The sequence below is a fragment of the Paenibacillus sp. D9 genome (assembly GCF_001188365.1).
GTDB lineage: Bacteria > Bacillota > Bacilli > Paenibacillales > Paenibacillaceae > Paenibacillus_O > Paenibacillus_O humicus.
The window spans coordinates 3,478,710-3,594,052 of record NZ_JZEJ01000001.1 but is presented as its reverse complement, the minus strand read 5'-3'; the positions used below and the strand labels follow the sequence as shown (position 1 = coordinate 3,594,052).

The 115,343-nt window shown below is 59.2% G+C and carries 97 protein-coding genes, 2 pseudogenes and 2 riboswitches (2 of these 101 cut by a window edge); of the genes and pseudogenes, 70 read left to right on the top strand and 29 right to left on the bottom strand.

Annotated elements, in window-relative coordinates:
- The 3 genes in view from VE23_RS16110 to VE23_RS16100 are tightly spaced (at most 26 nt apart) and all read left to right on the top strand, a layout consistent with a single transcriptional unit that may run on beyond the window.
- Positions 1-1,325 carry the 3' portion of a F390 synthetase-related protein gene (locus VE23_RS16110; protein ID WP_049868543.1) on the top strand. 31 nt of this gene lie to the left of the window's left edge, so only the last 1,325 of its 1,356 coding nucleotides appear in the window; the start codon falls outside the window, past its left edge; its stop codon occupies positions 1,323-1,325.
- Entirely contained in the window at positions 1,294-2,460 is a 1,167-nt protein-coding gene (locus VE23_RS16105) for a hypothetical protein (protein ID WP_049868542.1), read from the top strand. Before VE23_RS16110 ends, VE23_RS16105 begins: the two co-directional genes overlap by 32 nt.
- A gap of 26 nt (positions 2,461-2,486) precedes the next feature.
- Entirely contained in the window at positions 2,487-3,329 is an 843-nt protein-coding gene (locus VE23_RS16100; protein WP_049868541.1) for an SDR family oxidoreductase, read from the top strand.
- A 4-nt stretch (positions 3,330-3,333) separates the two neighbouring features.
- On the opposite strand, the gene VE23_RS16095 is transcribed toward VE23_RS16100, so the two are convergent.
- From VE23_RS16095 to VE23_RS16085, 3 genes are all read right to left on the bottom strand, one after another.
- Complete coding sequence (locus VE23_RS16095; protein ID WP_021877706.1) at positions 3,334-3,648, bottom strand: hypothetical protein; 315 nt, start codon at positions 3,646-3,648, stop codon at positions 3,334-3,336.
- Positions 3,641-4,009, bottom strand: a complete 369-nt coding sequence (locus VE23_RS16090) for a DUF6864 domain-containing function (protein ID WP_048747597.1) — start codon at positions 4,007-4,009, stop codon at positions 3,641-3,643. The genes VE23_RS16095 and VE23_RS16090 overlap by 8 nt, the downstream gene beginning before the upstream one ends.
- Positions 4,010-4,249: 240 nt before the next feature.
- Positions 4,250-5,107, bottom strand: a complete 858-nt coding sequence (locus VE23_RS16085; RefSeq protein WP_048747599.1) for a class II fructose-bisphosphate aldolase — start codon at positions 5,105-5,107, stop codon at positions 4,250-4,252.
- 408 nt (positions 5,108-5,515) lie between these two features.
- Between VE23_RS16085 and VE23_RS16080 the strand changes: the two genes are divergently transcribed.
- Both VE23_RS16080 and VE23_RS16075 read left to right on the top strand, forming a co-directional pair.
- A complete protein-coding gene (locus tag VE23_RS16080; RefSeq protein WP_021877703.1) occupies positions 5,516-5,830 on the top strand; it encodes an ArsR/SmtB family transcription factor in 315 nt (104 codons plus the stop codon).
- 65 nt (positions 5,831-5,895) lie between these two features.
- Positions 5,896-6,366, top strand: a complete 471-nt coding sequence (locus VE23_RS16075) for an SRPBCC family protein (RefSeq protein ID WP_049868540.1) — start codon at positions 5,896-5,898, stop codon at positions 6,364-6,366.
- 201 nt (positions 6,367-6,567) lie between these two features.
- Here VE23_RS16075 and VE23_RS16070 read toward each other — a convergent pair whose 3' ends face one another.
- Positions 6,568-7,359, bottom strand: coding sequence for a hypothetical protein (locus tag VE23_RS16070; RefSeq protein ID WP_049868539.1), 792 nt, complete (start codon positions 7,357-7,359; stop codon positions 6,568-6,570).
- 399 nt (positions 7,360-7,758) lie between these two features.
- Between VE23_RS16070 and VE23_RS16065 the strand changes: the two genes are divergently transcribed.
- Positions 7,759-9,054: an ATP-binding protein gene (locus VE23_RS16065; RefSeq protein WP_373864533.1), complete on the top strand. Its 1,296-nt coding sequence runs from the start codon at positions 7,759-7,761 to the stop codon at positions 9,052-9,054.
- Between the two features lie 44 nt (positions 9,055-9,098).
- Here the strand turns inward: VE23_RS16065 and VE23_RS16060 are convergent, their stop codons facing one another.
- Complete coding sequence (locus VE23_RS16060; RefSeq protein WP_232313140.1) at positions 9,099-9,800, bottom strand: glycosyltransferase; 702 nt, start codon at positions 9,798-9,800, stop codon at positions 9,099-9,101.
- Positions 9,801-9,953: 153 nt separating this feature from the next.
- Between VE23_RS16060 and VE23_RS16055 the strand changes: the two genes are divergently transcribed.
- The 3 genes and pseudogenes from VE23_RS16055 to VE23_RS26580 all read left to right on the top strand — a co-directional run.
- Positions 9,954-11,717 (top strand): stalk domain-containing protein, encoded by a 1,764-nt coding sequence (locus VE23_RS16055; RefSeq protein ID WP_049868537.1) that lies wholly within the window; start codon positions 9,954-9,956, stop codon positions 11,715-11,717.
- A gap of 413 nt (positions 11,718-12,130) precedes the next feature.
- Positions 12,131-13,159, top strand: coding sequence for a Gfo/Idh/MocA family protein (locus VE23_RS16050; RefSeq protein WP_232316977.1), 1,029 nt, complete (start codon positions 12,131-12,133; stop codon positions 13,157-13,159).
- Positions 13,156-13,260, top strand: a pseudogene (locus tag VE23_RS26580) (DNA-binding transcriptional regulator); the annotation flags it as partial. The gene VE23_RS16050 and the pseudogene VE23_RS26580, both read left to right, overlap by 4 nt.
- Before the next feature lie 151 nt (positions 13,261-13,411).
- Here VE23_RS26580 and VE23_RS16045 read toward each other — a convergent pair.
- Positions 13,412-14,353 (bottom strand): DUF2167 domain-containing protein, encoded by a 942-nt coding sequence (locus tag VE23_RS16045; RefSeq protein ID WP_069202615.1) that lies wholly within the window; start codon positions 14,351-14,353, stop codon positions 13,412-13,414.
- Positions 14,354-14,701: 348 nt separating this feature from the next.
- Between VE23_RS16045 and VE23_RS16040 the strand changes: the two genes are divergently transcribed.
- The 3 genes from VE23_RS16040 to VE23_RS16030 all read left to right on the top strand — a co-directional run bounded on the left by VE23_RS16040 (position 14,702) and on the right by VE23_RS16030 (position 19,773).
- Positions 14,702-15,274, top strand: coding sequence for a GNAT family N-acetyltransferase (locus VE23_RS16040; protein WP_232316976.1), 573 nt, complete (start codon positions 14,702-14,704; stop codon positions 15,272-15,274).
- A gap of 222 nt (positions 15,275-15,496) precedes the next feature.
- Positions 15,497-18,622: a galactose-binding domain-containing protein gene (locus VE23_RS16035; RefSeq protein WP_049868535.1), complete on the top strand. Its 3,126-nt coding sequence runs from the start codon at positions 15,497-15,499 to the stop codon at positions 18,620-18,622.
- A gap of 167 nt (positions 18,623-18,789) precedes the next feature.
- Entirely contained in the window at positions 18,790-19,773 is a 984-nt protein-coding gene (locus tag VE23_RS16030) for an iron-hydroxamate ABC transporter substrate-binding protein (RefSeq protein WP_049868534.1), read from the top strand.
- Between the two features lie 70 nt (positions 19,774-19,843).
- On the opposite strand, the gene VE23_RS16025 is transcribed toward VE23_RS16030, so the two are convergent.
- The 4 genes from VE23_RS16025 to VE23_RS16010 all read right to left on the bottom strand — a co-directional run bounded on the left by VE23_RS16025 (position 19,844) and on the right by VE23_RS16010 (position 25,641).
- On the bottom strand, positions 19,844-20,761 hold the full coding sequence (locus tag VE23_RS16025) for an aldo/keto reductase (RefSeq protein ID WP_048747612.1): 918 nt from the start codon (positions 20,759-20,761) through the stop codon (positions 19,844-19,846).
- Between the two features lie 254 nt (positions 20,762-21,015).
- Entirely contained in the window at positions 21,016-22,809 is a 1,794-nt protein-coding gene (gene cstA / locus VE23_RS16020) for a carbon starvation protein CstA (protein WP_049868533.1), read from the bottom strand.
- A gap of 326 nt (positions 22,810-23,135) precedes the next feature.
- Entirely contained in the window at positions 23,136-23,882 is a 747-nt protein-coding gene (locus tag VE23_RS16015; RefSeq protein ID WP_049868532.1) for a LytR/AlgR family response regulator transcription factor, read from the bottom strand.
- Complete coding sequence (locus VE23_RS16010; RefSeq protein ID WP_127507316.1) at positions 23,857-25,641, bottom strand: sensor histidine kinase; 1,785 nt, start codon at positions 25,639-25,641, stop codon at positions 23,857-23,859. Before VE23_RS16010 ends, VE23_RS16015 begins: the two co-directional genes overlap by 26 nt.
- Before the next feature lie 226 nt (positions 25,642-25,867).
- Between VE23_RS16010 and VE23_RS16005 the strand changes: the two genes are divergently transcribed.
- The 3 genes from VE23_RS16005 to VE23_RS15995 all read left to right on the top strand — a co-directional run bounded on the left by VE23_RS16005 (position 25,868) and on the right by VE23_RS15995 (position 27,850).
- Positions 25,868-26,488, top strand: a complete 621-nt coding sequence (locus VE23_RS16005; protein WP_069202486.1) for a bifunctional transcriptional activator/DNA repair enzyme AdaA — start codon at positions 25,868-25,870, stop codon at positions 26,486-26,488.
- A complete protein-coding gene (locus VE23_RS16000; protein WP_049868531.1) occupies positions 26,481-26,999 on the top strand; it encodes a methylated-DNA--[protein]-cysteine S-methyltransferase in 519 nt (172 codons plus the stop codon). The genes VE23_RS16005 and VE23_RS16000 overlap by 8 nt, the downstream gene beginning before the upstream one ends.
- Positions 27,000-27,478: 479 nt before the next feature.
- Positions 27,479-27,850 (top strand): hypothetical protein, encoded by a 372-nt coding sequence (locus tag VE23_RS15995; RefSeq protein ID WP_049868530.1) that lies wholly within the window; start codon positions 27,479-27,481, stop codon positions 27,848-27,850.
- A 142-nt stretch (positions 27,851-27,992) separates the two neighbouring features.
- On the opposite strand, the gene VE23_RS15990 is transcribed toward VE23_RS15995, so the two are convergent.
- The 3 genes from VE23_RS15990 to VE23_RS15980 are packed head-to-tail and all read right to left on the bottom strand — an operon-like array spanning position 27,993 to position 29,872.
- Positions 27,993-28,778 carry an ABC transporter permease subunit gene (locus VE23_RS15990; RefSeq protein ID WP_049868529.1) on the bottom strand — a complete coding sequence of 262 codons (786 nt, stop codon included), beginning with the start codon at positions 28,776-28,778 and terminating at the stop codon, positions 27,993-27,995.
- Positions 28,775-29,683, bottom strand: coding sequence for an ABC transporter ATP-binding protein (locus VE23_RS15985; RefSeq protein ID WP_021877682.1), 909 nt, complete (start codon positions 29,681-29,683; stop codon positions 28,775-28,777). The genes VE23_RS15990 and VE23_RS15985 overlap by 4 nt, the downstream gene beginning before the upstream one ends.
- Complete coding sequence (locus VE23_RS15980; protein ID WP_021877681.1) at positions 29,684-29,872, bottom strand: PLD nuclease N-terminal domain-containing protein; 189 nt, start codon at positions 29,870-29,872, stop codon at positions 29,684-29,686.
- A gap of 261 nt (positions 29,873-30,133) precedes the next feature.
- Between VE23_RS15980 and VE23_RS15975 the strand changes: the two genes are divergently transcribed.
- From VE23_RS15975 to VE23_RS15945, 7 genes are all read left to right on the top strand, one after another.
- Positions 30,134-31,060, top strand: coding sequence for a phosphotransferase family protein (locus tag VE23_RS15975; RefSeq protein WP_232316975.1), 927 nt, complete (start codon positions 30,134-30,136; stop codon positions 31,058-31,060).
- A 240-nt stretch (positions 31,061-31,300) separates the two neighbouring features.
- On the top strand, positions 31,301-31,987 hold the full coding sequence (locus VE23_RS15970; RefSeq protein WP_048744159.1) for a response regulator transcription factor: 687 nt from the start codon (positions 31,301-31,303) through the stop codon (positions 31,985-31,987).
- Positions 31,980-33,083, top strand: a complete 1,104-nt coding sequence (locus tag VE23_RS15965; protein WP_049868528.1) for a sensor histidine kinase — start codon at positions 31,980-31,982, stop codon at positions 33,081-33,083. Before VE23_RS15970 ends, VE23_RS15965 begins: the two co-directional genes overlap by 8 nt.
- Positions 33,084-33,299: 216 nt before the next feature.
- Positions 33,300-34,178 (top strand): M15 family metallopeptidase, encoded by an 879-nt coding sequence (locus tag VE23_RS15960; RefSeq protein WP_021877677.1) that lies wholly within the window; start codon positions 33,300-33,302, stop codon positions 34,176-34,178.
- 256 nt (positions 34,179-34,434) lie between these two features.
- Entirely contained in the window at positions 34,435-34,803 is a 369-nt protein-coding gene (locus VE23_RS15955) for a MerR family transcriptional regulator (protein ID WP_232316974.1), read from the top strand.
- A gap of 12 nt (positions 34,804-34,815) precedes the next feature.
- On the top strand, positions 34,816-36,057 hold the full coding sequence (locus VE23_RS15950; protein WP_049868526.1) for an MFS transporter: 1,242 nt from the start codon (positions 34,816-34,818) through the stop codon (positions 36,055-36,057).
- Between the two features lie 187 nt (positions 36,058-36,244).
- The gene (locus VE23_RS15945) at positions 36,245-37,657 is read left to right on the top strand and encodes a DEAD/DEAH box helicase (RefSeq protein ID WP_083436194.1); all 1,413 of its coding nucleotides are present in this window, start codon (positions 36,245-36,247) and stop codon (positions 37,655-37,657) included.
- 194 nt (positions 37,658-37,851) lie between these two features.
- Here the strand turns inward: VE23_RS15945 and VE23_RS25970 are convergent, their stop codons facing one another.
- Positions 37,852-38,004 carry a DUF1540 domain-containing protein gene (locus VE23_RS25970; RefSeq protein WP_083436193.1) on the bottom strand — a complete coding sequence of 51 codons (153 nt, stop codon included), beginning with the start codon at positions 38,002-38,004 and terminating at the stop codon, positions 37,852-37,854.
- A gap of 194 nt (positions 38,005-38,198) precedes the next feature.
- Between VE23_RS25970 and VE23_RS15940 the strand changes: the two genes are divergently transcribed.
- The 13 genes from VE23_RS15940 to VE23_RS15880 all read left to right on the top strand — a co-directional run bounded on the left by VE23_RS15940 (position 38,199) and on the right by VE23_RS15880 (position 53,707).
- Positions 38,199-39,899, top strand: coding sequence for a methyl-accepting chemotaxis protein (locus tag VE23_RS15940; protein ID WP_049868525.1), 1,701 nt, complete (start codon positions 38,199-38,201; stop codon positions 39,897-39,899).
- Positions 39,900-40,039: 140 nt separating this feature from the next.
- The gene (locus VE23_RS27755) at positions 40,040-40,930 is read left to right on the top strand and encodes a cupin domain-containing protein (RefSeq protein ID WP_332310174.1); all 891 of its coding nucleotides are present in this window, start codon (positions 40,040-40,042) and stop codon (positions 40,928-40,930) included.
- 168 nt (positions 40,931-41,098) lie between these two features.
- Positions 41,099-42,256: a DUF3500 domain-containing protein gene (locus VE23_RS15930; RefSeq protein WP_049868524.1), complete on the top strand. Its 1,158-nt coding sequence runs from the start codon at positions 41,099-41,101 to the stop codon at positions 42,254-42,256.
- 121 nt (positions 42,257-42,377) lie between these two features.
- Positions 42,378-43,220, top strand: coding sequence for a KPN_02809 family neutral zinc metallopeptidase (gene ypfJ / locus VE23_RS15925; RefSeq protein WP_048745789.1), 843 nt, complete (start codon positions 42,378-42,380; stop codon positions 43,218-43,220).
- Between the two features lie 136 nt (positions 43,221-43,356).
- Positions 43,357-44,325 (top strand): AAA family ATPase, encoded by a 969-nt coding sequence (locus tag VE23_RS15920; protein WP_174806352.1) that lies wholly within the window; start codon positions 43,357-43,359, stop codon positions 44,323-44,325.
- Positions 44,325-45,428: a DUF58 domain-containing protein gene (locus tag VE23_RS15915; protein WP_049868522.1), complete on the top strand. Its 1,104-nt coding sequence runs from the start codon at positions 44,325-44,327 to the stop codon at positions 45,426-45,428. The genes VE23_RS15920 and VE23_RS15915 overlap by 1 nt, the downstream gene beginning before the upstream one ends.
- Positions 45,425-46,933, top strand: a complete 1,509-nt coding sequence (locus VE23_RS15910) for a hypothetical protein (protein WP_049868521.1) — start codon at positions 45,425-45,427, stop codon at positions 46,931-46,933. Before VE23_RS15915 ends, VE23_RS15910 begins: the two co-directional genes overlap by 4 nt.
- A 76-nt stretch (positions 46,934-47,009) precedes the next feature.
- Positions 47,010-48,536, top strand: a complete 1,527-nt coding sequence (locus VE23_RS15905) for a phospholipase D family protein (RefSeq protein ID WP_084781540.1) — start codon at positions 47,010-47,012, stop codon at positions 48,534-48,536.
- 294 nt (positions 48,537-48,830) lie between these two features.
- On the top strand, positions 48,831-49,601 hold the full coding sequence (locus VE23_RS15900; protein WP_049868520.1) for an HAD family hydrolase: 771 nt from the start codon (positions 48,831-48,833) through the stop codon (positions 49,599-49,601).
- A 93-nt stretch (positions 49,602-49,694) separates the two neighbouring features.
- On the top strand, positions 49,695-50,897 hold the full coding sequence (locus VE23_RS15895; protein WP_049868519.1) for an MFS transporter: 1,203 nt from the start codon (positions 49,695-49,697) through the stop codon (positions 50,895-50,897).
- A gap of 151 nt (positions 50,898-51,048) precedes the next feature.
- Entirely contained in the window at positions 51,049-51,825 is a 777-nt protein-coding gene (locus VE23_RS15890; protein WP_049868518.1) for a tyrosine-protein phosphatase, read from the top strand.
- Positions 51,819-52,601 carry a GNAT family N-acetyltransferase gene (locus VE23_RS15885; protein ID WP_232316973.1) on the top strand — a complete coding sequence of 261 codons (783 nt, stop codon included), beginning with the start codon at positions 51,819-51,821 and terminating at the stop codon, positions 52,599-52,601. Before VE23_RS15890 ends, VE23_RS15885 begins: the two co-directional genes overlap by 7 nt.
- A 95-nt stretch (positions 52,602-52,696) precedes the next feature.
- Positions 52,697-53,707 carry a hypothetical protein gene (locus VE23_RS15880; RefSeq protein ID WP_049868516.1) on the top strand — a complete coding sequence of 337 codons (1,011 nt, stop codon included), beginning with the start codon at positions 52,697-52,699 and terminating at the stop codon, positions 53,705-53,707.
- A gap of 81 nt (positions 53,708-53,788) precedes the next feature.
- Here VE23_RS15880 and VE23_RS15875 read toward each other — a convergent pair whose 3' ends face one another.
- Positions 53,789-54,733, bottom strand: coding sequence for an aldo/keto reductase family protein (locus VE23_RS15875; RefSeq protein WP_049868515.1), 945 nt, complete (start codon positions 54,731-54,733; stop codon positions 53,789-53,791).
- A gap of 154 nt (positions 54,734-54,887) precedes the next feature.
- On the opposite strand from VE23_RS15875, the gene VE23_RS15870 reads away from it, so the two are divergent.
- Positions 54,888-55,220, top strand: coding sequence for a winged helix-turn-helix transcriptional regulator (locus VE23_RS15870; protein WP_048745775.1), 333 nt, complete (start codon positions 54,888-54,890; stop codon positions 55,218-55,220).
- Positions 55,221-55,315: 95 nt separating this feature from the next.
- On the opposite strand, the gene VE23_RS15865 is transcribed toward VE23_RS15870, so the two are convergent.
- Positions 55,316-56,266 carry a cation diffusion facilitator family transporter gene (locus VE23_RS15865; protein ID WP_049868514.1) on the bottom strand — a complete coding sequence of 317 codons (951 nt, stop codon included), beginning with the start codon at positions 56,264-56,266 and terminating at the stop codon, positions 55,316-55,318.
- Between the two features lie 268 nt (positions 56,267-56,534).
- Between VE23_RS15865 and rlmN the strand changes: the two genes are divergently transcribed.
- The 4 genes from rlmN to greA all read left to right on the top strand — a co-directional run bounded on the left by rlmN (position 56,535) and on the right by greA (position 60,013).
- Positions 56,535-57,626, top strand: a complete 1,092-nt coding sequence (gene rlmN, locus VE23_RS15860; RefSeq protein ID WP_049868513.1) for a 23S rRNA (adenine(2503)-C(2))-methyltransferase RlmN — start codon at positions 56,535-56,537, stop codon at positions 57,624-57,626.
- A gap of 257 nt (positions 57,627-57,883) precedes the next feature.
- A complete protein-coding gene (locus VE23_RS15855; protein ID WP_048745773.1) occupies positions 57,884-58,210 on the top strand; it encodes a YnfA family protein in 327 nt (108 codons plus the stop codon).
- Between the two features lie 99 nt (positions 58,211-58,309).
- On the top strand, positions 58,310-59,365 hold the full coding sequence (locus VE23_RS15850; RefSeq protein WP_198156182.1) for a GNAT family N-acetyltransferase: 1,056 nt from the start codon (positions 58,310-58,312) through the stop codon (positions 59,363-59,365).
- Positions 59,366-59,539: 174 nt separating this feature from the next.
- The gene (gene greA, locus VE23_RS15845; protein ID WP_048745770.1) at positions 59,540-60,013 is read left to right on the top strand and encodes a transcription elongation factor GreA; all 474 of its coding nucleotides are present in this window, start codon (positions 59,540-59,542) and stop codon (positions 60,011-60,013) included.
- 128 nt (positions 60,014-60,141) lie between these two features.
- Here the strand turns inward: greA and VE23_RS15840 are convergent, their stop codons facing one another.
- Positions 60,142-60,756 (bottom strand): HD domain-containing protein, encoded by a 615-nt coding sequence (locus tag VE23_RS15840; protein WP_049868511.1) that lies wholly within the window; start codon positions 60,754-60,756, stop codon positions 60,142-60,144.
- Between the two features lie 195 nt (positions 60,757-60,951).
- Complete coding sequence (thrC, locus tag VE23_RS15835; protein ID WP_049868510.1) at positions 60,952-62,340, bottom strand: threonine synthase; 1,389 nt, start codon at positions 62,338-62,340, stop codon at positions 60,952-60,954.
- A gap of 197 nt (positions 62,341-62,537) precedes the next feature.
- Here thrC and VE23_RS15830 point away from each other — a divergent pair, with 197 nt between their 5' ends.
- The gene (locus VE23_RS15830; protein ID WP_049868509.1) at positions 62,538-63,125 is read left to right on the top strand and encodes a DNA-3-methyladenine glycosylase; all 588 of its coding nucleotides are present in this window, start codon (positions 62,538-62,540) and stop codon (positions 63,123-63,125) included.
- A 226-nt stretch (positions 63,126-63,351) separates the two neighbouring features.
- Here VE23_RS15830 and VE23_RS15825 read toward each other — a convergent pair.
- Positions 63,352-63,573, bottom strand: a pseudogene (locus VE23_RS15825) (NAD(P)H-dependent oxidoreductase); the annotation flags it as partial.
- A 922-nt stretch (positions 63,574-64,495) separates the two neighbouring features.
- Between VE23_RS15825 and VE23_RS15820 the strand changes: the two are divergent.
- The 9 genes from VE23_RS15820 (at position 64,496) to VE23_RS15780 (ending at position 77,907) form a co-directional block, all read left to right on the top strand.
- Positions 64,496-65,935 carry an FAD-binding oxidoreductase gene (locus VE23_RS15820; RefSeq protein WP_049868507.1) on the top strand — a complete coding sequence of 480 codons (1,440 nt, stop codon included), beginning with the start codon at positions 64,496-64,498 and terminating at the stop codon, positions 65,933-65,935.
- Entirely contained in the window at positions 65,932-66,501 is a 570-nt protein-coding gene (locus VE23_RS15815; RefSeq protein ID WP_049868506.1) for an MFS transporter, read from the top strand. Before VE23_RS15820 ends, VE23_RS15815 begins: the two co-directional genes overlap by 4 nt.
- A gap of 62 nt (positions 66,502-66,563) precedes the next feature.
- Positions 66,564-66,667: riboswitch (purine riboswitch) on the top strand.
- A gap of 156 nt (positions 66,668-66,823) precedes the next feature.
- Positions 66,824-67,453, top strand: coding sequence for a xanthine phosphoribosyltransferase (locus VE23_RS15810; protein WP_021878710.1), 630 nt, complete (start codon positions 66,824-66,826; stop codon positions 67,451-67,453).
- A complete protein-coding gene (locus VE23_RS15805; RefSeq protein ID WP_049868505.1) occupies positions 67,447-68,751 on the top strand; it encodes a nucleobase:cation symporter-2 family protein in 1,305 nt (434 codons plus the stop codon). Before VE23_RS15810 ends, VE23_RS15805 begins: the two co-directional genes overlap by 7 nt.
- Positions 68,752-68,847: 96 nt before the next feature.
- A riboswitch (cyclic di-GMP riboswitch) is annotated at positions 68,848-68,933 on the top strand.
- 124 nt (positions 68,934-69,057) lie between these two features.
- On the top strand, positions 69,058-69,954 hold the full coding sequence (locus tag VE23_RS15800; RefSeq protein WP_157053977.1) for an amidase: 897 nt from the start codon (positions 69,058-69,060) through the stop codon (positions 69,952-69,954).
- A 123-nt stretch (positions 69,955-70,077) separates the two neighbouring features.
- Positions 70,078-72,285: a family 2 glycosyl transferase gene (locus VE23_RS15795; protein ID WP_198156181.1), complete on the top strand. Its 2,208-nt coding sequence runs from the start codon at positions 70,078-70,080 to the stop codon at positions 72,283-72,285.
- Entirely contained in the window at positions 72,282-75,365 is a 3,084-nt protein-coding gene (locus VE23_RS15790) for a hypothetical protein (RefSeq protein WP_049868503.1), read from the top strand. The genes VE23_RS15795 and VE23_RS15790 overlap by 4 nt, the downstream gene beginning before the upstream one ends.
- Positions 75,366-75,402: 37 nt before the next feature.
- Complete coding sequence (locus VE23_RS15785) at positions 75,403-76,452, top strand: HEAT repeat domain-containing protein (protein WP_049868502.1); 1,050 nt, start codon at positions 75,403-75,405, stop codon at positions 76,450-76,452.
- A 30-nt stretch (positions 76,453-76,482) separates the two neighbouring features.
- A complete protein-coding gene (locus VE23_RS15780; protein ID WP_049868500.1) occupies positions 76,483-77,907 on the top strand; it encodes a glycosyltransferase family 2 protein in 1,425 nt (474 codons plus the stop codon).
- 144 nt (positions 77,908-78,051) lie between these two features.
- Here VE23_RS15780 and VE23_RS27860 read toward each other — a convergent pair whose 3' ends face one another.
- The gene (locus VE23_RS27860) at positions 78,052-78,939 is read right to left on the bottom strand and encodes a general stress protein (protein WP_084781532.1); all 888 of its coding nucleotides are present in this window, start codon (positions 78,937-78,939) and stop codon (positions 78,052-78,054) included.
- Between the two features lie 316 nt (positions 78,940-79,255).
- Here VE23_RS27860 and VE23_RS15770 point away from each other — a divergent pair, with 316 nt between their 5' ends.
- From VE23_RS15770 to lepB, 4 genes are all read left to right on the top strand, one after another.
- On the top strand, positions 79,256-79,750 hold the full coding sequence (locus VE23_RS15770) for a hypothetical protein (protein WP_049868499.1): 495 nt from the start codon (positions 79,256-79,258) through the stop codon (positions 79,748-79,750).
- An 83-nt stretch (positions 79,751-79,833) separates the two neighbouring features.
- Positions 79,834-80,616 (top strand): hypothetical protein, encoded by a 783-nt coding sequence (locus VE23_RS15765; protein WP_048745762.1) that lies wholly within the window; start codon positions 79,834-79,836, stop codon positions 80,614-80,616.
- A gap of 79 nt (positions 80,617-80,695) precedes the next feature.
- On the top strand, positions 80,696-81,208 hold the full coding sequence (locus VE23_RS15760; RefSeq protein WP_157053976.1) for a hypothetical protein: 513 nt from the start codon (positions 80,696-80,698) through the stop codon (positions 81,206-81,208).
- A gap of 35 nt (positions 81,209-81,243) precedes the next feature.
- Positions 81,244-81,864, top strand: a complete 621-nt coding sequence (gene lepB, locus VE23_RS15755) for a signal peptidase I (RefSeq protein ID WP_049868498.1) — start codon at positions 81,244-81,246, stop codon at positions 81,862-81,864.
- 80 nt (positions 81,865-81,944) lie between these two features.
- On the opposite strand, the gene VE23_RS15750 is transcribed toward lepB, so the two are convergent.
- Together VE23_RS15750 and VE23_RS15745 are read right to left on the bottom strand one after the other, a co-directional pair.
- Positions 81,945-82,577: a response regulator transcription factor gene (locus tag VE23_RS15750; RefSeq protein ID WP_232316972.1), complete on the bottom strand. Its 633-nt coding sequence runs from the start codon at positions 82,575-82,577 to the stop codon at positions 81,945-81,947.
- Positions 82,578-82,765: 188 nt separating this feature from the next.
- The gene (locus VE23_RS15745; RefSeq protein WP_049868497.1) at positions 82,766-83,788 is read right to left on the bottom strand and encodes an LLM class flavin-dependent oxidoreductase; all 1,023 of its coding nucleotides are present in this window, start codon (positions 83,786-83,788) and stop codon (positions 82,766-82,768) included.
- A 331-nt stretch (positions 83,789-84,119) separates the two neighbouring features.
- Between VE23_RS15745 and VE23_RS15740 the strand changes: the two genes are divergently transcribed.
- Positions 84,120-85,871 (top strand): methyl-accepting chemotaxis protein, encoded by a 1,752-nt coding sequence (locus VE23_RS15740; RefSeq protein ID WP_049868496.1) that lies wholly within the window; start codon positions 84,120-84,122, stop codon positions 85,869-85,871.
- A gap of 139 nt (positions 85,872-86,010) precedes the next feature.
- Positions 86,011-88,071: a catalase gene (locus tag VE23_RS15735; protein WP_049868495.1), complete on the top strand. Its 2,061-nt coding sequence runs from the start codon at positions 86,011-86,013 to the stop codon at positions 88,069-88,071.
- A 53-nt stretch (positions 88,072-88,124) separates the two neighbouring features.
- Here VE23_RS15735 and VE23_RS15730 read toward each other — a convergent pair whose 3' ends face one another.
- On the bottom strand, positions 88,125-89,294 hold the full coding sequence (locus VE23_RS15730; RefSeq protein WP_164763042.1) for an MFS transporter: 1,170 nt from the start codon (positions 89,292-89,294) through the stop codon (positions 88,125-88,127).
- Positions 89,295-89,626: 332 nt separating this feature from the next.
- Here VE23_RS15730 and VE23_RS15725 point away from each other — a divergent pair, with 332 nt between their 5' ends.
- The 3 genes from VE23_RS15725 to VE23_RS15715 all read left to right on the top strand — a co-directional run bounded on the left by VE23_RS15725 (position 89,627) and on the right by VE23_RS15715 (position 93,665).
- Positions 89,627-91,411, top strand: a complete 1,785-nt coding sequence (locus tag VE23_RS15725; RefSeq protein WP_049868494.1) for an ABC transporter substrate-binding protein — start codon at positions 89,627-89,629, stop codon at positions 91,409-91,411.
- A gap of 96 nt (positions 91,412-91,507) precedes the next feature.
- Complete coding sequence (locus VE23_RS15720; protein WP_049868493.1) at positions 91,508-92,410, top strand: LysR family transcriptional regulator; 903 nt, start codon at positions 91,508-91,510, stop codon at positions 92,408-92,410.
- A 115-nt stretch (positions 92,411-92,525) separates the two neighbouring features.
- A complete protein-coding gene (locus VE23_RS15715; RefSeq protein ID WP_049868492.1) occupies positions 92,526-93,665 on the top strand; it encodes a 5-methyltetrahydropteroyltriglutamate--homocysteine S-methyltransferase in 1,140 nt (379 codons plus the stop codon).
- A gap of 253 nt (positions 93,666-93,918) precedes the next feature.
- On the opposite strand, the gene VE23_RS15710 is transcribed toward VE23_RS15715, so the two are convergent.
- Complete coding sequence (locus VE23_RS15710; protein WP_069202485.1) at positions 93,919-94,416, bottom strand: GNAT family N-acetyltransferase; 498 nt, start codon at positions 94,414-94,416, stop codon at positions 93,919-93,921.
- Positions 94,417-94,748: 332 nt separating this feature from the next.
- Here VE23_RS15710 and VE23_RS15705 point away from each other — a divergent pair, with 332 nt between their 5' ends.
- The 3 genes from VE23_RS15705 (at position 94,749) to VE23_RS15695 (ending at position 99,292) form a co-directional block, all read left to right on the top strand.
- Positions 94,749-97,802, top strand: a complete 3,054-nt coding sequence (locus VE23_RS15705) for an efflux RND transporter permease subunit (RefSeq protein ID WP_049868491.1) — start codon at positions 94,749-94,751, stop codon at positions 97,800-97,802.
- Positions 97,803-98,108: 306 nt separating this feature from the next.
- Entirely contained in the window at positions 98,109-98,549 is a 441-nt protein-coding gene (locus tag VE23_RS15700) for a GrpB family protein (RefSeq protein ID WP_232313075.1), read from the top strand.
- A 242-nt stretch (positions 98,550-98,791) separates the two neighbouring features.
- The gene (locus VE23_RS15695) at positions 98,792-99,292 is read left to right on the top strand and encodes a GyrI-like domain-containing protein (RefSeq protein ID WP_049868490.1); all 501 of its coding nucleotides are present in this window, start codon (positions 98,792-98,794) and stop codon (positions 99,290-99,292) included.
- A gap of 166 nt (positions 99,293-99,458) precedes the next feature.
- Here the strand turns inward: VE23_RS15695 and VE23_RS15690 are convergent, their stop codons facing one another.
- Both VE23_RS15690 and pepT read right to left on the bottom strand, forming a co-directional pair.
- Positions 99,459-100,622 carry a glycosyltransferase family 4 protein gene (locus VE23_RS15690; protein WP_049868489.1) on the bottom strand — a complete coding sequence of 388 codons (1,164 nt, stop codon included), beginning with the start codon at positions 100,620-100,622 and terminating at the stop codon, positions 99,459-99,461.
- 372 nt (positions 100,623-100,994) lie between these two features.
- Positions 100,995-102,227, bottom strand: coding sequence for a peptidase T (gene pepT / locus VE23_RS15685; RefSeq protein ID WP_049869763.1), 1,233 nt, complete (start codon positions 102,225-102,227; stop codon positions 100,995-100,997).
- A 195-nt stretch (positions 102,228-102,422) separates the two neighbouring features.
- On the opposite strand from pepT, the gene VE23_RS15680 reads away from it, so the two are divergent.
- The 3 genes from VE23_RS15680 (at position 102,423) to VE23_RS15670 (ending at position 106,172) form a co-directional block, all read left to right on the top strand.
- Positions 102,423-103,319 (top strand): DUF6492 family protein, encoded by an 897-nt coding sequence (locus VE23_RS15680; protein ID WP_069202484.1) that lies wholly within the window; start codon positions 102,423-102,425, stop codon positions 103,317-103,319.
- Entirely contained in the window at positions 103,319-104,713 is a 1,395-nt protein-coding gene (locus VE23_RS15675) for a glycosyltransferase family 4 protein (protein WP_069202483.1), read from the top strand. Before VE23_RS15680 ends, VE23_RS15675 begins: the two co-directional genes overlap by 1 nt.
- A gap of 82 nt (positions 104,714-104,795) precedes the next feature.
- Positions 104,796-106,172, top strand: a complete 1,377-nt coding sequence (locus VE23_RS15670) for a sugar phosphate nucleotidyltransferase (RefSeq protein ID WP_049868488.1) — start codon at positions 104,796-104,798, stop codon at positions 106,170-106,172.
- 88 nt (positions 106,173-106,260) lie between these two features.
- Here the strand turns inward: VE23_RS15670 and VE23_RS15665 are convergent, their stop codons facing one another.
- The 3 genes from VE23_RS15665 to VE23_RS15655 form a co-directional block, all read right to left on the bottom strand.
- Positions 106,261-106,800: a GNAT family N-acetyltransferase gene (locus VE23_RS15665; protein ID WP_049868487.1), complete on the bottom strand. Its 540-nt coding sequence runs from the start codon at positions 106,798-106,800 to the stop codon at positions 106,261-106,263.
- Between the two features lie 127 nt (positions 106,801-106,927).
- Entirely contained in the window at positions 106,928-108,637 is a 1,710-nt protein-coding gene (locus tag VE23_RS15660) for a sigma-54 interaction domain-containing protein (RefSeq protein ID WP_048746869.1), read from the bottom strand.
- Between the two features lie 382 nt (positions 108,638-109,019).
- Entirely contained in the window at positions 109,020-109,943 is a 924-nt protein-coding gene (locus tag VE23_RS15655) for a proline dehydrogenase family protein (RefSeq protein WP_049868486.1), read from the bottom strand.
- Positions 109,944-110,201: 258 nt separating this feature from the next.
- On the opposite strand from VE23_RS15655, the gene pruA reads away from it, so the two are divergent.
- The 5 genes from pruA to VE23_RS15630 all read left to right on the top strand — a co-directional run.
- A complete protein-coding gene (gene pruA, locus VE23_RS15650) occupies positions 110,202-111,749 on the top strand; it encodes an L-glutamate gamma-semialdehyde dehydrogenase (protein WP_048746866.1) in 1,548 nt (515 codons plus the stop codon).
- A 199-nt stretch (positions 111,750-111,948) separates the two neighbouring features.
- Positions 111,949-113,250 (top strand): RNA polymerase factor sigma-54, encoded by a 1,302-nt coding sequence (gene rpoN, locus VE23_RS15645; protein ID WP_049868485.1) that lies wholly within the window; start codon positions 111,949-111,951, stop codon positions 113,248-113,250.
- Positions 113,251-113,565: 315 nt separating this feature from the next.
- Positions 113,566-114,042 carry a hypothetical protein gene (locus VE23_RS15640; protein WP_049868484.1) on the top strand — a complete coding sequence of 159 codons (477 nt, stop codon included), beginning with the start codon at positions 113,566-113,568 and terminating at the stop codon, positions 114,040-114,042.
- Positions 114,043-114,061: 19 nt separating this feature from the next.
- Positions 114,062-114,754 carry a DUF2306 domain-containing protein gene (locus VE23_RS15635; RefSeq protein WP_048746861.1) on the top strand — a complete coding sequence of 231 codons (693 nt, stop codon included), beginning with the start codon at positions 114,062-114,064 and terminating at the stop codon, positions 114,752-114,754.
- A gap of 37 nt (positions 114,755-114,791) precedes the next feature.
- Positions 114,792-115,343, top strand: the 5' portion of a protein-coding gene (locus VE23_RS15630; RefSeq protein WP_021879021.1) for a TetR/AcrR family transcriptional regulator. The gene runs 36 nt beyond the window's last position; only the first 552 of its 588 coding nucleotides appear in the window; the start codon lies at positions 114,792-114,794; its stop codon lies beyond the right edge, outside the window.

Genomic DNA, 115,343 nt, shown 5'->3' with positions numbered 1-115,343 from the left:
GCCATTACATCAAGACGAATTATCTCAAGAACGTCATGCTGCGCGATCGGAGCCGGCTGGAGGCTTGGCAGGAGCGCCGGGTCCGGCGGCATTTGCGCGAGGTGCGCAAGCATTCTCCCTTTTACCGGGAGCTGTGGCGGGACGGCTCGCCGGATGGCTGGCGGTCGTATCCCGTCATCGACAAGGGCGTGTTCATGGAGCGCCTGGATGAGCTGAATACGGCAGGGATCCGCAAGGAGACCGCCATGGAGCTGGCGCTGAGGGCGGAGCGCACGCGCGAATTCGCGCCGATGATCGGCGACGTGACGGTCGGCCTCTCCTCCGGCACGTCGGGAAGCCGGGGGCTGTTCCTGGTCAGCCGCAGGGAGCGGCTGGCGTGGGCGGGGACGGTGCTGGCCAAGGTGCTGCCCGGACCGTTGCTCGGCCGCCACCGCATCGCCTTCTTTCTGAGGGCGGACAGCAATCTGTACGGCTCCGTCGGCAGCCGGAACATCGAATTCCGCTTCTACGATCTGCTGGACCCGATTGCGGAGCTCGTCGCCCGCCTTCAGCAGCAGCAGCCGAGCCTGCTCGTCGCTCCCGCCTCGATGCTGCGCCTGCTGGCGGACCTGCAGCGGGAAGGAAGGCTGTCGATCCGTCCGGACAAGCTCGTGTCCGTAGCCGAGGTGCTCGATCCCCTGGACCAGGGAATCATCGAGAAGGCCTTCGGTCAGCGGCTGCATCAGGTCTACCAGTGCACGGAGGGCTTCCTGGGCGCCACCTGCGCCCATGGCACGCTGCATATCAACGAGGATGTCGTCTGCATGCAAAAGGAATATGTTGACCGCGAGGCCGGGAAGTTCGTGCCGATCCTGACCGACTTCTCCCGCCTGACACAGCCGATTGTCCGCTATCGGCTGAACGATCTGCTGACGGAGCGGCAGGAGCCTTGCCCTTGCGGCTCGCCCTTTCTGGCCATCGAGCGGATTGAAGGCCGCTGCGACGATATGTTTGCTTTTCCGTCCGTAAGCGGCGACCGGCAGGTGCTGATATTCCCCGATTTCATTACCCGGGCGATCGTGGCTGCAGCCTCCGAGGTGACGGCCTACCACGCCGTTCAGCATGCCCCGGGCGAGATGGAGCTGGCTCTAGAGGTGGACGACCGTCACCGGGAAGCGTCGCAGTCGGCGATTCTGCAGGCGTTGCGGGCGCTCGGCGAACGGACGGGCAGCCAGCCTCCCCATGTAGCCTTCTCGGCTTATCGGCATGCTCCCGGAGACCGCAAGCTGCGCCGGGTAGAGAGGAGGTTCGAGCTTGAGCAGAGCGGCGGAGATCACGCTGTATGAACGGGATTCTGCAGAGAAGATCCCGTGGCCGAAAACAGAGGATGGCCGGTACGCGGAGCGATTTTTGCGGCCGATGCTGGAGCAGTCGGTGGAGGGCTTCATTCCGAATGTCCGGACGAGGCTCTATGTCGTCCAGGCGGGCAAGCAGGTGCTGCCGGTGACGCTGAACGAGGCGGAATACGGCAACTCCTATGTCTGCTCGCCCTATACGCATTATGTCAGCTACGCCCGGCAGGAGCTGCATCTGATCCGCTCCCGCGCGGCCCGCGTGCTGCTCTCCGGGCTGCTGACGGTGATGGGCGGTCTGCTGAAGGCGAGCCGCTTCAACCGGACGGCGCATATCAACAATTGGATGGTGTCCACCAACCTGTACCCGTCCTGCTCTCCCGATCAGCTGAAGGCCGTCGCGCAGACGCTGAAGCAGCGTTTCCCGGATTACGGCCTCGTGCTGCGCTCCTTGAACCGCACGAACCACGGGGAACTGCTGGACGCGCTCGTGCAGGAGGGCTTCCGGCTTGTTCCGAGCCGCCAGATCTATTTCCTGGAGCCGTCGAACCCGGCTGCGATGAACGCCAAGGCCCGCTGGCTGGTGAAGCGCGATTACGCTCTGCTGGCATCGAGCGGCTACGAGGTCATGGATCACGACGAGCTGAAGAGCGCAGATATGCCGCGGCTTGCTGAACTTTACCGAATGCTGTATCTGGAGAAATACTCGTACGACAATCCCCAATTCGGGGAAGCGTTTCTCGAGCTGGCAAGAACGGAGAAGCTGCTCCGCTTCCAGGCGCTGCGGAGCCGGAAGACGGGGCGGATCGACGGGGTCATGGGGTATTTCTGCCGCAATGGGATCATGACGACGCCTGTATTCGGCTATGACACCTCGCTGCCGCAGGAGCTTGGCCTGTACCGGATGCTGTCCGCGGTCCTGATCCGGACGGCCGGCTCGAGCGGGCATCTGCTGCATGAGAGCTCCGGGGCCGCTCAGTTCAAGCGCAATCGCGGCGCTGTCTCCGACATCGAGTACAGCGCCGTGTATGATGCCCATCTGCCCTGGCACCGGAGGGCCGGCTGGTCGTTCCTGCATCTTGTGCTGAACCGGATCGGGATCCCGCTGCTGCGGAAATACAAGCTCTGATTGGCCGGGGCGGAGAGGAGAGAGGGATGAAGCAAGGGGATAGAATCGCCCTGGTTACGGGGGCATCGAGCGGGTTCGGGCTGCTCACGTCCGTCGAATTGGCCAGGCGAGGATTTAAGGTCATCGCGACGATGCGGAATCCCGGCAAGAGCGGGACGCTGCTCGCAGAGGCTGAACGCGCAGCGGTGCAGGACCGTTTGGAGACAATCCGCCTGGACGTCACGGAACCGGCTGCGATCCGGGAGGCTGTTGCGGATGTCATGCGCAGGCATGGGAGAATCGACGTCCTGGTCAACAACGCGGGCTACGCGGCGGGAGGCTTCGTCGAGGAGGTGCCGATGGCGGCCTGGCGGGAGCAGATGGAAACCAATGTGTTCGGCCTGATCGCCGTCACGCAAGCGGTGCTGCCGCATATGCGCGGGCAGGGCTGCGGGCATATCGTCAATATCAGCAGCGTAAGCGGCCTGATCGCCCTTCCCGGCTACGCGCCCTATAGTACGTCCAAGTTCGCCGTGGAGGGCTTCAGCGAGGCGCTGAGATTGGAGATGAAGCCTTTCGGCATCGATGTCTCGCTGGTGGAGCCGGGAGCTTACCGGACAGAGATCTGGAAGAAGGGCTTCCATGCGGTCCATGTCTCCGACGCCTCTCCATATCGAGGGATGCTGGACAGGATTCTGGCTTATTCGCGCAAAACTTCCGATAACGCGCCGGATCCTGCCGCAGTCGCCCGGCTTGTCGCATCGATCGCCGGCACGGCCAAGCCCCGGATGCGCTACCTGTCCGGGCGCGGCATGAGGCTCTCTGTCTGGGGCCGCGCCCTGCTGCCCTGGCGCTGGTATGAAGCGCTGCTGCTGCGGATGCTGAAGTGACGGCTCATCCTCCGGAATCCTTGGAGCGCGATCCGATCAAATATCCGATGATGGTCGATTCGACCGGAAGGACGACGAGCGTCCACATCTCCTTCAGCCCGAAGTCGGCGGACCGGTAGGAAGCGGGCGTCAGCGTATACACGAGGGCGATGAGCAGGACGCTCAGCGCGATCGTGCCCACGATATAGAGGCGGACATTTTCGCCGGAGCCGAAAAATTTTCCGAGGAAGCCGAGCTCGGCTTTTCTTTTGTCGCTCTCCGCGTTGGCGGCGATGATTTTGCTGGCGACCTTGGGATCCTGGATCTCGAGCTTATTCATCTCCCGGACCTCCCTTGCCGGAGTAGAACGTGAAGGCCAGCGCCCAGGCCGACAAGTCGTAGTGGATCGTCACCTCGTAGCGCAGAGACAGGCTGCGGCTGTCCAGTACGCCCAGATGGATCAGATCCTCATTGCCGGTCGGCTTGCCTCGCGGATAGTTGATGCAGGCAATCCGGACTTCGTTGTAGCGGATCAGCCGGATGTCCGTCGCGATGTCGTCCCGCTGCGGGTCGTGCTCGATGCAGAAATGGAACGTCAGAGGGTCCTTTTCTTCCGACAGCGTTATTTCAATCGGGCTCATGCCGTAGGCGGATACGCGGCCGTAATAGACGGCCTCCATTCCCCCGGATGTAATTTTCATCGTCATCCCTCCGATAGCGGTCTCGTACAAGCATCCTCGTTCTAGTGTACGATCGAGGCGGCGGGGACATGACTGCCGAAGGAGCCGGTGACTGGCAAGAGTCCATGACCGGACAAGAGCCTGCTTCTTCCGCCCTTAAACAGCGGTCGTGTTGGGATCAGCTTCACTTCCGGGCACGGCATGCCAAAAAAGGCAGGAAGGACCGAGGTCCTTCCTGCCTTTTTCGTTCCTGCGGGCGTCTTACGCTTTGTTCGAAGAACCGAACTCGCGCATTTTGCCGATGACCGTCGCTTTGATCGCGTCGCGTCCTGGTGCCAGGAATTTGCGCGGATCGTAGACTTCATGGTCAGCCGTCACGATTTCACGGACTTTTTTCGTGAAGGAGATTTGGTTCTCCGTGTTCACGTTGATCTTGGCCGTTCCGAGGGAGATGGATTTCTTGATGTCGTTCGTAGGGATGCCCGTGCCGCCGTGCAGTACGAGCGGAAGCTTGATCGTCTCGCGGATCTCGGCCATTTCCTTGAAGCCGAGGTTAGGCTCCCCTTTGTAAGGGCCGTGGACGGAGCCCAGAGCAGGAGCCAGGCAGTCGATGCCTGTCAGCTTGACCAGCTCGAAGCATTCTTTAGGATCTGCGTAGATAACGCCGTCAGCAACGACGTCGTCTTCCTGGCCGCCGACCGTGCCGAGCTCGGCTTCAACGGAAACGCCTTTGCTGTGCGCGTATTCAACGACTTTCTTCGTCGTCTCGACGTTCTCGTCGAACGGATGGTGGGAAGCGTCGATCATGACGGAAGTGAAGCCGGCATCGATGGCTTCTTTACATTTGTCGAAGCTGGAGCCGTGGTCGAGGTGGATGGCAACCGGAACCGTGATTTTCATTTCGTCGATCAGAGCGCCGACGATGGCGGTAACGACTTTGAAGCCGCCCATGTAACGGGCCGCGCCTTCGGATACGCCGAGAATGACCGGGGATTGCTCTTCCTGTGCCGCAGCGAGGATCGCCTGCGTCCACTCCAGGTTGTTGATGTTGTACTGGCCGACGGCGTAGCCCTCGGCAAGCGCTTTGTTCAGCATGTCCTTCATGGAAACGAGTGCCATTGTAACTCCTCCTAGTGTCCTGTTTCTGTAGATGGTTTCTCCTCATTGGAGCCCGAGGGCAAAATGAGAATGGCAAGGCTAATGGACCAGCCAATGCTTGTCTACAGCTATTTTAACATAAATGCAGGGCCGTGAACCTGGAATTTATGAGCCAGCCGGCGCTTCAACGCTGACATCGTCGAGTTAGGTTCTGTGAACGCTGGTTGGACCGGGAATCTCCGGCGCAAGTCCAAGGATTAAATTTCCACCGCAAGGCCTCCTTTATTCGCACCAAAGGAAAAAGCCGAAGTATACGGTACACGACCTTCTGACCGATAAAAATAGCGCTTTGTTTGGCAGGGAGACCACCGTATGCCGGCTGCTTTTCATGCCTTGACAGAAATATAACTGAAAGGTAATGTATAAGCCATGAATGAGGACAAGCTGTTTGAAGTGCTCGCCGAGCCCCAGCGCAGAAAAATTCTCGACTCCCTGCGCGTCCGGGAGCGCTCTGTCGGAGAGCTGGTTGCTTTATCGTCGCTAAGTCAGCCCGGAATCTCCAAGCATTTGCGGATATTGCGCGAAGCAGAGCTCGTCTCGGTAAGAAAAGAAGGGCAAAGCCATTGGTATCGATTGAACGTGGAGCCATTGAAGGAGCTGGATCATTGGTTCGAGCCTTATCGGCGGTTCTGGTCGGACAAGCTGGACGCACTGGAGAAGCATATGGACGAAGAGGACCGCTAGAACGGCCCGCGTGAAACCAGGGATCCCGGGGCAGCGGCCCTGATTCCCAAGGAGGAGGTCCAATCATGTTGGCGTCATTAACCCCTGTAGCGGATGGATACGAAGCCCGCTTCGAGCGGCGCCTGAAGCACACGGCAGAGAAAGTCTGGTCGTCGCTCACCGTCAACGACAAGCTGGCGGAATGGTTCCCGGAGCTGCGGGTGGAAGAGCTTCGCGAAGGCGGAAGCATCCGGTTCGACATGCAGGACGGCACGTTCAAGGAGCTCGAAATTCTCGAGCTTCGGGAGCATTCCGTCCTTGAATACGCTTGGGGCGAGGACCGGGTCCGTTTCGAATTGTATCCGGAACCCGGCGGATGCCGCCTCGTCTTGATCGAGACCATCCGCGAGATGACCGGCCATACACCCAAGGATCTGGCCGGCTGGCATGTCTGTCTCGATGTCATCGCCGCCCTGCTGGACGGGAGAAAGATAGTCCGCATGGAGGAGTGGAAGCTGGCTTACGAGGACTACAAGCAGTTGTTGAGGACCTTTTAAACCCGCAGGCACCCTTTCTGCGTGAATGAATCCATATGATGTGGCGGCTTGTCGTCTGCATACTGTACGGCATAAAGGCAAAGAAACCCTGCTCATTCGTTGAGCAGGTTTTTTTTTTGGCCATTTACAAGAGTCATAGGCAAGGTGTGGAGGGCTGCCGGCCGCCGCTGCGGCAAGCAGCTTGGCCGGGCCTGCCCGACTTTACAGGTTGGCAAAGTTAGTTTGAATGCAAGTGACAATTGCGCCGATAACCTGCCCTTTGAACGCATCGGGAACAGATTCGCCGGATACGTTGTGGTAGGTATACAGGTTGGCATCCGTATCGAGAGTGAATCCGAGCGAAAGCAGGGCATGTACAAGTTCAGGAGGAAGCTGGTCTGTTCCGAGCTTGTCCACGTAATAGGCTGTCGGACCCACATAAAGATCGACGTCGCCTTTGCTCGATTTAATGATCAGCACGTCGTTTTGGTTGTTCAGCTCCCATTGGCCCTTCGAGTAAACCGACAATCTCGAGCGCTCAAGCCCGCTTAGGCCGTCAATATTTACCCCGAAGATGTAATTGATTATCCGGCGGCTGTCCGAACCTGGAATCGTTTCTCCATAGGCGGATAGAAAATGGTCCATGACGTCATTCTTTTTCAAACTCATGATCGCAGAGTCCCGGCTCCTGTCATCCGAAGCCAGGCCGAGATAGGTTCGCACACCGGCCATGATCTCGGAGTTGTAGCTCGCAAGCAGGTTGCCTTCATCGTTTTGAGACATGAGATCGAGGTCGAACCCGAAAACCTTGCCTACCGTGTCTCGGATGACTTGGCCCCGCGCTGGATTTCCAAGCGACTCCAGGAAGATGTCCATGACACGGACTTGCGCCAAAGTATTGATCTGGCTGTCCATCTCATCCGAGTTTTCATCTGCGCCCAGGGATGCGCGAACAGCCTTCATGACCTCGATTGGATATTTTGTATTCTGCGGATTTATTACAGCATCGGCCATTGAGAAACTACCTCCGATTGAATGGTTTCGACTTACAGAACTTGGCTGCTGCCATATCCTACAATAGCACAGGAACGACAACGGAATAAATGGAAGAACAGGAAAATCCCAATCGTACGATGGCTGCAAAACAGGGCACGCAATGGACTTCGTCGGCCTTTTTTTGGCGCTCGCAGGGAAGAACGACAGCGCAGCGAGGCCATGAAGCTGCGCACGATAGAGGGCGTGTCCTACGGCGATTCCTTCCTGGCTCAAGCCACTTCAAAATTTTTGTTGGCAGCGTTTTCAATTTAAATTTTAGGATTATTCAAAATATATAGCGAAGAAATCATATGTAATTGAGCAATCTGTGATTATAATGGTGTAACGAAATGCTTACTGACAGAATATAGCTTGAAAATGAAGGTTATTTCCTTGCTGTATCAAATATTGAAAGGAAGTTATTCATTGTTTGAGACCTTGCTCTTGAATTTTTTATTTTTATTAGTTCCGGTTTTGACTTTTTTAATCTTTTTTGAAAATAAAACCCATCCCTATTCCAACAATATCCTTGTTGTTCTATCGGCCATTACGATGATTCTTTGTATCATCAAGCCAATAAAGCTAGATATTGGATTTATATTTGATTTGAGATATATTCCGTTCATCATCGTGGCCTTGTTTGGAGGCCACAAGAGTGTATTCCCGCTGTATATCATCTTGAATGCATGCCGGTTCTATGTTGGAGGGCCAGGGATGCTCGAATCGTTCCTGTTCTCTACCGGGGCCTTCATCCTGATTCCTGTCTACAGCAAGACGTTCTTGAAATTGGATTCCCGTGGCCGCGTTGTCGCGGCAGCCGCTATCGCTTTTCTGACGATGGGATGTTACCTCGCGACTCTGAGCCTGATTTTAGGCGTATCCGATCGGCAATTCCAGACCCTCGCCTGGAATGCTTTGACGACTTATGTCGGAGTGATAAGCGTAATCATGATTCTGATCGAGAAGATTCTGATCAACTTCAAAAACAGGGAGCGGATCCTCCAGTCGGAAAGGTTGAAGGTCGTCAGCCAGCTGGCGGCAAGCGTCTCGCATGAGATCCGGAACCCGCTCACCGTAACGAGCGGATTCCTGCAAATGCTGCAGAAATCGGCGACGATTACGCCGGAAGAGAAAAAATTCGTGGACCTGTCTTTGCAGGAGCTCAACCGGGCCGAGAAGATCGTCAGCGATTATCTGTCGTTCGCCAAGCCGCAGTCGGAAAACATGGTCTACTCCAACATGATCGATGAGCTGGAATATACCAAAAATGTCATCATGCCCTATGCATCCATCCATGCCGTAGAGGTGAAATTCAGCTTCAGCAACAGCCTCCGAATCCGATATGACCGGAATCAGATCCAGCAATGCCTGATCAATATCTACAAAAACGGAATTGAAGCGATGAAGGAGACGGGAGGCGGCATCCTCTCCATCGATGTCGCCGAGAGAAAGCAGCATATCGTCATCAGCATCCGGGATACGGGAATCGGAATGACCAAGGAGGAGATATCCCGCCTGGGCAAGCCGTATTATTCCACGAAGGCGGAAGGGACCGGCCTTGGCATGCTCATGGTCTACAGCACGATCGACAAAGTGAAGGGCGTCATCGAAGTCGAGAGCGAAAAGGGCATCGGCACGACCTTCCTGATCACCATACCCGTGAGCGACCGGTGAAAGCTGCTGCTGCCGCAGCTTCTTTCACCGGTCCTCTGCTCAGGTCAGGCTTTTTTCTTGGCGTAGGCGGCATAGTTGTCGGTAACCGCAACGGGAAGGCTTTTGGCCAGATAGTACCGGTCATTGACCTTCCAGGTGTGGGTGCTCTTGTTTTTTCGGCGGATGTACACGTAATTGTAGGGTGAGGATGCATAGACGGTGCAGCCTCTTTTTGTGCATTTTCTTAAAAACCGGACATCCTCGCCCAAGGAGATATCGTCGAAGCGCGCGTGTTTCAGCACGCTCCTCCGGAACAAGATCGTTCCGCCCTGCACAAAATCGACGAATTTATGCTGCTCCTCGGGGGAGCGGACGACGAGCCGCTTGCTCCCTTCCAAATAGACGAGGCAGGCATGCTTGCCGATGACGGAGCTTCCTTTGGAGGCAAGCGTCTTGACCTGCTCCCGAAGATAATAAGGCGAATAATAATCATCGTGGTCAAACTTGGCGATCAGAGGATGCCTGGCCCGCGAGATGCCGCAGTTCAAGCATTGGCCCAGCGATATTCTCTCGGGCACAGAGTAGACGCGGACATGGCGGTGAGCGGAGGCTATGCGCCGGATGGCCTTCAGATCGGCCTTGTCCTTGTTGACGATGAGGATCAATTCCTTGTTCGGATAGAGCTGTCGTTTATAATTGCTCAGAATGTTCGGAATGAATTCGGGCCTGTTCGTGCAGGCCACGATCGATACTCCAGGTTTGGCCAAGTGTCGCCCCTCCATTTAGATTCAGGTCCATTCATTCTATGAAAGGCGTGGGGAAGGCGCTTGGCCAAATACCTATCGAATAAATGGAAACATATTCCTGCTTGGCGCGTCTATAGTGAAGATCCTAACCTGATCCTATAAGGAGAATCCGACATGAAGAAAGCAGCCTCGGTTCTACTGGCGTCAAGTCTCTGTCTGAGCCTTCTGGCCCCTCTGGCGAATGCGGCGGAAGCTGCCAAACCATTGCCCGAAGCGTTCGGGAATATGATTGTCTTTCCCTATGACTATCAGAACAAAGCATTCATCCGTGGACAGAAGACGGACGTCTACACCGATTTCAAGCTGGCTCAGAGAAATGGGCGCGTCCTGGTGCCGATCCGCCTGATGAGCTATCTTGCGACTCAGGCAGACCTCCAGCAGGGCTGGGAAGCCAATTGGCAGCAGCAGAAGCCGAATGAGGTCGTTCTCCACAGCAGCAAGCTCAAACGAACGGTCAAGTTCACCGTCAACAGCACCTCGATGACTGTGAATGGCGAAGTCCGCGTCATGGATGCGGCGCCGGAGAAGGTGAACGGACAGATCATGCTGCCGCTCCGAAGCGCGGCGGAAGCGATCGGCAAGCAGATCGATTGGCATGACGGCCTTATTCTCATCGGAGACAATGCCGTGGATTGGAAGGCCGCCGGTACGGAGGCGGTCAAGAACAAGGTCAAGGAACAGCTGGCCGACACCCGCAAGCCGATCAATTATGGCGACACGGTTCCCCTCGCCCGGCATGGCAATACTTCGTATTCCTTCAAGCGCATTTATACCGGAAGCGGAGCCGTGGAGAAGCTGTACCGCAAAACAGACGGTCAGAAAGAGGCGGCCATTGAGCTGGCGGGAAGTCCGGTTTTCGATCAAGCGAAGGTCATCGGGCAAAAGCTGTATTATGTCACTACCGTTAACAAGCTGGCAGAGCTGCATGCGTACGACCTTGCCTCGGGACAATCCGCCACCGTTGCCAAGCTGCTGTCCTGGAAGCCTGAGAATGGCTGGGTTGCCGGCATCGAGAGGATGGATAACGACCTGTACATCATCCTGCATACAGGAGACTTGACGGTGGGATCGGAGACGTTATACCGGGTGGATAACGGGACCATCGCCAAGGTGGCCGACGCCCGCAGCATCGTCCACTACGTCAAATCGGGAGAAGCTGTGTACCTGACCGACTCCGATCCGATGGCCAAGCCGGAAGGCAATCTAAGCCGGGTGGATCTGAAGACCGGCAAGAAGGAGCCGTTCGGGCAGCCGGGATATGCCTACCTCATCAACCGGACGACCAGCGGGCAAGGTCCCGGGTACTCGGACGTCGGCAGCATGTATGCTCGGGACGGCTATCTGTATGCGCTTGGCTACAAGACGAGCGACGGGGCGGATGAGAGCGCCGTGTACAGAATCAGCTTGGGAGATCAGACGCAGACCAAGCTGACGGGCCCGGCCGCATCGTTCTGGATAGAAGGCAGCCGGATTTATTACGTCGAAGCCAAGACCGGGCATGTCATGTCCGCCGGGATGGACGGGAGCGGCGCCAAGACGCTGGTCAGCCGCAAGGCGGCACAGATCCAGTTCGCCTCTGGAGCCATCTATTACAAGGTCAATCCGGCCGGCAGCGACTACGATCCCGGAGAGCTGTTCCGGTACGACCTTGCCTCCGGCAAGGAAACGAAGCTGACGGCTCAGCCCATAAGCTCGTACTATACGGGTGCGGCCGGCGTCTACTATTTGTCCGGCGGTTACGAGCCCGGCATCTATCGGGTCGATCCCGACGGCAGGCAGGTGCGGGTAGCCCCAGACAATATCGCCGGCGCTATTCTGACGGAGGAGGGCATGGTGTACTCGATGACCTACAAGGAAGGAATTTACGCGGTGAAATGAACGGCCGGCGTTTTGGCTGCCCGCGAGAGCTCCCATTCCTGTCCATGCGCGCACAGCAAGAAGAGAGGCCTCGGCCTCTCTTCTTTGTCCGTTTAAGCCGGAACTGCCGGTTGGCTTCTTGCGAGCTGTCCGCCAGCAGCGGCGGATAGGGAGAAGAACGCGGCCGTCATTCATTTGAGCCGGGGCATCCAGCGCGGGCTTGCTCTGTGGAGGAGCCCGTATGGAACGATATTTTATAAGTATCCAAAACCCGAGCTTCGCCGATCCGGATTTTCTGATGGGCTGAGGCGGTCCGATATCGACGGCTGAAGAGAGGGAACGTGTTCCCTCTCTTTTTTGCCCTGCCATCCGTGGTATATTTTCTTTATCCATAGGCTGTCCGCAGTGGCAGACCCTGGGCGGGATTATCATTCTTGAACGAAGAAACGGAGCGGAGCATGGATAAAATCAGGTTGGCCGTCATCGGTCTGGGCGTAATGGGAAGGAATATGATTGTTCAGAAGGCTCCCGGGTTTCCGGAGGCTATCGAGCTGGCGGCGGTATGCGACCCGAACGCGGCTGCGATCGACAACATCCTGGGCAGCGCAGGCGGGGTAAGGACTTATGCGGATTACCGCATCATGCTGGATGAGGGCGGCATCGATTTGCTGTACATCGCCGTCCCGCCGGCGATGCATCATGAGGTGGCGACAGCCGCTTTCGAGAAGAACATTCATGTGTTCTGCGAGAAGCCGCTTGCGAACAGCCTGGAGGAAGCCCGCGAAATGGCGGAGCTGGCGGCAGGATCGGAGCTCGTGAACGCCGTGCATTTCTCGTTCCCGCTCGATCCCCCGGTTCTCAAGCTCAAGGAGCTGCTGGAGGATGGCGCGGCCGGGACTGTGGAGAGAATCGAGCTGTTCCTGCAGTTCCCGCAGTGGCCGAGGGCCTGGCAGCAGAACGGATGGGTCGCGACCCGGGAGCAGGGCGGATTTCTGCTTGAAGTCGGCATTCATTGGATCCATATGATCCAGCAAATTTTCGGCCGAATCGCCCGGCTGAGCAGCGAGGTCTCCTATCCGGCCGACAGCGCCTTGTCCGAGAATAGGGCCGAAGCGACGCTGACCCTGGAGAGCGGGATTCCGATCGCCCTAAGCGGAAGCACGGGCCTGCCCGGCGAGGAGCGGGTTTCCATGGTTGTGCATGGTTCCCAAGGCGTCATCGCTTTGGAAAACTGGCAGCATCTGTACAGCGGGGTTTCCGTCGACAGCCTTCAGGCAGTCGATACCGACGGGATTGCAAGCCCGCTCCCGATGCTGAAGCAGGTCATCGCGGCGCTGAGAGGCGAAGATGCGCTCGTCTATGATTTCGCGGACGGCTACAACGCCCAGGTCGTGCTGGAAGCGCTGCGCCAATCCGCCGGCTCGACCGTCGAGCTGGGCCCGCTGTATATCGCCCGTCGATGAAAGTCGACCGCCTTCTGGCGATTACCGTTCTGCTGCTGAGCCGCAAACGGGTGAGCGCCAGAGAGATGGCGGAGCGGTTCGAGGTGTCGGCCAAGACGATTCGAACAGTATGATTCGCTTGAAAACCCGGGGGACACGGAAGCGCGCATCCACAACGCCATAAGGTGAAAAAAGCAGGCTGCAGCAAGCGCCAAAAAAAGAAGCCTTCGAGGGGCTTCCTTTTTTTTTGTCGCTTATATAGGCTCGGCAAGATCAAAGGCTCGGCGTGTCTCTGTTGATGCTTGGATCCGGTCCCGGCTGCGCTTCCGCCAGCCCGGCCTGCTCCGCCGGCCGGTTTTCCTGCTCAACGGTCCTGGCTGCGGCCTGCTGTTTCTTGCCCCGCATCCAGCGCCAGGCTCCCGCGAGCGCGGCGATCAGGATGACGCCGAATTTCTTGATGCCGACCACGAGGAGCGCAAGCAGGCCGACCTTTTTGGCCACCGCGAGGCTTGCGCCGCCGACGACCAGAGCTGCCAGGCCGTAGTTGGATTTTTTGTCCTTCCCCTCCACGTAATCCTCGTAGCGCTTGCCTTCCTGGATCGTGAACACGCTGAGCACCTCCGCCTCCATCTGCTCCCGTGCCGCAGCAAGATGCTCCGGATCGGAAACAAGAACAGCCGAAATATAGCCTTCGCGCGTCAGCAAGCGGACGTTGTCGTTGATGATCGTCTCCTGGTCGTTGTCATGCGCCTTCAGAGTCCAGGTCAGGTTATGCAGCTTCTCGTCGTAATGGGGCTCGTTCTCCCAGCCGTCGACGAACAGCCAATCGGCTTCGCCGCGCTCCTTGTTCGCTTCTTCGGTCCCTTCCTTGTAGCTCTTGAGAAGCTCCTTGGCATCGATGCTGTTCTTGTCCTCATCCGAGATGTGCCCGACATCGTCGTAATCGAAGAAGACGGCCCAGCTGTCGTTATCCGCCGGAAAGACCGAGCCGATCTCGCTGCCGTTCGGAACGCCCCCGTTGCTCTTCTGGAAGGCCCGCGTGTCATCCGCATTCAGCATGACGTATCCGCTGCCAAGCTTCAGCTGAGCAAGGCCGTCTCCGAGCCCGACCTGCTGGCCGCTGCCCTCGATCCAGTTCAGCTCTCCCTCTGCGGAAGCCACTGCCGGCACCGTCAAGGACAAGGCCAGAGCCAAAGGCAACATCCATTTCTTCATGCTTGATGCCTTTCCGTTCATTCCATCTGCACGCCCCTTATTTACTTACCTTGAAACAGTTTAGTAGAACATCAATAAGAATTAAAGGAATATTGGGAAATCAAATCAAAATTTCCAAAATAGAAGGAAAACGTAAATCGACATCGGGATAGTTTTATTCGGAGAATAAGAGGAGACAATAGGAGATTTTCCGTACCCTAACGAATGGCTATATCGAAATAGTTCCTTGCTTTCCTATTTGCTGCCTCGTAAGCTTAGGCTAAAATCCGAAGGGTGCTGACCTGCGTGCCGAATTCCTTTCTCTAGGCTGTTGTGGCATGAATACATCAGACCGGGAGATGAATACAAGTGAATGAAATCTTATGTGCGATGCGCCTGGAAACGGAGCGTCTGATCATCCGTCCCTACAAGGAAAGCGACCTGCTGGAGTCCTACGAGCTGATGCAGGATGCGGAGCTGCTGACGTACATGCATATGGACGTATTGCCCATGGAGCCGTACGAAGAGCTGTTCCAATGGCTGCTGGCCAGTTACGGGGATCGGTTCGAAGGGCCTTTCAAATACTCGTTCCCCATCATCGCCAAGTCGTCCGGCGAAATGGTCGGCTGGTGCGGAATCGGGGAGCTTGATTTCAGCCGCCCGGACAAGGAGCTGTACTGCCTGATCCGCCGCAGCGACTGGGGCCGGGGATATGCGGGCGAAGCGGCTGCCGCGCTGGCGGCCTATGGATTCTACACGATCGGGCTGGACCGGCTGCATGCCAAGGCCGATCCCCGCAACGCCGCGTCGCTCCGGGTGCTCGAGAAGCTCGGCTTCTCCTTCAGCCATATTCTCGAAGGACTGGACGGCGATGACGGGAACTGCAATGGAGAGAGAATGCATGTGCTTTCGAAGGAAAGCTTCCAGGGTCGCCGTCAATAGCCACGCAAGGAGCTCTTCCCTATAGGCGGGAAGGGCTCTTTTGCTTGTTCCGTCCAGACCGTTGTCACAATAATGGCTTTATAGGTCATCAATGTAGTGGCCTGCCTAGGCCCGGCTGGCTACAATGGGGGTGAAAGCGCGCCTGACCGCCATGCATTCCGAACGAGAAGGAGGGCTAAGCAAGTTCCGCTTCAGACTAAATCATACGGAGGTATGAATAACATGAGATCGAATGCAAAAACGGGCAAGTTCCTGGCTCTGTTCCTGGCGTTGTCTTTGATGATTCTGCAAATTCCTTTTGCGCCTGGCGCTTCAGCAGCTCCGCAAATATATGAAGCCGAGTCTGCCGCGCTGGCCGGCGGCGCCGTGAAGGCGACCGATCATACCGGTTATACAGGCACGGGCTTTGTCGGGGGATTGACCGACGCCAATAAAGGCAAAGCTTCCATTACTTTTACTGTAAGCGCTTCATCTGCAGGCAGCTACACGACGGTTCTCCGTTATGCCAACGGCTCCGGCGGCAACCAAACGCTGAGCCTGTATGTAAACGGGTCTAAGATCAAGCAAATCTCGCTTGCCGGGACGGCGGACTGGAATTCTTGGTCGACCCAGACTGAAACCGTCTCGCTGAACTCGGGAAGCAATACGATCGCTTATAAATTCGACGCGGCAGATACGGGCAACGTCAATATCGACAGCATCGCCGTCGATGCTTCCCCGGGCGCCAATCTGGCGCTGAACAAAGCCGCGACGGCCAACAATGCGTTCTCGGGCTTCCCGGCATCCAATGCTACGGACGGCAATGCCTCCAGCTATTATGAAGGAGCGGCGAATTCCTATCCGAACACGTTGACCGTGGATCTGGGCAGCGCGCAAAGCATCGGCAAGGTCGTGCTCAAGCTTCCACCTTCCTGGGGGGCGAGGACCGAGACGCTCTCCGTGCAGGGCAGCTCCGACAACTCCTCCTATGTCACGCTTGCGGCGTCGAAGGCGTATGCCTTCGACCCGTCATCGTCCAACACGGCAACGATCACCTTCACGGCAGTCTCGGCCCGCTATGTGCGGGTGAACGTGACGGCCAATACCGGCTCGACCGGAGGCCAGCTGAGCGAAGTCGAAGTGTACGGATCCGGCTCGGCGACGCCGACGCCAACCGCTACGCCGACAGCGACGCCAACTCCAACGCCAACGCCGACAGCGACGCCGACGCCGACGCCGACACCGGCCGGAACGTATGAAGCCGAAACGGCGACGCTGTCCGGAGGCGCGGCTGTGGCGAGCGACCACACGGGCTACAGCGGCACCGGCTTTGTCGGAGGCTTCACCGATGCCAACAAAGGCAATGCATCGGCAAGGTTCAACGTGAGCGCGGCGACCGCGGGCAATTACACCGTTGCGCTGCGTTACGCCAACGGCTCGACGGCTGTCCAGTCCTTGAGCATCTACGTGAACGGAGCCAAGGCTGCCCAGACCTCCCTTGCCGCGACGGCGAACTGGGACACCTGGGCCTCCAAGACCGATACGGTCGCCTTGAACGCCGGCAGCAATACGATCATGTACAAATACGATGCGACCGATACCGGCAACGTGAACCTGGACAAGATCGACATCGCCTATGTCGTGCCGACGCCGACGCCGGTGCCGACACCGACGCCGTCCCCGGGCTCCTATGGAGCTTCGATGCCGTACGATGCTTATGAAGCGGAAAGCGCGTCCTACACGGGCACGATCGTCGGACCTTCGACTGCCTTCGGCGATCTCGCCTCCGAAGCTTCGGGCAGGAAAGCCGTCAAGCTGACCGCTGCCGGCCAGTACGTGCAGTTCACGCTGAACAAAGCCGCCCAAGGCTTGACGATCCGCTACTCCATCCCGGACAACGCGGCCGGAACGGGCATCGATTCCGCGATCAGCCTTTATGCCGGCGGAACGCTGATCAAGGACGTCGGCCTGACATCCAAGTACAGCTGGATCTATGGAGCCTACGGCACGGAAGGCGGGGAGATCCGCTGGTCCAACAATCCGAATGCGACTCCAAACACCCCGCATCACATGTATGACGAGGTATCCGTCCAGCTGGACAAATCGTATCCGGCCGGCACGGTCATCAAGCTGCAGCGCAACGCCTCCAACCTGAACTTCGCCGCGACGGCGAACGTGACGGTCGACCTGATCGAGACTGAAGCGATTCCGGCCGCCTTGTCGATGCCTGCGGGTTATGTGTCCATCACGAGCTACGGCGCGGCGGCGAACGACGGAGCCGACGATACGACGGCCATCAACAACGCCATCAATGCGGTCAAAAACTCGGGCGGAACCTACAAAGGCGTCTGGATTCCGGCGGGAACCTTCACGCTCAACAACGGGACCAAGGGAGCCGGCTACAACGGAACCGGCACAAGGCTGTACCTGGACAGCGGCGTATCGATGAAGGGCGCCGGCGTCTGGTATTCCACCCTATCCGGCAGCTATGCGGGCATCTACCTGCGGGGCGGCAACGTCGCGCTGTCGGACTTCAGGCTCAGCGCGAACGACTTCATCCGCGACGACTACAACGGCGTGACGGGCGTGGAGGGCAACGGAACGAACTCGACGATCTCCAATCTGTGGATCGAGCATGCCAAGGTCGGAGTCTGGCTGACGAACCAGACCAATGCCGCCACGATCACGAATTCACGAATCCGCCAAGTATGGGCGGACGGCATCAACCTGCATTACGGCACGAGCAATACGACCGTAAGCAACAACTCGATCCGCAATAGCGGCGACGACGGCATGGCGATGTGGTCGGACACCTATCTGGATACGAACAACACGTTCAGCTACAACACGGTCCAGATTCCGACGCTGGCGAACAACATCGCGATCTACGGCGGCAAGGACAACAAGGTCATCGGCAATCTGGTGACGGATACCGTCGTGAACGGCTCCGGCATCTCCTTCGGCACGAACTTCAACCCTCCGTCCATGACGGGCACGCTGACGGTCCAGAACAACATGCTGCTGAGAGCGGGCTCCTACCATAAGGACTACGGCTATCAGATCGGCGCGATCTGGGCTTACTGGGTCGGCAACAGCGGCAAAGCCCAAAACCTGACGGTCACCGTATCGGGCAATACGATTCAGGACAGCGTCTACTCCGGCGTCTTCATCGAAGAGCCGGCTCCGGGCGTATCCGTGACGTACGCTTCCAATACGATTACGAATGCAGGCACTTACGGCTTCTATGTGAGGGGCTCGGCGACCGGCGCGTCCACCTTTACGAACAATACGGTGAACGGAGCTCCTTCCGGCAAGTTCCTCAACACTTCTTCCAGCTTCACGGTATCCGGTTCCGGCAACAACTGGTAAAGATCTACCAAGACCCCTCTCCATTCCGGAGAAGGGGTCTTTTTTTCGGCGGTCGGCAATCGCAACAAGCAGACGTTCCCGATTGACAAGCCTTCTATCTGCCTCTATAGTTTAAAGGGTGATACTGATAATCATTATCAAAAGATTGGACAAAAAGGGGTATTTCAATGAAAAAGTGGATGTTCATATCCGTCCTTCTGCTGCTGACGGTGGCGCTGGCCTCCTGCGGCAGCAAAAATAACGGCAGCAACGGCAATACGGCTGCGAACAGCGGCGGCACGCCTGCTGCCTCCGAAGCTCCCGCCGCGTCTCCGGCTCCATCGCCTGCGTCCGACGAGGCTTCCGGGACAATCACCTACGAGTCCGAGACCGGTCCGGTGGAGGTTCCGGCCAATCCGCAGCGCATCGTCGGCTTGACGAACGCGCCGAACATCCTTGCCATGGACGGCAAGCTGGTGGGCGTCGATGAATGGACGGGGAAAGACCCGCTGTTCAAGGACAAGCTGCAGGGAGTCGCCGTCGTATCCGAGGACAGCCTCGAGCAGATCATCGAGCTGAAGCCGGATCTCATCGTGGCCGGCGCGCAGACGAAAAACATCGACAAGCTCAAGGAAATCGCGCCTACGGTCGTCTACACCTGGGGCAAGCTGGATTACCTGAACCAGCAGCTGGAGATCGGCAAGCTCCTGAACAAGGAGAAGGAAGCCCAGGAGTGGATCGACAGCTTCAAGACGCGCGCCGCCGAGGCCGGCAAGGAAATCAAGGCCAAGATCGGCGGGAACGCGACGGTATCGGTGCTTGAATACGACGCCAAGAGCTTCTATGTCTTCGGCAACAACTGGGCCCGCGGGACGGAGATTCTGTACCAGGCGATGGGACTCGGCATGCCTGAATCGGTCCAGAAAGACGCCCTTGGTCCCGGCTACTATACCCTTTCGAGCGAAAAGGTGCCGGATTATGCGGGCGATTGGATCGTCCTCAGCCAGATGGCTGGAGTCGAAAACCCGATTTTCGAAACCAAGACGTGGAAGAGCATTCCGGCGGTCGAAAAAAACCGGGTCATCACGATCAAGACGGAAGAGTCCAGCTACAGCGATCCGATCACCTTGGATCATCTGCTGGCCATTTTCAAGGAAGGCTTTTTGAAATAAATCTGAACGGATGAAAAAGAGCGAGCCTCCAACCATCGCCGATGGTTGGAGGCTCGCTCTTTGCTTTTTTTTAAGGAAGGATATTGCCTGCTGCGCGGAAGATGGCGTACCATTCCTCGCGCGTGAGAGCGATGTCGGCGGCCTTGACGCAGTCCTGCAGACGCTCGATGTTCATCGTGCCGATGACCGGCTGCATGCGGGCCGGATGGCGCAGAATCCAGGCGACGGCGATCGTCGTGTTGCTGACTCCGTACTTCGCCGCGACCTCGTCGATCTGCTTGTTCAGCTCGGGGAACTTGTCGCTGCCGAGGAAGACGCCTTCGAAGAATCCGTACTGGAACGGCGACCAAGGCTGGATCGTGATGTCATGCAGACGGCAGAAGTCGAGGATGCTGCCGTCGCGGTTCACGGCCGAAGCGTTCTCCATGTTGACGTTGAAGCCCTGGGAGATCATCGTGGCGTTCGTGATGCTCAGCTGCAGCTGGTTGGCTACGATCGGCTGCTTTACATATTTCTGCAGCAGCTGGATCTGCATCGGATTCTGGTTGGAGACGCCGAAGTGGCGGACCTTGCCGGAGCTCTCCAGCAGGTTGAACGCCTCTGCGACCTCCTCCGGCTCGACGAGCGTATCCGGACGGTGGAGCAGCAGCGTGTCCAGGTAATCGGTCTTCAGGCGCTTCAGGATGGCGTCGACGGAATTCAGGATATGCTCCTTGGAGAAGTCGAACATGCCGGGACGGATGCCGCATTTGGACTGCAGGATGAGGTTCTCGCGCACGCTCGGCGTCATATGGACGGCTTCCGCGAAGATTTCCTCGCAGTCGCCTCCGCCGTAAATGTCCGCATGCTCGAAGAAATTGGCGCCGAGCTCAAGCGCCGTCTGGACGAAGCGCTCAGCCTCGGGCTTGTCCAGCGAGTTGATGCGCATGCAGCCGACGGCGACGACGGGAACTTCAAGACCGCTTGTTCCGAGTGGAATCGTTCTCATAGATATAAACCTCCTAAGTGGATGTATGTACGGATAAGGGCTAGCCAAAAATTACGATATGCTTCTATTGTGGCACATGCGGAATCCGCTTTCAACACGTGTTCACGGATAAGGACGAGAGCAAGGTGGATGAGGAGGAAGGCGTCTGCCGGCTTTGCCAATAAGGCGGCCATGAAGCGGCCATGAACAAGGCATCCCAGATGGCTCTGGAATGCCTTGTTTGCGGACCGTTATAGGGAAGATCAAAAGATTAGCTAAGAAGAAAAGGTTTCCAGCCGAGCCCGCGGATGGTTGAACGTCTTGATCCAGTTGCGCACCGCCGTGAACATGATGATGATGCCGAGCACCAGCATGATGATGGACAGCACGGCGTTGAGCACGTTGTAGCCGGATGCGTCCGGGTTCAGGTAGACGTTTTTGACCATCCAGTAGCCCGCGTAGTTGACGGTGGCGAACAGGTAGGCGAGCGGGATGAGGCAGGTGAGCATATACCGCCGCTTGTCGGCCACCCGCAGGATGACCGTCGCTCCGATGATGAGGCCGATGGAGGCCATCAGCTGGTTGGAGACGCCGAACAGCGCCCATACCGAGCCGATGTCGCCCGAGAAGAGCAGATAGCCCCACATGAAGCAGGCGAGCGCGCTGGCGAATATCGTGCCGGGAATCCAGTCGACGCGCTTCAGCGGCTTGTACAGCTCGCCGAAGAAGTCCTGGATCAGATAGCGGGAGACGCGCGTGCCGGCATCGATCGCCGTCAGGATGAACACCGCTTCGAACATGATGACGAATTGGAAGAAATATGGAGCGAGATTCTCGAACCATGGAATCTTTGTGAAGATATACGTCATGCCGACGGCGAGCGTCACCGCGCCGCCTGTGCGGCCTTCCAGATCAAGGCCGATCTCCTGGCTCAATTCCGGCAGATGGACGGTGCTCATGCCCAGCGTCGCGAATACGTCAGGCTTGGAGTTGATGGCGAAATAGTCGCCTGGCTGCAGCGCCGTAGCCGCGATCAGCGCCATGATGGCGACAAGGCATTCGACGAGCATCGCGCCGAACGCGACCGGCTTGATGTCGCTCCAGCGGTTGATCATCTTCGGCGTCGTGCCGGAGCCGATGAACGCATGGAAGCCGGAGATCGCGCCGCAGGCGATCGTAATCGAGATGAACGGCCATACCGGCCCGGCGAGGATCGGTCCGCCGCCGCCGATGAATTCCGTCACGGCAGGGAACTGGATCGCCGGATTGATGATGAAGACGCCGACGATGAGGGCGATGAACACGCCGATCTTCATGAAGCTGCTCAAGTAGTCGCGAGGGGCGAGCAGCAGCCAGACCGGCAGGGCGGCGGCGAAGAAGGCGTAGATCGGCAGGATGACCGAGAGCGTGCTCGTATCGAACGTCAGCCAGTCTCCGACCACGGTGTCCTGGATGGAGGGGCCGGCGAAGACGCCGATCATGAGCAGGATGAAGCCGATCGTGGAGGCGAGCTTCAGGTTGCCGGTCTTCTTGTAGAAGAGGCCGACGCCCATGGCGATCGGGATCGTGATGGCGACGGCGAACGTGCCCCAAGGGTTGTTCTCCAGCGCATGCAGCACGACCATCGACAAGCCGGCCATCGTGATGGTGATGATGAAGAGCATCGCGAGGCCGGTGCAGAAGCCGGCGACCGGTCCGAGCTCCTGCTTGGCGACCTCGGAGAGCGACTGGCCGTTCCGGCGCATCGAGGCGAACAGGACGACGGCGTCATGCACCGCGCCGCCGACGACCGCCCCGATGAGCAGCCACAGCAGGCCCGGCAGGTAGCCGAACTGGGCGGCGAGGATCGGGCCGACGAGCGGTCCGGCCGCGGCGATGGCGGCGAAGTGATGGCCGAAGGCGACCCATTTGTTCGTCGGGACATAATCCTTGCCGTCCTTCAGCGTATGCGCCGGAGTCGGCGTATCGTCGCTCAGCTTCAGCACCTTGCGCGTGAAGAACGTGCCGTATAATCGATAGGCAATCATGAGCATGCATATGGATCCGATTACGATTGAAATCGCATTCATGGTGGTGGCCTCCCAAGACGTTGATATTCTATAGCATAGAAAAAGAAACGTCCTGGAAACCGTTTTCAAGACAAAACGCAGGAAATCGGGGCTGAGGCGCAGAGATCAAGCAGCGAATGGAAGCGGCTTCATCGTGAACGTCGAGGTTCGGAGGCGGAGTGAAGGAAGGGCAGATCTAGGTCCGCGAAAGGAAAGCAAAAGCAGCGGGCTGCGCTAAAGGACGACAAAGCGGAATCCGCAAAGAAAAAAAGCAGCGGGATCCGCAAAAGGAAAGCAACAGCAGGCCGGGCTCCGCTAGAGGAAAAAAACGGGCTCCGCAAGGGAATTCAAAGCCCGATCAGCTGCTTCAGCTCCTTCAGATACGTCCGGCTGACGGGCACTTTGGCTCCGTTTCTCATGATCAGCGTGCAGGTCGAGTGGAACCAGGGCTGGATCTCCTCGATCTCGTCCACATTGGCCAGATAGGCGCGGTGTACGCGCATGATCGGCGTTCCCTGCAGCTTCTGCTCGAAGGTGACGAGCGGCTCGCCGACCTTGTACGTCTGCTCTGCGGTCACCACCAGCGTTTTTCCTTCTTCCGCCGTGATATAGAGGATTTTGCCGACGTTCACCAGCAGGATGCGCTCCTCGACCGTGATCGCCAGCTTGCCGGTCCGCTCCGGAGCGGAAGGAGGCCGCAGCGGAGCGGGAGCCGGACTACTGGGGCGGCTTTCCCGCAGCGCGGCGATCTTCTCCACCGCCTTGCGGATCCGTTCTTCATCGTACGGCTTCAGGATGTAGTCGGCGGCGTTGAGCTCGAAGGCGCGCAGCGCATGCTCGTCGTAAGCGGTGGCGAACACGATCTCCGGACGGGCGTCCAAAATCTGCAGCTGCTGCGCGATTTCAAGCCCGCTCTCCTCGGCTAGCTGGATATCGAGAAAGACGGCATCGGGCTCTGTCTTTCGTATGCCCTGGAGCGCTTCCTCCAGCGATTCCGCTTCCCCGACCACATCCACGCGATTGGTGCGGTGCAAAATATAGGCCAGCTCGTCGCGGGCGAGCGGCTCGTCATCCACGATAAATGCTTTCAGCATCCTGTTCCCCTCCATCATGATGGCTGAGCGGCACGGCAATTCTGATTCTGGCGCCGCCGCTGCCGCTTGCGATCTCGAAGCTTGCGGCTCCCTGGTAGATTTCTTCGATGCGTTTCTTGATATTGTGCAGCGCTGTTCCTGTGCCCGAAGCGGACTTGACCTTCTGCCTGCCGACCGTCGCGAGAAGCTCCTCGGCGAAGCCGATGCCGTCATCCTCCGCGACCAGCACCATCCGTTCCGCCTCCCGGAACGCGGTGATCGTCACATGTCCGACCCGTTTCCCCTTCAGCGGTCCGAACGCATGCCGGACAGCGTTCTCCACGAGCGGCTGCAAGGTGAACGGAGGGAGGAGCACCTCTTCAAGCGCAGGGTCGATGTCCAGCTCGACCGTGTATTTGCCCGGAAAACGGGCCTTCTCCAGCGTCAGGTAGGCTTCGACATGCTCCAGCTCCTTGCGCAGCGGGATGAGCATCTGCCGCGCGCCCTGCAGGTTGCTGCGGAAAAAGACCCCAAGCTGCAGCAGCAGCTTGCGCGCGGTCTCCGGATCGGTGCGGCACAGGGCCGAGATCGTGTTGATCGCATTGAACAGGAAATGAGGATGCACCTGCGCCTGCAGCGCCTTGATCTCCGCATCCTTCAGCAGGCGGCTCTGCTGCTCGGCCTCCGCCAGCTCCAGCTGCGTGGAGAACAGCTTGCCGAGGCCTTCGGCGAGCTCCTGCTCGACCCGGTCCATTTGGAGCGGATTCGTGAAATAAAGCTTGAGCGTGCCGACGGTACGCTGATGCACCTGGAGAGGGAGCACGATAGCCGCCTGCAGCGGACAGCCTTCATGGTTGCACTGGATCGCCTCCCGCGTCTTGGCTTTCAGCAGCCGTCCGTGCTCCAGCACGTTGCGGGTGAGCTGCGTCGACAGGCTCTGCATCGGGATATGATGGTCCGAGCCGATCCCTACATGAGCCAGCACCTGCTGCCGGTTGGTGATCGAGATCGCGTCGGCGTGGGTCGTCCGCAGCAGTATTTCCGCCACTTCGCGGCAGGAGTACTCGCTCAGTCCTTGTCGGAAGAACGGCAGCGTCTGGTCGGCGATATGCAGCGCCTTGTGCGTCTGGAGCGCGCGGGTGCGCTCTTCCTCCTGCACGATCGATTGCACGAACAGCATGAACAGCAGCGTGCCGAACCCGTTGATGACGATCATCGGGATGCCGATGACCCGCACGAGCTCCAGAGCGGGCTCGAACGGGCGGGCGGCGAGCAGGATGATGCCCATCTGCGCGCATTCCATGACGATGCCGATGGCGACGGCGCGCCAGGTCATGCTTTTGCCCTTGCGGCGCATCCGGGCTCCGAGCAGGCCGGTGATCAAGCCGGCCATGATCGTGGAGACGCCGCAGGCGACCGCCGTGAAGCCGCCCAGCGTAATGCGGTGCACGCCGGCGATCAGCCCGGTCCCGAAGCCTACGAGCGGGCCGCCGAGCAGGCCGCCGAGCACGACGCCGAGCACGCGCGTATTGGCGAGGGCGCTTTCATAATCGACATTGGCCTGCCAAGCCTGCGAGGCGATGGCGCCGTGGCTGATTTTGATTCCCGTATAGTTGCTGATGATGCCGAATGCGCCGAAGATGGCGATCAGCAGCAGCTTTTCCTTAAGCCGATGCTCATGGTGGATGATCTGGCGGAACGACTTCATCCTGGAGAGCAGAAAGACGACGATGAGCAGAATGCCGACCCTCTCGAGCATAAGCGGCAGCAAATGGATCACGAAGGGTTCACCTGCTTCCATGGGTTTGAGCCTGATTATACCTTAAAAATGCTTTCGGTACGGCGGAAGGCGCGGAGATGCCGATTCTAAAAGCAAGAATGAGGATGAATCGGAGCGCTATCTGGGCTAGACTAACGTTACGAGACCTCCTCCAGCCGGCTGCAGGATGCCGATCCGGAGGAGAGAAACAATCCGGAAGAAACCGGCAAGGAAAGGAGGCGGCGCGATGGAGACCATGGGTTTCGAGGAAATGTGGGAAAAAATCATTGCCTGCGACAAAACATATGACGGCCTGTTCTACACCGCCGTGAAAACGACGAAAATCTACTGCCGTCCGTCCTGCCGCTCCAGAAAGCCGAAGAAGGAAAATGTCCGCTTTTACGCGCATAGGGAGGAAGCTCAGGCAGCCGGATTCCGTGCCTGCAAGCGATGCCGGCCCGAAGCGGAACGGACTCCCCATGCCGCCCTGATCCGGAGCGTATCGGCCTTTCTGCTCCGGGAGCACAAGCAGGCTCTGTCGCTGCGGGGCATTTCTGCATTTGCCGGTGTAAGCCCGTACCATCTGGAGCGGCTGTTCAAGCAGGAGACGTCGGAGACGCCGCGGTCGTTTCTGGAGAAAATAAGGGTGGACAAAGCGGCCCGCCTCCTGCGCACGACAGACCGGGGCAGCCTGGACATCTGCTACGAGTCCGGGTTCCGAAGCCCGTCCCATTTCTACAAGGCGTTCCGGCGCCTGACGGCTTGCACGCCGAGCCAATACCGCCGCCGCTCGGCCGATTCCGGAGATGCCGCCGCCTGCGGAACCGATCCGGCCCATCTCCCTAAGGAGGTCGTTGTCCGTGAATAAGCCGCATCGAGTCGACCTGGACACCCCGATCGGGGTGCTTATGATCGTCGGCACGGACGAAGGCGTCCAGTCCATCCTGTTCTCGGATGAAGATCAGGTCCCGGAGCCGATCCGGCCCGACACTCCGCGGGCCTTGATAGACTGCCGGCTGCAAATGGAGGAATATTTCCGCGGCGAGCGCCGGCGCTTCACGTTCCCATGCGCCGCTCAGGGAACCGACTTCCAGAAGAACGTATGGCAAGCCTTGACCGATGTGCCTTACGCGCACACCGTCTCCTACAAGGACATCGCCGTTGCGATCGGCAACGAAAAGGCGATCCGGGCCGTCGGCAGCGCCAACGGGAAGAACAGGCTGAGCATCGTCGTCCCCTGCCACCGGATTATCGGCTCCAGCGGCGCCTTGACCGGTTATGCGGGCGGGCTTTGGAGAAAGGAATGGCTGCTCCGCCACGAAAAGGCGATTGATTCCGCGGAGTCCGGGCATGTATGCAAAAAAGAATCCCTTCAATGACTTTGAACGATCTCGATGAGGCAGGACGCCGCTGCTGTGCCTCCCGACATAAGGGCCAATCGGCATGAGAGCCTCCTCGTCCGCTCTTTTTCGCGGAACTGGCTCAGGCTTCAATCCGTGCTAGCCTCTACGACGCGAAGGGGAGCGGAACAAATGGCGCACGAACCTGTTGATCCGGAAAAAACCGGGCCCAAGAAGAAAAATGGAGGCTCCATCGGCCTCTGAATTGCGGTCGGCATCGCCATCGGGGCTTAGCTCGGCCAGGCGATGGACAATATCGGGGCAGGATTGCCATTGGAGTCGGGATAGGAGCGGCACTCGCAATCGCCGTGAAGGAGAACAAATAAGCCGGCAGGGGATGAGATTGAATGGGTAGACATTCGGCGTTTTGGGTTGTTCTCGTGATTGTGTTGACGGCTTGTTCGGCGGAATCGGGCGAGGGGAAGCCTGCGGACAGCGCGCCGGGAGGGAAACTGAGCTTGATCAATGTGTCTCTCTACCGCAGCGATTCCGCAAAAGCGCAGCCCGAATTGATTCTTGTTCAGAGCGATCCGGACAAATTGGCTGCAGCCGGGAAGTGGATTCGATCCGGCGAATCCAGAGCGTTGCCGCCTGCCGAATCTATCTCTAAGATCTATGGTCTTCAATTCCAGTACCCGACCAAAACGTCGACAGAAAGTGTCGATTACATCCTTCTAACGGACGATAAAAGCAGCTATTATCTGAAGCAGGTTGAGCCTCGGCAGATTGCGGACCTGGACTCCTTTGATTCCGAAGATAAGGAATCCATTCTGGAAAAAGCCGGGAAGGAAGGCTGGTTTTCGGTTTCTTCTCCCGAGTTCTTCAATTGATGGAAAAAGGATCAAACGTACGACCCGTTTTTTTGAAAGCAAACCGAAAAAACACGCAGACGGCGCTTGGCCGATGCGTGTTTTTCATTCGTGCAGCCATCGTCTCTGACATTCTCATTTTCGAAACAGGCGTCCTCTTTGCTCATTTTGTCCCCGTGTTCCCGGCCTTCCGCTTCGAGAGCAGCGAGGAACAGAAAATCAGGGCGGCCGTCAAAAGCAGCGCCGCCGCAATCGGCAGCCAGGCGCCTGAAGCCATGCTCCCGGTTGACAGCAGCGTGCCCGCTTCGCCGGTCAGCCTGCCGGGGCTCCATTTCATGAAGCGCCCAAGCAAGCTGGGCAGCAGCGAGAGCGCGGCCAGCGCCAGCAGCGCGAGGAAGGCGGCTCCGGCCTGCGAGTCCATCGCGCTGCTGAACATGAGGACCGCGGACAAGGCGAACAGCAGCCATAGGGCGTACAGGAGCAGGCTTTGCCCGATGAGATGCGGGGGGACGCTGCCGATAAGGATATCGGTATAGTACCAGGTGGCGAAATAACCGATTCCGAAGGCGGTCAGCGCAAGGGAAGCCATGCTGGCCCATTTGGCCGTCGCCAGCGACAGATGGGATACGGGCTTCACATGAATCATGACCGCCGCGCCGCTCTGTCGCTCGCCGGAGACGATGCCCATGAACGACAGGGCGAGAATCAGCAGCCCGAGCGTGTTGTACTGGGACAGCGTCTTCAGCATGATGTCGGCGGCGGCAGGAACGGGCATGGCCGCGGCGACCTCCTCGGCGATGCCGTTCGCCTCCAGCAGCTGCGGCATATAGGCGGTCGTGACCGGGTTCATGACGCCGAGCAGAATGAAGACGACCGGAATCCACAGCCATTTGTAGCTGCGTTTCATGCCAAGCATCTCCTTGCGGTATAGCACCATCCACTGGCTCATGGCCGCACCGCCTTTACAAATAGATCCTCCAGTGTCGACTGGCCGAACTCCAAGCTCGATATCGATATTGCTCTGTCCACGATTTTTTTCAGGACGGCCGTCTTCGCCGCTTCCGGATTTCCTTTCAAGGCCAGCACCACGCCGAAGGAGCGGCTGTCTGCGTGCCGGACGCAAGGAAGCTCCGCCAGAGCTTCAGTCCACTCCGCGCGAGGCTCCGTGAACCGGACCGTCAGAACCGGCTCCGTATGCTCCCGCATTACTTGGCGAAGCTCGCCGCCCAGCGCGATGCGCCCGTCCCGGATGATGAGGATGTCGTCGCAGACCGCCTCCGCATCGTGAAGGACATGGGTCGAGAACAGGATGGTCGTCTCTTTTTTCAGCTCCAGCAGCAGCTCCAGCACCTCGCGGCGTCCGAGCGGATCCAGCGCCGATACCGGCTCGTCGAGGAGCAGCAGCTTCGGACGGTGAATGATGGCCTGGGCGATGCCCAGGCGCTGCTTCATGCCGCCGGAATACCCTCCGATGCGTCGGTCCGCGGCGTCCGTCAGGCCTACCCGCTCCAGGATGGCAGAGCTTCGATCCGCCGCATCCCGTCTGTCCAGACGGGCCAGGCGGCCCGTGAAGCTCAGGAACTCCCGGCCGCTCATCCAGTTCGGATAAGCCGGATACTGGGGCAGATAGCCGATGATCTCCCGGATATCGCCTCCGCTTTTGCCGTTGAAGCTGATGCTGCCTCCGGATGGCGCAAGCAGGCCGGCGAGCATGAGAAGAGTCGTCGTTTTGCCGGCGCCGTTCGGTCCGAGCAGACCCGCGCAGCGGCCTTCCCCGACGGTGAATGAAAGGTCTCGGACAGCCTCCTTGCTGCCGAACGATTTGGACAGCCGGGAGATTTCAAGATCCGGCATTCAGTCCGACCTCCTTCCGAAGAGAAAATAAGCGACGGTGCCGAGGAGACTGGAGAACAGGATGAGGATTGCCCACATCCACTTGGGACCGTTGGTCCGGCGGACCTTGGAGAGATCAACAAGAGCGGCGGCGACGAGAATGAGCTGCAGGATGGCGAGCGGCAAAACGAGCTTCAGGGTATCGGACATGGTTGCTACCTCCCGTTTAATTGAATGACGTGATGGATAAGTCTCGGCTATGCAGCGAACCGGCAGCCGGATGAAAGGCGGCCTGTTGCGCGCCTCTTCCTTTTGGCCTATCAAAGGGATGTGACGCCGCCGGGCGGCGATTCGTTCAATTCCATATGGAGGAATAGCGGAACGGCTTGCCGGGAACCGGGAGGAAGCAGGCAAGAAAGCCTCGAAATAGAGGGGGAAGACGTGAACTAGAGCCGAAAGGACGGGATGCAAATGAAGCCGATGGACCATCCGCGAGCATGGCGGCGATGGATTCCTCTATTGAGCGGCTGCGGAGAAATCGAACCGATTCTCAAGGGCTACTCGGACGATGCCAAATATTTGGTTTCCGACAGCGAGGGAAAGCCTCGTTACGTCCTCCGTGCTTACGGGATCGAGCAGGCCGGGACGAAGGCCAGGGAATACGGAATTCTGGAGGAGATGAAGGAGCTGGACGTTCTGTGCTCCAGGCCTGTGCAGGCCGGCAGCTTGCCGGATCAAGGACTGGGCTACATGCTCGTCACCTACATCGAGGGGGAAGAGGCGTCGGAGGCGCTGCCTCGTCTGCCGGTCGGGAAGCAGGAGTCGATCGGGCTTCACGCGGGACGGGAGCTGCGCAAGATCCACCGGGCCGGCGTCCCGGCAGACGTGGAGCCTTGGCAGGATCGGATCTTGGCGCGGTACCGGAAATACATGCAGGAATATGAGGCCTGCGGCATCAGGCTGGACCGAGGCGATGAACTGCTGAAATTTCTGCAGGAACATATCGGGCTGACCGAAGGCAGGCCAAGCGTATTCCAGCATCATGACTATCACGTCGGGAACCTGATTGTCCACGATGGGGCTTTGGCCGGAATCATCGACTTCAACCGGTACGGCTGGGGAGATTCCGTTCAGGAATTCGCCAAGGCCGGCTTCTTCAGCGCCGAGACGAGCGTGCCGTTCACGGCCGGCCAGATTCGCGGCTATCATGACGGGGAGCCGGATGACGGCTTCTGGCAGCTGTATGCGTTCTATATCGGCCTGGTCTGCCTTTCTTCCGTTCCTTGGATCGTCCGGGTAAGGCCGGCAGAGACGGCGGACATGCTGAAGCGGATAGGCAAGGTCATCGACGATCACGAGGGCTTCAGCCGGTGCAAGCCTTTGTGGTATCCGGGCTGAGCCGTCCGCAGCCGACGGCTCGCAGTCGCCAAAAAAACATGGCCGCAGTCGGCCATGCTCTCTAACAGGCGGAGACTCCATGCTGTCCGGTTAGGATGTCAGGTAGGCCGCCTTTACAGGCGGTCTTTTTCCTGTTTTGACTGTTGTCTGCCCCCAACGATTGGTCTTTTGGAGCCGACTCTGGTAGAACTGAAGGAAAGAGATGCCTTGAAGGCAGGAATCAGGGAGGGGTGACAGCGGGTGAAGCCTATAACGGTTCTGGTCGCGGATGACGAGGCGGAGATTGCCGATCTGGTCGCTCTGCATCTGGAGAAGGAAGGATACAACGTCATCAAGGCGGCGGATGGTGCCGAGGCGCTGCGGACGATTCAGTCGCAGCCGGTCGACCTGGCCATTCTCGACATTATGATGCCGGGTCTCGACGGTTACGAGGTGACTCGGCAGACCCGGGTGGAGAATCATATTCCGATCATCATTCTGAGCGCCAAAACGTCGGACTTCGATAAAATATCCGGTCTGGTCATGGGGGCGGACGATTATATGACCAAGCCGTTCAACCCCCTTGAGCTTCTGGCGCGGGTCAATGCGCAGCTCCGGCGGTCTCTGCAGCTGAGCCGGCCGAAGGAGGAGCATTCGGTGCTGGAGCTTGGCGGAATGGCGATCGACTCCATGCGGCGCACAGTTGCCGTGTACGGGCAGAGCGTGGAGCTGACGCCCAAGGAATTCGACATCCTCCATCTGCTCGCAAGCCATCCCGGCAAGGTGTTCGCAGCCGAGAACATTTTCCGCCATGTGTGGGAAGAGGAATACTTCGAGAGCGGCAATACGGTGATGGTCCATATCCGCACGCTGCGCAAGAAGCTTGGCGAAGACAAGGACAAGTGGATCAAGACGATCTGGGGAGTGGGATACAAGTTCAATGGATAAGTGGCTGAGAAGCTTCAGAGCCCGAATGATCGCGCTGCTGGCGCTCAGCATGCTGCTGTCCGGCTTGGCGACGTACGCCGTGTTCAAGGGGCTGCAGTATTATTACAGCAATCATGTGAGATACGGGGAGCCGCTTGAGCGGCTCCGCCATGCGATCCGCAGCTTCGGGGATCTGAACTTCTTCCTGATCCTGTTCGTCCCGCTTGCGGTGCTCTTCTTCTTCTTCCTGACCAAGCCCTACGCCGCGTACTTCCGCGAAATATCGGACGGAATCGGACGCCTTGCATCCGGGGATTTTAGCGGGCGCGTAGACATCGCTTCCCGCGACGAGTTCGAGAGCATCGCGAGGGATATCAATGCGGCCAGCGCCAACCTGCAGCGCGCGGTCGAACGGGGCGATTTCGCGGAGAGCAGCAAGGACCAGCTCGTCCTGAATCTGGCCCATGACCTGCGCACGCCGCTTACTTCCGTGCTGGGCTACCTGGACCTCATCCTGCGCGAAGGCGGGCTGTCCCCGGAGCAGAAGCAGCATTACACGTCCATCGCGTTCAACAAGTCGAGGCGCCTCGAAAAGCTGATCGACGGCCTGTTCGAAGTCACCCGGATGAACTACGGCCGTCTCCCGCTCGAGACCGAGGCTCTGGATCTGAGCGAGCTGCTCGCGCAATTGAACGAAGAGCTCTATCCCCTGTTCCAGCAAAACCGGCTCAGCGTCAGGCCGGACATCGCCCCGGGTCTCATCGTGAACGGCGACGGCGAGCTGCTCGCGCGGGTGTTCGAGAATTTGCTCGCCAACGCCGCCCGGTACGGCAGGGACGGGGAGTTCGTGGATGTCCAATGCGGCAAAGAGGGGGAAGAAGCCGTCGTCCGCATCGCCAATTACGGCGATATGATTCCGGAGGACGAGCTGCCCCGCTTGTTCGAAATGTTCTATAAAGGCGATCGGGCCCGAACTCATCAGGAAGGAAGCACGGGACTCGGCCTGTTCATCGCCAAAAACATCATCGACCGGCACAAGGGGAAAATTGCGGCCGAAAGCAGCGCGATCCGAACCGTATTTGAAGTCCGCTTGCCGCTGCAAGGTCAAGCCGGATAAAGAGCGGCCGCAGCCTCCATGAAGAGCCTTCCCGGAACCTTTCGGAGAAGGCTTGATTGGCGTTCAGGGATGCCGCGTCCCGAATGTTGCTGTCCTTTGCCCTTCTTTCCCCGGTATCCAATCGCCGCCATTTAAGAAAAAATTTAAAAGGTCTGAAATTCTTCTTAATGACTTTCCCTTAGACTTGGCAAGAATAGAGCGGAGGGAAAGCGACGAATGAAAAAATACGCCATCATAGGACTGCTTATTCTAGCGGCGGCCGGCTGCGCGGCGAGGGAACCCCGGACGCAGCCTGGGCCGGCGGCGCCCTCTCAGACGGCATCGGACAATCCGGCCTCGGATCGTGCGCCGGCAACCGAATCCATTTCGGTCGGCAAAGCACAAATCAAGCAAGGGAATTTGGTGCTGGTCAATAAGGAACATGCCGTTCCGTCGACATACGCCAAGTCCGATGTGGTGAATCTGTACGAGCACAAGGAGCTCCTGGAAGGCTACGGCCTTCTCGACAACAAGATCCGGCTCTCCAAGAGCGTGGCGCTGCGGTTCATTGCGATGGTGAAGGACGCCGACAAGGACGGGGTCAACCATTTCCTGATCAGCAGCGGCTACAGGAGCGACGAGGAGCAGGACAAGCTCTACCGCGAGCTTGGCGGCAATTCGGCGCTTCCGCCGGGCCACAGCGAGCATAATCTGGGCCTGTCGCTGGATATCGGCTCCAGCACCGCCGAGATGAGCAAAGCCCCGGAAGGCAAGTGGCTGAAAAAGAACGCATGGAAGTACGGATTTATCCTGAGGTATCCGGAGGACAAGACCGACGTGACCGGCATCCGCTACGAGCCCTGGCATTTCCGTTACGTAGGTCTGCCGCATAGCGCGGTCATGCATCGGGAAGGACTCGTGCTGGAAGAATATCTGAACCTGCTGAAGGATCGAGGGGCGATCGAAACGGAAGTGGATGGCGCCAAGTACCGGATTTCCTATTATCCGGTCCAGAGTAAGACGACGGTGAAAATTCCGGCGGGAAAGCCGTACGAGCTGTCCGGCAACAATTCGGACGGGGTCATTGTTACGGTCCGGATAGACGGAGCGGGATAAGCAAGTGGGAATGCCAGCACCATAGAAGCGGGGCCTGCGGGACAGGGGCTCCGTTTTTTTCTATGCCCAAAAGCCCAAGAGTACCGCTTAAATCCGGATCTCCAGGCATCTTATCGAGAAAGGTTGACGTTGACGTTAAGGTTACAAGGTGGTATCTTTAAGATAATTATTTTAGTTATAAATAATATAGAGGGAAGGGATAAAAATCTACAAGATTGAAGATGTCGCCAACCTGTGCGGCCTGACGAAGCGGACGGTGCGCTATTACGAGGAGATCGGGCTGCTGGCTCCGGAACGCAGCGGGGGAGGCTTCCGTCTCTACACCGAATTCGATGTCGAGAGGCTGAAGAAGATCGTCAACGCTCGCGATTCGCTCGGCTTCTCGCTGCAGGAGCTTCAGGAATATGTCTCGATCGGCGAAGAGCTGAGCGAGCTGCGGGACGGCATCCGGCAGGTGGAGGATGCCGAACGCAAGCGCTCCATCATTGGCGATATGGAGAAGACCGTGGAGAAGCAGCTGAAGATGATGGATCAGAAGATCGCCAGGATCATGAAGATCCGGTCGGAATTTATCGAGCTGAAGGGCAAGATCCAGGAAGCCAAGATCAGATACGAAATCGAATAGGAGTGAGCCTTCGTGGCCAATAGAGCTCAACAAGCTGCAAAGCCTGAATTGCCCGCCGCGCGCAGCGGCATTCTGAATCAGCCGCGCGCCGTATGGGCCGTTTTTTTTGCCGGAATCATCGCCTTCATGGGGATCGGTCTGGTGGATCCCATCTTGCCGGCCATTTCCGAAAAGCTGAATGCGACGCCAAGCCAGGTCAGCCTGCTGTTCACCAGCTATAACGCCGTCATGGCCGTCGCCATGCTGATTACCGGCACGATCACTTCCCGGCTCGGCATGAAGCGGACGCTGCTGCTCGGCGTCGTCATCATCGCCATTTTCTCCGCTCTCGGCGGATTTTCCAATGGAATTTGGGAGCTGGTCGGGTACCGCGGGGGCTGGGGCCTAGGCAATGCGCTGTTCGTCGCCACGGCGCTGACGGCGATCGTGTCGCTCTCCCGCAGCGGCGTCGCCAAAGCCATCATCCTGTATGAAGCCGCCATCGGCCTCGGCATCTCCGTCGGCCCTATCCTCGGCGGCGAGCTCGGCTCGATCTCCTGGAGAGGACCGTTCCTCGGCGTTGCGGCCTTGATGGTTCTCGCTTTCATCGCGCTGGCGGTCCTCATGCCGAAGTCGGAAGCGCCGAAGACGCCGGCTTACGCCAAGAAGCTGTCGGCTTCCCTGCTGGATCCGTTCAAGGCGATGCGGCACCGGTCGCTGGTCGTGTTCGGGCTCACGGCATGCTTTTACAACTTCGGCTTCTTCACCCTGATGGCCTACGCTCCCTTCGTCATGGGGCTGGACATCCACGGCATCGGCTACGTCTTCCTCGGCTGGGGCGTTCTGCTCGCCTTCACCTCCGTCTTCATGGCGCCCAAGCTCCAGCGGGCGTTCGGCACGGTCAAGTCGATGGCGGTCATGCTGGCGCTGTTCGGCCTCACGCTGCTGGCGATGGGCATCTGGACCGATATCCACTGGGTTGTCATCGCTTGCGTTGTTTTCGCGGGGGCTCTGCTCGGCAACAACAATACGCTCATTACGACCGGCGTCATGAACGCCGCTCCCGTCGAGCGCTCGACAGCTTCCGCGGCCTACAGCTTCCTGCGGTTTCTCGGCGGCGCGATCGCGCCTTATTTCGCGGGCAAGCTGGCGGAATGGTTCAATCCCCATGTGCCGTTCATCGTGGGAGCCGCCTTCGTGCTTGTATCGGTGCTGTACATGCTGGCCAATCATAAGCATGTGAAGCATGTCGATGAGGTCGAGGCTGCCCATTGACAAACGGTTTTTGGTCAAGCCCCAAGAAGCAGGCTGCCGCCGGCGGCCTGCTTTTTTGGACTGCGCCGGCGCCTGAATGGAAGCGGCTTCTGCCAATGTTCCTGTATTCCCGCTCGCCGATGGGTTATGATGGAGGGGAACGGTTCGTGAGCACACGCGAAAATAGACGTTTAACATAGGAGACCATATGAAATTCGAAGAACTGAACATCGCGCCGGCCATACTCAAGGCGCTGAGCAAAGAAAACTATACGCAGCCTACGCCGATCCAGGAGAAGGCGATTCCGGCTGCGCTTGAAGGACGGGACGTGCTTGGCTGCGCCCAGACCGGCACAGGCAAGACGGCAGCGTTCTCCATTCCGATCATCCAGAAGCTGAGCGCCGGACGTCCGGGCGGCAAGCCTGCCGGCAAGCGGGTCATCCGCTCGCTCATCCTGACGCCGACGCGGGAGCTCGCCATCCAGATTGAAGAAAACATCAAGGCCTACAGCCGCTTCACCGAGCTGCGCAGCGTCGTCATCGTCGGCGGCGTCTCCCAGTATGCCCAGGAGCAGCAGCTGCAGCGCGGCACGGATATCCTGATCGCGACGCCGGGACGTCTGATCGACCTCATCAACCAGAAGCATGCCGATCTGCAGCATGTCGAAGTGCTTGTGCTGGACGAAGCCGACCGCATGCTCGACATGGGCTTCATCAACGACGTGAAGAAGATCATGACCAGGCTGCCCGCGAAGAGGCAGACGCTGTTCTTCTCCGCCACGATGCCTCCGGAGATCGCCCGTCTCGTGGAATCGCTGCTCGTGAATCCGGTCAAGATCGAAATTACCCCGGTGTCCTCGACGGTCGATCGGATCGAGCAGTCGGTGTACCTGGTCGACAAGGAAAACAAGCTGTCCCTGCTTACCCATCTGCTGCAGGACGAGACGATCTCCTCGGTGCTCGTCTTCACCCGCACGAAGCATGGAGCGGACCGGGTCGCGAAGGGCCTGGCGAAGAAAAGCATATCCGCCCAGGCGATTCACGGCGACAAGTCCCAGAACGCGCGCCAGGCTGCTCTGAGCAACTTCAAGAAAGGAGCGACGCGGGTGCTCGTAGCGACCGATATCGCCGCCCGCGGCATCGATATCGACGAGCTGTCCCATGTCATCCAGTTCAATCTGCCCAACATGCCCGAGACGTACGTGCACCGGATCGGCCGTACAGGACGGGCCGGACATAGCGGAATCGCCGTTTCGTTCTGCGAGGTGGAGGAGCTTCCTTACCTCAAGGATATCGAGAAGGTGACAAAGAAGAAAATTCCGGTTGTATCGGACCATCCGTACCCGATGCTGGGGGCTCCGGCGCCGTCGGAGAAGCCGGCCGCGCAGGCGAAGCAAGGCTCGTCCAAGGGCGGAGGCCAAGCGAGACAGGGCGGCGGCCGCGGCGGGAACCAAGGTGCTCAGGCAAAGCAAGCTTCCCCGGGCAACGGCGGCGGTCAAGCCAAGCACGGAGCCGGCCAAGGCGGCCAGTCGGGGCAAGGAGCCAAGCAGGGCTGGCAGCGCCGCGGAGGGCAGCGCCCGGCAGGAGAGCGCACGGCAGCTCCGGCGAACAAGAGCCGCTAAGCAGCGGGCAGTTCCTGCATCAGCAAGTTGAGCGGCATCAGCCGTCCGGCCGGAGGCCGGGCGGCTTTTTTGCGTATAAGGGTCTGGGCGGGAATAATTTCAGCCAACAGTGATAATCATTATCACTGTTGGTTATGCTAAAGGAGAGCCGGAAATGAGAACGGACAGCCGGCGGTCGGCTGTCCGAGTGGGAATCAAATTTTCGGTTCGAACGTTTTGCAGTCCGTCTCTTCGGAATTGCTGGCTGTTTTGCTGTGGCTGACGACATAGATGGACGTAGCCGCGCATTTATTGCCGGCAGCCCAGTGCCGGCAGGAGTTCACTTCGCAAAGAACATCCTTGGCCATTGCATTCACCTCCCTGCTTGATAGCATGGCCGAACGGCAGGGGGGCTTATACCTTGCTATTGCGCGTCCTTCCTCGACGATCTCTATTCCGCCAAAGTGAAAGCCTGCCAATCACTTTTCACCATTCCTCAATATTTTTCTCCACTCCGTCGATAACATACGTATCTTTTGACACGGAGGGATCCACAGACCCCATGAAGGTTAATTTCACCATTAGAATGAAGCTGATCAGCAGCTTTGTTTTGGTTTCTTTGTTATTTGGGCTATCGTCCGTTTTTACGGTCCACAACGTGGAGGATACGAAGAAATCCTATGACTACATCGTCAATACGGCCGGTGAGTTGAGGTCTCTCGCCCAATCCATCCAGACCGATTCCGCGGTGCAGATCAGCGCTTTCCGAGCATATATGCTGTATGGAGACGCCAAGTACAAAACGCAGATTTATGACGCCAACAGCCGGATCGACGCCGCTGTCAAAAAAGGGCTTGAGCTTGCGGTATTGGAGGAGTCCCAAAAACGGCTGAAAGCGATCGGCGAGGCCAACCAGCAATTCAAGCAAGTGACCGTCAAGGTGATGAACAGTTATTTGAGCAACAAGAAAAAGGCGGCGGAAGAAGGCGTCACGATCATTCTTCCCGTCAGTGAGTCCATTACGAGCCAGGCCGATTCCATGGCGGAATGGATGGGCGGCACCGTTATTCCCGACAATGTCAAGAAAGCGTCAGACCAGGCGCATGCAGGCTTGGTCGCCGTCATCGTCATCAGCACGGCGGCCGCTCTGGTCGCGCTGGCATTGGGCGGCCTCGTGTCGTGGTTTCTTACCCGTCCGCTCATCCGGCTGTCTGCATCGGTGAAGCAGGTCGCAGAGGGAAATCTGACGGGGGACAAGCTCGTCATCCACGGCCGGGACGAAATTTATCAGCTGAACGAAGCCTTCCATGAGATGACGGTCGGACTGAAAGAAATGATCGGGGGCATTGCCGGAAGCGCCGGACAGCTGGCCGCATCCGCCGAGCAGCTCAAGGTTGGGGCGCAGCAGTCGGGCAAGGCTGCCGAGACGGTCGCCTCCGCGATCCAGGAAATCGCGGGCGGCGCCGAGATGACGACGGTGCGGCTGGATCAGAATCAGAATGCCCTTCAGGAAGTGCTGGGAGGCGCAAGGCTCATCTCGGCGGGCTCCGAGAGCGTGCTGCAGTTCTCCCGCCAGACGTTCGGAGAGGCGGAGGACGGCAGCCGGTATGTGGAGGACAACCTGAACCAGATGAGATTCATTCATGAGTCGGTCCAAAAATCCAATGAGGTGATCGCCTCGCTGTCCGGACGCTCCCGCGAAATCGGCGGCATCCTGAAAGTCATTGCGGATCTGGCCCGTCAGACGAACCTGCTTGCCTTGAACGCGGCGATCGAAGCCGCCCGCGCCGGCGAGCACGGCAAAGGCTTCGGGGTCGTGGCCGGCGAAGTAAGGGCGCTTGCGGAGCAGTCGCAGCAGTCGGCCAAGAACATCGCGGCCTTGATCGCCGGCATCCAGCAGGACACGGAAGCGTCCGTCGCCATCATGAGCGAGGTTGTGGCTGGCGCTCAGCAGGGACTGAGCATATCGGAGCTCACCTCGGAGAAGTTCTCCCGAATTCTGTCCGGCACAGAAAACATGATTCCGCATATCGAGGAAATGGCGGATGTCGTGAAGCAGATTACGGGCAGCATTCAGGAGGTCACCGATGCGGCCTCGCAGATCGCCGGCATCGCCCAGTCCCATGCGGCCGGCTCGGAGGAAGCCGCTGCCTCGACCGAAGAGCAGCTTGCGTCGATGGAGGAGATCCATGCTTCGGCCAGCAATCTCTCCGCTATGGCGGAAGAGATGAAGCGGATGGTCGACCGGTTCAAGATCGAATAGCTTGAGTAAGCGCGGGCTTGTTGCCCGTGCTTTTTCTTTTTTTAGGATGCAGGCGATGGGCTTGCCGGCAGGGAGGAGCAGATCGGCCGTTCTGGGCATACAGTGAACTAGACTGCAACCTAGAGTGGAGGAACATGAACGTGACCGATTCCATCCTGCAATCCCCGAATTTGACCTTATGCGCTGACTCCAACGAGGTGCTGAATTTCAAGCGGGATTCGCACAACTACATTACGCAGCTGTTCGGCGAGCAGCTTCCGGCCATCCGGACGGGCCTATTCAACGTTCATTTGACTAAAGGCATCATCATTCAGCCGCATTGGCATACCAATGTGACGGAGCTGGTCTTCGTCATCAGCGGCGAAGTCATGACCTCCGTATTTGATCCGTTCACTCAGAAGCTGATGAACTGCAAGCTGAAGCCGGGTCAAGTCGCCGTCTTGCCGAAGGGCTGGTTCCACTGGATCGTGACGCTGTCCGAGAAGGCTCATATCCTGACGATATTCGATCAGCCGACTCCGGATATCGTCTATGGCTCGGACTTCCTCCGCTTCACGCCCAAGGAAATCATGAACCTGGCGTACTGCGTAGATGAAGAAGAATACGCCAAGGCTGTGGCGCCGATCCAGCAGTCCCTCATTCTTGGACCGCCTCCGGGCTGCAGCAAGGTCCAGGCGCTGCAGGAGGCTCCCGGCGGGCATGGCTACGGCGTTGGCCACGCTCAGCCGCTCGTGCAGGGAATGGCCGGCATGTACGGCCATGGATACGGCGGCGGGCAGATGATGCCGGAAATGCAGGGAATGCCCGGCATGTACGGCCATGGATACGGCGGCGGGCCGATGATGCCGGAAATGCAGGGAATGCAGGGAATGCCAGGTCCTTACGGCCATGCCTATTTGTACAAATCCCCGGCTGTTCATCCTGAGGGGCATGAAGACTACATGGGCGCTGTTCCATCGGAGGAAGCTGATTTGTATCTGTATGGCGGGAACGGGCGTTTCGCTCCGGCAGCCGGCCGAGAGAACGGATAAGTCGTCTGCGGAAGGGCGGGCCGTCAGTCATCCCATTGACTGAGGGACCGCTCCTTTTTGCGTTCTTCCACAATAATGGAATGATCAGGCGGCCGAATGCGAATGCTAGGCATGACAGGCAGGCGCCGCACCCGTTATCTCATCTGGATAAAGGAGTCTTAACCGATCATGAACAAAAGCATAGCCGCAGCGGCGCTTCTGGCGCTGATGCTGGCTTGGCCGGGCAATTCCGCCGGCGCGGTGGGAGCAGCCGCATGGAACGCATCATATGAGGGCGGGGCCAATCCGGTCCAGAAGCCGGCTCCCGGCAAGAAGGGAAGCGGGGCGGATGTGTACACCGCCTTGCAGAAAGGCATCGCCCGCGAGGCGAAGGCCGCATGCTCCCGATTGCCCCATGACAGCCGGGTCGCATGTCTTGCCCGCGCGCTTGAGGATACCCTCCCAAGGCAGCAGCGCAAGGCGATCCGGTATCCGTTCACAGCAAAGCATGCGGTGAATTGGAGCTATCTCCCGCTCGAGGAGGCGCCGCGCAACGGCATTTCTCTGGGCTCGATGAGTCCTGCCAGCCTGGAAGCCTTCAAAGCGCTCGCTGCGGAAGCTCTTGGGCCGCATGGCTACCATACGATGAAAGCAATCCTATTGGCCGATCAGGCGGAGCAGGAGGCTTCAGGCAACCCGAAATGGGATTCCCGTCTATATCATGTGGCGTTTCTGGGAGATCCGAGCGAGTCGAACCCATGGATGCTGCAGATCAGCGGCCACCATCTGGCTGTCAACCGGACGTACCATACGCGAGAGCAAGGCTTGACCCCGATGTTCGTCGGCATCGAGCCGAGAATCTCTGCGGCGGGCGGCCGGACCTATGGACCGATGGAAGGCCGGCTCCAAGCCTCCTACGAGCTGTTCCGTTCTCTGAACCCCGATCAGCTGGCGGCGGCTCAGCTCGAGGAGAAGTTCGAGGATGTGCGTCTCGGACCGGGCAGGGATGCGAGGTTCCCCGAGCACGAGGGCCTTCCGTACTCCCATCTGGACGACAAGCAGAAGCGCAAGGTGAGAGAAGCCGTCACCGGCTGGGCGATCGACGCCCATCCTTCCGATATGCCGCAGCTGCTGGCGGACTACTTCGCGGAAGAAGCTCTGGATAGGACCTACATCGGCTGGTCGGGCTCGTTGGACGACAAGGAGCCGGGCTCCTACCTTCGAATCGAAGGCCCCCGCTTATGGATCGAATCCGTCGTGAAGAGGGAAGCTGCGATGCCCGGGCGCGGCCATGTCCATTCCGTCTGGCGCGACCGCAAAGCCGATTACGGCGGATGCTTTTTCTGACCTCCGGCGCCGGGCCGGCTCCATGAAAGCTCTTCCAGCGTCAAACCGCCTCCTGCGGGTATATCAAAGGTAAACCTTTCAACGGGAAATGACCTTTGGAGATAGACGAGGAGGAGTCGCCATGCGGTGGCAAGGCAGGCAGGGAAGCGGCAACGTGGAGGACCGGAGGGGAATGGGCGGCGGAGGCAAGCTGGTCGGCGGCGGAATCGGCGGAATCATCCTGATTCTGATCGTCACGCTTCTCGGCGGAAATCCCGGCGACCTGCTCGGAGGCATGACCGGCGGGCAGAGCTCCTCGGAGCCCTATGAGCAGACGCAGCAGGAGCAGGAGCTGTCCCAGTTCGTGTCAGTCGTGCTGGCGGACACCGAGACGGTCTGGACCGACGTGTTTGAGAAGCAGGGAATGACCTATGAAAAGCCGACGCTCGTCCTTTACAACGATTCGGTCCAATCCGCCTGCGGCAGCGCGTCCTCGGCGGTGGGGCCGTTCTATTGTCCGGGCGACCGCAAGCTGTACATCGACCTCAGCTTCTACGACGAGCTGAAGCAGAGGTTCAAGGCGCCGGGCGACTTCGCGATGGCTTACGTCATCGCCCACGAGGTCGGGCATCACGTGCAGACGCTGCTCGGCACGATGGACAAGATCGCTCCGCTGCGCGAAAAGCTCAGCGAGACGGAGTACAACAAGTACCAGGTCCGGCTGGAGCTGCAGGCGGACTATTATGCCGGCGTCTGGGCCCACTACGAGCAAGGAAACAATCTGCTCGAGGAAGGCGACGTCGACGAGGCCCTGACGGCAGCCAGCGCGGTCGGCGACGACAGCATCCAGCAGCAGTCGCAAGGGTATGTCGTGCCGGAGAGCTTCACGCACGGCACATCGGAGCAGCGCAAGCGCTGGTTCTACAAAGGCTTCGAATCGGGGACGATCAAGGGCGGGGATACGTTCAGCGTCCAGAACCCCTGATTTCCCCAGACAGGCGGACTCTTTCAGGAGTCCGCCTGTCTGTTTTTTCCAGATCCCATTTGCTAGAATAGAATCGTAGAGGCATGCGGCCTGCGAAGGCCCGCCTCAAGCGACGATATCGAGAGGAAGTGGCAATGTGCATCAAGTGCAGCAGCTGGCCGCCAGAGTGAAGGAGAACATCAACCGGGTAATGGTAGGGAAGGATCGAGAGATCGACCTGCTGCTGACCGCTTTGCTGGCATCGGGGCATGTGCTGCTCGAGGATGTGCCGGGAACGGGCAAGACGATGCTGGCCAAGAGCCTGGCCGCATCGCTCAGCCTCGACTTTCAGAGGATTCAGTTCACCCCCGACCTGCTCCCCTCCGACTTGACGGGGATCCACTACTACCATCAGAAGGACGGCGAATTCTATTTCCGCAAGGGTCCTTTGTTCACGCAGATCGTGCTTGCAGACGAGATCAACCGCGCCACGCCACGAACGCAGTCGAGCCTTCTGGAATGCATGGAGGAGCGGCAGATCAGCATTGAAGGAAAGACGATGGAGCTGCAGAAGCCGTTCATGGTGGTGGCGACCCAGAATCCCGTCGACAACCAGGGCACGTTCCCGCTGCCGGAAGCGCAGATGGACCGATTCATGATCCGGATGAATTTGGGGTATCCTTCCCGAGAGGAAGGAAGGGAAATCCTGCTGCGCACCGTCGGCGCCGTCTCTCCATGGGCGGAAGCGCTGAGGCCGGCCGCCTCGGCAGCAGAGGTGCTGGAGGCGCAGCGGCTGTGCGCCGGCGTATCGGTGCATGCGGACCTGCTCGATTACATGGTCGCCCTCGCGGAGGCGAGCCGCTCCAATCCGGAAGTCGCGCTCGGCATCAGCCCTCGCGGCACTCAGGCGTGGATGCGGGCTTCCCAAGCCTATGCGGCCATGCACGGCCGCAGCTATGTGCTGCCGGATGACATCAAACGGCTCGCTGTGCCGGCATGCGCCCATCGAATCGTCCTGAAGAGGCGCCATTCGACGGAGGCCCGGCCGGCGGAAGCGCTTGTTCGGGAGCTGCTGGACGCGATGCCCGTACCGAGCGAAGAAGGCCTTGGGGCCGAGGCTCGCTGATGGAGCTGCTGCTCCTGCTTGCCGTCTGCGGAGCTCTCGTCTACGCTCAGGGACTGGTGCTCGGCAAAGGATCCCTGCGCGGGGTGAAGGTGTCCCGCCGCTTCAGCGAGGAAGCCTGCTACGCGGGCGATCGGCTGGAAATTGTCGAGACGATCGAGAATGCCAAGGGGCTTCCCGTCCCCTGGCTGCGCCTGGAGACGATGCTTCCCGCCTCCATCGTCTTCCGCGGCCGCGGCGATACGTCCGTCAGCCGCGGCAGGATCTATCAGAACCATACGAGCCTGTTCACGCTGCAGCCGCGTGTCAAGATCGTCCGCACTCATCAGACGACCTGCGTCAGCAGAGGCGTATTTGTCATGGAGACGGCGTCTCTGACTGGCGGAGACCTGTTCTCTATCCATACGCCGTCGATTACCCTGTCGCTTCCGCATAAGCTCACCGTATACCCGGCTCCGATGGAAGAGAGCGTCATGCCCGACTCCTGGCGAAGCTGGCAGGGAGAGCTCGAGGTGAGGCGCTGGATCGTCGAGGACCCGTTCGTCGTCAGCGGCACGCGGGCGTACTTGCCCGGAGACGCGTTCAACCGCATCGACTGGAAGGCATCGGCCCGCTCGCTGGAGCTGCAGGTGCGCCGGCATGGGCATACGGCCGATCCCCGCGCCATGATCCTGTTGAATATCGAGGAATCCGAAATGATGTGGGACCGGGTGACAAGGCCGGGCGACATGGAGACGACGATCAGCTGCGCGGCTTCTCTGGCTGCCGGAATGCTGGGCCGCGGCCTGTCGGCCGGATTCGCCCATAACGCAGTGGTCAGCCGGTATTCGGACGATACCGGGAGAGTGGAGTTCGGCAGCGGCAGCGGGAAGCTCGACGAGACGCTAGCTTCCATGGCCGCGATAGAGCCGAGAATTCGGATGCCGTTTTATGAGCTTCTCCGACGGGAAGCGGAGCTGGAGCTGTCGGACGGGATGGATTATCTGCTCGTGACGGCGTTCCGGTCGGACCGGATAATGGAGGCGGCGGCGCTGCTGGAGCAGTCCGGCCACCGCGTTGCTTTCGTGGAGCCGCCTGTCCGCACGAAGGGAGGGAGACGGTCATGAGAAGAGATCGTTCCGCCGGTCCAGGCACCCGTTCTGTACCTGACGCGCCTTCTTCCCCGAAGGGAGAAGCCGTCCGCCCCGATTACGAGGCCGGAGGCGGAGGGGAGCATGCCGACCTGCAAGCTCCGCATTCCGGCCTGGAGCCCCAGACCGGCCAAGCGCCAAGGCCGTCCGGCCGTCAGCCTCAAGCGGTTCCGTCCATGCTGGTCTTTTCGCTGCTTGAATGTCTGGCGCTGTATCCGGTCCTGCTGCTGGGAGCCGTCTTCCCCACGTTCCGGGCTGCGGAACTGCCGACATTCCTGCCGCCGCTGCTGCTCGGCCTCATCGTGCTGGCGCTCCATGCGGCGGCTGCGATCGCCGGGAGCCGCGTATCCCTTGGGCCTGCCGGGCGGCTGGCCAAGGCATTCCTGGCTCTGGCCGGCGCCGGCGCAGGAGCCTGGATCGGCCTGCGGCTGTTCCCCGGGTCATCCGAGACCGCAGAAGCCATCCGCGCTTGCGTATGGGGATTTGCCGCCGGAGCCGCCGCCGTCAGAGGGCTCATTGCAGGAAGGCGATCGCTGTGGAACCAGGCTGCGCCGATGCTCGTCCAGGTGGGGATGCTGGCATCTTTCGTCCTCTATATCGTCGTTCTGACGAATGCCTACCTGAAGCCGTACGCCTTCTCCGTTCAGGTCTCCTTTACGCTCGCTCTGTGCCTGTATCTGCTTCGCCTGAACCGCCTGCAGATTCAAAATGCCGCTGGCAAGGACGGGGCCGGCTGGCGGGGCACACCCGCGATGCGGTATTGGAACCGGCTGCTGACGGGATCCCTCGTCGCGCTCATGCTTGTAATCGGCGCCTGGCAAGGGCTTGCCGATTCCTTGCGCCATCTCCGCGACGCGATGCTGGCGGCGCTGAGGCGTCCCCCCGCAGAGCAGGGGCTGCCCCCGCTTGAGCCGCAACAACCGCCTGCAGGCGAAGCGGGGCCCATGCAGCTGCCGGAGGCCAAGGAGCCGAACGAATGGATCGTGCTGATCGGCAATATCCTGATCGTCATCGTGCTTTTGATCGCCGCCGTTCTGCTGGCTTACTTCCTGTACCTCCTCCTGCGGCGCATCCTTCCGGAGCGGATCCGACAGCTGGCGGAGGCGCTGTTCCGCAGGCTCAAGCTGCTGAGGTCGCTCAAGCCGCCGTCCGGCTCGGATTACACGGACGAGGTCATCAAGCTGGAGCGGGTGCCCCGGAAGCGCAAGAAACGCTCCGCTGGCCGCAAGGCGCAGGAGGAGCCGCAGGGCGACGGCGGCGATCCGCGGATGCGGTACCGCTCCTTCATCCGCGGCGCGATAGCCCAAGGCTACGAATATCGGCCCAGCCTGACTCCGGAAGAGCATGCCGCGAATCTGTCCGCGGCGGAAGAGCCGTTCACCTCCCTGACGCCGGAAGAGGCCGGCAAGCTCGCGCAGACATACGGGGAAGCCAGGTACGGGAAGGCGGAGGACCGGGCTCGGGGCCGCGGCGGCTCTTAGGAGCCGAGAAGCCTGTTTCAAAAAGCAGCCAAGGGCGGTACACAAGGGGAGACCCCTGTTAGGAGAGAAACCATCCATGAAACGAGCTTCGATCCCATCGCATTCCGACTCTCCTGGCCGGAGCCAAGGCCGGTCCGGCCGGCATTCGAGGCCTTTTTACCGCAGGCCCTGGCTGCTGGCCGTCCTTGCCCTGCTGATTCTGTACGGCGTCGTTGTCGTTTATCAGACCCATAAGCCGCTTCCTCCCGGAGTATCCTTCGAGGGAACGGTCCATTACGTTCCGGACGGCAGCCTGGAGCTGCTCACCGACCTTACGCATCGGGACGCCAGCGGCGGGCAGCAGGTGGAGCAGCAGATTTTCGAGCGCATGTTCCAGGCGATCGGCAACGCAAGGCAGTTCATCGTTCTCGATATGTTCCTGTACAACGGTTATGCCAACAAGGGACAGTCCTACCCGCCGCTCAGCCGCAAGATGACGGACAAGCTGATACAGCAGAAGAAGCGGTACCCCGAGCTTGCGGCGGTCGTCATTACCGACGATGTCAACACCTCCTACGGCTCCCATGACGATCCGGAGCTGGAGCTACTGAAGCGCGCGGGCATCCAGGTGTCGATTACGAACGTCAACCCGCTGCGGGATTCCAATCCGCTCTACACCGCCGCCTGGAGGATGACGGCAGGCTGGTTCGGGCAGCACGGCAAGGGCTGGCTTCCGAACAAGATGGCGAGCGAGGCGCCGGACATGACGCTGCGCTCCTACTTGAAGCTCGTCAACGCCAAGGCCAACCACCGCAAGGTGCTCATTACGGAGAAAGAGCTCGTTCTTGCAAGCGCCAACGCCCATGATTCCAGCTTCTATAATTCCAACAGCGGGTATGCCGTAAGCGGAAGCAGCGGGCTGATCGGAGAAGCGCTGCGCACCGAGCAGGCGGCTCTCGATCTGTCCAGGGCAGGCATCCGGCTGCCTGATGCTCCTCCGCCCGCGGCAGCCGAATCGGCCGCGCAAGGAACGGTCGGCGTGCAGCTGCTGACCGAGGGCAAGATCCGCAAGCATGTGCTTGCCGATCTGAAGGAGGCCGGCGCCGGCGACACCGTCTGGATGGGCATGTTCTATCTGGCCGACCGCAGCGTCGTGCGGGCTCTCCTCGATGCGTCCGGGCGGGGCGCCGAAATCCGGCTGATCCTGGACCCCAACGAAGTCGCCTTCGGCAACAGCAAGATCGGCATCCCGAACCGTCCCGTGGCGCAGGAGCTTGCTAACAAGTCGGACGGGAACATCCAGATCCGCTGGTACAACACGGACAAGGAGCAGTATCATGTCAAGGCGATGCTCATCGCAGGTCCGGAAGGCTCGGTCATCCACAACGGCTCCGCCAACTTCACGGCCCGCAACCTCGACGATCTGAACCTGGAATCGAATCTGAGAATAACGGCCCCTTCCGGAAGCCGTGCGGCGATGGAGGCGGAGGCATATTTTCAGCGGCTCTGGTCCAATGAGGATGCGCCGTATACGGCCGAATATGGCCAGTACGAGAATGACACGGTCTGGATCAAGCGCGTGCTTTACCGAGTGCAGGATTTGCTTGGCTTTACGACATTTTGACAAATCAAGCCGCATTCGGCCCTAAGGGGCCGGGGCGGTTTTTTGCCGCTTGCGGCGAAGCGTCCTGGATTGCCATGAACAGCAGCGGATGGCATGGGCCGCACAGACGACGCTTGAGGAGGTTGTCTCTGAAAGTAGGGGGCATTGCGGCCTAATAGCCAGAGACAAGCGCGGAAAGCCGCCTTGCCGGCCTTCCGCATGGCTATGCAAGTGCTATGCCGATCCTATATAGTGGAAAAAAAAGAGCGCTCCGCACAACGGACGGGAAGCGCGACAAGGGAGAGGACAAGCCATATGCCGCAAATTCTCGCAGCAGGCCGCATATTCGAAGCGGAAGCCATTTTGTTCGACAAGGACGGAACGCTCCTTGATTTCGTCCATACCTGGGGAGCTTGGGCGCGCCATATGAAGCAGCATTTCAGCGACAAGCTCGAGGAGCGGGGGCTTGAGCCTCTCTCTCTGGAAGAACTGGGCAACGAGTGGGGAATCTCGTTCTCGAAGGACGGCAAAGCCGAGAGCTACGACCGCAGCGGCCCCCTGTCGATGGGAACGCTGCATGAGCTGCTGGCGCTGCTGAGCGCATGCGGCTACCGGCGCGGCCTGTCCTGGGCCGATGCCCGGGTGGCGGTGCACGAGAGCTGGCAGCATGCCGATCGGGAGCTCGACCGGGAGCGTGCCGCTCTAGCCCTGCCAGGCGTAACGGAGCTGCTCGATGCCTGCCGCGCTGCAGGCATCCCGATGGCTGTCGTGACGGCGGACGAAACGATCGCGGCGGTCAAGCATCTTTCCTGGCTCGGCCTCGACGGACACTTCGGCGAAATCATCGGCACCGACCTTGTCGAACGCGGCAAGCCCTATCCCGACATGGCGGAGCTCGCCTGCCGCCGGATGGGACTGGACATCTCCAAGGTCGTCATCATCGGCGACTCCAACGGGGATATGCTCATGGCCAAGGCGGCCGGAGCGGCGGCTGCGATCGGACTGGCTGCGGGCGAGGCGGCCCTTCAGCTGCCGGATGCCGACGTCGTCGCGGCCTCCTGCGAGGATATTCGGCTGCTGCCATAGTGCCGAAGCTGTCACATTTTCCTTATTGTGGAACATGGAATCCGTGATAGATTGAAGAAAACGGTTTCTTTTCCACGAGGAGGATAGACAGCCTTGAAATCCTGGAAGCATGCAGCCCTTCTCGTCGGCGGGTTGGGGTTTTCGCATCTCGGCAACTGGATTTATTTCGTCGCCATCAACATCGCCCTGCTGGAGCTGACGGACGGCTCCGCTGCCGCTATGGCGGGACTGTTCGTCATCCGGCCGATCGCGCTTCTGCTGACCAATTTCTGGTCGGGCAGCATCGTCGACCGCACCGATGTGCGCAAGCTCATGGTTTTGACCGACGTCGTGCGCGGCACGCTCATGCTTTTTATTCCGTTCGCCTCCTCGGTATGGCTCATCTTCGGGCTCCTTTTCCTCATCAGCCTGGCCGGCTCGTTCTTCGGCCCAAGCCAGTCGGTCTACATCACGAAGCTCATCCCGGCGGAAGACCGCCAGCGGTTCAACTCCATTCTCGGCATGAGCAGCTCGGGCGCCTTCCTGCTCGGGCCTGCCCTATCGGGGCTGCTCATCTACCGTTTCGGCACGGACTTCAGCATCTATTTCAACGCCGCCACCTTCTTCGTCTGCGCCTTGATGATCTCCCTGCTGCCCGCGGTTCCCCGGCTTGAAGGGACGGCCCGGGAGCCCGTCACGCTGCGCATGCTTCGAGCCGATTGGGGCGCCGTGCGCAGCTTCGTCCTGACCGCGCCGTCCTTCCTGGCCATCTATCTGCTGTTCCAAAGCGCCGTCATCATCGGCTACTCGATCGACTCCCAAGAATTGACGTATATCAAGCAGCATCTCAAGCTCTCCACGGAGCAATACGGGTTCATCGTCAGCGTGACGGGCATCGGAGCGCTGGCGGGCTCCTTTACGGCAGCCCTGCTCGCAAAGCGGATCTCCTGGCGCTGGTATCTCGGTCCGGCGACGCTTCTGACGTGCATCTTTTACTTTCTTTTCTATTTGTCGCATACGTTCTTCCTGGCTGCAGCAGCCTTTGTCCTGCTCGGGTTTTTCATGTCCTATGCCGGAGCCGGCTACGCCACCTGGTTTCAGAAGCAGGTTCCTGCCGACAAGATAGGCCGTGTAGCCAGCCTTGCCGACGCCGCGCAAGGTGCGCTTCAGATCGGCCTCACCCTTGCGGTCGGAGGGCTTGCGGATGGACTCGGTCTTCAAGCGGTCTGTCTCTTCTTCTCTGCCGCAGCTATCGTGCTCGGCTTGTTCTTGAGCATCAAGGTGCTGGGTCAAAATCCGTCTAAACCGATTGCGTAATACTTAGAGTTACTTTGTACGACTTGGCCAAGCCAATCTGGCTTGTGGCGGCAAATGCCGCAACCAGGCGGCTTTTGCAGGATGAGACCCTGGCAGCCGCCAGCTTTTCGACTTGCGTTTTCCAGAGCGGATGAATAGGGGAGTGAATTCCATGAAGAAACAGCTGGAGGCCCGCTTGAACATGAGAGAGCTCGGCGGGTTCATATCGGCGGATGGAAGGCAGGTGAAGGAAGGCGTTCTGTTCCGTTCGGGCGAGCTGCACGGCTTGACGGCGGCGGAGGCCGCTTATGTGGAATCGCTCGGCTTGGCGGCCGTCTGCGATCTGCGCACCGAGGAGAAGAGCTCTTCCAAGCCTAATCCGGAGCTGAAGGGCGTGCGGCTCGTCTCGCTGCCCGTCATCGGGGGAGAATTCAGCCTGAGCGAGATGCCCCGTTTATTGCAGCAGTGGAAGGATGAAGGCGGCAAGGGCAATCCGATCCTGGAAATTTACCGCAGGTTCGTGACCGACAGCCAAGCTCTGGCGGCTTATCGCGGGCTGATGCAGGTGCTGCTGCAAGCGGAGGGACGTCCCGTCCTGTGGAACTGCACGCTCGGCAAGGATCGAACCGGCTTCGCCGCGGCGGTCGTGCTGCTGGCGCTTGGCGTACCGGAGGCTGCGATTGCGGCGGACTATATGCGTACCGGGGAAAACCGCCGGGAAGCCAACGAAGCCATTCTTCGCCAAGCCTCCGCTTTTTTGAACGACGAGTCTCATCTGGAGCTGGTGCGTACGGTTCTGGCCGTGAGAGAGGAATATATTCAGGCCGCATTCGACGAAATCCGCCGCGTCCACGGGACGGCGGAAGCCTATCTGAGGGATGGAATCGGCTTGACGGAGCCGCAGCTGAAGCAGCTGAGGGATCGGTATCTGGAGCCGGCCGCGTGTTGATCCCGACCGCCAAGGCCTGCGCCATGGACGAGATCGGTGCTCTGATGGACGAATATTTGAAGAGCTTGGCGGCGCCGTTCGATTCCTTCCTGGAGGAGCACATTACGGAATCCGTCTTCTATTCGTTCCGATCCGGTACCGAATGGGCCGGCTATTATGCCATCCATGGCGAAGCGCTGCTGACGCAATTTCACATCCGCCCTCCTTGGCTGAAGCACTCTCAGGAGCTGTTCGGACAAGTGATGGAGGTTCATTCGATCCATTCGCTGCTGCTCCCGACCTGCGACGAGCTGTTCCTCAGTCTGGCGCTCGACAGGGGCTTCCCCATCCGGAAGCAGGCCTATATGTTTCAGGAAGGCATCCCGTGGCACGCCGTTCCGGCGCCGGCTTCATCGGAAGCTCATTTCCGTCCGGCCGAGCTCGGGGATGCGGAGAAGATCGGGAGCGTGTGCGGCGAGTTTCTGGACCAGTACGAGCAGCGGATCGCCAGCGGCGAGCTGTTCGTCCTTTTCAGGGGAGACCTGCTGCTCGGAATCGGGGTGCTGGAGAAGTCGAGGCTGTTCGAAGGGACAGCGAGCATCGGGATGTTCGTGAACGAATCGTGCCGCAATCAGGGCGCTGGACGGAGCCTCATCCTGCGGCTGAGGCAATGGTGCGCGGAGCGCGGCCTTACGCCGGTCTGCGGCTGCGGGTACGGCAACGAGGCTTCCAAGCGGACCTTGGAGAGCGCGGGCATGGTAACGAAGACGAGGCTGCTGAGAATCGCCTTGGGTTGAAAAGCGAAGCCTCTGAGAAAAGCGGGAACCTGGAAACATGTTGAAGACGAAGCCCGTCGGGAAAGAAAGACGATGGAGAACGGGGGGCGGCGGGGATGATTCAAGTCTCGAACAAACGACGACTCGGCAGATCAAGCGGGGCCGCAGCCGCGAGGGCTCCGCTCTTCCGGCTAAGCTTGGCGCTGCTGCTCCTGCTGGCGCTCGTTTTGTCGGGATGCTCCGACCAGGCCAACAGCGGACCTCCTGTACCCGAGGGGAAGAACGAGATCAGCGGATACGTCGTCAAGCGGGACAAGAACCGATTCCTGCTTACCTCCTACAGCTCCGGCCAAGGCCGGGGAACCGAGGCCCTATGGATTCGGTTCAAGGGAGATGTTCCTTTGGGCGGCCGTGTAGCGGTGGAACTGGAAGGGGATATTCGGACGAGCTATCCGGGCATGGGACAAGCCAAGTCGGCAAGGCTGCTGGATAGCTCTGCCACGGCCGGATCCGCCAGGCCGGAGAGCAGCGCCGTCGCGGAGGCTCTTGCCCGGTATGCCGGCCTTCGGGTGCCCGTCATCAAGGAAACCCGGCTTGACCAAGCCTCCGGACAGTGGGCGGTCATTCTGTTCGATGACGATGCTTCTCCTCGCCGGGAGCGGACGGCAAGGGTCAAGGGCTTGGACTGGGGCTTCAGCAGCCGGGAAGACAGCACACTGTTCACCGGTTACGTCGTTCGGAAGGTCGGGGGCCGCTATCTCCTCACCGCCTATAACGGAGCGCCGTCAAGCGGCAGGGCGGAAGCCTTGCTCATCCATACGGGCAAAAGTCTGAGGCCGGGCCAATTGGTGGAGGCTTTCGTGAGCGGAGGAATCGATGAATCTTATCCGGCTCAGGGCAAGGCAGAGGACGTCCAGGCCATTGAAACGGACCGGCCGTCCGGGGCTTTCCTGCTTCCCGAGCAGGCTGTGGCGCGAGCGTTGGAGCGCCGCCTGGACCCGCCTCTGTCTGTTCCCGCAGTCAAGGATATCCGTTATGAGGCGGGAACGAAGAGCTGGACGATCCTGCTGATGGATTCTATGGCGGAGGACGATGGGGAGAGTACGATCGAGGTCGCGGATCAATAGGCGGCGAGGCGGCAACTAAAAAAGAGTCCGAGCGGTCTGGATACCCAGATGCCCGGACTCTTTTGATCGAATGGGAAGCCGTTACTTTCCTTCGAGAATGGTTTCGATCTTGTCGACGATTTCCTGCGTCAGCTTGAAGCCGGAAGCCTTGGCGTTCTCGACGACCTGCTCCGGACGGCTCGCGCCGACGAGGGCGCTGGCTACGTTCGGCTGGCGCAAAATCCAGGCGAGCGCCAGCTGGCCGACGGTCAGGTCCAGGTCGGAAGCAATCGCGCCGAGCTCTTGGACTTTGGCGATCTTCTCTTCCGTAATGCCGTTTTTCATCCACTCGAGCTTGGCGGCGCGGCTGTCGGCCGGGATGTTGTCCACGGAAGTGTACTTGCCCGTCAACAGGCCTTGGGCGAGCGGCGAGAAGACGACTTGTCCCACTCCGCTGCGCTCGCTGTACGGAATGATCTCCGGCTCGATGTAGCGGTTGAACATGTTGTACTGCGGCTGGTTGACGACGATGCGGTCCAGCAGGTAGCGGTCGGCGATGGCATGCGCTTCCGCGATCTGGGAGGCGGTCCACTCGCTGACTCCGACGTACAGCACCTTGCCTGCGCGGACGAGATCGTCCAGCGTGCGCAGCGTTTCATAGAGAGGCGTCTCCGGATCGTGGCGGTGGCAGTACATGATGTCCACGTAATCGACGTCGAGGCGCTTCAGGCTCGCATGGAACTGATCCGTCAGATGCTTGCGCGAGAGGCCCCGGTCGTTGGGCAGATCGCCCATCGGCCAGAATGCCTTCGTCGCGAGCAGGTAGGAGTGGCGGGGGAACGCTTTGATCGTTTCGCCGACGAGCGTTTCGGCCGCTCCTCTTTCGTACACGTTGGCCGTATCAAAAAAGTTGATTCCCAAATCGTAAGCGGCATGAATGGCCTTCACCGCGTTCTCGCGCTCCACGTAGCCGCCGTAGGTCAGCCAGCTGCCGAGGCTGATCTCGCTCACCTTGGCGCCGGTGCTTCCGAGCCTGCGATAATCCATAGAGAATCCCTCCTATAATCAAATGCTTGCCCTGACACGGCTAATTGTACGCACGTTTCTATCTCAGGGGAAGTAGTGAAAATATCCTCACTTTATTATATGAAGGATATCTACTATACTGAGGTTTACTAGCTTTCAAAAAGGAGATTTGTCCATGGCAAGCAGCAACTACATTCCCAAAAACCCCGACACGATCGATTGCAACATCGAAAAAACGCTGGATGTCATCGGCGGCAAATGGGCCTTCCTCGTCCTGCGGGAGCTGTTCTGCGGCACCCGCCGCTTCGGCGAGCTGCAGCGCCTGATCCCGGCCGTCAGCCCCCGGGCGCTTACGAGCACCCTTCGCCATATGGAGGAGAAGGGCGTGCTGGAACGCAAAGTCTATCCGACCGTGCCCGTCACGGTGGAATATACGCTCACCCCCAAGGGCGAGGATCTGCATCAGATCATCAAGGAAATGAAGCTGTGGGCGGCCAGATGGACATGAAAAAACGCCCGGACAAGGGCGCTTAATTGAAGGTGTTATTCAATAATCCTAAGTAATGCCTATCTGGCATGTGTGCAACTCGACTCGCGCTGGGCTCAAACTCGGCTTTCAGCCAGCGTACGGCGGCTTTTCAAAAATTCCCGTCCGTATTCCCCGTGCGGATTGATGCCGGCATGCTCGATCTGAATTGTCGAGTGGGAGATGCCGTACTTCTCTTTCAACGTCTCGTTGATATTGAGGATGATGCAGAAAGGCTGAATGTTCTCATTGGCGAAGACATGCGCCGTAAGCGAATAATGCTCGGTCGAAACGGCCCATAGATGCATCTCATGCACATCCTCGACGCCTTCGACCTCACGGATCGAGGCGCGGATCGCCTCCAGATCGAATTCGCGGGGCACGGACTCCATCAGCACGAGATAGGCTTCGCGCGTAATGCGGGCGCCGCCGATGAAGATGATGCCTCCGATGACGAGACTGATGAGAGGATCGAACCAGACTCTGCCGGTCAGCAGGATGAGCAGCGCCGAGACGATGACGCCGACCGAGCTCAGCAGATCGCCGAAGAAATGCCAGAGGGCGCTCTTCACGTTCAGATTGTCCTCTTCCTTCATGCTGCGGCTGAGGACGATCGTCAGCACGAGGTTGACGACGAGGCCGATGGCAGCGATGGCGAGCATCAGGCCGTACTGGATCGGCTCCGGATGAAGGAAGCGGCGGATGCCCTCGATGAAGATGCCGAGCGAGATTACGGCGAGCGCGAGCCCGTTGAGGAAGGATGCGATGATCTCGAAGCGCAGGTAGCCGAACGTGAACCTTGCATCCGGCTGCCGGGAGGCCATGTAGATGGCCGTCATGCTGAGCCCCAGGGCGATGACGTCGGAGATCATATGGGCGGAGTCGGACAGCAGGGCGAGCGAGTTCGACAGGAGGCCGCCGACGATCTCGACGATCGTGAAGAACAAGGTCAGAAGCAGCGTGATCCATAACGTCTTCTTGGACCGGGATTGCTCCTTGACGTGCTGGAGATGATGAAAATCAGCCAAACGGATCCCGACCTTTCATTTAAATTATAGTTATTATTATATTACTCCGATTATTAGATGGTTACAATTCTTTTAATTGAGACTCGTTTTCAGCGCAATGACGATGATTATCAGCTTCAGAGCGGACTTTTCCGGCGAAAGGATGCAGGTCGTCGGGCCCGCGTGCCCGCGTGCATGGCCAGGCCTGTCCCGGCTTGAAATATCGGGCCGCTTATGGGACGATAAAGCGAGCTTGGATGCTGAAAAGAAGAAAGAGGTTTGAATATAGATGAACACGCTGTACGGACTTACCCAGGAGCAGCTGGAAGCTTGGCTCGGGGAACGCGGACACCGCAAATTTCATGCGATGCAGGTATGGGAAAGCCTCTACCGCAGACGCGTCCGGACATTCGGCGAAATGGCCGAAGCCGGAGTGAAAAAGGAATGCGTGCAGCTGCTGGAGGACAACTGGCGGCTCGGCACGCTTGAGGAGCATACGCGCCAGGAGTCGGTGGACGGCACGGTCAAGTTCCTGTTCCGTCTGCAGGACGGCAATCTGATCGAGACGGTGCTCATGAAGCACAAGTTCGGCTTGTCGGTATGCGTCACGACCCAGGTCGGCTGCAACATCGGCTGCAGCTTCTGCGCGAGCGGCCTGCTCGCGAAGAGCCGCGACCTCACTGCAGGCGAGATCGCAGAGCAGATCATGCGGGTGCAGCTGTATCTGGACGAAGCCGGCCTGGACCAGCGGGTCAGCCATATCGTCGTGATGGGCATCGGCGAGCCGTTCGACAACTACACCCATCTCATGAATTTCCTGGCGATCGTGCAGCATCCGAAGGGGCTGGCGATCGGTCCGCGGCATATCACCGTCTCGACGAGCGGCCTTTCCGCCAAAATCCGCGACTTCGCCGACAGCGGCGTGCAGGCCAATCTGGCCGTGTCGCTGCATGCGCCGAACAACGAGCTGCGTACGCGGATCATGAAGATCAACAAGGCGATTCCGATCGAGAAGCTGCTGGAGAGCATCGATTTTTATCTCGACCGGACGCGCCGCCGCATCACGATCGAGTATATCCTTCTCAAGGATGTCAACGATCTGCGGGAGCATGCGCAGGAGCTGTCGGATCTGATGTCCTCGCGGCCGCAGCTGATGAAGCTGGCCAACGTGAATTTGATCCCGTACAATCCGGTCGACGAGCACAGCCAGTACCAGCGCAGCACGCCGGAGGCGATCGACGGCTTCTACGACACGCTCAAGAAGAACGGCGTCAGCTGCAGCGTGCGGCTGGAGCATGGCGCGGACATTGATGCGGCCTGCGGCCAGCTGCGCAGCAAGCAGCTGCGTTCGGACGGCGGCAAGAGCGAGGCGGCGGTCTGAGCCGTCCCAGCCATTCCAAGACACCGGCAGTCCGCTTAGGCGGGCTGCTTTTTTTCGCTTGTGCGCGCACCCCAGGCTGAGAAGCCGGGGCGGCAGCCGGTCCGCCACTTGCCGGGACAAGAACGGCAGGATTCCAGCATCCCGGCATCGGATCGGTACGCCGCTGCTGCGGCTGGACAACCGGTTTTCCCATGTATACGATAAGCGGAGACAAAAGCATGGAGCCGGGAGGCTTGCACGGAAGGATTTGAATAAGTATGGGAAAAGCGCTGCTGCTGTTCTTTCTGGCGGGACTTGCCGAGATTGGCGGAGGTTATATGGTTTGGCTGTGGCTGCGGGAATCCAAGCCGCTCTGGTTCGGAATCGCAGGAGGCATCCTCCTCGTCTCCTACGGAGTCATCCCGGCGCTGCAGGGCTTTCCGTCCTTCGGCCGGGTGTTTGCCGCATACGGCGGCGTGTTCATCGCGATGGCGGTTCTTTGGGGATGGCTCGTCGACCGCAAGCCGCCGGATCTGTACGACTGGCTTGGCGCGGCGGTATGCCTGGCGGGGGTATCGATCATGCTGTGGGCTCCGCGCGGTTAAAGGCGGATATAGCGGTCTTTTACCTTTACCTGGAAATGGATGGACTCCATAATGAATCTCATGAGCAGCGGGAAACCGCGCTATAAGGGGGATTCGAGCATGGAATTCAATATACGTCCGCTGGTCTTGCCGGATGACTACGAGGGCATTGCCGCTGTATGGAATGAGGAGCTGGCTGAGCCGACGACGGCGGAGAGCCTGGAGGAAGCCGACAGCAAGCTGTATGAGCATGGACATCTGTATGTGAATGAGGATGGCCTGCTGGAAGGGTATGACCGCTTCCGGAGAGCGGCGGTCGATGAAGACGGCCGCATTGTCGGCTATTTGTGGACCTGGCGCGCTCCGTGGACAGAGGCGGGCGGATTGTACCACACCTTGGTCGTATCCAAGGCATTCAGAGGCCGCGGCGTTGGCCAAGCCTTGCTTGCGGAGGCGGCCGCTTGGGCGTCATCCATCGGGGCCGGCCGGATCTATACCGAAGTATGGGACGACGATCTGCGTTCGCTTCGGTTCGCCGAGCAGTCCGGATTCGGGATCGAGCGCCGTTCCTGGCAATCGGTGCTCGAGCTCAAGCATGCGGAGGAGGCGGCGTTCCACGCGGATCTCTCCGTCATCGAGCGTCTCGAGAGCGAGGGCATCCGCTTCGTTTCGTTGGCGGCTATGCCGGAGGAGGAAAGAGAGCAGCTGCTTTACGAGCTGGAATCTCCCACCTTCAAGGATATCCCGGGGTTTCTGGGGACGCCTCCGGGCTTCGGGGATTGGCAGAAATGGTATTTGCGCGGGGACGGCTATGCGCCGGAACGGGTTCTTCTTGCGCTGGACGGCGACCGGTATGTGGGCGCTTGCAGCCTGCGTTACTTTGAGGAGACGCGCGGGATGTACCATGAATATACTTGCGTGCATCGGGACTACCGGGGCCGCGGCATCGCCCTGGCGCTGAAACTTCTTTCCATCCGGCTCGCTCAGCGGACCGGCGCTCTCTATCTGCGCACGGACAACGACTCTTTGAACGAGCCGATGCTGGCTGTGAACCGGAAGCTCGGCTACCGCTCGCTGCGTGGGAAATACCGGATCAAGGGCGACGTCGGCGGCATCGCCGCAGCGAACGGGAAGCTCGATTCCGCTGATTGGGATGCGGAGATATCGAAGCTGTGATCTTCCCATGAAACAAGTCCAAGCCCGGTCCTATGCTCGGTAGTTGGACTTGTTTTTTTCCTTCTCGTCCTCCCCCTCCGAGAGGAGTGGAAATGGCCAACCGGGCTCGCGGAGCATTCGCGAGGCCTTTTTGTGCTACACTAGAGGGAGCAGGACTTGAAGGAGAGATCAGGAATGGACAATAACGAAATCATCTTGACGGCTGAAGGTCTGGCCAAGCTCGAAGCGGAGCTGGAGGACCTCAAAGGACCGCGTCGCAGGGAACTCGCCCAGCGCATCAAGACGGCGATCAGCTACGGCGATCTCAAAGAGAACAGCGAATACCACTCGGCCAAGGACGACCAGGCTTTCATGGAGACGAGAATTCTTCAGATCCAGGCGATGCTGAAGAAAGCTCGCGTAGCGACCACGACGGATACTTCCTCGATCAACGTGGGTTCGGTCGCTGTCCTTCATGACCGGGAATTCGACGAGAACGTGGAATACCGGATCGTATCTCCTGCCGAAGCCGATGTGCTGGAGAACCGGATTTCCTACGAAAGTCCGCTCGGCAAGAACTTGCTCCGCAAGCGGGTAGGCGACGTGGTGGAAGTGGACGCGCCCATGGGCAAGATCAGCTATGAGGTGCTTGAGATCAAGACGATATAAACGAAGGTCTGACAGCCGAATGGCATGCGGCAAGCGCATGGCAGGCCGGCAATCAGAAGCAGTCCGCGCCTCGACAGCAGGCGGCGGGCTTTTTTTATTGCCCGGGCAATGGCTGTAGCGGGGGCTGCTTATGCAAGCGCGGCGGATAATTCCAGGTAGGAATCCCGCAGCCACGGATGGACTACCCGCAGCCTGTCCCGCTGGTTCCACATGTACGTTAGATAGGCGAGCGCGGCATGCGCCACCGACCGCTCCAGCGCCGGCAGCAGGAGATCCAGATAGGGAGGCTCTCCCGTCTGGTCCCACTTGATTTTATCCGCGACAAACAAGGCCTGGTCCAAGGGCGTGGAACCCGCCCGAAGCGTCGTATGGCAGCCTGCGGCATCCAGGACGGCCGTATCGCGGATGCGGAACAGATCATGTCCCATTTGCCTGGAAAGCTTCTGGTGGACAATCATCGGGAAGGCCTTTTCTTCAGGCAGCACGTCGAGGCCCAGCCTGCTCGCTGTCTCTATGCGGATGTCGTTGGGATAGACGGCGCTGATATCATGCAGCCAGCCGGCCTGCTCCGCCTGGGCGGGACTGCATCCGGCGGCTTCGGCCAATCGGCGGGCTTCCGCTCCTACGGCCAGGCAGTGCTCGGCGGTATCCTCACGGCCGCTGCGGACAAGGAATTCATAGATATCCTTTCGGAGATCGCCGCTGAGCGGAACCGGCTTCAGAAATGAATAAGCTTCATTCATGAGAGAATCCTCCTTGGACCGCCAATCAGCGGGAAATAGTTCTCGAAGGGCATCATAGTTCGAACAAATGGAAGGGAGCAGCGCCTGAATGCCTCCTGGCTTCAAACAGGGCGTGCCGATGCCCTCTGAACGGTGAGGCGGCGTCATGCACGCAGCAAAAAGACCGGCGCCATGAGGCTCCGGTCTTGAATGGATTCAGAAGAACTCAGCCAGCTTCTCCGCGATCGCCTCGTTCGTGGCAGGGGAAAGCTGCTGATGCTGCGGCAGGTCGAACAGCTTGGCGATCTGCGGCGGGAACGGCTGCTCGATGCCGACGAGCCGGATCGACTCGTCGAATTTGGCCGGGTGGGCCGTGGACAGCGCCACCGTCGCCTCGCCGGGAGCGGCCAGACGGTCTGCGGCCGCTACGCCGCATGCAGTATGAGGATCAAGCAGGTAGTCCGTATCGCGATAATAGCTGGCGATCGTATCCAGGCATTCCTGATTGCTTACCGCGTAAGCGGCAAAGTCCGCCTGGACCGCTGCCAGCTTCTCCGCCGGGATGCTCAGGCTTCCTTCTTCCTTGAACCGGGCCATCAGGCACGAGATGGAAGCCGCATCCTGGCCGTAGAGATAGAACAGGTAGCGCTCGAAGTTGCTTGCGACCTGGATGTCCATCGAAGGGCTGTACGTGCCGCGGAACTCTCCGGGCTGATAGACGCCTTCGGCGACGAAGCGGGCGAGAATGTTGTTCTCGTTGGTCGCGAGAATCAGCTTGTTTACCGGCAAGCCCATCCTCTTGGCCAGGTATCCGGCGAAGATGTCGCCGAAGTTGCCTGTCGGCACGCTGAAGCTGACCGGAGCGGTCTCGCCGCGGCGGGCAAGCTGCAGGTAGGCGTAGAAGTAATAGACCGTCTGCGCCAGAATGCGCGCGATATTAATGGAGTTGATGGCGCGGAGATGGTAGCGGTGCTTGAACTCTACGTCGGCGAACAGCTCCTTGATGATGCGCTGGCCGTCGTCGAAGGTGCCGTCGATCGCGAGATTGAGCACGTTGGCGTCGTCGACGGTCGTCATCTGCAGCTCTTGAACCTTGCTGACCTTGCCGTGAGGGTGGAGGATGCAGATGCGGATGCCTTCCTTGCCGCGGACGCCTTCGATGGCGGAAGCGCCGGTGTCGCCGGAGGTCGCGCCGAGAATATGGATCGTCGAGCCTGTGCGGCGGGCTACGTAGCTGTACAGGTTGCCCAGGAATTGCAGAGCGACGTCCTTGAAGGCGAAGGTAGGGCCATGGAACAGCTCCAGCACGTCGAGGCCGCCGCGGAGGCTGCGGACCGGCGTGACGGACTCGTCCCGGAATGTCGAGTAGCTGTCGTCGACAAGCGCGCGCAGCTCATCTCTTGGGATTTCGTCTCCAATGTACAGGGTGAACAGCTCCAGGGCGAGCTCCTGATAGCTCAGCTCCTGCCACTGCTTCAGCGTCTCCGCCGACACCTGCGGAATCTCTGCGGGCACCAGCAGGCCGCCGTCGTCCGCCAGTCCCATCAGAATAGCGTCGATGAAGCCGACTCCGGTTACCTTGCCTCTCGTACTGATATATTCCATGCCAAGTCCCCTCGTCCGGTTTGAATTTTCCGTTATTGTATCAGAAATTCGCCCGCTCACCTACCCCGTAATTGCAATTTTCCGCCAGATTGAGGCCGTTGGAGCTGTCTTTGAAGGAAGATGATGAGCGGCTGGGGCGCCGAGCGGCAGTCCTTGAATGCTATAATCTATCCGAGGAAAACAAGGAGGCGCAGAGCATGAATTGGCAGCCGGTAAGCAGGGAGTTTTTCAACCAGCCGACGCTGGAGCTGGCGCAGGCATTGATCGGGATGCTGCTCGTCAAGGAAACGCCGGAAGGCGCGGCGGCGGGATGGATTGTGGAGACGGAGGCGTATCGCGGTCCGGACGACCGCGCGGCGCACAGCTTCGGCGGCCGCAGGACCAAGCGGACGGAGGTCATGTTCGGCGAGCCCGGACATGCCTATGCGCATGTGATGCATACGCATTGCCTCCTCAACGTCGTCAGCGCGGAGCCTGGCAGCCCGGAGGGCGTGCTGATTCGCGCGGTGGAGCCTTGCGAGGGGCTCGAGCTTATGATCGAGCGGCGGGGCGCGGACAAGAAACGGCGTGATCTGACGAGCGGTCCCGGCAAGCTCACCAAGGCGCTCGGCATCACGATGGCGGATTATGGACACCCGATGTATGCCAGTCCGCTATATATCGCAGCTGGAAGGAAGCCAGGCGTCATCTCGTCGGGCCCCCGTATCGGCATCGACAACAGCGGCGAGGCCCGCGGCTATCCGTGGCGATTCTGGGAGAGCGGAAATCCGTTCGTCAGCAGGTAGCCGCTAAGGATGTGTTGTCCTCTACAAACGGGTTCAGCTCACGGAGGGGTGAACCTAGGTTCTAATGCATTTACGTATGCGCCTCGTCTCTGCCGGCCTTAGGGCCGACCGGAGACGAGGTTTTTGTACAGAAAAAAGGTGGTTTACAATCCGAGCGTCATCCGCTGAATAAGGCAGGACGGCCAGGCGGCACCCGACAAGCATGAGAAGATATCAAATCAGGCGGTCAACCCATTCTCCGCCTGAGGTTTTCGGTCCGGCTGAGCAGAGCGGCCAGGCGCTCCGGAGAAGAACCCTTCATGCCGCCGATCCGGGTCGTATGGACAGGGGCGATTCCGCAGAAGTCCAGCGTTCCTTTTTTCATGGCATGGATGCCGGAATCCCTTCGTATGGTTCGGTAATACCATGCTGGAGCGTCCATCGTGACGATCATTCGACCGGACCGTCCCTTGAGAAGCTTCTCTCAGCCGGAGGAGCCCTCCTTGAAGCGGTAGGCATATCCGGGCACAGTCCGGATGGGTGGAAGGGCGCCGCCAGATGAAGCTATGCCAGTCGAAGAAATTTGATTTCATGAAGGCGGAAAGGATGTCCGTCTAAGGCATGAATTTGGCGGTACGCGTCCGTTGATGACGGGCAAGTGTTTGGATGAGCGAAGATAGCAAAATGCGGTAAGGGAGCGATGTCACGGTCGGGCTAAAGTGGAAAGCAGTCGGTCCGAACCAAGTTGTAAGCGGGCAGGTGCGAACAAAGTTGAAGGCGTGTATGTCCGAATCAAGTTGATAGCGGGTATGTCTTAATCAAGTTGAAAGCAGTCGGTCCGAACCAAGTTGAAAGCGGGCAGGTTGGGATGCAGCTGGAGGCAGTCAGCCTGATTCAAGCTGGATGCAATCGACCTTGACGGAGCAGGAAAGCAGGAGGTTGGAGTTGAAATACAAGCAATCGGTCTGAATCCGATTGGGAAGCAATGGATGGATTCAAAAAGCAGGAAGTCGGTTGTACCAAGCGGAGGCCCGAGTTGTCCATTCACATTTGTTCTAGGTCGGCATCGAAAGGCATGAACAGGGATGACGGAGCTTTTTATCGGACATAGGATCCGCTATTTTAGGATAAACCGCATGGATGATCTGTTTATCGGACATACGATCCCTTATTTGTCTCAGTGCTATCGACATGAGGGGATTTGTTCACAAATAGCGGATCCTATGTCCGATAGATGGTCCAAAAGAGCCCCTTGCTCGAAATAGCGGATCGTATGTCCGATAGATGGTCAAAAAGAGCCCATTGATTGAAATAGCGGATCCTATGTCCGATAGATGGTTGAAAGAGGCCGATCGATGCAAGATTCCTAAACCCGGAAGGAGAGCGCAAGCATGACCGCAAGAGCCCGCTTGTTCACAGCCGTCGCGGTCATCCTCTACGCCGGGGCGTTCGCTCTTTCCCTGACGGTCCGCTCGGCCATGCCCCGGGGCGAGGAAGCGACCGACGTCGGCCGCATCGTGAGCGCCAAGGTCGACAAGACCGTTGCGGTCCGCACGACGGAGGACGTCGCAGCCGCTATCCGCGAAGCGCGCCGTGAAGGGCGGAAGGTGAGTGTCGCCGGGACGCGCCACAGCATGGGCGGCCAGACCTTTTATGAAGGGGCGGTCGTGCTGGACATGAGACGGTATGATGACATTCTCGACCTCGATACGGCGGCGAAGAAGATTACCGTCCAAAGCGGAGCCACGTGGGAGAAGGTTCAGGAAGTCATCAATCCCCATCATCTGTCCATCCGCGTGATGCAGTCCCAGAACATCTTCACCGTTGGCGGGTCACTGGGTACGAACATCCATGGAAGAGATCCCTCCGAAGGCTCGCTGATCGAGACGGTGGACTCTTTCCGGCTGATGACGGAGGAAGGCAAAATCATGACCGCCAGCCGCAGCGAGAACGCCGATCTGTTCCGGGCAGCCATCGGTGGTTACGGCCTGCTCGGCGTCATCCTCGATGCCACGCTCCGGCTGACGGACGATGTCGTCTACACGCAGCATACGTCGCTGCTGGACTACAAGGAGTTCCCGGACCGTCTGCGGGCATCGGTCGAATCCGGCTCTACAGGCCTTGTCATCGCCCGGATTTCCACCGCTCCATCCGGTTTCCTCCGCGAAATGTACATGACCGAATACATGGACAGCTCCATTCCGCTGGCCGATGCCGACACGAGGCTGAAGGGCGAGCGGGCCGTGGAGCTGACCCGGTTCGTGTTCGGTCTGCAGCGCAAGTACGGCTGGGGCAAAAATATGAGCTGGAGCCTGCAGGAGCGGCTGTTCCGCTCCAATGAAGGCAAGCCGATCACCCGCAATAACGCCATGCGTCCGGAGAGCGGGTTCCTGGAATACCGCGATGCGCAGAAAAGCGATCTGCTGCAGGAGTATTTCGTGCCGCTGGACCGTTATCCGGAATTCGTCGACGGGCTGCGGACGCTTCTGCGCGAGGAGCCGATCAACCTCGTCAACATCACGGTCCGCTACATGCCCCGCAGCGACGAGTCGCTGCTGGCCTATTCCCGGCAGGACAGCGCGGCGCTGGTGCTGCTCATCAACGAGAAGCGTTCTCCGGCAAGACTCGAGCGGCTGAAAGGCCTGACGCAGAAAATGATCGGGCTTGCCGAACAAGCCGGCGGCACCTATTATTTGACCTATCAGCCTTTCGCTTCGAAGGAGCAGTTCCGCGCGGCCTATCCGGCAGCGGACGGATTCAAGGCAGCGAAGCTTGCTTACGATAAGGAGTCCTTGTTCATGAACGAATGGTACGCGGAGTATTTGCGATGAAAGCCGTCGCGATGCGGTATGTGATGCTTTCACAGAACGTCATGACGCTCGGTTCGGGCATCGTGTTTCCTTTCTATCTGATCAGCATCAAGGAAATAGGCGGCGACTTTACCCAATACGGCATCGCCTACGGCTTGTTCACGATCTGCTCGGCTTATCTGAACGGTTATTTCGGCCGGTCCTCCGACCGGTTCGGCCGCAAGCCATTCCTCCTGCTCGGCTCCTGGGGAATGGCGGCTCTCTTCCTGCTGTTCCCGCTCGTCACCAGCATTTGGCAGGTCTATGCGCTGCAGGTGGCGATGGGGGTGTTCGGAGCGATGCAGCGGACATGCGAAAAAGCCCTGCTCGCGGATCTAACGGAGGAAGGACGGCGCGGGGAGCAGATCGGACGCTACCATATGGGCTTGTCGCTGTTCTCGGGGCTGGCGGTCATCGCCGGGGGATTCCTCGTCGATTATTTCACGCTGGATCTCATCTTCTACTTCGGCTCCGTCCTATTGTTCGCCAGCGGTCTTGTGCTCATGCGGGTGCAGGAGAAGTCAGGCCGGGCGGGAATGGAGACATGACGGATCTTGTCAGATTTTACTCTTGCCAGCATTCGTGTAACCGTGTAGGATAACAAAATAACAACGAACGCAATTTCATAACTCGTATAATCATGGGGATATGGCCCATAAGTTTCTACCGGATGACCAATGCAATCGTCCGACTATGAGTGAGAACGCCTTTTTTGGTTCCGTCTGCGCGCAGCTTGGCGCCGGACGAGCATGAGGCGTATCAATGACTTGTCTTATCAGGCAGATCTCACTTGAGGGTACCAGCTCAGTGGGGTCTGTTTTTTGTTTTTCCCAAGAGGCCGGATAACAGGAAAAGGGGCGCTGTACAACGATGAAACAGCTGGAAGAACGCATTCGCCGGGAAGGTCAAATCCTCTCGGACAAGGTGCTTAAGGTGGACTCGTTCCTGAACCATCAGGTCGATACGGAGCTGGCGCTGGAGATCGGACGCGAGTTCGCGCGGATTTTTGCGGACCGGGGAATTACGAAGGTGCTGACGATCGAGGCGAGCGGCATCCAGTTCGCCATGGCGGCGGGCATCGCGCTGGGAGTGCCTTTCGTTTACGCCAAGAAGAAAAAAGCGGTGACGCTCACCGAGAACCTGTACACGGCTCAGGTCCATTCCTTCACTCGCCAGGAGACGTATCAGGTCAGTATTTCCCAGAACTATCTCGGACCGGAAGAGCGCGTCCTGATCGTAGACGATTTCCTTGCTACCGGAGCGGCGCTTGTCGGCCTCGTCGATATCGTCAAGCAGTCTGGCGCTCGGTTGTGCGGCGTGGGCTGCGTCATCGAGAAGAGCTTCCAGGAAGGGCGCGGCCTGCTGGAGGAGCGCGGAGTCGAGGTGCACTCCCTGGCCCGGATCGCCTCGATGGCGCCCGGACGAGTCACGTATGTCAGCGAACTTGAAGCCGAGCCTGCTGCGGCCGGCGCCGCCGGAATGGACGGGGCCGGATGCTGAGCCGCCGCAAAACCGTCACGCTCGGCCTTCAGCATGTGCTCGCCATGTATGCGGGCGCCGTCGTCGTTCCTCTGGTCGTCGGAGGAGAGCTCGGGCTCACGCCGACCCAGATCGCGTATCTGATCGCCGCCGACCTGTTCACCTGCGGCCTCGCCACTCTTTTGCAGGTCATGAAAACGCGCTTCTTCGGCAGCGGCCTCCCGGTCGTGCTCGGCTGCACGTTCACGGCGGTCGGGCCGATGATCGTCATCGGCAAGGAATACGGCCTTGCGACTGTATACGGAGCCATCATCCTGTCCGGCTTGTTCGTTCTTCTGGCCGCACCTCTGTACGGCAAGCTGCTGCGTTTCTTCCCGACCGTCGTCACCGGATCGGTCGTCACGATTATCGGGCTTTCGCTCATCCCGGTCGCGATGAACAACGCCGCCGGCGGTCAAGGAGCGGCTGACTTCGGCGCTCCGCGCAATCTGCTGCTGGCGCTGCTCACCCTCGTCGTCATTCTGGTCGTCAGCCGCTTCGCCAAAGGCTTCATGCGAGCGATCGCGGTGCTCGTGGGCCTTGCCTCAGGCACAGCAGCCGCGTATGCGATGGGCATGGTCAGCTTCTCCGGCGTCTGGGACGCTTCGTGGTTCAGCATCGCGCAGCCGTTCTACTTCGGCGCTCCGCATGTGAGCCTCGTCGCCGTCGTGACGATGATCCTCGTCAATATCGTCAGCATGGTGGAATCGACCGGCGTATACCTCGCTGTCGGCAAGACGACCGACCAGCAGGTCGACGAGAAGCAGATCGTGAACGGCCTCCGCTCGGAGGGAGCTGCGATCATGCTGGGAGGCATCTTCAACGCCTTCCCTTATACGGCCTTCTCCCAAAATGTCGGGCTCATTGCGCTGACGAAGGTCAAGAAGCGGAGCGTCATCGTCGCTGCCGGCGCCATCATGGTGCTGCTCGGCCTGCTGCCGAAGCTCGCGGCGCTGACGACCGTCGTGCCCAGCGCCGTGCTGGGCGGCGCCATGATCGTCATGTTCGGCTCCGTCGCCGCTTCCGGCATGGGCATTCTCTCGGAAGTCGACCTGCGCAAGGAAGGCAATCTGATGATCGTGGCATGCAGCCTCGCCGTCGGCCTCGGTTCCGCCACCGTGCCGGCGATGTTCGGCCAGCTTCCGTCGGAAGCGTCCATGCTGCTGCAGAGCGGCATCGTCACGGGATCGCTGACCGCGATCATCCTCAACATCATGATGTCGCGGCGCCAGCGCGAAGCTGCTCCGGCCGCATACCAGGAAGCCCAGGAAGCTTCGTAGAGCGTTTTTAGCCGTGTCTGCTGGGAAGGGCTCTGAATGGATAAGGTTGGACTTTTAGCGGTTCATGGATTATGATTTCATTATTACTGATGTGCTTCACGATAATGGCAAACCTGTCGGAAAGGCAGGGACGCAAAACTAGAGGGCCTAAGGGCGAGAGCCTATGGCAGCCAGTTGCCGAACGAAGAAAGAAATAAGAAGGTTCCCTTCTTCTTATTTTTTATGTGTATCCTACACAGTTCGGGTTGCTTTCCCGGACTGTTTTTTATTTCCGGGCCGCTGAAGCCGTTGCAGGCGGGGGATACCGTGATGAAATTAACTTCATTGATCTGCATTCTTTCCTTGCTTCTTCTCGCTTGTTCCGGAGTCGCAGATGCCAAAGCGAGCCATGCTTTCACGAAAGCTCCGACCCTATCCACTTGGCTGTGGGATACTTCAAAAATCGTCTCTCAGACGGATGTTATCATCGAGGACTTGGCTGCCAATGGAGTGAGTCTGCTGCATCTGCAGATCAATCCCGCCATTGAGCCCGGCTGCTACAAGGATTTCATCCGAAAAGCCTCCCAGCGCGGGATTCGCGTTCACGCTCTGGACGGAGCTCCCGAGTGGGTCGAGGCCGGAGGATCCGCCCTTCAACAGACATTTCTGACTTGGCTTCAAGGCTATCAGCAGTCAGCCTCCGACAAGGAGAGGTTCGGCGGAATCCATCTCGATGTCGAGCCTTATGAATCCGAAGGGTACGAGCAGAACGCCAATCGGTACATCGAGAACTATCAGACCATGATGCGGTCGTTTCAGGAGTGGGCCGATCGAAATCAGCTGGAGCTCGGAATCGATATTCCCTTTTGGTTCCATGGCGTCAAATATGACAATAAGTATGGAGCCGGGTTTCTTGCCGAGTGGCTCTGCAAGCAAGTGAAATTCATCACGATCATGGCTTACCGTGACAAGGCCGCCGGAGACGAAAGCATCCTGTCGGTATCGGCAGCGCAAATGAAGCTGTTCGAGAAATATCAGGTAAGAGGGTCGGTTGCCGTCGAGACCGGCAAGCTGGCTCCCGATTACAGCTTCGTGACCTTTTATGCAAAGAAAAAGGAATATATGTATGAGCAGCTTGATCAGGTGTACCAACGATACAAATCCAATTCTGCTTTTGAAGGCATAGCCATTCATCACTACGACAGCTGGATGAAAATGACCTAACTCTTCCTTCAAGCGGGCTCCGGAATTCCTCCGGAAGCTCGCTTTTTATATGGGACCAATTTACTGGGAATTGCGTTGACATATGGGTGAAACTGCCTATAGAATGGCAAAGGAGGTTATGACATGACTGGAAAAATGAAGATATTAACCGGATTTTTGGCGATTTTTGTCGTTCTAGGGGCCGTAATCGTTTATCAATATTCACTCTCTCCCAAGAAGGAGAGTTCTGAAACCGCTTTCCAACAGGAGGGCGGTTTAAGTTTTGTCAGCAAGACGGATTCGGCTTCGTTTTATGTCCATGACGGACAGAAGTGGAGCAGGATGTTCATCAAAGGCGTTAACCTTGGCGCCGGAAAACCAGGGGCTTTTCCCGGAGAAGTCGCCATCACTTACGAGGAGTACTTTCGGTGGTTCAAGTACATAGCGGAAATGAACGCCAATGCCATCCGGGTCTACACGATTCAGCGCCCGCAGTTTTACAATGCCTTGCTCGATTTCAATGAACAGCGGGAAAAGGACGGCAAGCAGCCGATCTATGTGATCCATGGCGTATGGGTGAACGAAAATGATGTGTTGACGATAGAGGATGCGTTCGGTGAAAAGGATAAGATACTGAATGATGTCGTCGAGAGCGGCAAGGAAATCGTCGACATCATTCATGGAGACCGATACCTGCCCGTCAACAAAGGGCATGCGGACGGCACGTATACCTCGGATGTGTCGCGTTATGTCATCGGCTGGATTCTCGGAATCGAATGGGAGCCTTCCTTTGTCGTCGGAACCAATGAAAACAATCCCGCCCGCAGCGAATACAACGGCAAATATCTCTATACCGAACAAGCTTCACCCTTCGAGGCCTTCCTGGCCGAAGTGGGCGATAAGATCATCGGTTATGAATCCGAGAAATACAAGATGCAAAGAGCCCTCGCCTTTTCCAATTGGGTCACGACCGATCCGCTCAAACACCCCAACGAACCTTACAAGAACGAAGATCTCGTGTCTGTGAACGTGGAGCATGTCAAAGGACATGAAAGCTTCAAGCCCGGCATGTTCGCATCCTATCATGTCTATCCTTATTACCCGGATACCTTCAGCTTCCAGACCGACTACATCAACTACAAGGGGCTGGACGGCAAGCCGGATCCCTACCTTGCCTATCTGGAGGATATCAAGAAAATCCATACCATGCCCATTGTGGTATCCGAATTCGGCATCCCGGCGTCTAGGGGAAAGGCTCATGAAAACAGGGTTACAGGCTTCAATCAGGGATTCATCGACGAGAAGACCCAGGGAGATATGCTCGTTCATATGATCAATGACATCCATGCGGCCAACCTCGCCGGAGGTCTGGTCTTCGCGTGGCAGGACGAGTGGTTCAAGCGGACCTGGAACAATAATGATCTCGATTTACCGGACTCCCGTCCCTACTGGTCGAATCCTCAGACGAACGAGCAGCATTTCGGCCTGCTTGCTTTCGACCCCGGCAATGGCGAGACCATCCGTTCCGTGGACGGCCAGGTCGATGACTGGGCCGGGGACGCTCCCCTGTATGAGGATGAGGAAACGAAGTTGTCCGTGAAGAGCGACGAGGCGTATGTATACTTCAGAATCGATGCCCGGAATTATGATTTTGACAAGGATACGCTGCTTCTTCCCATCGACAGCATCGAAGGTCAGGGCAGCGACCGCTTCTCGGCCTATGGAATCAGCTTCGGCAGGCAAGCTGACTTTGTATTGAAAATACATGGGAAAAACGACTCCCGCCTTCTCGTTGATCCCTATTATGACAATTATCTTTTCCGCTACGCGGTGCAGACCAGCCTAATCGAGGATCATCCGGATGCCAGCCGCAAGAATTCGGGCCTGTTCAACCCGATCCGGCTCGCTCTGAACAAGAGAGTCGTCATTCCGCCCGGGAATGCCGTGATTCCTTTCACCGGTTACGAGACGGGGCAGCTGACTTACGGAAATGCGAACCCCAAAAGCCCGGACTACTACTCGCTGAGCGATTTCTACTACTCGGAGGGACAGCTGGAAATCCGTATTCCATGGCAGCTGCTGAATGTGATGGATCCTTCCAAAAAAATGATCATCGACGATATGCGCACCCGCGGCAAAATATCCCCGATTAAGACAGAGGGGTTCAATATCGGCATCAAGAAGCTGGCCGGCGACTCGGGCGCAGCCTCCAAGCAGCCTGTGGCCATGGAGCCGTATGCTTGGGCGGAGTGGGACCAGCCGTCCTATCACGAGCGCCTGAAGCCATCCTACTATATTCTCCAAAAGGGATTTGCGGCATTGCCGGAAAATGAGGGTTTGACGGAAAAATGAAACTAAAAAAAATCAAAGCGCGGTACCTTCTGCTCCTTCTGCTGCTCGTTGCTTTGGGAGCGCCGTTCGCACTGTGGCTCGCTGCGCCATCGAAGGATCTCGACATCGTCGTGCTCAACAAAACCTTTCCTGTCGAAACGAAAGCATCCGGCAACGTGAAGCAGCTCGATTACAGCAAGCAGCGCGGCTTGTTCTGGCTGATGGACCATTTGAAAATGCGGAAGCCCGAAACCGGGAAGGCTTATGGTTTCCGCACGGATTATTACGGGAATTTCATGTCCGGAGGGAAGCTGGTGAACAAGCCGCTTCAAAAGCTGGACCGGATTCCCGACGCCATCTTCATCTCGGATACTTACGGCACAGGAAATTCAAGGGCCGAAGGTGTCGAGGCAGCCGGAATTTCGGGTTTGACCAAAGAAGAAGTCGGTTTCATTGCTACAAGTTACGCCAAGGGCGCAACCGTAATCGGAGAGTACAATATTGCGGGCGATCCGACCTCGCCGTCGGTATCCAAGGAGCTTCAGTCCATCTTCGGCGTCGCCTTTACCGGCTTGGCAGGAAAGTTCTTCTCGGACCTGACGTCAACCGCCGATGTGCCCAACTGGATTCGTGCTACCTACGAACAGCAATACGGCAAAAAATGGAGTTTGTCGGGAGCGGGCATTGTCATCGCGGGCAACAGCCGAATCGTTGTCCTGCAGCGCGATGCCGGATTTACGGGAAGCTCCGTCCAGCTGTCTATGGATGAGGAGCATCAAGGCGATTACGGCGCCCAGAAGGTGGATTTCTACAACTGGTTCGAGATCGTGGAGCCCGCCGAGGACGCATCTGTCATCGCATGGTACAAGCTGAATCTTACGGATGAAGGACAAAACCAGCTGAAGCCGTTTGGTCTCGATGGCCGGTTTCCTGCCATTGTTTCTCATTCTGCCGGAGGCAAGCGCGCTTTCTATCTCGCCGGAGATTTCACCGACTATCGCGGCCCTTCCAAAATCAATTCCTTTATCGGCGCTTCCACGCTTTACCGGTATTTCAGCGTCAAGAGCGAAGGGGATCTAAGCTATTTCTATTGGCATTTTTATGTGCCATTCATGTCGAAAGTGCTGAAGGATACCAAGCCTGCAGAAAAAATCGAAGCTCTTGGCGAGGAACAACGGGCGCATCTGCCTTTACTGGACGGAAAGCAGTTCTCCGTCTATAAGAACGGGAGCAGGCAGCAGCTCTATGTGAACGGCGTCGACATCGGGGCAAGCATTCCGGGCTACGACAAAGGCGAGCTGCCGGACGATCCTGCCTTCTATGCGGATTGGCTCTCCAAAATCGCAGGCATGAACGCCAATACGATTCGGGTATACACCTTGATGCCATCGGCATTCTATCGCGCGCTGGATATATACAATCATGACCATCCTGACCGAATGCTGTACCTCATGCAAAACATAGCCGTGGATGCAAAGCCTCGCGGCGGCAATTACCTGGATGCGGATTACCGGGCGGCGTTCGCCCAACAAACCGAAACGGTGATTGACGCAATGCATGGCCATGCCGAAATCAAGCAAGCGGATGGCAAGGGAACCGAGCTGTATGCCAATGATGTGTCCGGCTATGTGCTGGGATACTTGATGGATCCGGAATTAAGTGCGGAGAACGTGCAGGCGACGGATGACGGGAATGCTTTCTTTGCCTTCGACGGCGACTATGTGACGACTGGCGGCAAGGGCACTCCAACCGAGAATGCACTTGCGTCGCTTCTAGAAAAAACCTACGCCTATGAGCAGACCAAGTACGGGATGCAGCATGCTGCCGGAATGGTAGGCATTCCCGAGATTGAGTCGGTGTACCAGAGGGGGTACGAGAAGGCAGGCGAAGCCGATCGGCCAACAGTAGATTTCGATCGCTTGATGCCGACTTCCAAAGCGGCTGGCGGCATCTTCAGCGCATACAACGTCTTTCCGGACAAGCCTGCGTTCCAGGCAAGGGACTCGGCCGGGAAGCCGTCTTACCGAGAATACGGAACCTATGTCAGCGAGTTGATCACCCGCAGCGAGCATCCGGTTCTGATCAGTGAATTCGGTCTGTCTACAGGAAGGGGGATGACGGAGGCCGGGCAAGGGGAGGGGCTTGCCTCTCTCATCCGCTTGATCCGGGACAGCGGAGCCGCTGGGGGGCTGCTCTATGAATGGGCAGATGAATGGGGCACAGGCAGCGGGGATTTCCAGGCCGCCGCGGTTCCGTCCATGCGGGGCAGCCTCTGGCATAACACGGTGGATCCGGCTCAGAATTACGGCATTCTCGCCTTGGAGTCCCAGGCGCTCACGGATTATTCCATGACACTTCGAGGCTCCGGGCCTCTGAATTCCATTGCCTATGCGGCGGACGAGTCCTACTTCCACATCAAGGCGGAGTTCAACCGATGGCCTGATTTCAATCGGCAGCAGCTGATGATCTATCTCGACACCGTCGATCGCAAAAAAGGCGAGTACATGCTGGCACCCGACGTCAACGAGAACTGGTCCGGCGCCGAGTTCCAAATCCGAATGGACAATAAGGACAAGGCTGAGCTGCTTGTGATGCCGAGTTACAATGCAAGCCGGGGTTCGTATTATACAACGGTCTCGTCTACGGGACTTTTCGAGCGGATGAAGAGAATGGAGTCCTCCGAGTATGTCACCAAAGGGGGAAGGAAAATAGAGGCCGTCTATACGGACGAGTCGGCTTTGACCCCCGGGGCGTTTCAAACGGGCGGCAGCAACTTCTATTTGGACGGAAAGACGCTGCATGTGCGGATTCCGTGGGCACGGCTCAACTTCATCGACCCTTCCAGCCTGCTTGTATGGGACGATGACAAGAAAAAGGGAATGGGTGTGGCTTCAGACTCCCTTTCCGTCAGGATGACCGATGGCATCGTTGGCTCGCTGATCCTCATGGATAAAAAAACTCAGCATGTCGATTACCATTTTCCGGAAAGCGTTACTTCATCGGGTTACCGGACGTTCTCATGGAGCACTTGGGATGCGCCGGACTATGCTTCCCGTACAAAAGGCAGCTACGATGCGGTCAAAGAAGCCTTTACCAACTGAATGCCGATGAAAATCATTTCGCATTAGGAGATTCTACATGACGAAGCAAGCTTTTTATTTACTCTGGATATCAGGCGGATTGATTTCCGTCTTTTTCCTGGCCATTGTCGTTACATGGCTGTACGGGCACTTCTTAACAAAAAGCCTCGCCCATTTGAACCGCAAGCTGAATGTGCTCTTCTCCTCCTTCAAGCTCGCGACGCATGAGGAGGAGCAGGAGGCAGTAACTCGGATTGCAGATTACGTGGGACGCAGTCCGCGCAAAAAAGAGATTCTCATCGGCATCATTGTCGCGCAGGGCGAGGATTTCATCGAATCAAATGCGGAGCGTCTGGCCCGATTGTATGAACAAACGGGAATCAGAACCTATCTAGTTCGTCAGCTCTCCTCCAAGCGGGATTATATCAAGGCTCTGGGGTGCCGCCATCTGGGGGATTTGGCGATAAAACCGGCTGAAAAAGACATTCATGCTCTTATGGGCAGCAGCAACAACGACGTGATCTATCATGCGCTGCTTGCTCTGGCCAAGCTAGGCAATCCGCGAAGCCTGGCCGAAGTTCTGGTCGAGAATTCCGACCGGATATCCTTGTCCTTCCGTGCCGTCGTCGAAATCCTGACGGTATTCAAGGGCTCCAAGGAAGAGCTGTTCATCAATACGATCGAGCGCAGCGACGATTATCTCAAGGGAATCCTGATCAAGGCGGCGGCCGATTATGAGTTCGAAAGCCTGAGCAGCTATTATATCCGCTACCTGGACAGCGACAACAAGAACCTGAAGATCGCCAGCATCCGGGCCCTGGGACAATTGAAGAATGCTGCCTTTGAGGTCTATCTGCTTGAGATGCTCCGGGACCAGGAGTGGGAAGTCCGAGCGGCCGCGGCTAAAAGTCTGGACAAAACGGGAACCAGCAAAAGCTTCGCGGCTCTGGAAAAGATGGCTGGCGATCCGGAATGGTGGGTCAGGCACAATGCCGCGGCTTCTTTGGTCGCTATTCCAGGAGGCAAGGATTATGCCGCGCGCATTCTCGACGGCGAGGATCAGTTCGCTCGGGAAGCGATCATCGGAGTCATGGAGAGATCCGTCTAGGCGGCGATATCGGGAGAGAGTTGGTAGGGTATGTATTATTTTTGGAAGTTCATTCTGTATTTCAGTGAATTCTGCATCATATACACCATTGCAATCAATATTTTCTACAATGGGCAGATGCTCATCTCGGTCGCCGATCTGTTCGGCTACCTGAAGAAAATGAAGGCATCGGACTACAAACGATACGTGAATTCAAAAAACATGGTTCCGATCTCAATCCTTGTACCGGCCTACAACGAAGAAAACACGATCGTGGACAACATCAAGTCGCTGCTTGCGCTGAACTACTATGAGTACGAAATCATTATTGTGAACGACGGATCGACCGATTCCACCCGCGACAAGATCATTCGGGAATTCGAGCTTGTCCAGATCAGCCAGCCGGTCAAGAAAAGCCTGGAGACCAAAGAGATTCTGGGATTGTACCGGAATCCCAAATACGAGCGGCTGATCTTGGTGGATAAGGTGAACGGCGGCAAGGCGGACGCCCTCAATGCCGGAATCAATCTTTCGACCTATCCGATATTCGCCAGCATCGATGCGGACTCCATCCTGGAGAACGATGCGCTGATCAAGCTGACGATGCTGTTCGTGGAGGATCCGGAGACGATTGCCGTCGGCGGAATCGTCCGCATTGCCAACGGATCCGTCATCAAGGAAGGCAAGCTGGTCAAGATGGAGATTCCGAAAAACAAAATCGCCGTCTTTCAAATCGTCGAATATTTGCGGGCCTTTCTGACGGGGCGCACCAGCTTGAGCAAGCTGAATTCGATTCTGATTATATCCGGAGCGTTCGGCGCCTTCAACAAAAGCGTTGTCATTGAATGCGGCGGCTACAAGACGAACACGATCGGCGAGGACATGGACATCATCATGAAGCTGCACAAGAAAATGCTGGACGAGAAAAAAACCTATAAAATCAAGTTCCTGGCCGATCCGATCTGCTGGACCCAAGCCCCGGAATCATTGAAGGATTTAAGGGTGCAGCGCCGTAGATGGCAGATCGGGCTGTTCGACAACTTGCTTCAGTATAAATCCATGCTTCTTAACCCGAAGTACGGCAAGGTGGGAATGGTGACCATTCCTTATTATTGGTTGTTCGAGCTTATTGGCCCTGTGGTGGAGTTTCTCGGATACATCTTCATCCCGCTCGCTTATTTATTCGGTCTTCTGGAATTCAACAGCTTCCTCATCTTCTTCCTCATCGCCTTCCTGCTCGGAAGCACCTTGTCGATGGGAAGCATCCTGCTGGAGCAGATTTCTTTCCGCAAATACACGACTTTCGGCGATACCATGCGGCTGGTGCTGTTCGCTCTGCTGGAGAATCTGGGCTATCGGCAGCTCACTATCCTCTACCGGATCGAGGGCCTGCTGAAATTCAATAAATCCAGACATTCATGGGGAACGATCAAGAGAGAAAAGTTCAAAGGAAGCGAGAAAGGGACATCGGCTTAACGGAAACTTGGCTGACGTGTTGAAATCGCCATTTATCGGCAAATCAAAAACGGTACTGGAACGCTGCGTCCTTAAAGGGGCGGCGTTCCAGTACCGTTTTGTTATTTTTTGGTCGGGCTAGCTGGGAAATGCGGAAACGGTTGATCAGAAGCGGTTTTTCACATTGTCGCCCAGATTCTCCGCCCGCTCGCGCAGAGTGACGTCGCCGTCCCCGTTGCGGTCGCGGTTCAGCGGCACATGGCCGTCCCGGCGTTCTTCATCGCTGTAGTAGCGGGAGTCATGCGTGCGGTCCGGCTCCGCATAGCCGTCTCCGGCTCTGTAGCTGCCGTCGACCGGATCGCGGTCGCTTCCCATGACGCGTCCATCCCGGTCGCGGCCGGCGTCGGAGAGACCGGGGCCTGCCCCTGGCGAGGGGTCAAGGCCGGCTCTGCGGATCGGCTCGCCGTCCGGGTACACGTCGGCTGCAGGCACGGCGCCGTCCGCTCCGACATGCTCGGACGCTGCGGCCGTTTGATTATAAGGCTGAATGTCGCGTTCGTAAGAAGGCGCGTTGATGGAGCCGGTCGAACGGAGCGAATCGTAAATATCGTGGTCCCGTTCGGTTTTGGATTCGACCAGCACCAGAATATTGCCGTCCTGTACATATTCATTGTACATGTTGGCTTCATTCTCGGGAATGCCAAGGCCGATCAAGCCGCCGACAAGTCCGCCGGCTCCGGCTCCTACGGCCGCGCCTGTGAGCGCAGCAGCGATCGGTCCGGCCGCGACGATCGGGCCGATGCCGGGAATGGCCAGGGCGCCGATGCCTACAAGCAGGCCGGTAAGGCCTCCGAGCACTCCGCCGCCTGCGGCTCCGGCCGCGACCCCTTCGGGAGCCATCGTGCCCGTTTCCTGCTGGATCGCCGCTACGTCGCCCTTGTCCCTCGCCAGAATGGAGATGTCGTCGCTGTCGACACCACGCGCCTTGAGATCCTCGATCGCGCTGATCGCCGCGTCTTCCGTGTCGTATACGCCTACGATTTTTTTGCTCATTTCTTCCGCCTCCTTCAGATTTGATGTCGTGAACGTTATATAACCGCTGTTCTTTCAACGTAAACGAGCCCAATTGCTTCCAATCTGGATCTAAAGGAGTAGATCATCTACTCCCATTGGAGATGGCTGCCTTCCGGCTTTTCCCCAAAAGGGCTCGCGGGGAGAAAGAATCTATACCCCATATACTCGATTTCTTTGGAACTTACTGGGATATCCAGAATTATCCTTAATAGTGACGATTAAGCCGTTCTCAAGCCCTATACTGAGTTCAGACACCAGGAATATAGTCCCGGAGACTGAAAGCGGAGGTGAGGATATGAAACGCACGGTTCTGACGGCAGGCATTGCCGCTTTGGCGCTCGCGGCGGCCATTGGTTCGGGAACAGCCAGCGGCGCCTCGGACGCCGGAGGGCAGCTCAAAGCCTGGTACAAGGATGCCTTCCCGCAGAAGGCAGGCTCCCTTCGCTGGGGGCGGGAGGAGCCAGCCGGCGAATCGATCCGAGCCTCTGCTGCCGGTCTTGTCCAGGAACAGACGCAACAATCCGCCGAGCAGCTGAAGGCATTTGCCGATCTGGCCGGACAGCAAGCTTCCGACGCCCTTCGGGCGAGAAGCGAATCCTACAGCAGGCAGATCGATGAAGCCGCTGCCGAGCTGCGGGGAAGCCAAGGCGTCGAGGGAGCCATCCAGCAGAAGTTCCGGGATGCTGCCCAGGCGAGGACGGTTGAAGCCGAGACCGGTCTGGAGCAGGCATTGGAACAGACCCTGGATCAATGGCTGGATCAGCATACATCCGGGGAAGAAAGTCCTTGATCGGCTCGTAAGCCGGATCAGGAGGATTACATAACTTGTTCATACCCGACAAACCCAAACCCATTTAAAGGAGACAATCAATCATGGCAATGAAATCCCTTAAAAGCAAAGTAGCAGTAGGCGTTCTGGCAACAGGTCTCATCGCAGGCATGGGTTCCGTCTTCGCAGCAACGGACATCTCCGGACAATTCCAAAGCTGGTACAAAACGAATTTCACGAACACGGTTACCGTTCCGGTGACGGCTAACGCGGCTCTCGAGCTGAAAAACCAGCTGAGCGGATACGCAACCGAGTTCACGGCGCTTACGGCCAGCTCCAAGCAAGCCATCGTGTCGGATCAGCAGGCGCAATCCAACGCTTCGATGACGACGATCAACTCGAAGAAAAACGACTACGTCAACCAAGTCACGACTGCTAAAAACGACATCAAGAACAACCAAATCGGCCGCGATACGCAAAACCTGATCACGGGCCTCAACTTCGTGGGCAACCTTGCGGTCAAAGGTGCTGAAGAAGCAGGCAAAATCAGCCTGAACAGCGACCTCGACGCTCAAGGCAAGGAAAGCGTGAAGCAGGTCAAAAAAGACGTGGCTGCTTACCAAGCATCCTCCACAGGCGATCTGGCTTCCAAGATCCAAGCGGCCAAAGACGAGCTGAAAGCTCTGATCGATCAAAGCGCAACGACGGCAGACGCTGAGGTGCGCAAAAACCTCGAGCAAAAAATCGCCGGACTTCGCAAAACGCTGAGCGACTACGCCGCTCAACAAGTCGCGGAGAACAAAGCTCTGGTTAAAGCGGCTGCGGATACGGATACGGCTGCAGCGCTGAAAGCGCTGGAAGACGTCGCCAACTCCATCAACAAGTAATTGCATTCGCGGGTCGACACGGGGATTGGAGCCAATCCCCGTGATTTGATCTGAAAAAACATCGAAGGGAGAGAACGGAATGAGAAAACAAAGGGGTTCAACCGGCGCATCGTCGAAAAAATGGAAATCCCGGGTTTTGCTTGGAGTTGTGGCTGCAAGCGTGACGGCCTTCGCTTCGCTTGGCGTATCGTTCGCGGACGTGGATCTTAAGGAAAAATTGCGGTTCGCGATGCAATCGAGCGCCGACCAGGTCATCGCCAAGATGCGCGATGAGATCCGTACGGATACCGAAGCCGAGAAAATCGTCTTGCAGAAAGAACTCCAAGCGAAACTTCAAGAGCATCAAGCGGCTTTGCAGGCTTATGCGGCCGAACAGAAGCAGGCCGCTATCCAGGCGATCAAGAATCGATCGAGGGAGCTTGTTGCCAGCCGCGAGTTCAGCAGCGAGGAGCAGAAGAGGGCCTACGCAGAGAGCATCCAGTCCGTGGAGAGCCGAGCGCTCGCGGAACTCAGCGCCATCACGATATCCGAGCCGATTCCTCCTGCGCCTTCCGTGACCGTTGATGTATATGCTGCCCCGGAGCAGCCGTAACCGTTGAGTGGACATGAGGAAAGAAGGTTGCAGCTATGAGCGAGCAGACGTTTGAACAGGATAGATCGATATCAAGCGGCTCGGCCTCCTCTGCGAGCCAAGCGGCTGAAGAGAAGGCGGCTCCGGCCAAGCCAGCCCGAAAGTCCGAGCTGATCGGCTGGATTCGCTATATCATCCTGCTCGCGCTGGGATTGTTCCTGCTCACGCATACGATCGGGCTCGACCGTGTCAACGGGCATTCCATGGCGCCGACGCTCGGGGACGGCAATATTCTGCTGATCAACAAGGTCTCGACCTACTTCGCGAAGCCGGATGCCGGCGATGTGGTCATCGTGGACAGCGCGGCGCTCGGGTACAGCATTGTGAAGAGGGTCATCGCGACCGAAGGGGACCACGTGGCGATCCATGAAGGCATCGTCTATGTGAACGGCAAGTCCCTCCCCGAAATGTACACGACCGGCAAAGCGATGGACATGGAAGAAATTGCGGTCCAGCCGGGCTGCGTATTCGTGCTTGGCGACAACCGCGATCCGGGCGAGAGCCTCGACAGCCGCAGTGCCGAGCTGGGCCAGGTGCCGGTGAAGGAAGTCAAAGGTTATGCACTCGTAAGCCTGCTGCCATGGAAAGGCATCGCGGGGCCGCTCGAAGGTATCTGACCATCCGAGAGGGAATTCCGGACAGCTTCAAGAATAGAAGAAAAACCCGACCGGAACCGGACGGGTTTTTCGAAACATCTTCAGCCGATGTTCTGGAACATGGCGTTCTGATGATAGAACAGCGCAGCCTTGGTGCGGTCCGTCAGCTCAAGCTTCGACAGCACCTGGCTGACATGCTTCTTGACCGTATATTCCGTAACGACGAGGCGCGAAGCGATCTCCTTGTTGGACAAGCCCTCGCTCAGCATCTGCAGCACCTCAAGCTCCTTGGGCGTCAGATTATGGTAGTTCTCGGCAGGCTTGTCGGCCAGTCTGGATTCCAGCAGCTCGACGTCATAATACTTGCGTCCGCGATGGATCATCCGAACCGCGTGAATCAGCTCTTCCGGGAGCGCTTCCTTGAGCACCAGACCCTCGATGCCGAGGTCGAGCGCCTGCTGGAGCTCGGCCGGCCTCATGGACGAGGTGAGGTACATGAATCGGCATCCCGCCCCGGCCTGCTTGAGCTTGCCGATGACGTCCAGGCCGCTCTGCTGATTGATGCGGTTGTTCATGATGCAAAGATCCGGCTGCAGGCTCTGGATATGAGCAAGCGCTTCCTTGCGGTCGGAGGCTTCGCCGATGACTTCGATGGATTCTTCGCCGGACAGGATGGAAGTGAGTCCTCTGCGGACCAGCTGATAGGGATCGACAACCAATACACGTATGGACATCGTACCTGCAGGGCCCCTCTCTTTGATCAATATATGGGGTGAAATGAATCGATCCGATATGTACATGCTTCAGTAGTAAAAACAACTGGAGCGGCATTCTATAGTATACAGTTTCTTACAAACGCTATCAATAAAAAAGACCGGTATATCCAAGCTGAAGAAGCTCTGGATACACCGGTTTTTTCCATTCAGCCATTCCATTCGTTCACGGCTTCGGCTGCGATCCGGTACGATTTCAGCCTGGCCTCCTGATCGTAGATCTGGCCGGCAATGATGAATTCATCCGCTCCGGTCTCTTGCTGAATCTCCGGCAGACGGGTTTTGATCGTTTCCTTCGTGCCGACGATCGAGTACCGGAGCGTGCTGGCGAGAACCGCCTTCTCCTGCTCCGACCACAGTCCGTCCATGCTGTCGACGGGAGGCTTCAGCATCCCGGTGCGTCCGCGCACGATGTTCAGGAACTGCTGCTGCTGGGAGGTGGCCAGATAAGCCGCCTGGGCTTCGGAATCCGCGGCGACGATATTGATGGCTACCATGGCATACGGCTTGTCCAGGTGGCGGGACGGCTTGAAGCTGCTGCGGTACAAATGGAGCGCCGGGATCAGATAATCCGGAGCGAAGTGGCTGGCGAACGAGAACGGCAGGCCGAGCTCTCCGGCCAGCTGGGCGCTGAAGCCGCTGGATCCGAGCAGCCAGATCGGAATGTCGAGCCCTTCGCCGGGAACGGCGCGCACGCCGGGAGCAGCCGTGCCTAGCGACGGGTCGAAGTAGCCGCGCAGCTCGCTGAGCAGCTCGGGGAAGTCCTGGCCGCCGGCCGTCAGGCCCCGGCGCAGCGCGCGGGATGCCGGCTGATCGGAGCCGGGAGCGCGGCCGAGACCGAGGTCGATCCGGCCGGGGTAGAGCGACTCCAGCGTGCCGAATTGCTCGGCGATCTGGAGCGGCGCATGGTTCGGGAGCATGATGCCGCCGGAGCCGACGCGGATGCGGCTCGTGCCTCCGGCGACATGCCCGATCACGAGCGAGGTTGCCGAGCTGGATACGCCGGGCATGTTGTGATGCTCCGCCAGCCAGTAGCGGGTATAGCCGAGCTCTTCGGCATGGCGAGCCAGCTCGAGCGTGCGGCGGAACGATTCGGCGGGAGTGGAGCCTTCCACGACGGGGGCGAGATCCAGCACCGAGATCGGAATTCGTGTATGGTCAGATGCAGTCATCGTACATCCTCCTTTGGGAGCGTTGAAATCAGGGGCGGAAGCCCCTGCTTACTTATTATTCGTGATCAGGTTTCAAAAAGCAAGTGAACCGGTCGGATATGGAAGGGGATCAGACATCCCTTCATGTATGAAGAGTCATTTCCAGCCGATTTCGCGCTTTTGCATCCAGTTGACAGACCCTCTCAAATCAGTCCATTCTTTAAATGCCTTCCCGATTTATTTTTTTTTGTTTAAAGGCGGTAAGAATGGTTTAGCTTAATCCGATCAAGTCTAATATACTCATGGGTATAAATATTTTTTTTAGTATCTAACTTATCGGGGGTTAAAGAGGATGAAAATCCGGACCAATCTTTTGCTAGGCTTCTCCGTTGTGCTCGCGCTTACTCTTTTGGTCGGAGCTGTGAGCTGGAATCAGCTCAACTCGCTTCATCGAACGTATCAATCCCTTATTCAGGACCGGGTCGGAAAAATACTGCTGATCAAAGATTTGAAATATCGGGCGGCCAGCGAGGCGAAAAACGTCCGCGGCTATCTGATTACGGAACAACAAGCATCGTTCGACGCTTACAAGGCCGACCGGCAGTCCTTCGCCACAGGGATGGAGAAGCTCAAAGGAAGCTTGAAGCAGGAGAAATCCAAGGAGCTTGCAGGCAAGCTGGAGCGGCTGGAAGCCGAGTACGCGGGAATCGTAGCGACGATAACCGGCTACAAGGAGAGAGGAGATACGGCAGGGTATATCAAGCTGGTAGAGGAGCAATGCATTCCTATGGCGCTCAAGCTGTCGGCCGCCGCGGAGGAGCTGGAGAGCTTCCAGCAAAGCCAGCTTGCGGCATCTCAAGCAGAGGCGGCGGCGCATGTGGCCGACGTGCAGAAGCTGCTTGCAGCCGTGGTCGTGCTCGCGCTGCTCCTCGGAGCCGCTGCGGCTCTGCTCATTTCAAGGCGGATCTCCCGTCCGGTGGACGCGGCCGCACGCGCCGCTCGGCGAATCGCGGAGGGGGACTTGACCGGAGATGATCTGGCCCCTGCCTCGATCCAGGAGCTGAACGTCTTGACCCTTGCCGTGAACGGCATGAAAAAGCAGTTGAGCCAGCTCCTTCGAACCATCGATCAAAATGCCCGAGAGCTTGCGGCTTCTTCCCGCCAGCTGGCGGGAGCATCGGCGCAAGCTGCCTCCGAATCGGAGCGCATCTCCCTATCGGTCCGCGCCATCGCCGAATCCGCCTCCGGTCAACGGGAGCGGATGAATGAAAGCCGGACCGCCATGGAGGAAAGCGCCATAAGCCTGCAGCGGGTAGCCGAAGCGGCCTCTATTACGGCCGAGTCCTCCGAGCAGGCTCTGCAGCAAGCGGACATGGGGAGCCGACTGATGTCGGAGACGAAAGGAAAAATGGGCGAAATCCGGGTCGTCATGGAAGGAGCCGCTCAAAACGTCGAGAATCTGGTCGAACAATCCGGCCGGATCAAGGAAATGGCCGCTTTTATTCACGAAGTGGCTTCCCAGACGAATCTCCTTTCCTTGAATGCTTCCATAGAGGCCGCCCGGGCGGGAGAGGGCGGAAGAGGATTCGCCGTCGTGGCTCAGGAGGTCAAAAAGCTGTCGGAGGAAACGAAGGAAGCTTCGGCCCGCATCTCCGAATTCGTTCTCGGCATCGCGGAGCATGCGGACCAGGCTGTCGAGTCGGTCAAAAAAGGGATGGAAGAGGTGCTGCGGGGATCGGAGAGCATCGGGAATACCGAATTGGCGTTCCGTTCCGTGGCGTATTCCATGACGACCGTGGCCCAGCAAACTCAGGAGGTATCCGCCTCCGCGGAGGAATTGTCCGCCTCCATGGAGCAGATGCTGGCTTCCAGCGACGAGCTGCTGTCGCTTGCTTCCACGATTGCCGAACATTCCGGGGCTTCGGCGATTGGAAGCAGACAACAGATGGCGTCCATGCAGGACATATCCGGCTCTGCGGAATCGCTGCAGGCGATGGCGGCGCTGCTTCAGGAGAAGCTGGACGCCTTCCATATCGAAGCAGAGCCCTCGCGCGCGGCCGTCGGTACGGCGCAGCCGCTGGTCCCTGCCATCTCCGCCCCTTGATCAGCCTTGTTCGGTCCCATCCGCATCTCCGAGCGTGATTGGCCGGGGACGGCCGAGGGTAAGGAAAAGTGCTCATGTTCAGCTGATCTTTCAGCCATGCAAAAGCACCTTCCAACCCCTTAAGGAGGAGATACGAAGAATGAGCCAGGACCCGAAGCAGACCGCAGCCGGAAGCAGCAAGGACGAGCAGCTCGCGCAGCATACCGTCGACAACGACGGGCAGAGGCTCACGACGAATCAAGGCCTGCATGTGGCGGAGGACGAGCATTCCCTGAAAGCCGGCGTGCGCGGTCCGACCTTGATGGAGGATTTCCATTTCCGGGAGAAGATGACGCATTTCGACCATGAGCGCATTCCGGAGCGCATCGTCCATGCCAGAGGCTTCGGCGCTCATGGCTACTTCCAGGTGTACAAGCCGATGGCGGAGCTGACGGAAGCCGGCTTCCTGCAGGACCCGTCGGTCAAGACGCCGGTATTCGTCCGCTTCTCTACGGTAGCGGGCTCGCGCGGCTCGGCGGATACGGTCCGCGACGTGCGCGGCTTCGCCGTGAAGTTCTACACCGAGGAAGGCAACTTCGATCTCGTCGGCAACAATATGCCGGTTTTCTTCATTCAGGACGCGATGAAGTTCCCTGATTTCATTCATGCGGTGAAGCCGGAGCCTCATAATGAGATTCCGCAAGCCCAGTCGGCGCATGATACGTTCTGGGATTTCGTCATCAACAACACCGAGACCGCCCATATGATCATGTGGGCGATGTCCGACCGCTCGCTGCCCCGCAGCTACGGCATGATGGAGGGCTTCGGCGTCCATACGTTCCGGCTCGTCAACGCCGAGGGCAAGGCGCGCTTCGTCAAGTTCCACTGGAAGCCGGTGCTCGGCACTCATTCCCTCGTCTGGGACGAGGTCCAGAAGCTCGCCGGCAAGGACCCGGACTTCAACCGCCGCGATCTGTACGAAGCGATCGAAGCCGGCAGGTATCCGGAATTCGAGTTCGGCATCCAGGTGCTTGAGGAAGAGGACGAGTTCAAGTTCGACTTCGACATCCTCGATCCGACCAAGCTGTGGCCGGAGGAGCTCGTGCCCGTGCAGCGCATCGGCAAGCTGACGCTGAACCGCAATACGGACAATTTCTTTGCGGAAACGGAGCAGATCGCCTTCCATCCGGGACATCTCGTCAAGGGCATCGATTTCTCCAACGATCCGCTGCTGCAGGGCCGGCTGTTCTCCTACACGGATACGCAGCTGTCCCGTCTCGGCGGTCCGAACTTCCATGAGATTCCGATCAACCGTCCGATGTGTCCGGTCCACAACAACCAGCGCGACGGCATGCACCGGATGACGATCAACCGCGGTCCGGTCGCTTATCACAAGAACGGCATCGCCGGAGGCTCGCCGCATACGACCGAGGACGGCTACAAGCATTATCAGGAGAAGGTCGACGGCCGCGTCACGCGCGAGCGCAGCGACAGCTTCAAGGATCATTACAGCCAGGCCATCCTGTTCTGGAACAGCATGTCCGAGGTGGAGAAGCAGCATATCATCTCCGCCTTCAGCTTCGAGCTCGGGCATGTGAAGGACAAGAACATCCGCCAGGGCGTCGTGGACATGTTCGCGCAGGTCAGCGGCAAGCTCGCTGCGTCCGTCGCGGCTAACATCGGAGCGCAGCCTCCGGCGGACCTGAACGGGGGCTCGGAAGTGAGGGCTTCCTCGCCGGCCCTCAGCATCATGAATACGGTCAAGTCGGCGAAAAACCGCAAGGTGGCGATTGTGGTCGCGGACGGCTTCCGCGGCGCGGAGACGGCTGAGCTGGCCGCTGCCTTGACGGCGGCCGGAGCGCTGCCGGAATACCTCAGCTCGACTCTTGGCACGGTAAGCGGAGACGACGGCAGCGAGGTGGAAGCGGCGCACAGCTTCCTGACGAGCGACTCGGTGCTCTTCGATGCCGTATTCGTCGCCGGCGGGGAGGCGAGCCTCGCGATGCTGAAGCCGAATCCGAAGCTGCCGGACTTCCTGAAGGAAGCGTTCCAGCACTTCAAGGCGATCGGCTTCGGCAGCCCGGAAGATGCCGCTCAGCTGCTGGAGCTCGCCGGACTGAAGGCGCAAGCCGGCGATCCCGGCATCGTCAGCGCCGAAGGCTCGGCAGAGGCCTTTGTCGAAGCGGTCGCGGCGCATCGCCACTGGGCTCGCAAGCTTTAATCGATTTTTCAAAAGAGGCGTATGACCAGGCATTACCTGGTCATACGCCTCTTTCATGCTGTTTTCCATAAAGAGCTGAACCGGCATGCGGCGGCCGTGGACAGATGGATGAAGGCGGCGGCAAGGAACACGTGAGCCGTGGAGCCGAGCTCGCTCGCCCATCCGCCGGCATAGATGGCCAGCGGCATGCCAAGCTTGAAGATGGAACCGGTGAGGCCGTTGATGCGGCCGATCAGATGGGCCGGCGTCGATTCCTGCCGGTAGGTCCAGATGCAGACCGTGCTGACGGCTCCCGCCATGCCGTCCACGAACAGCCCCGCAGCCATCATTCCTGCAGAGGCGGCCAGGGCAAGCATCAAGCCGCCTATCGCCGAGAGCAGCGAGCTCGCGGCGAGCAGCGCTCCCAGCCGGAAGCGCCGCTTGAGCGGCGGCAGCAGCAGGCTGCCGGCCAGTCCGCCGGCGCCGGCGGCGGAGAGCACGAGGCCCAGCATGCCGGAGCTCAGGGCGAGACGGTCCTTGGCGGTGAAGATCACCGTCGCATCCACCATGCCCGATGCGGCGTTCATGAAGACGACGAGCAGCGTAATCTGCCACAGCGCGCGGTTGCGCATCAGCTCCCGCCACGCCTCGCCGAGCTCCCGGCTCCAGCCGGCCGGCTTCGGACGCGGCGAGCGGTCATCGGCCGGAAGCAGCGAGAGCAGCAGCAGGGCGGGGATGTAAGCGGCCGCCGTCAGAAGCAGGCCGTCCTGCAGGTTCGAGAAGGAGAGGATCAGCCCGGTCAGCGCCGGGCCTCCGATGCCGATAAGCGTCGTCATGAACGAGTAGGAGGCGTTGGCTGGCGCGAGCAGGCCGGCCGGGAGGCATTGCTTGACCAGTGCTACCCGCGCGTTGTTATAGGCATAACCGAATGTCATCAGCAGGAAGCCGCCGATATAGCAGGCATATAGGGAGGATGCGCCAGGCCCCTTCTCGGTCCACAGGTACAGGCCGGCCAGCACGGCGATCTGGAAGAAGACCGACAGGATCGTCCAGCGTTTCTTGCGGGAACGGTCGACCAGGACGCCGATGAATACGGCAAGCAGCAGATTGGGCAGAAATTCGATGCTGCGCATCGCCGACATCGCGACCGCGGAATGCGTGAGGTCGTAGAGGAGCAGCGGCAGCGTCAGCTCATAGAGCTTGCCGCCGAGCGCCAGCACGAAGCCGGAGGCCAGCAGCAGCATGAACGGGCGGCTCCTCCACAGAGCGGGCCGGAGGCGGTTCGGATGAGAGTCTGCGGCGGCGGAGACAGGATGCGGAGCCGCTGGGGAAGTCGGTCGGTCATCGGGCGGCATAACGGCATTCTCCTTGGTTTATGAGAACAGAAAGGATATCATACGAGTACGATCTTTTCTTCTCGAGTCGCAAGCTCCTTGCTTGCTTTCGGTTTGCCGAATGGCTTGGGCAGGCTTGCAGCATCAGTATAATCGGCCTATGCGAAGCCAAAAAGCGAAAGATATCGCGGCGCCGTTCGCCTTTTCGGGCGAAAGTCCGCCCTGTGGAGGGAGCCTGTGGAATGGAAGCGGAATGGTACTATTACAAACTGAGAGAACGGCATGCTTCCGTTCCGGAGGGTACGGCCTTCGAGCTGCCGATGGATCAGGTGTGCGAGGCGCTGGCCTGCACGAGGCGCAATGCCCAGCTGCAGCTGGCGTCTATGCAGGAGAGAGGGCTGCTGACGTGGGAGCCGGGCAGAGGACGGGGCAACCGCTCCCGCCTCACCTTCCGGGCTTCCCTTCGGGAGCCGATGCTGGACAAGGCCCGCCGCCTGGCTTCAGCGGGCAAGCTGGCCGAAGCCCGCAGGCTGCTGGAGCCGTTGGGCGATGACGCTCTGAACTTTGCCTTCGGGGAATGGCTGAGCGGGCAATTCGGCGTGCATCGTCCGGATGCAGGCCGGGATGTGCTGCGCTTCCCTTTTTATCGGCCGGTACCGGCTCTTGATCCGGCTATGGTCATGCGGCGCACCGAGGCGCACTGGGTCGCTCAAATCTTCGATACGCTATGCGCGTACGATCCGGATAGAGGCGGGCTGAGGCCTGCTTTGGCCCACGCCTGGGAACGGGACGGACAGGCAAGGCGCTGGCGGCTTTACCTGCGCAAGGGAGTGAGGTTCCATCACGGCAAGCTGTTGACCGCCGAGGATGCGGCATTTACGTTCCGGCGCATTCTGCGGCTGAACGGGGAGGACTTCGTCCTGCGGGATCTGCAGGAGATCCGTGTTCTGGACGACTACAGCCTGGAGCTTCGCTTCGGCCGGCCCGCCGCCCTGCTCATGCATGCCCTCTGCCTGGAGCGGTATTCAGTCGTGCCCTCGGATTTGAACGAGGAGACGTTCGCCCGCCTGCCGGTCGGAACCGGGGCGTTCCGCGTGACGGGCAATGACGAGTCGATGCTCGCCTTGGAGGCGCATGACCGCTATTTTCTCGGGAGGCCCCATCTGGACCGGATCGAGATGTGGGTATGGACGGATTATGATGGCATTCTCGAGCATGCGGAGAAGCTGGCCGGATCCCAATTGCTCTATTTGGAGACGGGCATCGGCAGCGAGGGGGAGAAGGCGCTCAGCCGCCTCGAAGCGGGCAGCACGTATGCGGTGTTCAACCTCAACAAGGCCGGACCGATGCAGGACCCCATCTTCCGCGAGGCTGTCGATGCCGCTCTGGACCGGCAAGCTATGGTCGAGGAGCTGGGGGGAGTGCGTGGAATGCCTTCCGGAAGCTTCTTTCCGGAAGGCTCCGCGACGGGGGACTCCAATCAACATGCCATGGATTCCGACCCGGCGGCCAGGAGCGGGGAGACGCTGCGGCTGTTCACGTATGCCATGCCGGACAATGAACGGAATGCGGCCTGGATTCGGGACCGCTGCGGAGAAATCGGCATCGTGCTGGAGATCGTATCCATCCCGATCGAGCAGCTGTCGGATCCCGCTGTCCTGGCCGAAGCCGATCTGGTCGTGGCGGGAGAGGTGCTCGGCGAGCAGCCGGATCTGACCTTGATTGAAATGTACCGGATGACGAGAAGCTTCATTCCGAACCTGCTGAGTCCTTCCCTGCGGGCCGAGAACGAAAAGGCGATGGATGCCTGCATGTCCGAGATCAGCGCGGAGCGGCGGATCGCGCAGCTGAGAAGCTGGGAGCGGAGGCTGAGCTCGGAGCGGTTCCTGCTGTTCCTCTTCCACTCCAAGCACACCGCCAGCCTGGACCGGCGGCTGGGCGTGAATGCCTTGAACGCCTGGGGAAAGGTCAGTTATAAGGACGCATGGGTGAAGCCCGCCAAGGCCGAGGATTGGCCGCATGGTTGAGGATAGCCGAAATAGGGGCTGAAGATAGCCGGAATCAAGACATGCCTGGTAATACTTTTTATTTCCATAAGTGTGAAGAGGAGAAGGGGGAAATCCATGACGCTACAGCAGCTCAAATATGTCATTGAAGTTGCGGTCCGCGGATCGATGAACGAGGCGGCCAAGCGGCTGTTCATCTCGCAGCCGAGCCTGTCCAAGGCGATCCAGGAGCTGGAGAACGAATTGCAGATTACGATCTTCCGGCGCACCAACAAGGGAATCATCTTGTCCGCCCAGGGAGCCGAATTCCTCGCCTATGCCCGGCAGGTCATCGAGCAGGCGGAGCTTCTGGAGAGCCGCTACCTCAGCGGCAAGCCGTCGCCGCAGCATTTTTCCGTCTCGACCCAGCACTATGCCTTTGCGGTGAATGCTTTCGTGCAGCTCGTGCAGGAGTACGGGCAGGAGGAATACGAGCTCGCTCTTCGAGAGACGAAGACGCATGAAATCATCGAGGACGTGCGCACCCAGCGCAGCGAGATCGGCATCCTGTACCGCAATGAATTCAATGCCCAGGTCATCCAGAAGCTGCTGTCATCGGCCAATCTGGAATTCCGGACCTTGTTCACGGCGCAGCCCCATGTGTTCATCAGCATCCGCAATCCGCTTGCCAAGCAGGCCAGCGTCACGATCGAGGATCTTCAGCACTATCCGTACCTCTCCTTCGACCAAGGGGAGTACAACTCGTTCCACTTCTCGGAGGAGATTCTCAGCACGCTCTCGCATCCAAAGAGCATCCGGGTCAACGACAGGGCCACGCTGTTCAATCTGCTGATCGGCCTGAACGGCTATACGATTTCGACGGGCGTGCTGAGCGCCGATCTCAACGGCAACGAGATCATTCCCGTGCCTCTCGAATGCGAGGAGACGATCGAGGTCGGCTGGATCAGCCACCGGCATATCACCCTTTCCAAGCTGGGAGCCGCTTACGTAGAGGCCTTGCATGAGGTCATAGGCGGTTGATATAGCTGAGAGGCATAACTGGCTATAGAATATGGGAGTTACTTGATAACGGCTCCGGCATGGTATCTTTCCTTTACCAACCAAGAGACGCAGGTCCGAAGGAGAGATGATTTCCATGTGCCAAACGATTTCCACCCATCCCCATGCCCGCCATACGACTCCCTACCGCTTCGACATGGTGGGAAGCTTCCTCCGCCCCGAGGCATTGAAGGAAGCGCGCCGCCGCCATGAAGCCGGAGAGCTCGGCGCCGAGGAGCTGCGCACGATCGAGGACCGGGAGATCCTGGCCCTGGTCGCCAAGCAGAAGCAGGTCGGATTGAAGGCCGTAACCGACGGGGAGTTCCGCCGGTCCTGGTGGCATCTCGACTTCATGTGGCATTTGGACGGGGTGGAAAAAGCGGCCGTGCCGCAGGGCTATCTGTTCGAAGGCGTGGAAACGCGCGCCGAGACGGCCAGGCTGACCGGCCGGATCTCCTTCGGCAGCCATCCGTTCATCGAGGACTTCCGGTTCCTGCTGGCCGCAGCGGGCACGGATGCCGTCGCGCGCCAGACGATCCCGGCGCCGGCACAGCTGCTGGCGGAGCTGCTCCGTCCGGAGAACAAAGCCGGCACGGATGCCGTCTATGCCTCTATCCATGACTTGGCTGCGGACGTATCCCGGGCTTACCGCGACGCGATCCTGGCCTTCTACGACGCCGGCTGCCGCAGCATCCAGCTCGACGACTGCACCTGGGGCATGCTGTGCGATCCGAAGTTCCGCGACGGGCTCAAGGCCGCAGGCGCCGATCCGGATGATCTGGCCAAGCTCTACGCGCAGGTGAACGGCGCCGCAATCGCCGATCTGCCGGGGGATCTGGCCGTGACGACGCATGTATGCCGCGGCAATTACGCCTCCACCTGGGCGGGCGCCGGAGGGTACGAGCCGGTAGCCGAGCAGCTGGCTGCCATCGGCTCGCTGGACGGTTATTACCTGGAGTTCGACACGGACCGCGCGGGCGGCTTCGAGCCGTTGCGCCATATTGGAGAAGGACAGATCGTGCTGGGGCTGTTCTCTTCCAAAAACGGCGAGCTCGAGGATAAGGAAGCCATTCTCGAGCGCATCCGGGAAGCCGGGCAATACGTCGACATCAACCGGATCTGCCTGAGCCCGCAGTGCGGCTTCGCCTCCACGGAAGAGGGCAATATCCTGACCGAGGAGCAGCAATGGAGCAAGCTGGCGCTGATCAAGGAGATCGCGGATGAGATTTGGAAGTAGAGGCAAGGCAGCTGTCCAGAGGTGATCGTATGGTCTGCTTACGAATTGTAGAGCATGAAAAATAGGGGAAATGAAATAGGAGACTTGTTCCCGAGAGGAGGCAGATCTCCTTTTTTGGGTATGGATGGCATCATTCCATCGATGTCGAACCTGATTCCGGCTCCATTCAATCAGCGGCCAGCAGTCCGGTCCACTGCGCAGCTGCATGCGACAGGCGGAGGAGGATTCTCCTAAGCTCATGCACTAAACCTCTTCAATAGAGATAACCAAGAAAATCGAGTTCGCCTTCATTCCAGCGGTCGGGTCCGACCTGCTTGACCATCAGGGCGTCCATGTCCTCCGATCCGATGCCGGCGGTGCTCAATGTCTCGTGATTGACTTTCATCCATTTGCATTTGGCTTGAACAGAATGGTAGCCGTTTTTCAAATACAGGGTCCTGTCATCCGCGAACAGAAGAATGAAGTCGATCGCTCTTCCTTCGCAAAAACGATCCATTGCGGCCAGCAGGGCTGACCCGACTCCCCGCAAGCGCGAGGAAGCTTCGACGCACAGGTCGATGACGCCCAGGACGCGAACGGGCTTTCCGCCGGCATTCATCATTCGGTAGTCTGCCGCGGCATGTCCAATCAGCCTGTTTTCCGAGTCATAAGCCAAAAACCGAAAATGGGGCAGCTGCTTGAAAAAAATCCGGTCCTTCGGATAGATATCCGGGAAGCTCTGCAAAAGCAGCCCTTGAATGGCTGCCGTCATCTCCTTGTTCTAATCCGTCTCCCATACCTGCTCGATCCTCAGAATCATCTCTCCCCGTTTGTATACCGTTCAGCCGTCGTTCCTTGGCAGCCGCCGTCAAGCTTGCCGCCGCCTCATCTATCGGCTGAGAACTTCTATATGAAGACGCTGAAAAGCCCTTCGGGTTGCTGTCCCCGTTGCCGGCCTCCGCCTCCAGACCGATGCCCCGCCCTCCTTCAGCCCGGACTCAAGACCGTTCCCAAGCCGTTTCCCGCCCTCTCTTCCGGCGGGTATGCTAGAAACTGGCTTTCATAAAGAGACAGGGAAATTCGGATGAGGAGAGGATTCAAGGGATGAGGTCGTTGATCGAAGGGGCTTTCCGCAACAAGGCTGCTGTTATTTTGTGTGTGATTTTGGTATTGGGACTCGGCGTATTCAGCTACTCGAAGCTGCCGATGGAGTTTTTGCCGGAGGCGGACAATCCGCAAGTGACCATTACCGCGATCGGTCCCGGTTATGACGCGGCTTCCATGGAGACGCTGGTGACCAAACCGATGGAGGAGGCGACGGCGGGCATCAAAGGGAAGACCGCTTCGTTCGCTTCTTCCGGAGACAGCTATTCGCAAATCAATCTGTCGTTCGATTCGTCGACCGACATGAAGCAGGCGAAGATCGATGTCGACCGGGCGATCGCCGCCGTGCCGCTGCCGGAGCGGGTCGGCGCGCCGTATGTCGTCCAGCTCAACACGTCGATGATTCCCATCAGCTGGGTGACGCTCACCTACGGCGACAGCCTGGATGCGGCGCATCAGGAGCAGGCTCAGAAGGAAATCATGGAATCGTTCCAATCCATCGACGGCATCGGCTCGGTAACGGTGTCGGGCAGGCCGCAGCCGCAAATCCGGATCGTGCCGGATGCGGCGAAACTGCAGGAGAAAGGCGTTCCCCTGCAGGCGCTCTATGCGGTCATGAACGGCCGCTCCGCCTCCGCCTCGGTCGGTTCGGGCATACTGGACGGAGCGGCGGTCAACCTGAACGTCAGCTCCGTCCTGCATGACGAGGCGGCGCTGAAGAAGCTGCCGGTGGCGGCCGGCGTCGCTCTTGGCGATGTGGCATCCGTCGAGCGGGAGAGCGGCAGAGAGAATATAAGCCGCATCGACGGCAAGGATGCGATGGTGCTCACCTTCACCAAGGCCGCGGGAGCGAATGCGGTCGATGTCGGCAAGCAGGTCGAGCAGAAATCGGAGCAGCTCAGCAAGGAGATTCCGGGCGTGCAGCTGAGAGTGCTCATGAGCACCTCCGAGCAGGTCGTTCATTCCGTGAACAGCATGATGCGGGAGGTGCTGATGGGCGCTTTGTTCGCGACGATCGTCATTCTCGTCTTCATGCGCAACTTCCGGGCGACGCTGGTTACGATCGTATCCATTCCGCTGTCGCTCGGGTTGACTCTGTACCTGCTAGACGCCTCCGGCGTCACGCTCAACATCCTTACGCTCGGCGGCGTCGCCGTTGCCGTCGGACGGCTGGTGGACGACAGCATCGTCGTTATCGAAAATATATTCCGAAGGCTGCAGAAGGAGCCGTTCTCGCCGAAGCTGGTCATCGATGCGACGCGGGAGGTCGGCACGGCCATCACGGCATCCACGCTGACCACTGTCGCCGTGTTCCTGCCGATGGGCCTGCTGCGCGGTTCGCTGCAGTCGTTCCTGCTGCCGTTCGCCTTGACGGTCACCTATTCCCTGCTGTCGTCGCTGCTTGTAGCGCTGACGGTCATTCCGCTCATGAGCTCCCGCATGTTCCGCAATGTGCGAATTGCCGAGCATGCGCCGTCGCGCCGCTTCCAGAAGATTCTGGAGTGGAACCTGCGCCGCAAATGGGTGCCGCTGACGGCTGCCGTCATTCTTCTTGCCGGCTCGATCGGCGCGTATGCGGCCATGCCGAAAGGGGCGATCGATTCCTCGGACGCTTCCAACGTCAGCATTACGCTTGCGTTCAAGGCCGACGCGACCCAGGCGCATCTGCTGGAGGAAGGCAAAAAGATGGAGACCTTCCTGAGAGGCTTGGACGGCCAGGAATGGGTTTATATGTCGGCAGGCAACAGCTCGGACGGAGCCAGATTCGGAGAAATCTCCTCCCCGACGCAGGTCACCTTCCTGCTCGGCATGAAAAAAGGCGCGGATGCCGAAGCCGTCATCGAGTCGATCAAATCGAAGCAGTCCGACTACCCGGATGCGGAATTGACCGCTTCGGCGATGAGCCTGATGTCCGGAGGCGGGGGATCGCAGGTGTTCGTTGACGTCGCCGGCTCCGATATCGCGGCCGTATCGAAAACGGCGGACGAGGTGATGGCGCGGATCAAGCCCGTCAAGGACGTGCTGAAGGTCGAAAGCAACCAGCAGGAACGCAAGCAGGTCTATACGCTGGAGGTCGATCCGGCGCAGGCCAAGGCGGCGGAGATCGCCCAGCAGCTGCAAGGCATGCTGAACCCGGTTCCGGTCGGCCAACTGACCGAAGCGGACGGCAGGCAGACACCGGTCATTCTGGAGCCGATGCTGAAGCCGGAAAAGGCTTCCGACCTGCCGGGGCTTACCGTGATCACGGACGCGGGACCGAAGCAAGTTTCGGCCGTCGCCCAGTGGAAGAAGGAAGAGAAGGCGGCCGTATCCTATCTTAAGGACGGCAAGCCTTATGTGAGAATAACCGCATCGGCGGAGCCGAGCCGCCTGTCGATCGTCGGAGCCGACATCAAAAAGGCAGCCGAGGAAGTGAAGGCTCCGGCCGGAGTCAAGGTTCTCGTCGGCGGAGCCTCCAGCGACCAGTCGCAGGATTTCGCGGATCTCGGCATGATCGCGCTCGTCTCCATCGGAATCGTGTACCTCATCATGGTGCTGACGTTCAAGACGCTGCGGGCGCCGCTCGCCATCATGTTCACGCTGCCTCTGGCCGCAATCGGCGCGGTGCTGGGCCTGATAGTCACGCAGGTGACGCCGGACTTCACGGCGATGTTCGGGGCGCTCATGCTGATCGGCATCGTCGTCACCAACGCGATCGTGCTCATCGACCGCGTCAAGCAGAACGAAGAGCGCATGACCATCCGGGAAGCGCTGCTTGAGGCGGCGGGAACCCGCATGAGGCCGATTCTGATGACGGCCGTCGCCACCGTCTGCGCCATGCTCCCGCTTGTGTTCGGCTCCTCGGAAAGCGGCAGCATCGTGTCGCAGAGCCTCGCCATCGTCGTCATCGGCGGCTTGATCGTGGCGACTGTGCTCACGCTGATTATCGTGCCGTGCATCTACGAGCTGCTGTTCTTCCGCAAGTCGGCGCGCCAGCGCCGGGATGCGGCCGCGACTGCGGCCGCGGGCCAGGCTTCCGCAGCGGGCCAGCCGGCCGTGCAGGGAACTCTCTAAGAGGAGCGCCGAGCATCGCTCCCTTGTGGCGCTGCCGCTTGAATGTGCGGCATGGAATGGGATTGCAGATGTCCCCTTCAGGCAGATGGCCTGAAGGGGATTTCTTTTATCTCGACAGGCTGTTTTGTATGGAGGGGATGACTCTGTTCTGTCTGCGGCACTAGTCGCTGTTATAATAGCCATGGATTGGGAAATCGGGGGGCTGCCGCATGGAGGACCAGTGGAGAATTTCGGAGCATGCGCCGGAGTGGAGAACGCACTTTGCGGAGACGGCGGACTAGCTGCGGAGAGGGCTCGGTTCGAGCCTTGCGCATCGACCCTATCGGCTCCACGGCTGTCGAAGGCCTGGATGCCAAGCCAGTCGTTGACATCCAGATTTCCATCGCTTCGTTTGCACAGTTCCAGGCATGCAGGGAAAGAATAGAGGCGGCCGGCTTTCTGTTCCGGGAAGGAAACCCCGACCTCACGAAAAGGTATTTCCGCGAGCTTCCAGGAGCGAGACGAACGCATATCCATGTTCGGGAAGCGGGCAGCTTTGCGGAACAGGCCGCGCTGCTGTTCCGGGACTATCTTAGGTCCAATCCGGATGCATGCCGGCGTTACGCAGCCGGGAAGCATCGACTGATGGCCCTCTTCAAGGAGGACCGTCCCGCATACGTGGAAGGAAAAGGAGCCGATAATCTGGGAGCTGCTGCGGGAAGCAAGCAGCTGGTCGCAGACGGAGGGCTGGCGACCTGGGCCATGTGATGGCTGAGCCACTGGAAGCCGATTCTGATCGGAATCATGACCGCAGAGGCGGGAAGATTTCGCCCTTCTGGGGACAGCGCCATCTCTCCGCCGTGAAGCGCCTTCGTTCGTATGCGAGAGCCTTCAGCTCCAGAAGCCGCGATGTTATCGTCATCGTTTTTCTTCTCTTTCCATGACACAATTTGTCTGTATAGTATAGTGCGATGATTCCATAAAAGTTAAATTAAAGGAGGATATGGAATATGGATAATCAGATCGCCGAGGCCCGGCTGATCAAGCGGTCCGCCTTTCGGGCCGTCGGAATTCGGTGGGAGGGGACGTTCGCAGAGGCCGGCGCGGGAGGCATCCGGATCTTGCAGGAACAATTCAAGAAGAGGCTGCGCGAGATTCACGGGGCGGTGCAGACAGATGTGCTGCTCGGCTTGTCCTATCACGCGTTTCCCGCTGCGGAAGGTTTTGTCCATTATGCGGCCGTGAAGCTGGGAGAGCAGGGTTCCGGGATCCTTCCGGAAGGCATGACGGGCATCGCAGTCCCGGAGCTGGATTATGCCTGCTGCTTCCATCGCAAAGGGCAGAGCATAGACCTCTCTTACAGGAATCTGTATGCCTGGATCGGGGAGCAGGGCATGAAGGAGACCGCTCCCGAAGGCTTGACTCATTACGAGGAGTACCCCATGAGCCAGGATCCCTACGACCGGGAACCGGAGTTCACCATTCTGATTCCCGTGGAGCGGGCTCTTTAGCGCAGGACGAATCCCCTGTCGGCCTTTTGGGCTGCAGGGGATTTTTTGCGGAGCCGTTACGTCCTTCAAGAAAGGGAGCGTTCACGAGCATATGCGTTGAGAAAGGCCGACATGGTTTAGAAGAAATGAAACGGAATTATCTGGTATTGCAAAGGAATACTTTTTCTCACGAGACGGAATTCCCTTTCCACGCGGGGGTGGATTCAGCTTGCAGGAGCAGAATCTCCTCGTATTGATCCACGATTCCTCCCAGCACCTGGTCCCAGGATCGGCCCAAAGCCTCTCTTCTCCCGGCTTCTCCCATGGAAGCGGCCTCCTCGGGACGGGCGAGCAGCCGCTCAAGCGCGTCGATGAAGGAGGCCGGATCGCCGGGCGGGCAGAGCAGGCCGCTGCGCCCGTGCCGGACGAGCTCCTTCACGCCTCCGGCTTCCGCTCCGATGACCGGAAGCCCGCTCGCCATGGCTTCCAGGACGACGTTGCCGAACGTCTCCGTGCTGGAGGGGAAGAGGAACAGGTCGGCCGAAGCGTACAGACGCGCCAGCTCCGTCCCTTCCCGATACCCGGCAAAGGTGACGTTGTCCGGCATTTGCCGGCGCAGCTCGGGCAGCAGCGGGCCGTCGCCGACGACGAGCAGATGGAGCTGCTCGCGGGTTTCGCCGGACAGCCCGTTCATGACGGCTGCGAGGGTGGCGAGATCCTTTTCCGGCGCGAGCCTTCCGACATAGAGCGCCAGCTTTTTCTCCGGCAGGCCGAATTGACAGCGCACCTCCTCCGGCGACCGGAGCTCCGGACGGAACACCCCGCAGTCCACCCCCCGCTGCCATAACCGGAGGCCTCCGAATTGATGCCGGTAGAGGGAGAACAGCGTCTCGCGGGAAGGGACGAAGGTCGCGGCGCAGGTGCGGTGGAACCAGTGGGCGTAGCGCCAGTAGAGTCTGGAGGCATGCTGGAGGCCGTAATAGGCCAAGTAACGGTCGAAGTGCGTGTGATAAGAGGCCACATGGGGGATGCCGTTTTTGCGGGCATAGAGCAGTCCGCTCAGGCCGATGTTGAACGGAGTCGCCAAGTGGATGAGGTCGGGACGGAAGCGGTCGAGCTCGGCTCGGAGTGAAATCGGGTTGGGCACGGCGATCCGGCATTCGGGATACAGGAAGAAGGGGATGCTTGGGTAGCTCCTTACGAAGCTCTGTTCCGTATCGGCGGAGCAGCGGGGCGTCAGTACAAGCGGCTCGATGCCCCTCTTTTCCAGATAAGCGGCCAGACGCCCGAGCGTGCGCGCGGCTCCGTTTTTCTGAGGCACATAGGTATCGGTGAACAAGGCGACCCGCATGGCTCATCCCTCCGTTCTCGGATGGGAAGAGAGTACCATGCGATTGTCAGCGGATCGTCAAGGAAATGTTGAGAGCGTTTGAAGGCTGCGTCCCGAACAGCAAAGCGGCGATAAAAGAAGACAGGGTTGAAATCGATAGAAAATGCAATAGGCTTCGCTTCATACGCATGCAGCAAGGTGCAGCTTAGAAGGCATATCCGAGATGGTTACAATAACAGCTCCTGCTTGATGAGGCAAAAGAAGGGAATCCCGTCCTTGGACCGGATTCCCTTCGACTGGTTTTGAAGCGGCTGATTCATAGGCCGGCTGGCTTTGCATGAATGAAGGCGCATGCAGGCGGCGCTGGGGAAGATCTTGAGGCCGGGAAGCGGGCTAAGCCTGCTCCTGGGCGAGCGTGACGATCCGGATGATGACCTCCGCCGCCTTCTCCATGCTCTCGGCGGATACGAACTCATACCGGCCGTGGAAGTTCTCGCCGCCGGCAAAGATATTCGGCGTCGGCAGACCCATGTAGCTGAGCTGGGAGCCGTCGGTGCCGCCGCGGATCGGCTTGATGATCGGCTCCACGCCGGCATCCAGCAGAGCCTGGCGGGCCAGCTCAACGATTTCCATGACCGGCTCGATCTTCTCCCGCATGTTGTAGTACTGATCCGTCAGCTCCAGCTTGATGCTGTCCTCGCCGTAGGTTTGACGGAACTCGTCGGCGATGGTCTCCATGGCGCTCTTGCGGTTCTCGAAGCTCTGGCGGTCGAAATCGCGGATGATGTACTTGAGCCGGGTTTTATCGACGGTGCCTTCAAACGAGCTCAAGTGATAGAAGCCTTCGTATCCTTCCGTGAATTCAGGCACCTCTCCCGCGGGCAGCCTGCCGTGGAAAGCCATGCCGATCGCGGAGGAGTTGACCATTTTGCCCTTGGCGGTGCCGGGATGCACGCTCTTGCCCTGAATCGTGACGACCGCCTGGGCGGCGTTGAAGCTCTCGTACTCCAGCTCGCCCAGCGGACCGCCGTCCATCGTATAGGCGAATTGCGCGTCAAACGCCGCGACGTCGAAGCGATGCGGGCCGCGGCCGATTTCCTCGTCCGGCAGGAAGCCGACGCGCACCTTGCCGCGGGGGATTTCGGGATGAGCGGCCAGATAGGCCATGGCCGTCATGATTTCGGCGATGCCGGCTTTGTCGTCCGCGCCGAGCAGCGTGCGGCCGTCGGTCGTAATCAACGTCTGGCCCTTGTAGGCGGCCAGCTCGGGGAATTCGCGGGGGGAGAGCACGATGCCGTTCTCCGCATCGAGCACAATATCTCCGCCGTCGTAGCCCTCGACGATTTGCGGACGCACATCGGTACCGGTCAGGTCGGGAGAAGTGTCCATGTGGGCGAGAAAGCCGATCGTAGGCGCCGGCTTGTCCGCCGTAGCTGGAAGGGTCGCCATGACATAACCGTTATCGTCCAGCGACACCTCCGTCAGTCCGATTTCCTTCAGCTCGGCGGCGAGCTGCCGGGCGAGCACAAGCTGGCCGGGCGTGGAAGGACAAGTCTCGCTGTTCTCGTCCGACTGCGTATCCACCTGCGCATAGGCGATGAGCCTGCGGATCAAATCCTGCTTCAATTCCATCGTAATCCTCCTTCAGAATGCTCTTTGTCCTTTCATCATAGCAGGCAGGGACAGGGTAAGCCAGCATTGCCGGCCGGCCGTGCCGGAGGCTGACGCCTCTTCGCGCCGCTTGCCCAACCGCAGCGGGAGGCGCCCGCATATGTTGGTGGCAAAGCCATGGAGCGAGCTCCCAGCACAGGAGATGATTATATGACCAGCCATTCCGCCCGATCCGGCGCCGCCGCCCGAATCGACGTGCTTATCCCCGCAATCGAGAAGGACCTGGGGACGCTGCCGCATGCCGTCCAGGCCGTTCGCCGCCAATCTCTGCACCCCGTCGGCGAGATTGTCATCGTCGCGCCGCGCACGGAAGCGATGCAGTCGGCCTGCTCCACCCATGGGTGGAGGTTCGTGGACGAAAATACGGTGCTTCCCCTGACGAAAAAAGATATCACCTACCGCTCGGCCAAGTGGGACCGTTCCGGCTGGCTGTTTCAGCAGCTGCTCAAGCTGAGCGGCGACAAGATCGTCAAGGCCGAGCATTTTCTCGTTCTCGACGCCGATACGGTGCTGATTCGTCCCCATTCGTTCCGCTCGGGAGGGCGGACGACATTTTATACCCGAAGCTGGAGCCAGCCGGAGTATTTCCGCACGTACAAAAAGCTGATGGGACGCGCTCCATCGGCTCCCCGTTCGCTCGTCACGCACTATATGCTGTTCGAGAAAAGAAAGCTGCGGGAGCTGAAGCGCGATATCGAGCGGCGGCACGGCATGAGCTGGCACCGCGCCATCCTCAAGAGCATCGACCGGACCAAGCAGTTTGGCTTCAGCGAGTATGAGACGTACGGGAATTTTGTCTACAGCCGCTACCCCGGCAGCGTCCAGCTTCGCACAGCTTTGAACCGCGGGCTGCATGGGCGGGCGAGCCGGCTGACGCCGCAGCGCAGCAAGGAGCTTGCGGCGAAGTACCGCTCCGTCAGCTTCCATGAACGCAAAGGCTACGTCCGCAGCGGAAGCAAGGCAGCGGGCCGGAACAGGCGGCTGTCCTTGCGGGGCCGGACCTTCCTGCCGAGAGAAGCCGCTGCCTTGAAGGGAGGCCGCGGCTGATGGACGCCCGCGCTGGGCGGGTTCGGAGCAAGGGAGGGACGGGAGGAAGCAAAGCGCCGAAGCAGGCCGTGCATATCGATTGGCGCGGCCCGATCGGCCGCGGCAGCGGGCTTGGCAGCGCCAGCAGGGAATATGCGCAAGCGCTGCGGAGGCAGGGGTGGCGGGTCGAGGCCCGTGCCGGCATGGGCGTCCATGACGGGGGGCGCAAGAGCAAGGGCCGACGCATGCTCGTCTACCATTATCCGCCCCATACGATGAATCCGGCGGCAGCCAGAGGGCGGTACGACAAGGTTGTCCTGAATACCGTCTGGGAGACGACCCGCATTCCCGCACGATGGCGCTCCTCCATCAACCGGTACGACGCGGTGATCGTCCCGAGCCGGCATAACCTCAAGGCGATGCGCGACAGCGGGGTGAAGGTGCCGCTGCACCTGGCTCCCCATGGGGTGGACACGACTGCATTCCGGCCGTCCAATCCGCCTTTCCCAATTCCCGGCAGCAAAGGCCGATTCGTCTTCCTCTCCGTGTTCGGGTTCCAGCACCGCAAAAATCCGGAGGCGCTTCTTCGAGCTTATTGGGAAGAGTTCACCGACAAGGACAACGTGCTGCTGGTCATCAAAACCAGCGGGTACGGAGCCCGGGAGAGCGGGGCTTGGATTCGGGAGAAAATAAGGCGCTATCGGCGCTCCCTGCGCATCGCCCATCCAACCGCGCCGCTCGTCCTGCTCACCCGCCGCATGAGTTCTCGGGAGCTCAGGGGCCTGTATACGGCTGCATCCGCCTTCGTGCTGCCGACGCGCGGCGAAGGGGTGGGCATGCCGTTCATGGAGGCGCTGGCAAGCGGGGTTCCCGTCATTGCGACGGCATGGGGCGGCCAGATGGATTTCCTGAAGCCTTCCAATTCCTTTCTTGTTCCCTACTCGCTCAAAAGCCCCGCCGCCTCGATGGGCAAGCCGTCCGCCATCTCCCATACCTTCCGAAGCCTGTTCGCCGAGAAGGGCCAGCTGTGGGCAGAGGCCGATGCCTCCAAGCTCAAGGTGCAGATGCGCAAGGCGAGCTCGAATCCGGCCTTGTGCCGCGAGAAGGGAGCCAAGGGGCGCCGCGATATGATGGGCATGAGCTGGCGGAAGGCCGGCGAGGCTCTGGCGAAAGCGCTCGAAGCGGTCCGCTCCGGCAAGAAGGGGCAGCCGGCTGGAGCTTTCCCCGGAAAGCGCCTGCCGGTCCGGGCGTCCGGAACTAAGCCCGGGCCGTCTCGCCGAACGCCGAAGCGAGCCTTATCGGCCCGAATGGCGGGGGGAAGCGCGACTTCATCCCGGCAGGCGCCGGGCTGGGCTGTTCCGTCCCGGCGAGAGATGTTTGTTCCGCAAGGGGTCTGGCGGGCAAGGAAGCCGTGAGCAGGCAGCGGAGCGGCCCGAGCAAGCAAGCCGCTCCGCATAGAGAATGCAAGCAGGTCAAGAAGCAAGGAGGCTTCATCAGTTGCGCATCATTTTGTTATCGGGAGGATCCGGCAAGCGGCTCTGGCCGCTGTCCAACGACGTTCGCTCCAAGCTGTTCCTGAAGCTCCTTCCTGGCGAAGACGGGCGCCTGGAGTCGATGATCCAACGCGTCTGCCGCCAGCTCGCCGCGGCAGGCCTCGCCGCCCAAGCGGCGATCGTGACGCATCGCAGCCAGGCCGAAATCACGCGGAGCCATGTCGGGCTTGGCATTCCCATTATCGAGGAGAGCCGCAAGCGGGGCACCTATGCCGCCGTGGCGCAGGCATGCTCCTATCTCGCAAGCGAGCTGAAGGCAGACCGGGATGAGATCGTCTGCGTCCTGCCCGTCGATTTGTTCGTAGAGTCCGATTTCTTCGATCTCCTGCAGCGGCTGCCGCAGGCGCTGGAGCAGGCGGGCGCGGACATCGCTCTCGTCGGCACCGCCCCCTCTCATCCCTCCAGCCAATATGGCTATATCGTTCCGGAGCGGAAGAAGCGTGCCGCGCGCGGGAAGAAGGAGGCGGCAGGGGACGGCAAGGAGCTGCCCTGGTTTCCTGTCGAAAGGTTCGCGGAGAAGCCCGATCCGCCGACAGCCGCAAGCTTGATCCGCCGGGGGGCGCTCTGGAACTGCGGGGTGTTCGCCTTTCGCCTCGGCTATATGCTGGAGCGGATGAGCGGCGACGATCGGCTGGCCGCGGACGGGGAGCGGCGAGAGAATTTCCGCGGGCTGCGGGAGTCGAGCTTCGACGAGGAGGTCGTCGAGCGGTGCACCCGCCGGGCGGCGCTTCTCTATGAGGGCCCTTGGCATGATCTGGGCAGCTGGGAGACGTTCGTCAGCCATATGGACGGCACTGTGATCGGGCCTGGACATGTCGCTGAAGGCTCCCACAACACCCATCTGATCAACGAGCTGAGCAGCCCGATTCATGTGATCGGCTTGTGCGATGTCATCGTGGCGGCAAGCCCGGACGGAATTCTCGTCGCCAGCAAGAGCGAGGCGAGCCGCATCAAGAGCATGCTGGGCGAGCAGGCGCGGCTGCCCATGTACGAGGAGAAGCGATGGGGAATATGCCGGACGATCGATTACGCCGAGACGGAGGACGGGGCGGTGCTGACGCGGCGCGTGGAGCTGCAGCCGGGCAGCCACACAAGCTACCATCTGCATGAGCGCAAGGAAGAGGTGTGGACGGTTCTGTCCGGGACCGGCCGCTTCATGCTCGAGGATCAGATCTACACGGTCGGACCCGGGGATGTGATGCGGTTTCCTCCTGGCGCCAGGCACGGAGTGAAGGCTGTCACGGAGCTGCTCTGCATGCAGGTCGAGATTGGCGATGTGCTGGATGAAAAAGACATCGAGCGGCTGCTGATGAGCTGGTAGCGGCGGCATTCCATGCGAAAAGAGGCCATCGGCCGCGCATCAGGTTCTGACTGCGCAGCGGATGGCCTTTTTAAATGGAAGGGAGGGATCAGGGGCTCGGCACCTTTCTTTTCCAGATCATGTGGTCCTCGCCTTTTCCCCAGTAGTCTCGCAGCCGGAAGTCCGGCTCGCCGAACTTTTTCGTCCAGATCCGCTGGGCGCTCCTGTAGCCGCTGTCCAGGCAAAATTCGTCGATGCCCCGCTCCCGCAAGGAAGCGAAGGCGCCTTCAAAGAGAGAATTGCCGATTCCGCGCCGCTGGTAGGCGGGATGGACGAAGACGGTGCCGATCTCCGGAAGATGGCCGTACCGGCCATCGGTCACTTCGAGAATCAGGCTGCTGGGCGGACCGTGCTCGATGGAACCGACAAGGGCTCCGTCGACCTCGGCAACCAGGAAATGAACTTCCCCGCCTTCGCTCTCGAAGCAGCGCTCCAGGCGGAGCCGCTTGCTTTCGATTTCATTTTCCAGGTCTTCAGCGTGATCGTTCAAGCCTTCCTTGGCAAACGTATCCGTGATTACGGTCCGGAAAAAAGCGTTCATCGACGCGGCCTCTTCACGCTTCGGAATCCGGATTTTCATCGAATTCATATCGTTACCTTCTTTCTGCTTTGGGTCCCGCAGGGGACGGCGCACAGCGGTCGGCCTCAGGTTCCGCCGGCGCATCGATCCTGCCTTGGCCCGGCATCGGGACAATTCCGTGCTCCGTCGGTATGTCCTAAAGCGGCAATCCCAGCCGTTTCATCCGGTTGTACAGCGTCGCCCGCGAGATATCGAGCTTTTTGGCGACGGCCCGCTTGTTGCCTTTTTCGGCTTCCAGCATTTCGAGAATCTTCTGCTTCTCGACCTCGTCCTTCATGGACTGCAGCCGGGCGCCGGCCTGCGCTTCCTTGACGGGGGCAGCCGGAGCCGCCGAGCCCGGAGCGCTCAGCACCGGCCCCGGCAAGTACTCCGGCTTGAGCTCTCCGTCGGAAGAAAGAATGACGAGCCTCTCGACCGCATTGCGCAGCTCCCGGACGTTGCCGGGCCAATCGTAGCTCATCATCGCCTGCACTACTTCGCTCGGACAAGCTTCGATGAATCGGCCGTAGGCGACGGAGAATTCCGAGAGGAAGGTCTGGATCAGCTCATAAATGTCGCTCTTCCGGTGCCGAAGCGGAGGCACGTCGAGCGTGACGACATTGAGGCGGTAGTACAGATCCTCGCGGAACTTATTCTCGCCGATCATCGCCTTGAGATCGCGGTTCGTAGCGGCGACGATCCGGCAATCCGCCTGCTTCAAGGCCGAGCCGCCGACCGCGTAATACTTCTTCTCCTGCAGCACGCGCAGCAGCTTGACCTGCATGTCGAGAGGCATTTCCCCGATCTCGTCGAGAAAAAGAGTGCCGCCTCCGGCCATTTCGATCTTGCCCTTCTTGCCTCTCGGATCGGCGCCGGAGAACGCTCCGCGCTCATAGCCGAACAGCTCGCTCTCGAACAGGGAAGGAGGGATGGCGCCGCAGTTGATGGCGATGAACGGGGCTCCGGCCTTCTCCCTCGAATCGTGGATGGCGCGCGCATAGAGCTCCTTGCCGACCCCGCTTTCGCCGAGGATGAGCGCGGTCGCCTGGGTGGAGCCGATCTTGCGGGCCGTCTCGACGGAGGTTTTGAGCGCCGCGCTCGTTCCCTTGATGGGGGCGAAAGGATCGCTCGTCGGGCTGAGCTTGGCGACCTCCCGCTCCAGATGCTGGACTTTGGCCGCCATCGTGAACAACTGCTTGTTCATGCGGATCTGGGAGGTGATGTCGATCTCCGCAGCTACCGCCCCGATCACCTTGCCGTCCATCTCGATCGGGCGGGCGTTGATCATGGCATGGATATCCTGCCGCGGCTGATGCTGCATCTGCCGGACGGCGTCGCCCGTATGCAGCGTGCGCAGCACCTGAAGGCGCTCTCTGGGGAAAAAGTCCGATGCCTGCTTGCCGAGAATATCCTCGCGGCGGATGCCGAACATCCGCTCCGCGTCGGCGGTCCATGCGATCACCTCGCTGTGCTCGTTGATGACTGTAATCGCAATCTCCGATGCTTCCAGAGCCGCGTCGAAGCCCGCCTTGAGCTGCCGGTAGGCGAGCGCAAGCTCCCGGCGGACATCGCTCATGCGGACGATGCCGCAGGGCTGTCCGGATGTCCCGGTAAGCAGCGCGTAGGGACAGTCCCCGGCAATGGCGGCCAGCTCGTCCAGTCCGGTTCCTTCCGGAACGGCATGGACCGCGATCCGGCCGGAATTGCCGGGGGCTCCAGGCACGAGCCACTCATAGAGCCCTTCCGCGGTGCGGATGAAGGTAACGATGCCCGTCTGGGGCAAAATGCCGGAGCCGGCCTCTTCCTCGGTCCATAGGGCAAAGTTTTGCGTCATGATGCTGCAGCCTGCAGGAAGCTGGTGCCTCATCTTATCCCTCCTCATCCGCGGTTTCAGATGTAACCGTTATCTTTATTATAAGAATTGGCGGCGAAAAGTGTACAAAAATTTTGACACTTTCGGTCGAAACGCAAAAAAACAGGCTGCTTCATCCCTTGGGAGGGATGCAGCCTGGCATAAAACGAGGGCTAGAAAGGCTAAGGCGCCGAATCGATCGGGAAGCCGATCTCTCCGAAGCGTTTTCGTTGCCGTCTGCGCCATGAGCATATCGGACGAGCCCCTATGTGCTGCATGGAGAACGGTTCGCTTGGAGGCGGGCTCTCGCCTCCAAGGGGCTTGCACCGAAATGTCTCTGGCAAGACATGTCAAAAAAAGTCCAAAGTGTCTAATTGATTAGACACTTTGGAGAGAACTAGTTGAACATGTTTTTGAGGACCATCATCAGGTTGGCCGGCTTCTCCGCCAGGCGGCGAGTGTAATAGGGGTACCACATCGCCCCGTAAGGCACATAACAGCGGACGCGGTAGCCTTGCCGGGCGAGCTCGGCCTGGTAGGACATGCGGAGGCCGTACAGCATCTGGAATTCAAAGGCGTCCTTGGAGATGCCGTTCTCCTCCACATACTTCTTGGTCCAGTCGATGATCGTATCGTCGTGGGACGCGACGGCGGTATAGATGCCGCGGTCCAGATGGGTGCGGATCATGTCCTTAAAGTTGTCGATGACGGCCGATTTCTTCTGAATGGCGACCTCGGCGGGATCTTTGTAGGCTCCCTTCACAAGGCGCAGCCGGATCCCGGCTTCGATCATGTCCTCGATATCCTGCCTGGTCCGGTGCAGGTAGGCTTGAATGACCGTGCCGACGTTGGTCAGCCCTTCGGCATGCAGACGCTTGACGATGTCGATCGTCGCCTGCGTGAACGGCGTGTCCTCCATGTCGATGCGGACGAAGTTGCCGCATTGCTGCGCTTCCTTTACGACCAGCCGGATGTTTTCGTAGCAAGCCTGGGGATCGAGGGCGAGGCCCATCTGAGTCGGCTTCAGCGAAATGTTGGAGACGACTCCGGCTGCGGCGATCGCCTGGACGAGCCGGACATATTCCTTGCGGTAGCCTTCGGCTTCCCGCATGCTTTTGATTCCTTCGCCGAGATGATCCAGCGTGGCCATGATGCCTTTGCCGTTCAACTCCCGGATGGCGTCTATCGCTTCGGGAAGCTCTTGCCCCGCTATGAATTTGCCGGCAAGCTTCTTGCCGTATTTGAGCGTCAGCTTCTCTACCAGGCTGTTGCCCGTAATGGTAAGCAAGGTTTTGCGGTACAGCTCGGATCCGATTTCCATCCTCGATTGCCCCTTCCGTTCTCCGTCGAAAAAAATAGATTCCCGAAGCCTTGTCGCCGGGAATCGGCTGCCTGCAAATAATAGAAGCAAGCGCCGTGCCAACATCGAGGAAGCCGAGCTTGAAAAATAAAAAAACATTTTGCATCAACAAAGAGTTGAAGTTGGCATGAAACTTGCTTGAATACTTATGTTGAGAAACAAAAAAAGGAGCCGGCCATGCAGACGCAGGGCTGAGAACATATCCAAGGAGGCTGTACCATGAGAGAGGAATTTGTGAACGAGCCGTTTTCCAACTTCAAGGATGAAAAGACCGCCCAAGCCTACGACGAAGCTTTGAAAAAGGTGGAGGCCGAGCTCGGCCGAACCTATCCGGTCGTCATCGGCGGCGAGAAGATCGAAACAGGCAGCCTGCTCGATTCCATCAATCCGGCGGATACGAAGCAGGTTGTCGGCCGCGTCCACCAGGCGGACCGCGAGCTTGCGGAACGCGCCATCCAGACGGCATCCGACACGTTCAAGACTTGGAGGACGATGGCTCCGGAGTCCCGCGCCCGCTGCCTGTTCAAGGCTGCTGCGATCATGCGCCGCCGCAAGCATGAGTTCTCCGCGTGGCTGACGTTCGAATCGGGCAAAAACCGTGCGGAAGCGGATGCGGACACGGCCGAAGCGATCGACTTCATGGAATTCTACGCCCGTGAAATGCTGCGTCTGCACGCTCCTCAGCCGCTGACCCGCCTCGCGGATGAGGACAACGAGCTCTATTACATGCCGCTCGGAGTCGGCATCGTCATCCCGCCGTGGAACTTCCCGCTGGCCATCATGGCCGGCATGACGACGGCCGCGCTCGTATCCGGCAATACCGTCGTCCTTAAGCCTGCCAGCCCGACCGCGGTCATTGCGGCGAAGTTCGTGGAGCTGCTCGAAGAAGCGGGCGTTCCTGCGGGCGTCGTCAACTTTCTGCCCGGACCTGGAGGAGAAATCGGGGACTACCTCGTCGAGCATCCCCTGACCCGCTTCATCAGCTTCACCGGCTCCCGGGACGTGGGCCTGCGCATCAATGAGCGCGCGGCGAAGACGGCGCCCGGCCAGAAGTGGATCAAGCGCGTCATCGCCGAGATGGGCGGCAAGGACTCTATCGTCGTCGACTCCGACAGCGATCTCGACCTGGCGGCGGAAGCCATCACGGCATCGGCGTTCGGCTTCTCCGGACAGAAGTGCTCCGCCTGCTCGCGCGCGATCGTCCATGAGGACGTCTACGACACGGTGCTGGAGAAAGTAACGGCGCTGACGAAGCAGCTCCGGATCGGCAACCCGGCCGAGGCGGCTTCCCATATCGGTCCGGTAGTGGACGCGAACGCCTACCGCAAAATCCAGGAGTACATCGAGATCGGCAAGCAGGAGGGCCGGCTCGTGACGGGCGGCGGCACCGGCGATCCGTCCGGCTATTTCATCGAGCCGACGATTTTCGCCGACGTGGACTCCCAGGCCCGCATCGCGCAAGAAGAAATCTTCGGGCCGGTTGTCGCGTTCATCAAGGCGTCCTCCTTCGACGAGGCGCTCGAATTCGCCAACAATACGGATTACGGCCTTACTGGAGCGGTCATATCGCGCAGCCGGGAGAACCTGGAGAAGGCCCGCCGCGAATTTTTTGCCGGCAACCTGTACTTCAACCGCAAATGCACCGGCGCTCTCGTCGGGGTCCATCCGTTCGGCGGCTTCAACATGTCGGGCACCGATTCCAAGGCGGGCGGACGCGATTACCTGCTTCTGTTCACGCAAGCGAAGCTCGTATCGGAGAAAATGTAGCTTGTTCCTGAGAGCAGCAGCCGATTCGGGGACAAAGGCAGCTGTCCCTGAGGGAAAGCGGCCGATCCGGAGAGAAAGCGGCTCGTACCGGGGAAAGCGCAGTGGAATCAAAGCGGGGAGCGGGACTGTCATCGTCCGCTCCCCTTAGGTATACTGGGGGCATGAAGCGCCGCGAGAGTCTGGATCAAGGAGGCGGAGGATGATGATGACAGGACTGGAGCTGCGCCAGGAGCAGAGGCTCAGGCTGGCCGTAACGCCGGAGATCAGGCAATCGATCCATATGCTGACGCTGCCCGCATGCGAGCTGGACAGCTATGTGCGGGAGCTGGCTGCGGAGAATCCGGTTTTGGAGTACGAGGGCACCCGCGCCGGAGGCGCCTTGCGCAGCGGCCGTGCATCCTCCTTCCCCGGGAATCCGCTCTCCCGCGCTGCAGAGGCCGAGCCGACGCTGGAGGCTGAGCTGGCCGGCCAGCTGCGGCTGCTGTCTCTGCCTCGGCGCATCCATCAGGCAGCAGCTTATATGGCGGGCAACCTGAACGACGACGGTTATTTGCAGCTGGATCTGGGCGAGATCGCCTCCGAGCTGGGACTGGATCAGGCGGAGGCGGAGGAAGCGCTCCGGTGGCTGCAATCGCTCCATCCCGCCGGGGTCGGGGCGAGGAGCCTGCAGGAGTGCCTCCTGCTCCAGATCGCCCGCGACGACCGGAGCCCGGCGCTGGCCGCCGTGGCGGTGGAGCGGCATCTGGACCAGCTGGCCGGCCAAAAGTGGGAGGCCGTCTCGTCATCCCTTGGCCTGAGCCGATCCAAGGTCATCGAGATCCGCGATTATATCCGCGGCTTGAGTCCGCGCCCCTGCGCAGGCATATGTCCAGGCAAACCGCAGACCATCATTCCCGATGCCCGAATCGAGCGCATGCCCTCCGGCTTCCGCATCGAGCTCAATGCCTCCTGGGAGCCGCGGCTGTCGGTGGATTCCGGTTACGGCCGGCTGCTCGGAGACAGGCTGGGGGAAGCGGGGGCCTACCTGGAGGCGTGCTACCGGTCGGCCTATGGGATCATGCAGAGCCTGGAGAAGCGCAGGCGGACGATACGCAGAGTCCTTCAAGCGATCATGGACGGACAGCCGGGCTTTCTGGAAGCGGGCGCTTCAGCCCTTCGGCCGATGACGCTTGCGGATATCGCGGCCGTCGTGCATCTGCATGAGTCGACGGTCAGCCGGGCTGTCAGCGGCAAATACGTACAGACGCCGCACGGCGTGTTCAGCTTCCGCTCGTTCTTCTCCGCCAGCCTGTCCCCGGACGGCGGCGATGGGACCGCAGCTGCGGCCGCGAAGCAGCGTCTCAAGGCCATGATCGGCGCGGAGAACAAGGCGCATCCCTGGTCGGACCAGCAGCTCGCGGCTTTGCTTGAGGGAGAAGGGATTGCCTTGTCCCGCCGGACCGTAGCCAAATACCGGGAAGAGCTCCGAATTCCGGCTTCTTCGGTCCGGAAGCGCCGATAATCCAAGAAAAGAGCATGCCTGGAGGCATGCTCTTTTTTTTGCGCGGACAGAGGTAGCAAAGGGGAAGAAAGCGGAGAAGCGCGGAGCGTTCTGCGGCAGCGGAAGGATAGGGCAAAATAAATCGTTTCTTTCATCCCCTCTTGACAGACCGCTGGTCGGTTTGTATTCTAGTAACAACAGACCGCTGGTCGGTATGGAAATTTATTAAAGCCTAAAGGGAGAGATAAGACATGACGCAGCAGCAATGGGATTCGATCGGCCGCTACACTTCCTGTAGACCGGCCGGTTTGACTCGGAGAAAGGAGCTGAGCTAGCATGCCAGCCATTTTGTCGCCGATCGTCATCTCCCTTCTCTTTCTCCTGATGCTGCGATCGCAGCTGAAAACCAGACTATTGAGCGCCAGGCTGTTCGTTCTTCCCATGCTGCTGGGAGGCGCTCTCGCGGCTTCCTCCGGCACTGAGGCTGGAGAGGGAGAAGGTATTCTGCTGCTGCTGGAAGCTTTGATGGGGATAGGCATCGGCCTGCTTCAGGGCCATCTGAGCCTGATCTTCCAAGAGGGCTCTGTGTGGGTCATACGGGGCTCCGTTGCGGGCGCGGCAGTCTGGCTCTTTTCCATTCCTTTGAGGCTGGGCATCGAGCTCGGCGCGGCCAGCGCATTCGGGATTCCAATGGAGCTGTCGCATGAGCTTCCCTTCGTGCCTTATCTGCTTGGCATCGGGGGAATATTCCTTGGACGTGCCCTTCTCGTAGCGCTGCGCTACCCGCGGCAAATGGCCCATCAGTCCATATGAGGCAGGAGGAGATCGAAGAATGACGTTGAAGTCGAGAATGGGAATCTGGTCGCTCACTGCCGCCGCGCTGCTGCTCGTGTTCGGCTATGTGCTGGTGCAGTACGGCATTGCGGGAGCGAGGCAGGCGGGGTTCGTCAATTACAAGCTGCAGTCGGCGGGGTTCAGCTACACGCCGTGGATCTACATGCTGTATGTCCACATCGTCACGGCAAGCGCCGCCATGCTCAGCGGCTTGTACGCGCTGCTGCGCCCTGCGGCCGGGCAGGCAGGGCGGACCCGCTCGCCGTCCTTGAGAAGGGCGCGGCTGCACCGGCTCGCCGGTCGGATTTATGCGGTTTCCGTAGCGCTCAGCAGCCTGGCAAGCCTGTATCTGGCCTTCAAGGCCAGCGGTGGCCGGATCGCCGGCGCCGGCTTCCTCCTTATGGACGCATTATGGCTGGCAACGACGATTCATGGCGTCAGGCAGGCGATGCTTGGCCGCATCGGGAAGCACCGCCGCTGGATGATCCGCAGTTATGCCCTGACCTTTTCAGGCGTATCCCTGCGTGTCCTGCTGGGACCTCTGGTGCTGCTGCTCGGCTCCTTCACTCCGGCTTACCAGGCTGTGAGCTGGCTGTGCTGGCTCGTCAATCTGGCCGTCGCCGAGTGGATCATCCGCAGATCGAAGGGGCGCGACGTTGGGTTGACCGGACCGACGGTTGGTATACAATGAGAAGACCATAACCGACAGCTGAAGGAGAGGACGATATATGAACGAACCCGCAAGCCGAACCTCCAGCTTCCAGCTCATTTTGGATACGGCGGAGCAGATCATTCAGGAGAAGGGCTGCCGCCAGACGACGATGCAGGACATCATCGACCGCTCGGGGCTGTCGAAGGGCGCGATCTATCATTACGTATCGGGCAAGGACGAGCTGTTCGGCCTGATTCTGAAAGCCAAGATGGACCGGATGAACGAGAGCTTCAAGCAATCCGTATCGGAAGCGCCCAAAGGAGAGGCGACTCCTCCCATCCGCATGATCTCGGAGGCGATCCAGCGCAATACGGACCGGAATGCCGTCACCAACAAAATCTTTACGTATCTGCTCAGCCAAATCGACAATCCCAAAATCGAAGCCATGATGAACGAGCTTCACCGGTTCAATCTGGAGCTCAGCCGCCGCTGGATCGAGACCGGCCAACAGGCAGGGGCGATTCCGGGGGAGATCGACGCCGCGAAGATGGCCGGACTGTTCATCGTATTCAGCTATGGCATGCGGACGCTGGGGACGCTGGAACAAGAGGACGGATTGGCGTCGGCA

Bases quoted from the DNA above. Each gene is read 5' to 3' on its own strand.
- VE23_RS16015 (WP_049868532.1), bottom strand. From the start codon at position 23,882: ATGCTGAAAGCATTTATCGTGGATGACGAGCCGCTCGCCCGCGACGAG.
- VE23_RS15805 (WP_049868505.1), top strand. From the start codon at position 67,447: ATGCTGAGCCGCCGCAAAACCGTCACGCTCGGCCTTCAGCATGTGCTC.
- VE23_RS15830 (WP_049868509.1), top strand. From the start codon at position 62,538: ATGAATTGGCAGCCGGTAAGCAGGGAGTTTTTCAACCAGCCGACGCTG.
- VE23_RS15880 (WP_049868516.1), top strand. From the start codon at position 52,697: ATGATTCAAGTCTCGAACAAACGACGACTCGGCAGATCAAGCGGGGCC.
- VE23_RS15760 (WP_157053976.1), top strand. From the start codon at position 80,696: ATGAGAAAACAAAGGGGTTCAACCGGCGCATCGTCGAAAAAATGGAAA.
- VE23_RS15795 (WP_198156181.1), top strand. From the start codon at position 70,078: ATGACTGGAAAAATGAAGATATTAACCGGATTTTTGGCGATTTTTGTC.
- VE23_RS15940 (WP_049868525.1), top strand. From the start codon at position 38,199: ATGAAGGTTAATTTCACCATTAGAATGAAGCTGATCAGCAGCTTTGTT.
- VE23_RS15745 (WP_049868497.1), bottom strand. From the start codon at position 83,788: ATGACTGCATCTGACCATACACGAATTCCGATCTCGGTGCTGGATCTC.
- VE23_RS15705 (WP_049868491.1), top strand. From the start codon at position 94,749: ATGAGGTCGTTGATCGAAGGGGCTTTCCGCAACAAGGCTGCTGTTATT.
- VE23_RS15840 (WP_049868511.1), bottom strand. From the start codon at position 60,756: ATGAATGAAGCTTATTCATTTCTGAAGCCGGTTCCGCTCAGCGGCGAT.
- VE23_RS15660 (WP_048746869.1), bottom strand. From the start codon at position 108,637: ATGAGGCACCAGCTTCCTGCAGGCTGCAGCATCATGACGCAAAACTTT.
- thrC (WP_049868510.1), bottom strand. From the start codon at position 62,340: ATGGAATATATCAGTACGAGAGGCAAGGTAACCGGAGTCGGCTTCATC.
- VE23_RS16085 (WP_048747599.1), bottom strand. From the start codon at position 5,107: ATGGCACTCGTTTCCATGAAGGACATGCTGAACAAAGCGCTTGCCGAG.
- rlmN (WP_049868513.1), top strand. From the start codon at position 56,535: ATGAACACGCTGTACGGACTTACCCAGGAGCAGCTGGAAGCTTGGCTC.
- VE23_RS16035 (WP_049868535.1), top strand. From the start codon at position 15,497: ATGAGATCGAATGCAAAAACGGGCAAGTTCCTGGCTCTGTTCCTGGCG.
- ypfJ (WP_048745789.1), top strand. From the start codon at position 42,378: ATGCGGTGGCAAGGCAGGCAGGGAAGCGGCAACGTGGAGGACCGGAGG.
- VE23_RS15990 (WP_049868529.1), bottom strand. From the start codon at position 28,778: ATGAGCCAGTGGATGGTGCTATACCGCAAGGAGATGCTTGGCATGAAA.
- VE23_RS15965 (WP_049868528.1), top strand. From the start codon at position 31,980: ATGGATAAGTGGCTGAGAAGCTTCAGAGCCCGAATGATCGCGCTGCTG.
- VE23_RS15870 (WP_048745775.1), top strand. From the start codon at position 54,888: ATGGCAAGCAGCAACTACATTCCCAAAAACCCCGACACGATCGATTGC.
- VE23_RS15915 (WP_049868522.1), top strand. From the start codon at position 44,325: ATGGAGCTGCTGCTCCTGCTTGCCGTCTGCGGAGCTCTCGTCTACGCT.
- VE23_RS15855 (WP_048745773.1), top strand. From the start codon at position 57,884: ATGGGAAAAGCGCTGCTGCTGTTCTTTCTGGCGGGACTTGCCGAGATT.
- VE23_RS15815 (WP_049868506.1), top strand. From the start codon at position 65,932: ATGAAAGCCGTCGCGATGCGGTATGTGATGCTTTCACAGAACGTCATG.
- VE23_RS15960 (WP_021877677.1), top strand. From the start codon at position 33,300: ATGAAAAAATACGCCATCATAGGACTGCTTATTCTAGCGGCGGCCGGC.
- VE23_RS15740 (WP_049868496.1), top strand. From the start codon at position 84,120: ATGAAAATCCGGACCAATCTTTTGCTAGGCTTCTCCGTTGTGCTCGCG.
- VE23_RS16095 (WP_021877706.1), bottom strand. From the start codon at position 3,648: ATGAATAAGCTCGAGATCCAGGATCCCAAGGTCGCCAGCAAAATCATC.
- VE23_RS15930 (WP_049868524.1), top strand. From the start codon at position 41,099: ATGAACAAAAGCATAGCCGCAGCGGCGCTTCTGGCGCTGATGCTGGCT.
- VE23_RS15725 (WP_049868494.1), top strand. From the start codon at position 89,627: ATGGAAGCGGAATGGTACTATTACAAACTGAGAGAACGGCATGCTTCC.
- rpoN (WP_049868485.1), top strand. From the start codon at position 111,949: ATGATGATGACAGGACTGGAGCTGCGCCAGGAGCAGAGGCTCAGGCTG.
- VE23_RS15690 (WP_049868489.1), bottom strand. From the start codon at position 100,622: ATGCGGGTCGCCTTGTTCACCGATACCTATGTGCCTCAGAAAAACGGA.
- VE23_RS15680 (WP_069202484.1), top strand. From the start codon at position 102,423: ATGACCAGCCATTCCGCCCGATCCGGCGCCGCCGCCCGAATCGACGTG.
- VE23_RS16030 (WP_049868534.1), top strand. From the start codon at position 18,790: ATGAAAAAGTGGATGTTCATATCCGTCCTTCTGCTGCTGACGGTGGCG.
- VE23_RS15675 (WP_069202483.1), top strand. From the start codon at position 103,319: ATGGACGCCCGCGCTGGGCGGGTTCGGAGCAAGGGAGGGACGGGAGGA.
- VE23_RS15900 (WP_049868520.1), top strand. From the start codon at position 48,831: ATGCCGCAAATTCTCGCAGCAGGCCGCATATTCGAAGCGGAAGCCATT.
- VE23_RS15945 (WP_083436194.1), top strand. From the start codon at position 36,245: ATGAAATTCGAAGAACTGAACATCGCGCCGGCCATACTCAAGGCGCTG.
- VE23_RS15765 (WP_048745762.1), top strand. From the start codon at position 79,834: ATGGCAATGAAATCCCTTAAAAGCAAAGTAGCAGTAGGCGTTCTGGCA.
- VE23_RS15850 (WP_198156182.1), top strand. From the start codon at position 58,310: ATGGAATTCAATATACGTCCGCTGGTCTTGCCGGATGACTACGAGGGC.
- VE23_RS15975 (WP_232316975.1), top strand. From the start codon at position 30,134: ATGAAGCCGATGGACCATCCGCGAGCATGGCGGCGATGGATTCCTCTA.
- lepB (WP_049868498.1), top strand. From the start codon at position 81,244: ATGAGCGAGCAGACGTTTGAACAGGATAGATCGATATCAAGCGGCTCG.
- VE23_RS27860 (WP_084781532.1), bottom strand. From the start codon at position 78,939: ATGAGCAAAAAAATCGTAGGCGTATACGACACGGAAGACGCGGCGATC.
- VE23_RS16080 (WP_021877703.1), top strand. From the start codon at position 5,516: ATGAATGAGGACAAGCTGTTTGAAGTGCTCGCCGAGCCCCAGCGCAGA.
- cstA (WP_049868533.1), bottom strand. From the start codon at position 22,809: ATGAATGCGATTTCAATCGTAATCGGATCCATATGCATGCTCATGATT.
- VE23_RS15750 (WP_232316972.1), bottom strand. From the start codon at position 82,577: ATGTCCATACGTGTATTGGTTGTCGATCCCTATCAGCTGGTCCGCAGA.
- VE23_RS15890 (WP_049868518.1), top strand. From the start codon at position 51,049: ATGAAGAAACAGCTGGAGGCCCGCTTGAACATGAGAGAGCTCGGCGGG.
- VE23_RS16065 (WP_373864533.1), top strand. From the start codon at position 7,759: ATGAAGGTTATTTCCTTGCTGTATCAAATATTGAAAGGAAGTTATTCA.
- VE23_RS16025 (WP_048747612.1), bottom strand. From the start codon at position 20,761: ATGAGAACGATTCCACTCGGAACAAGCGGTCTTGAAGTTCCCGTCGTC.
- VE23_RS16090 (WP_048747597.1), bottom strand. From the start codon at position 4,009: ATGAAAATTACATCCGGGGGAATGGAGGCCGTCTATTACGGCCGCGTA.
- VE23_RS15640 (WP_049868484.1), top strand. From the start codon at position 113,566: ATGCCAGCCATTTTGTCGCCGATCGTCATCTCCCTTCTCTTTCTCCTG.
- VE23_RS15715 (WP_049868492.1), top strand. From the start codon at position 92,526: ATGTGCCAAACGATTTCCACCCATCCCCATGCCCGCCATACGACTCCC.
- VE23_RS15780 (WP_049868500.1), top strand. From the start codon at position 76,483: ATGTATTATTTTTGGAAGTTCATTCTGTATTTCAGTGAATTCTGCATC.
- VE23_RS16055 (WP_049868537.1), top strand. From the start codon at position 9,954: ATGAAGAAAGCAGCCTCGGTTCTACTGGCGTCAAGTCTCTGTCTGAGC.
- VE23_RS16070 (WP_049868539.1), bottom strand. From the start codon at position 7,359: ATGGCCGATGCTGTAATAAATCCGCAGAATACAAAATATCCAATCGAG.
- VE23_RS16005 (WP_069202486.1), top strand. From the start codon at position 25,868: ATGGAGACCATGGGTTTCGAGGAAATGTGGGAAAAAATCATTGCCTGC.
- greA (WP_048745770.1), top strand. From the start codon at position 59,540: ATGGACAATAACGAAATCATCTTGACGGCTGAAGGTCTGGCCAAGCTC.
- VE23_RS15875 (WP_049868515.1), bottom strand. From the start codon at position 54,733: ATGGATTATCGCAGGCTCGGAAGCACCGGCGCCAAGGTGAGCGAGATC.
- VE23_RS15785 (WP_049868502.1), top strand. From the start codon at position 75,403: ATGACGAAGCAAGCTTTTTATTTACTCTGGATATCAGGCGGATTGATT.
- VE23_RS15820 (WP_049868507.1), top strand. From the start codon at position 64,496: ATGACCGCAAGAGCCCGCTTGTTCACAGCCGTCGCGGTCATCCTCTAC.
- VE23_RS15735 (WP_049868495.1), top strand. From the start codon at position 86,011: ATGAGCCAGGACCCGAAGCAGACCGCAGCCGGAAGCAGCAAGGACGAG.
- VE23_RS15710 (WP_069202485.1), bottom strand. From the start codon at position 94,416: ATGACGGCAGCCATTCAAGGGCTGCTTTTGCAGAGCTTCCCGGATATC.
- VE23_RS15635 (WP_048746861.1), top strand. From the start codon at position 114,062: ATGACGTTGAAGTCGAGAATGGGAATCTGGTCGCTCACTGCCGCCGCG.
- VE23_RS15905 (WP_084781540.1), top strand. From the start codon at position 47,010: ATGAAACGAGCTTCGATCCCATCGCATTCCGACTCTCCTGGCCGGAGC.
- VE23_RS15910 (WP_049868521.1), top strand. From the start codon at position 45,425: ATGAGAAGAGATCGTTCCGCCGGTCCAGGCACCCGTTCTGTACCTGAC.
- VE23_RS15985 (WP_021877682.1), bottom strand. From the start codon at position 29,683: ATGCCGGATCTTGAAATCTCCCGGCTGTCCAAATCGTTCGGCAGCAAG.
- VE23_RS16045 (WP_069202615.1), bottom strand. From the start codon at position 14,353: ATGAAGAAATGGATGTTGCCTTTGGCTCTGGCCTTGTCCTTGACGGTG.
- VE23_RS15720 (WP_049868493.1), top strand. From the start codon at position 91,508: ATGACGCTACAGCAGCTCAAATATGTCATTGAAGTTGCGGTCCGCGGA.
- VE23_RS15980 (WP_021877681.1), bottom strand. From the start codon at position 29,872: ATGTCCGATACCCTGAAGCTCGTTTTGCCGCTCGCCATCCTGCAGCTC.
- VE23_RS15665 (WP_049868487.1), bottom strand. From the start codon at position 106,800: ATGAATTCGATGAAAATCCGGATTCCGAAGCGTGAAGAGGCCGCGTCG.
- VE23_RS15695 (WP_049868490.1), top strand. From the start codon at position 98,792: ATGGATAATCAGATCGCCGAGGCCCGGCTGATCAAGCGGTCCGCCTTT.
- VE23_RS15810 (WP_021878710.1), top strand. From the start codon at position 66,824: ATGAAACAGCTGGAAGAACGCATTCGCCGGGAAGGTCAAATCCTCTCG.
- VE23_RS15770 (WP_049868499.1), top strand. From the start codon at position 79,256: ATGAAACGCACGGTTCTGACGGCAGGCATTGCCGCTTTGGCGCTCGCG.
- VE23_RS16075 (WP_049868540.1), top strand. From the start codon at position 5,896: ATGTTGGCGTCATTAACCCCTGTAGCGGATGGATACGAAGCCCGCTTC.
- VE23_RS15730 (WP_164763042.1), bottom strand. From the start codon at position 89,294: ATGCTGCTGCTGGCCTCCGGCTTCGTGCTGGCGCTCGGCGGCAAGCTC.
- VE23_RS15655 (WP_049868486.1), bottom strand. From the start codon at position 109,943: ATGGAAATCGGATCCGAGCTGTACCGCAAAACCTTGCTTACCATTACG.
- pruA (WP_048746866.1), top strand. From the start codon at position 110,202: ATGAGAGAGGAATTTGTGAACGAGCCGTTTTCCAACTTCAAGGATGAA.
- VE23_RS25970 (WP_083436193.1), bottom strand. From the start codon at position 38,004: ATGGCCAAGGATGTTCTTTGCGAAGTGAACTCCTGCCGGCACTGGGCT.
- VE23_RS15790 (WP_049868503.1), top strand. From the start codon at position 72,282: ATGAAACTAAAAAAAATCAAAGCGCGGTACCTTCTGCTCCTTCTGCTG.
- VE23_RS16100 (WP_049868541.1), top strand. From the start codon at position 2,487: ATGAAGCAAGGGGATAGAATCGCCCTGGTTACGGGGGCATCGAGCGGG.